This window comes from Streptomyces sp. NPDC101191, from assembly GCF_044767915.1.
GTDB lineage: Bacteria > Actinomycetota > Actinomycetes > Streptomycetales > Streptomycetaceae > Streptomyces.
Genome location: NZ_JBIWOU010000003.1, coordinates 418,149 through 531,176 on the forward strand (window position 1 = coordinate 418,149; position 113,028 = coordinate 531,176).

General features: G+C 70.6%; 103 protein-coding genes, 3 tRNA genes, 1 pseudogene and 1 riboswitch (1 of these 108 cut by a window edge). Of the genes and pseudogenes, 45 read left to right on the forward strand and 62 right to left on the reverse strand.

All coding sequences use genetic code 11. The features are described from left to right. Positions 1-185: 185 nt before the first annotated feature. The gene (locus ACIRQF_RS15090; RefSeq protein ID WP_376627637.1) at positions 186-731 is read left to right on the forward strand and encodes an Lrp/AsnC family transcriptional regulator; all 546 of its coding nucleotides are present in this window, start codon (positions 186-188) and stop codon (positions 729-731) included. 191 nt (positions 732-922) lie between these two features. Here ACIRQF_RS15090 and ACIRQF_RS15095 read toward each other — a convergent pair whose 3' ends face one another. Both ACIRQF_RS15095 and ACIRQF_RS15100 read right to left on the reverse strand, forming a co-directional pair. After that, entirely contained in the window at positions 923-1,516 is a 594-nt protein-coding gene (locus tag ACIRQF_RS15095) for a TetR/AcrR family transcriptional regulator (RefSeq protein ID WP_382477295.1), read from the reverse strand. Beyond that, a complete protein-coding gene (locus ACIRQF_RS15100) occupies positions 1,513-3,084 on the reverse strand; it encodes a 3-hydroxyacyl-CoA dehydrogenase (protein ID WP_376627219.1) in 1,572 nt (523 codons plus the stop codon). Before ACIRQF_RS15100 ends, ACIRQF_RS15095 begins: the two co-directional genes overlap by 4 nt. A 124-nt stretch (positions 3,085-3,208) precedes the next feature. On the opposite strand from ACIRQF_RS15100, the gene paaN reads away from it, so the two are divergent. Beyond that, positions 3,209-4,906, forward strand: a complete 1,698-nt coding sequence (paaN, locus tag ACIRQF_RS15105; RefSeq protein ID WP_376627221.1) for a phenylacetic acid degradation protein PaaN — start codon at positions 3,209-3,211, stop codon at positions 4,904-4,906. A gap of 51 nt (positions 4,907-4,957) precedes the next feature. On the opposite strand, the gene ACIRQF_RS15110 is transcribed toward paaN, so the two are convergent. From ACIRQF_RS15110 to ACIRQF_RS15120, 3 genes are read right to left on the reverse strand one after another with little or no spacing between them, the layout of a single operon-like run. Next, positions 4,958-5,638, reverse strand: coding sequence for a TrmH family RNA methyltransferase (locus ACIRQF_RS15110; RefSeq protein WP_376627223.1), 681 nt, complete (start codon positions 5,636-5,638; stop codon positions 4,958-4,960). Continuing rightward, complete coding sequence (locus ACIRQF_RS15115; RefSeq protein ID WP_382477300.1) at positions 5,635-6,852, reverse strand: HTTM domain-containing protein; 1,218 nt, start codon at positions 6,850-6,852, stop codon at positions 5,635-5,637. The genes ACIRQF_RS15110 and ACIRQF_RS15115 overlap by 4 nt, the downstream gene beginning before the upstream one ends. After that, positions 6,849-7,853 carry a DUF5819 family protein gene (locus tag ACIRQF_RS15120; protein ID WP_404092383.1) on the reverse strand — a complete coding sequence of 335 codons (1,005 nt, stop codon included), beginning with the start codon at positions 7,851-7,853 and terminating at the stop codon, positions 6,849-6,851. Before ACIRQF_RS15120 ends, ACIRQF_RS15115 begins: the two co-directional genes overlap by 4 nt. A 112-nt stretch (positions 7,854-7,965) precedes the next feature. Between ACIRQF_RS15120 and paaA the strand changes: the two genes are divergently transcribed. The 6 genes from paaA (at position 7,966) to ACIRQF_RS15150 (ending at position 12,798) form a co-directional block, all read left to right on the forward strand. After that, complete coding sequence (gene paaA, locus ACIRQF_RS15125) at positions 7,966-8,976, forward strand: 1,2-phenylacetyl-CoA epoxidase subunit PaaA (RefSeq protein WP_376627229.1); 1,011 nt, start codon at positions 7,966-7,968, stop codon at positions 8,974-8,976. Next, positions 8,973-9,260 (forward strand): 1,2-phenylacetyl-CoA epoxidase subunit PaaB, encoded by a 288-nt coding sequence (gene paaB / locus ACIRQF_RS15130; RefSeq protein WP_327375298.1) that lies wholly within the window; start codon positions 8,973-8,975, stop codon positions 9,258-9,260. The genes paaA and paaB overlap by 4 nt, the downstream gene beginning before the upstream one ends. Continuing rightward, entirely contained in the window at positions 9,257-9,985 is a 729-nt protein-coding gene (gene paaC, locus ACIRQF_RS15135) for a 1,2-phenylacetyl-CoA epoxidase subunit PaaC (protein ID WP_404092386.1), read from the forward strand. The genes paaB and paaC overlap by 4 nt, the downstream gene beginning before the upstream one ends. Beyond that, complete coding sequence (gene paaD, locus ACIRQF_RS15140) at positions 9,979-10,482, forward strand: 1,2-phenylacetyl-CoA epoxidase subunit PaaD (protein WP_389750692.1); 504 nt, start codon at positions 9,979-9,981, stop codon at positions 10,480-10,482. Before paaC ends, paaD begins: the two co-directional genes overlap by 7 nt. Continuing rightward, a complete protein-coding gene (locus ACIRQF_RS15145; protein WP_404092389.1) occupies positions 10,483-11,571 on the forward strand; it encodes a 2Fe-2S iron-sulfur cluster-binding protein in 1,089 nt (362 codons plus the stop codon). Between the two features lie 93 nt (positions 11,572-11,664). Then, entirely contained in the window at positions 11,665-12,798 is a 1,134-nt protein-coding gene (locus ACIRQF_RS15150) for an acyl-CoA dehydrogenase family protein (protein ID WP_404092391.1), read from the forward strand. 95 nt (positions 12,799-12,893) lie between these two features. Here ACIRQF_RS15150 and ACIRQF_RS15155 read toward each other — a convergent pair whose 3' ends face one another. The 4 genes from ACIRQF_RS15155 to ACIRQF_RS15170 all read right to left on the reverse strand — a co-directional run bounded on the left by ACIRQF_RS15155 (position 12,894) and on the right by ACIRQF_RS15170 (position 17,448). Beyond that, complete coding sequence (locus ACIRQF_RS15155) at positions 12,894-13,238, reverse strand: rhodanese-like domain-containing protein (RefSeq protein ID WP_376627240.1); 345 nt, start codon at positions 13,236-13,238, stop codon at positions 12,894-12,896. 71 nt (positions 13,239-13,309) lie between these two features. Beyond that, positions 13,310-14,113: a J domain-containing protein gene (locus ACIRQF_RS15160; protein ID WP_376627639.1), complete on the reverse strand. Its 804-nt coding sequence runs from the start codon at positions 14,111-14,113 to the stop codon at positions 13,310-13,312. Between the two features lie 584 nt (positions 14,114-14,697). Further along, positions 14,698-16,161, reverse strand: coding sequence for a DUF2252 domain-containing protein (locus tag ACIRQF_RS15165; RefSeq protein ID WP_404092394.1), 1,464 nt, complete (start codon positions 16,159-16,161; stop codon positions 14,698-14,700). 129 nt (positions 16,162-16,290) lie between these two features. Beyond that, complete coding sequence (locus tag ACIRQF_RS15170; protein WP_404092397.1) at positions 16,291-17,448, reverse strand: hypothetical protein; 1,158 nt, start codon at positions 17,446-17,448, stop codon at positions 16,291-16,293. Positions 17,449-17,553: 105 nt separating this feature from the next. Between ACIRQF_RS15170 and ACIRQF_RS15175 the strand changes: the two genes are divergently transcribed. Continuing rightward, entirely contained in the window at positions 17,554-18,033 is a 480-nt protein-coding gene (locus tag ACIRQF_RS15175) for a MarR family winged helix-turn-helix transcriptional regulator (protein WP_404092864.1), read from the forward strand. Positions 18,034-18,203: 170 nt separating this feature from the next. On the opposite strand, the gene ACIRQF_RS15180 is transcribed toward ACIRQF_RS15175, so the two are convergent. From ACIRQF_RS15180 to ACIRQF_RS15195, 4 genes are all read right to left on the reverse strand, one after another. Continuing rightward, on the reverse strand, positions 18,204-18,839 hold the full coding sequence (locus ACIRQF_RS15180) for a response regulator (protein ID WP_403518644.1): 636 nt from the start codon (positions 18,837-18,839) through the stop codon (positions 18,204-18,206). Positions 18,840-18,944: 105 nt separating this feature from the next. After that, positions 18,945-20,666: a sensor histidine kinase gene (locus tag ACIRQF_RS15185; protein WP_404092867.1), complete on the reverse strand. Its 1,722-nt coding sequence runs from the start codon at positions 20,664-20,666 to the stop codon at positions 18,945-18,947. Positions 20,667-21,088: 422 nt separating this feature from the next. Next, the gene (locus ACIRQF_RS15190) at positions 21,089-21,634 is read right to left on the reverse strand and encodes a GNAT family N-acetyltransferase (protein WP_404092400.1); all 546 of its coding nucleotides are present in this window, start codon (positions 21,632-21,634) and stop codon (positions 21,089-21,091) included. A 509-nt stretch (positions 21,635-22,143) separates the two neighbouring features. Beyond that, positions 22,144-22,227: transfer RNA gene (locus tag ACIRQF_RS15195), tRNA-Leu, on the reverse strand. A gap of 405 nt (positions 22,228-22,632) precedes the next feature. Here ACIRQF_RS15195 and ACIRQF_RS15200 point away from each other — a divergent pair. The 6 genes from ACIRQF_RS15200 to pknB all read left to right on the forward strand — a co-directional run bounded on the left by ACIRQF_RS15200 (position 22,633) and on the right by pknB (position 30,819). Then, a complete protein-coding gene (locus ACIRQF_RS15200) occupies positions 22,633-23,505 on the forward strand; it encodes an FhaA domain-containing protein (RefSeq protein ID WP_376627252.1) in 873 nt (290 codons plus the stop codon). 10 nt (positions 23,506-23,515) lie between these two features. Then, positions 23,516-24,049: an FHA domain-containing protein gene (locus ACIRQF_RS15205; RefSeq protein ID WP_382477318.1), complete on the forward strand. Its 534-nt coding sequence runs from the start codon at positions 23,516-23,518 to the stop codon at positions 24,047-24,049. Positions 24,050-24,234: 185 nt separating this feature from the next. After that, a complete protein-coding gene (locus tag ACIRQF_RS15210; protein ID WP_389750700.1) occupies positions 24,235-25,719 on the forward strand; it encodes a Stp1/IreP family PP2C-type Ser/Thr phosphatase in 1,485 nt (494 codons plus the stop codon). A gap of 28 nt (positions 25,720-25,747) precedes the next feature. After that, positions 25,748-27,178, forward strand: a complete 1,431-nt coding sequence (locus ACIRQF_RS15215; protein ID WP_376627257.1) for an FtsW/RodA/SpoVE family cell cycle protein — start codon at positions 25,748-25,750, stop codon at positions 27,176-27,178. Continuing rightward, positions 27,175-28,641: a peptidoglycan D,D-transpeptidase FtsI family protein gene (locus tag ACIRQF_RS15220; RefSeq protein WP_376627259.1), complete on the forward strand. Its 1,467-nt coding sequence runs from the start codon at positions 27,175-27,177 to the stop codon at positions 28,639-28,641. Before ACIRQF_RS15215 ends, ACIRQF_RS15220 begins: the two co-directional genes overlap by 4 nt. A 225-nt stretch (positions 28,642-28,866) precedes the next feature. Further along, a complete protein-coding gene (pknB, locus tag ACIRQF_RS15225; RefSeq protein WP_376627261.1) occupies positions 28,867-30,819 on the forward strand; it encodes a Stk1 family PASTA domain-containing Ser/Thr kinase in 1,953 nt (650 codons plus the stop codon). A gap of 257 nt (positions 30,820-31,076) precedes the next feature. Here the strand turns inward: pknB and ACIRQF_RS15230 are convergent, their stop codons facing one another. The 6 genes from ACIRQF_RS15230 to ACIRQF_RS15255 form a co-directional block, all read right to left on the reverse strand. Continuing rightward, a complete protein-coding gene (locus ACIRQF_RS15230; protein ID WP_404092406.1) occupies positions 31,077-31,754 on the reverse strand; it encodes a class E sortase in 678 nt (225 codons plus the stop codon). 42 nt (positions 31,755-31,796) lie between these two features. Continuing rightward, positions 31,797-33,113 carry a class E sortase gene (locus ACIRQF_RS15235; RefSeq protein ID WP_404092870.1) on the reverse strand — a complete coding sequence of 439 codons (1,317 nt, stop codon included), beginning with the start codon at positions 33,111-33,113 and terminating at the stop codon, positions 31,797-31,799. Positions 33,114-33,145: 32 nt separating this feature from the next. Next, positions 33,146-33,784: an aminodeoxychorismate/anthranilate synthase component II gene (locus ACIRQF_RS15240; RefSeq protein ID WP_376627267.1), complete on the reverse strand. Its 639-nt coding sequence runs from the start codon at positions 33,782-33,784 to the stop codon at positions 33,146-33,148. Beyond that, positions 33,781-33,942, reverse strand: coding sequence for a hypothetical protein (locus ACIRQF_RS15245; protein WP_169092881.1), 162 nt, complete (start codon positions 33,940-33,942; stop codon positions 33,781-33,783). Before ACIRQF_RS15245 ends, ACIRQF_RS15240 begins: the two co-directional genes overlap by 4 nt. A gap of 64 nt (positions 33,943-34,006) precedes the next feature. Next, a complete protein-coding gene (locus tag ACIRQF_RS15250) occupies positions 34,007-34,690 on the reverse strand; it encodes a class E sortase (protein WP_404092410.1) in 684 nt (227 codons plus the stop codon). 31 nt (positions 34,691-34,721) lie between these two features. Continuing rightward, positions 34,722-35,489, reverse strand: a complete 768-nt coding sequence (locus ACIRQF_RS15255) for a DUF881 domain-containing protein (RefSeq protein ID WP_404092412.1) — start codon at positions 35,487-35,489, stop codon at positions 34,722-34,724. A 154-nt stretch (positions 35,490-35,643) separates the two neighbouring features. On the opposite strand from ACIRQF_RS15255, the gene crgA reads away from it, so the two are divergent. Further along, positions 35,644-35,901 (forward strand): cell division protein CrgA, encoded by a 258-nt coding sequence (gene crgA, locus ACIRQF_RS15260; RefSeq protein WP_365343910.1) that lies wholly within the window; start codon positions 35,644-35,646, stop codon positions 35,899-35,901. Positions 35,902-36,168: 267 nt separating this feature from the next. Here the strand turns inward: crgA and ACIRQF_RS15265 are convergent, their stop codons facing one another. Together ACIRQF_RS15265 and ACIRQF_RS15270 are read right to left on the reverse strand one after the other, a co-directional pair. After that, a complete protein-coding gene (locus ACIRQF_RS15265) occupies positions 36,169-37,035 on the reverse strand; it encodes a rhomboid family intramembrane serine protease (protein WP_376627273.1) in 867 nt (288 codons plus the stop codon). Between the two features lie 135 nt (positions 37,036-37,170). After that, positions 37,171-37,698 carry a peptidylprolyl isomerase gene (locus ACIRQF_RS15270; protein ID WP_404092415.1) on the reverse strand — a complete coding sequence of 176 codons (528 nt, stop codon included), beginning with the start codon at positions 37,696-37,698 and terminating at the stop codon, positions 37,171-37,173. A gap of 176 nt (positions 37,699-37,874) precedes the next feature. Between ACIRQF_RS15270 and ACIRQF_RS15275 the strand changes: the two genes are divergently transcribed. Next, the gene (locus tag ACIRQF_RS15275) at positions 37,875-38,567 is read left to right on the forward strand and encodes a DUF5324 family protein (protein WP_376627277.1); all 693 of its coding nucleotides are present in this window, start codon (positions 37,875-37,877) and stop codon (positions 38,565-38,567) included. A 297-nt stretch (positions 38,568-38,864) separates the two neighbouring features. On the opposite strand, the pseudogene ACIRQF_RS15280 reads toward ACIRQF_RS15275, so the two are convergent. The 3 genes and pseudogenes from ACIRQF_RS15280 to ACIRQF_RS15290 all read right to left on the reverse strand — a co-directional run. Beyond that, positions 38,865-39,191, reverse strand: a pseudogene (locus ACIRQF_RS15280) (DUF6344 domain-containing protein); the annotation flags it as partial. Between the two features lie 157 nt (positions 39,192-39,348). Then, a complete protein-coding gene (locus tag ACIRQF_RS15285; RefSeq protein WP_404092418.1) occupies positions 39,349-40,614 on the reverse strand; it encodes an MFS transporter in 1,266 nt (421 codons plus the stop codon). 132 nt (positions 40,615-40,746) lie between these two features. Further along, positions 40,747-40,819 (reverse strand) — tRNA-Ala (locus ACIRQF_RS15290). 132 nt (positions 40,820-40,951) lie between these two features. Here ACIRQF_RS15290 and ACIRQF_RS15295 point away from each other — a divergent pair. Both ACIRQF_RS15295 and ACIRQF_RS15300 read left to right on the forward strand, forming a co-directional pair. After that, positions 40,952-41,497 carry a helix-turn-helix domain-containing protein gene (locus ACIRQF_RS15295; RefSeq protein WP_376627281.1) on the forward strand — a complete coding sequence of 182 codons (546 nt, stop codon included), beginning with the start codon at positions 40,952-40,954 and terminating at the stop codon, positions 41,495-41,497. A gap of 48 nt (positions 41,498-41,545) precedes the next feature. Beyond that, positions 41,546-42,880 (forward strand): serine/threonine-protein kinase, encoded by a 1,335-nt coding sequence (locus ACIRQF_RS15300; RefSeq protein ID WP_404092421.1) that lies wholly within the window; start codon positions 41,546-41,548, stop codon positions 42,878-42,880. Here the strand turns inward: ACIRQF_RS15300 and ACIRQF_RS15305 are convergent. The 11 genes from ACIRQF_RS15305 to dnaA form a co-directional block, all read right to left on the reverse strand. Continuing rightward, a complete protein-coding gene (locus ACIRQF_RS15305; protein WP_404092423.1) occupies positions 42,867-44,180 on the reverse strand; it encodes a hypothetical protein in 1,314 nt (437 codons plus the stop codon). The two genes, ACIRQF_RS15300 and ACIRQF_RS15305, sit on opposite strands and share 14 nt — an antisense overlap. A gap of 170 nt (positions 44,181-44,350) precedes the next feature. Continuing rightward, positions 44,351-44,485, reverse strand: a complete 135-nt coding sequence (locus ACIRQF_RS15310) for a DLW-39 family protein (RefSeq protein WP_003958712.1) — start codon at positions 44,483-44,485, stop codon at positions 44,351-44,353. A 145-nt stretch (positions 44,486-44,630) separates the two neighbouring features. Beyond that, positions 44,631-44,704: transfer RNA gene (locus ACIRQF_RS15315), tRNA-Ile, on the reverse strand. 121 nt (positions 44,705-44,825) lie between these two features. After that, complete coding sequence (locus tag ACIRQF_RS15320) at positions 44,826-45,428, reverse strand: DUF3566 domain-containing protein (protein WP_376627287.1); 603 nt, start codon at positions 45,426-45,428, stop codon at positions 44,826-44,828. A 96-nt stretch (positions 45,429-45,524) separates the two neighbouring features. Next, a complete protein-coding gene (gene gyrA, locus ACIRQF_RS15325) occupies positions 45,525-48,131 on the reverse strand; it encodes a DNA gyrase subunit A (RefSeq protein WP_376627289.1) in 2,607 nt (868 codons plus the stop codon). 41 nt (positions 48,132-48,172) lie between these two features. Further along, positions 48,173-50,203 (reverse strand): DNA topoisomerase (ATP-hydrolyzing) subunit B, encoded by a 2,031-nt coding sequence (gene gyrB, locus ACIRQF_RS15330; RefSeq protein WP_376627291.1) that lies wholly within the window; start codon positions 50,201-50,203, stop codon positions 48,173-48,175. A gap of 686 nt (positions 50,204-50,889) precedes the next feature. Continuing rightward, on the reverse strand, positions 50,890-51,453 hold the full coding sequence (locus ACIRQF_RS15335; protein ID WP_404092427.1) for a DUF721 domain-containing protein: 564 nt from the start codon (positions 51,451-51,453) through the stop codon (positions 50,890-50,892). A 14-nt stretch (positions 51,454-51,467) separates the two neighbouring features. Next, a complete protein-coding gene (gene recF, locus ACIRQF_RS15340; RefSeq protein WP_382477365.1) occupies positions 51,468-52,589 on the reverse strand; it encodes a DNA replication/repair protein RecF in 1,122 nt (373 codons plus the stop codon). 56 nt (positions 52,590-52,645) lie between these two features. Further along, positions 52,646-53,524, reverse strand: coding sequence for a phosphogluconate dehydrogenase (NAD(+)-dependent, decarboxylating) (gene gnd, locus ACIRQF_RS15345; protein ID WP_376627297.1), 879 nt, complete (start codon positions 53,522-53,524; stop codon positions 52,646-52,648). A 111-nt stretch (positions 53,525-53,635) separates the two neighbouring features. Then, on the reverse strand, positions 53,636-54,766 hold the full coding sequence (dnaN, locus tag ACIRQF_RS15350) for a DNA polymerase III subunit beta (RefSeq protein WP_030205035.1): 1,131 nt from the start codon (positions 54,764-54,766) through the stop codon (positions 53,636-53,638). A gap of 1,011 nt (positions 54,767-55,777) precedes the next feature. After that, the gene (gene dnaA, locus ACIRQF_RS15355; RefSeq protein ID WP_404092430.1) at positions 55,778-57,571 is read right to left on the reverse strand and encodes a chromosomal replication initiator protein DnaA; all 1,794 of its coding nucleotides are present in this window, start codon (positions 57,569-57,571) and stop codon (positions 55,778-55,780) included. A gap of 379 nt (positions 57,572-57,950) precedes the next feature. Between dnaA and rpmH the strand changes: the two genes are divergently transcribed. The 9 genes from rpmH (at position 57,951) to ACIRQF_RS15400 (ending at position 64,762) form a co-directional block, all read left to right on the forward strand. After that, positions 57,951-58,088, forward strand: a complete 138-nt coding sequence (gene rpmH / locus ACIRQF_RS15360; RefSeq protein ID WP_015659252.1) for a 50S ribosomal protein L34 — start codon at positions 57,951-57,953, stop codon at positions 58,086-58,088. A 21-nt stretch (positions 58,089-58,109) separates the two neighbouring features. Beyond that, positions 58,110-58,481 (forward strand): ribonuclease P protein component, encoded by a 372-nt coding sequence (gene rnpA / locus ACIRQF_RS15365; protein WP_376627302.1) that lies wholly within the window; start codon positions 58,110-58,112, stop codon positions 58,479-58,481. Then, a complete protein-coding gene (gene yidD / locus ACIRQF_RS15370; RefSeq protein ID WP_376627304.1) occupies positions 58,478-58,804 on the forward strand; it encodes a membrane protein insertion efficiency factor YidD in 327 nt (108 codons plus the stop codon). Before rnpA ends, yidD begins: the two co-directional genes overlap by 4 nt. Positions 58,805-58,807: 3 nt before the next feature. Continuing rightward, the gene (gene yidC, locus ACIRQF_RS15375) at positions 58,808-60,127 is read left to right on the forward strand and encodes a membrane protein insertase YidC (RefSeq protein WP_404092433.1); all 1,320 of its coding nucleotides are present in this window, start codon (positions 58,808-58,810) and stop codon (positions 60,125-60,127) included. A gap of 29 nt (positions 60,128-60,156) precedes the next feature. Continuing rightward, positions 60,157-60,666, forward strand: coding sequence for a protein jag (locus ACIRQF_RS15380; protein WP_376627307.1), 510 nt, complete (start codon positions 60,157-60,159; stop codon positions 60,664-60,666). Positions 60,667-60,782: 116 nt separating this feature from the next. Continuing rightward, a complete protein-coding gene (gene rsmG, locus ACIRQF_RS15385) occupies positions 60,783-61,499 on the forward strand; it encodes a 16S rRNA (guanine(527)-N(7))-methyltransferase RsmG (protein ID WP_376627309.1) in 717 nt (238 codons plus the stop codon). 269 nt (positions 61,500-61,768) lie between these two features. After that, entirely contained in the window at positions 61,769-62,857 is a 1,089-nt protein-coding gene (locus ACIRQF_RS15390) for a ParA family protein (protein WP_376627643.1), read from the forward strand. Then, complete coding sequence (locus ACIRQF_RS15395; protein ID WP_376627311.1) at positions 62,854-63,987, forward strand: ParB/RepB/Spo0J family partition protein; 1,134 nt, start codon at positions 62,854-62,856, stop codon at positions 63,985-63,987. The genes ACIRQF_RS15390 and ACIRQF_RS15395 overlap by 4 nt, the downstream gene beginning before the upstream one ends. Before the next feature lie 157 nt (positions 63,988-64,144). Beyond that, on the forward strand, positions 64,145-64,762 hold the full coding sequence (locus tag ACIRQF_RS15400; RefSeq protein WP_376627313.1) for a GNAT family N-acetyltransferase: 618 nt from the start codon (positions 64,145-64,147) through the stop codon (positions 64,760-64,762). A gap of 78 nt (positions 64,763-64,840) precedes the next feature. Here ACIRQF_RS15400 and trxA read toward each other — a convergent pair whose 3' ends face one another. The 7 genes from trxA to ACIRQF_RS15435 form a co-directional block, all read right to left on the reverse strand. Next, a complete protein-coding gene (gene trxA / locus ACIRQF_RS15405) occupies positions 64,841-65,176 on the reverse strand; it encodes a thioredoxin (protein WP_376627315.1) in 336 nt (111 codons plus the stop codon). Between the two features lie 45 nt (positions 65,177-65,221). Further along, positions 65,222-66,187, reverse strand: a complete 966-nt coding sequence (trxB, locus tag ACIRQF_RS15410) for a thioredoxin-disulfide reductase (RefSeq protein WP_376627317.1) — start codon at positions 66,185-66,187, stop codon at positions 65,222-65,224. A gap of 127 nt (positions 66,188-66,314) precedes the next feature. Continuing rightward, positions 66,315-67,211, reverse strand: coding sequence for a hypothetical protein (locus ACIRQF_RS15415; protein WP_404092438.1), 897 nt, complete (start codon positions 67,209-67,211; stop codon positions 66,315-66,317). Beyond that, positions 67,208-67,900 (reverse strand): RNA polymerase sigma factor SigM, encoded by a 693-nt coding sequence (sigM, locus tag ACIRQF_RS15420; RefSeq protein ID WP_376627645.1) that lies wholly within the window; start codon positions 67,898-67,900, stop codon positions 67,208-67,210. Before sigM ends, ACIRQF_RS15415 begins: the two co-directional genes overlap by 4 nt. Positions 67,901-67,940: 40 nt before the next feature. Then, positions 67,941-69,653 (reverse strand): serine/threonine protein kinase, encoded by a 1,713-nt coding sequence (locus tag ACIRQF_RS15425; RefSeq protein WP_404092441.1) that lies wholly within the window; start codon positions 69,651-69,653, stop codon positions 67,941-67,943. A 128-nt stretch (positions 69,654-69,781) separates the two neighbouring features. Continuing rightward, on the reverse strand, positions 69,782-71,995 hold the full coding sequence (murJ, locus tag ACIRQF_RS15430; RefSeq protein WP_404092444.1) for a murein biosynthesis integral membrane protein MurJ: 2,214 nt from the start codon (positions 71,993-71,995) through the stop codon (positions 69,782-69,784). 45 nt (positions 71,996-72,040) lie between these two features. After that, complete coding sequence (locus ACIRQF_RS15435) at positions 72,041-74,422, reverse strand: DUF6049 family protein (RefSeq protein ID WP_404092447.1); 2,382 nt, start codon at positions 74,420-74,422, stop codon at positions 72,041-72,043. A gap of 224 nt (positions 74,423-74,646) precedes the next feature. On the opposite strand from ACIRQF_RS15435, the gene ACIRQF_RS15440 reads away from it, so the two are divergent. Then, entirely contained in the window at positions 74,647-76,092 is a 1,446-nt protein-coding gene (locus ACIRQF_RS15440) for a CCA tRNA nucleotidyltransferase (RefSeq protein ID WP_376627327.1), read from the forward strand. Between the two features lie 95 nt (positions 76,093-76,187). Here ACIRQF_RS15440 and ACIRQF_RS15445 read toward each other — a convergent pair whose 3' ends face one another. The 3 genes from ACIRQF_RS15445 to ACIRQF_RS15455 form a co-directional block, all read right to left on the reverse strand. Beyond that, a complete protein-coding gene (locus tag ACIRQF_RS15445; RefSeq protein ID WP_404092450.1) occupies positions 76,188-77,471 on the reverse strand; it encodes an MFS transporter in 1,284 nt (427 codons plus the stop codon). Positions 77,472-77,550: 79 nt separating this feature from the next. Next, complete coding sequence (locus tag ACIRQF_RS15450; protein ID WP_382477382.1) at positions 77,551-78,633, reverse strand: inositol-3-phosphate synthase; 1,083 nt, start codon at positions 78,631-78,633, stop codon at positions 77,551-77,553. A gap of 46 nt (positions 78,634-78,679) precedes the next feature. Next, positions 78,680-79,369 carry a helix-turn-helix transcriptional regulator gene (locus ACIRQF_RS15455; RefSeq protein WP_376627333.1) on the reverse strand — a complete coding sequence of 230 codons (690 nt, stop codon included), beginning with the start codon at positions 79,367-79,369 and terminating at the stop codon, positions 78,680-78,682. A gap of 408 nt (positions 79,370-79,777) precedes the next feature. Here ACIRQF_RS15455 and ACIRQF_RS15460 point away from each other — a divergent pair, with 408 nt between their 5' ends. After that, positions 79,778-82,510 (forward strand): transglycosylase domain-containing protein, encoded by a 2,733-nt coding sequence (locus tag ACIRQF_RS15460; protein WP_404092454.1) that lies wholly within the window; start codon positions 79,778-79,780, stop codon positions 82,508-82,510. A gap of 112 nt (positions 82,511-82,622) precedes the next feature. After that, positions 82,623-84,101, forward strand: coding sequence for a glycosyltransferase family 87 protein (locus ACIRQF_RS15465; protein ID WP_404092456.1), 1,479 nt, complete (start codon positions 82,623-82,625; stop codon positions 84,099-84,101). Positions 84,102-84,174: 73 nt separating this feature from the next. Here the strand turns inward: ACIRQF_RS15465 and ACIRQF_RS15470 are convergent, their stop codons facing one another. From ACIRQF_RS15470 to ACIRQF_RS15480, 3 genes are all read right to left on the reverse strand, one after another. Further along, positions 84,175-85,206, reverse strand: coding sequence for an alanine racemase (locus ACIRQF_RS15470; RefSeq protein WP_389750713.1), 1,032 nt, complete (start codon positions 85,204-85,206; stop codon positions 84,175-84,177). A gap of 76 nt (positions 85,207-85,282) precedes the next feature. Further along, positions 85,283-86,401, reverse strand: coding sequence for a lipid II:glycine glycyltransferase FemX (locus ACIRQF_RS15475; protein WP_376627341.1), 1,119 nt, complete (start codon positions 86,399-86,401; stop codon positions 85,283-85,285). A gap of 127 nt (positions 86,402-86,528) precedes the next feature. Beyond that, positions 86,529-86,828, reverse strand: a complete 300-nt coding sequence (locus ACIRQF_RS15480; protein WP_376627343.1) for a hypothetical protein — start codon at positions 86,826-86,828, stop codon at positions 86,529-86,531. 285 nt (positions 86,829-87,113) lie between these two features. On the opposite strand from ACIRQF_RS15480, the gene rpsF reads away from it, so the two are divergent. From rpsF to rplI, 4 genes are all read left to right on the forward strand, one after another. Next, a complete protein-coding gene (rpsF, locus tag ACIRQF_RS15485) occupies positions 87,114-87,404 on the forward strand; it encodes a 30S ribosomal protein S6 (RefSeq protein ID WP_004950685.1) in 291 nt (96 codons plus the stop codon). A gap of 72 nt (positions 87,405-87,476) precedes the next feature. Then, positions 87,477-88,061: a single-stranded DNA-binding protein gene (locus ACIRQF_RS15490; protein WP_376627345.1), complete on the forward strand. Its 585-nt coding sequence runs from the start codon at positions 87,477-87,479 to the stop codon at positions 88,059-88,061. 58 nt (positions 88,062-88,119) lie between these two features. After that, complete coding sequence (gene rpsR / locus ACIRQF_RS15495; RefSeq protein WP_128983236.1) at positions 88,120-88,356, forward strand: 30S ribosomal protein S18; 237 nt, start codon at positions 88,120-88,122, stop codon at positions 88,354-88,356. 18 nt (positions 88,357-88,374) lie between these two features. After that, complete coding sequence (gene rplI, locus ACIRQF_RS15500; protein WP_376627347.1) at positions 88,375-88,821, forward strand: 50S ribosomal protein L9; 447 nt, start codon at positions 88,375-88,377, stop codon at positions 88,819-88,821. 89 nt (positions 88,822-88,910) lie between these two features. On the opposite strand, the gene ACIRQF_RS15505 is transcribed toward rplI, so the two are convergent. Then, entirely contained in the window at positions 88,911-90,248 is a 1,338-nt protein-coding gene (locus ACIRQF_RS15505) for an MATE family efflux transporter (RefSeq protein WP_404092461.1), read from the reverse strand. Positions 90,249-90,672: 424 nt separating this feature from the next. Between ACIRQF_RS15505 and dnaB the strand changes: the two genes are divergently transcribed. Then, positions 90,673-92,151, forward strand: coding sequence for a replicative DNA helicase (gene dnaB, locus ACIRQF_RS15510; RefSeq protein WP_376627351.1), 1,479 nt, complete (start codon positions 90,673-90,675; stop codon positions 92,149-92,151). Positions 92,152-92,253: 102 nt separating this feature from the next. Further along, a complete protein-coding gene (locus ACIRQF_RS15515; RefSeq protein WP_404092464.1) occupies positions 92,254-93,636 on the forward strand; it encodes a serine hydrolase domain-containing protein in 1,383 nt (460 codons plus the stop codon). A gap of 66 nt (positions 93,637-93,702) precedes the next feature. On the opposite strand, the gene ACIRQF_RS15520 is transcribed toward ACIRQF_RS15515, so the two are convergent. The 4 genes from ACIRQF_RS15520 to ACIRQF_RS15535 form a co-directional block, all read right to left on the reverse strand. Continuing rightward, on the reverse strand, positions 93,703-94,155 hold the full coding sequence (locus ACIRQF_RS15520) for a GNAT family N-acetyltransferase (RefSeq protein WP_404092467.1): 453 nt from the start codon (positions 94,153-94,155) through the stop codon (positions 93,703-93,705). Between the two features lie 31 nt (positions 94,156-94,186). Beyond that, on the reverse strand, positions 94,187-94,645 hold the full coding sequence (locus ACIRQF_RS15525) for a MarR family winged helix-turn-helix transcriptional regulator (RefSeq protein WP_376627357.1): 459 nt from the start codon (positions 94,643-94,645) through the stop codon (positions 94,187-94,189). A 288-nt stretch (positions 94,646-94,933) separates the two neighbouring features. Next, on the reverse strand, positions 94,934-95,797 hold the full coding sequence (locus ACIRQF_RS15530) for a GNAT family N-acetyltransferase (RefSeq protein WP_404092470.1): 864 nt from the start codon (positions 95,795-95,797) through the stop codon (positions 94,934-94,936). Positions 95,798-95,802: 5 nt separating this feature from the next. After that, positions 95,803-96,357: a DUF2269 domain-containing protein gene (locus ACIRQF_RS15535; RefSeq protein ID WP_404092473.1), complete on the reverse strand. Its 555-nt coding sequence runs from the start codon at positions 96,355-96,357 to the stop codon at positions 95,803-95,805. 77 nt (positions 96,358-96,434) lie between these two features. Between ACIRQF_RS15535 and ACIRQF_RS15540 the strand changes: the two genes are divergently transcribed. Together ACIRQF_RS15540 and ACIRQF_RS15545 are read left to right on the forward strand one after the other, a co-directional pair. Further along, the gene (locus ACIRQF_RS15540; protein WP_382477403.1) at positions 96,435-97,088 is read left to right on the forward strand and encodes an HAD family hydrolase; all 654 of its coding nucleotides are present in this window, start codon (positions 96,435-96,437) and stop codon (positions 97,086-97,088) included. Continuing rightward, positions 97,064-98,392, forward strand: coding sequence for a globin domain-containing protein (locus ACIRQF_RS15545; protein WP_404092874.1), 1,329 nt, complete (start codon positions 97,064-97,066; stop codon positions 98,390-98,392). The genes ACIRQF_RS15540 and ACIRQF_RS15545 overlap by 25 nt, the downstream gene beginning before the upstream one ends. A 71-nt stretch (positions 98,393-98,463) precedes the next feature. Here ACIRQF_RS15545 and ACIRQF_RS15550 read toward each other — a convergent pair whose 3' ends face one another. The 5 genes from ACIRQF_RS15550 to ACIRQF_RS15570 all read right to left on the reverse strand — a co-directional run bounded on the left by ACIRQF_RS15550 (position 98,464) and on the right by ACIRQF_RS15570 (position 102,243). Then, positions 98,464-98,943 (reverse strand): NUDIX domain-containing protein, encoded by a 480-nt coding sequence (locus tag ACIRQF_RS15550; protein WP_404092475.1) that lies wholly within the window; start codon positions 98,941-98,943, stop codon positions 98,464-98,466. A 52-nt stretch (positions 98,944-98,995) separates the two neighbouring features. Beyond that, a complete protein-coding gene (locus ACIRQF_RS15555) occupies positions 98,996-99,889 on the reverse strand; it encodes a LysR family transcriptional regulator (protein ID WP_404092477.1) in 894 nt (297 codons plus the stop codon). A 311-nt stretch (positions 99,890-100,200) separates the two neighbouring features. Further along, the gene (locus tag ACIRQF_RS15560) at positions 100,201-101,370 is read right to left on the reverse strand and encodes a cystathionine gamma-lyase (RefSeq protein WP_404092479.1); all 1,170 of its coding nucleotides are present in this window, start codon (positions 101,368-101,370) and stop codon (positions 100,201-100,203) included. After that, entirely contained in the window at positions 101,367-101,858 is a 492-nt protein-coding gene (locus ACIRQF_RS15565) for a low molecular weight protein-tyrosine-phosphatase (RefSeq protein WP_382477409.1), read from the reverse strand. Before ACIRQF_RS15565 ends, ACIRQF_RS15560 begins: the two co-directional genes overlap by 4 nt. A gap of 7 nt (positions 101,859-101,865) precedes the next feature. Next, on the reverse strand, positions 101,866-102,243 hold the full coding sequence (locus tag ACIRQF_RS15570) for a phage holin family protein (RefSeq protein WP_376627371.1): 378 nt from the start codon (positions 102,241-102,243) through the stop codon (positions 101,866-101,868). A 50-nt stretch (positions 102,244-102,293) separates the two neighbouring features. Between ACIRQF_RS15570 and ACIRQF_RS15575 the strand changes: the two genes are divergently transcribed. From ACIRQF_RS15575 to ACIRQF_RS15590, 4 genes are all read left to right on the forward strand, one after another. Next, on the forward strand, positions 102,294-102,611 hold the full coding sequence (locus tag ACIRQF_RS15575; protein WP_376627373.1) for a cupin domain-containing protein: 318 nt from the start codon (positions 102,294-102,296) through the stop codon (positions 102,609-102,611). A 242-nt stretch (positions 102,612-102,853) separates the two neighbouring features. Continuing rightward, a complete protein-coding gene (locus ACIRQF_RS15580) occupies positions 102,854-103,066 on the forward strand; it encodes a DUF5326 family protein (RefSeq protein ID WP_376627651.1) in 213 nt (70 codons plus the stop codon). A 277-nt stretch (positions 103,067-103,343) separates the two neighbouring features. After that, entirely contained in the window at positions 103,344-104,114 is a 771-nt protein-coding gene (locus tag ACIRQF_RS15585) for an IclR family transcriptional regulator (protein WP_389750723.1), read from the forward strand. Positions 104,115-104,252: 138 nt separating this feature from the next. Then, positions 104,253-104,687: an SsgA family sporulation/cell division regulator gene (locus ACIRQF_RS15590; protein WP_404092876.1), complete on the forward strand. Its 435-nt coding sequence runs from the start codon at positions 104,253-104,255 to the stop codon at positions 104,685-104,687. A 207-nt stretch (positions 104,688-104,894) separates the two neighbouring features. Here the strand turns inward: ACIRQF_RS15590 and ACIRQF_RS15595 are convergent, their stop codons facing one another. Further along, complete coding sequence (locus tag ACIRQF_RS15595) at positions 104,895-106,382, reverse strand: YibE/F family protein (protein ID WP_404092485.1); 1,488 nt, start codon at positions 106,380-106,382, stop codon at positions 104,895-104,897. A 72-nt stretch (positions 106,383-106,454) separates the two neighbouring features. Continuing rightward, positions 106,455-106,601: riboswitch (TPP riboswitch) on the forward strand. Here ACIRQF_RS15595 and thiC point away from each other — a divergent pair. Together thiC and ACIRQF_RS15605 are read left to right on the forward strand one after the other, a co-directional pair. Continuing rightward, positions 106,596-108,392, forward strand: coding sequence for a phosphomethylpyrimidine synthase ThiC (thiC, locus tag ACIRQF_RS15600; protein ID WP_404092488.1), 1,797 nt, complete (start codon positions 106,596-106,598; stop codon positions 108,390-108,392). Its footprint overlaps the riboswitch before it by 6 nt. Before the next feature lie 104 nt (positions 108,393-108,496). Next, positions 108,497-109,783: a DUF4241 domain-containing protein gene (locus tag ACIRQF_RS15605; protein ID WP_404092491.1), complete on the forward strand. Its 1,287-nt coding sequence runs from the start codon at positions 108,497-108,499 to the stop codon at positions 109,781-109,783. Between the two features lie 3 nt (positions 109,784-109,786). Here the strand turns inward: ACIRQF_RS15605 and ACIRQF_RS15610 are convergent, their stop codons facing one another. The 3 genes from ACIRQF_RS15610 to ACIRQF_RS15620 all read right to left on the reverse strand — a co-directional run. Continuing rightward, positions 109,787-110,587 carry a hypothetical protein gene (locus ACIRQF_RS15610; protein WP_404092494.1) on the reverse strand — a complete coding sequence of 267 codons (801 nt, stop codon included), beginning with the start codon at positions 110,585-110,587 and terminating at the stop codon, positions 109,787-109,789. 162 nt (positions 110,588-110,749) lie between these two features. Then, positions 110,750-112,018: a metallophosphoesterase gene (locus ACIRQF_RS15615; RefSeq protein ID WP_404092496.1), complete on the reverse strand. Its 1,269-nt coding sequence runs from the start codon at positions 112,016-112,018 to the stop codon at positions 110,750-110,752. A 326-nt stretch (positions 112,019-112,344) separates the two neighbouring features. Further along, on the reverse strand, positions 112,345-113,028 hold the 3' portion of the coding sequence (locus ACIRQF_RS15620; RefSeq protein WP_376627387.1) for a LacI family DNA-binding transcriptional regulator. The gene runs 423 nt beyond the window's last position; the window shows 684 of its 1,107 coding nt (coding positions 424-1,107); the start codon falls outside the window, past its right edge — the gene reads right to left on this strand; its stop codon occupies positions 112,345-112,347.

Consider the following 113,028-nt stretch of genomic DNA (forward strand, 5'->3'; position numbering starts at 1 on the left):
GGGAGCGGGCATAAGACCCGAAGGCGGGTGGCGCGGAATGTGGCGCGCCTCACCTACCGATTGTTCGGTCGTGGAGGCATTTTGGCTACAGGCACCTTCAGCCTGTGGACAAACGGTTCTCCACGGCTTGGGATGGGTGCAGGTCGTCCACGGAAGAGAGGCGGGGGGACATGGCGGATGAACAAATGGCCGACGTCGAGGAGCAGGCGCACGGCGAGCCCTTGAACGCGCCCCCCGGCGCCGCCCCTGCCATGCTCTCCCCGATACCGCCGGCCCGCCCGCTGGACGCGATCGACCGGGACATCCTGCGGCTGCTCCAGGCCGACGGCCGCGCCTCGGTGCGTTCGGTGGCCGAGCGGGTCCACGTGTCCCGCGCCAACGCGTACGCGCGCATCAACCGCCTCATCGACGACGGGGTGATCCGCGGCTTCGGCGCCCGCGTGAACCACGAGCGGGCGGGGCACGGCGCCTCCGCCTACATCACCCTCAAGATCGTCCAGAACTCGTGGCGCACGGTGCGCGAACAGCTCCAGGCGCTGCCCGGCGCCGCGCACATCGCGCTGGTCAGCGGCGACTTCGACGTCCTGCTCCTCGTGCACACCCCCGACAACCGGACGCTGCGCGAGCTGGTCCTCACCCGGCTGCAGTCGATACCCGAGGTGCTCTCGACCCGGACCCTGCTGGTCTTCGAGGAGACGGACCTGGACCCGCATCCGGGCCGCATGACCTGACGGAGCCCGCCGAACCGGCTTCCGCGGGCAGATCGACGGCCCGGCGCCCGCCGAGGCGCTTGCCGAAGGGCCCATCCTCCGAGGGCCGCGAAGCCCGCCGAGGCCCGGGAGCAGAGAAGCCCGCCCGGGGAGGCCCCGGGCGGGCTTTCGGTCGTTCGGCCGGCACGACGGGGCGCCGGGGCCGGGCGGTCTCAGGGAGCGGTCCGCAGCCCGTCGAAGGCCAGGTGGACGACGGTGTCCGCGAGCTGGTCGCGCTCCGCCACCGAGTCGTGCTGCGGCCGGAACCACTCCACCAGCGAGTTGATCATGCCGAAGAGGAGCCGGGTGGCGAGCCGGATGTCCACGTCCGCGCGCAGGTCCCCGTCCGCCACGGCCGCCTTCAGCAGCTCGGCCACCCGGTGGTCGAACTCGCGGCGCCGCTCCATCGCCCACCGCTCGGTGGTCGTGTTGCCCCGGACGCGCAGCAGCAGCGTCACGTACGGCAGCTCCTCGATCAGCACCTCGACGGTGCGCCGGGTGACGTACTCGACCCGCTCGATGGCCCGGCCGCGGCCCGCCGCCGGCTCGTCGAGGATCGCGAAGAGCCCGTCGAGCGCCCGGCTGACGGCCCGCTGCAGCAGTTCCTCCTTGCCGGCCACGTGGTGATAGATCGACGACTTGGAGATCCCGGCCGCCTTGGACAGGTGCTCCATCGAGGTGCCGTCGTAGCCGCGCTCGTTGAAGACCCCGACAGCAACCCGGAGGAGCGTCTCGGGGGTGTAGGTGTCGCGTCGCGCGGTGGTCATCTCTTCTCCTCCGCCTCTGCGGCCGACTCGTCGCATCCCCGGCGGACCAGGGCGAGCGAGGGGGCGTAGCGGCCGGTCGGGTAGCGCTCGTGCAGATTGCCGAGCAGGTCGCACAGGCCCCGGTGGCCCAGGCGCCCGGCCCACTCCAGGGGGCCCGCGGGATAGTTCACGCCGAGCCGCATGGCGGTGTCCACGTCCTCGGCGCTGGCGACCCCGCGATCGACCGCGTCCGCGGCGACGTCCGCGAGCATGGCGACCGTCCGCGCCACGATCATGCCCGGCACGTCGCCGATGACGGACACCTTCTTGCCGAGCGCCTGGAAGAGGCCCACCGCCTCGGCGAGGACCTCGGGGGCCAGGCCCGCGCGCGCCGACAGAACGATCCTGCTCGCCGCCGCGTAGTCGAGCGCCAGGTCGAAGTAGACGATCTCCTCCTGGTGGTACTCGAAGGAGCTCTCGCCGTCCGCGAGGCCGAGCCTGGCTCCCGCGGGCAGCTCGATGCAGCCCTCGCCCTTCTTGCGGCGGACCGTGATCCCGGCCTGCTCGAAGAGCTCCACCAGCGGCTCGGCGGGTCCGAGGTCGCCGCGCACGGTGATCCGGGCCGGCGGCTCGGCGGGCGCGGCGGTGTGCGGCTCGGGGCGCACGGCGCCCTCCGCGTACGAGAACCAGCCGTGCCCCGACTTGCGGCCGAGCCGCCCGGACTCGACCAGCCGCCGCTGCGCGAGCGAGGGCGTGAACTTGGGGTCCTGGTAGAAGGACTCCCACACGGAGCGGGTCACGGCCTCGTTGACGTCCTGGCCGATGAGGTCGGTCAGCTCGAACGGGCCCATCCTGAAGCCGCCGGACTCGCGGAGGGCCGCGTCGATGGTGGCGGGGTCGGCGCCGCCCTCCTCGTAGATCCGCAGCGCCTCCGCGTAGAAGGGGCGGGCGACCCGGTTCACGATGAAGCCGGGGGTGTCGGTGCAGCGCACCGGCGTCTTGCCCCAGCGCTTCGCCGTCTCGTACGCGCGCGTGGCGGCGTCCGGGTCGGTGGCGAAGCCGCTGACGACCTCGACCAGCGGCAGCAGGGGGGCCGGGTTGAAGAAGTGGAGTCCGACGAAGCGGCCGGGCCGCCTCAGCCCGCCCGCGATGGCGGTCACGGACAGCGAGGAGGTGTTGGTGGCGAGCACCGTGTCCGCGCCGACGACCTCCTCGAGGTCGGCGAAGAGACGCTGCTTGACCGGGAGCAGCTCGACGATCGCCTCGACGACGAGGGCGGCGTCCGCCAGCTCGGAGAGCTCGCCCGCCGCGTGCAGCCGGGCGACCGCCGCGTCCCGCTCCTCCTTGCCGAGCCGGCCCTTCTCGACCAGCCGGTCCAGGCGCCCCGCGACGGCGCTCACGGCCTCCTCGGCGCGTCCGGGGGCGCTGTCGTAGAGACGTACGGGATGGCCCGCGACGAGGGCCACCTGGGCGATCCCCTGGCCCATGGTGCCCGTGCCGACGACGGCGACGGTGCCGGTCGGATCGATGGGTCCGGCCCCGGCGGCCGACACCGCGTCGCTCCCCAGGACGGTCGTGTTGGCGCTCATAGGAGTGATCCTCCCCGATGGGTTTTCCACAGGATCGCCGGACCCCCTTGTCCCGACCGATCGTTCGGTTACTCTAACTCCGTACGCGTCTCCCTGCCCAGCTCGACGAGGAGTTGGTCCACCCATGGCCACCGCTCAGCTGACCACCGACCGTCTGGCCGAGAAGCACCGGTCCACGCTCGATCAGGCCCTCGCCACCATCCGCACCCGCGCCTACTGGTCGCCCTACCCGGAGCACCCGAAGGCCTACGGAGAGAACGGCTCGCTGGACGCCGCCGCCGGGCTCTCCGCCTACAAGGAGCTGCTCGGCCGCCGCTTCGAGCTCGACCAGCCCGGCACCGACGGCTGGGTCCCCGGCGAGACCTCGCCCTACGGCCCGGAGCTCGGCATCGAGTATCCGCACGCCGACATCGACGTCCTGCTCCCCGCGATGCGCGCCGGCATGGCGGACTGGCGCGATGCCGGCCCCGAGACCCGCGCCCTGGTGTGCCTGGAGATCCTCGGCCGGATCTCCGCCCGCACCCACGAGTTCGCGCACGCCGTTCAGCACACCAGCGGCCAGGCCTTCATGATGGCCTTCCAGGCCGGCGGCCCGCACGCGCAGGACCGCGGCCTGGAGGCCGTGGCGTACGCGTACGAGGAGCAGACCCGTACCCCCGCCGGCCGCTCCGCCTGGTCGAAGCCGCAGGGCAAGCGCGACCCGCTGGAGCTCAGCAAGGAGTTCACCCCGGTCGGTCGCGGCATCGCCCTCGTCATCGGCTGCAACACCTTCCCGACCTGGAACGGGTACCCGGGCCTCTTCGCCTCCCTGGCCACCGGCAACCCGGTCCTGGTCAAGCCGCACCCGCGCGCGGTGCTCCCGCTGGCCCTGACCGTCCAGGTCGCCCGCGAGGTCCTCGCCGAGTCCGGCTTCGACCCCAACCTGGTCGCGCTGGCCGCCGAGCGTCCGGGCGAGGGCATCGCCAAGACCCTGGCGGTCCGCCCCGAGATCAGGATCATCGACTACACCGGCTCGACCGCCTTCGGCGACTGGCTGGAGACCAACGCGCGCCAGGCGCAGGTCTACACGGAGAAGGCCGGCGTCAACACGGTGGTCGTCGACTCCACCGACGACTACAAGGGCATGCTCTCCAACCTGGCCTTCTCGCTGTCGCTGTACAGCGGCCAGATGTGCACCACCCCGCAGAACCTGCTGATCCCCCGCGACGGCATCACCACCGACCAGGGCCCCAAGTCGTACGACGAGGTGACGGCCGACCTGGCGGCCTCGGTCGGCGGCCTGCTCGGCGACGACGCCCGGGCGAACGCGCTGCTCGGCGCCCTGGTCAACCCGGACGTGAAGGCACGTCTGGAGGCCGCGGCGGGCCTCGGCGAGGTGGCGCTGGCCTCCCGCGAGGTCGTGAACCCGGAGTTCCCGGACGCCGTGGTGCGCACCCCGGTCATCGTGAAGCTGGACGGCACCAAGCCGGACGCGGAGGCGGCGTACTTCTCGGAGTGCTTCGGCCCGGTGTCCTTCGCCGTCGCGGTCGACTCGACCGAGGCCGCCCTGGAGCTGTTGCGGCGCACGGTCCGCGAGAAGGGCGCGATGACGGTCGGCGCGTACACGACCTCGGCGGAGACCGAGCGGGCCGTCGAGGAGGTCTGCCTGGAGGAGTCGGCGCAGCTCTCGCTGAACCTGACGGGCGGCGTCTACGTGAACCAGACGGCCGCGTTCTCCGACTTCCACGGCTCGGGCGGCAACCCGGCGGCGAACGCGGCGCTGTGCGACGGCGCCTTCGTCTCCAACCGCTTCCGGGTGGTGGAGGTCCGCCGCCAGGCCTGACCTCGACCTGCCCCGTCCCCGGTGCCGGACACGCGTCCGGCACCGGGGCGGTCAGTCCTGGGAGATCTCCGCGTAGCGCTGCACCCAGGCGTGCATGGCGATCGCCGCCGCGGCGCCCGCGTTGATCGACCGTGTGGAGCCGAACTGGGCGATCGAGCAGACCATCGCCGCGTGCTTCCGGGCCTCCTCGGTGAGGCCCGGCCCCTCCTGTCCGAAGAGCAGCACACAGCGGCGCGGCAGCACGGTCCGCTCCAGCGGTACCGCGCCCGGCAGGTTGTCGATGCCGATGATCGGCAGGTCCTCGGCCGCCGCCCACGCCGTCAGCGCCTCGGTGTCCGGGTGGTGGCGCACGTGCTGGTAGCGGTCGGTGACCATCGCGCCGCGCCGGTTCCAGCGCCGCCGGCCCACGATGTGGACCTCCTTCGCCAGGAAGGCGTTGGCCGTCCGCACCACCGAGCCGATGTTGAAGTCGTGGCCCCAGTTCTCCACGGCCACATGGAAGTCGTGCCGGCGGGTGTCCAGGTCGGCGACGATCGCCTCGCGCGTCCAGTAGCGGTAGCGGTCGACGACGTTGCGCCGGTCGCCGCCGGCCAGCAGCTCGGGGTCGTGGCGCTCGTCGCCCGGCCAGGGCTCCGGGTGCGGTCCGACTCCGACCTCGGTGCCGAAGCCCTCGTCGTACTGGATCGGCTCGCCGCCCTCGACGGGTCCGGGCTTCTCTTCGGTGGTGCTCACCCGACGAGGGTACGGGGGCTCGGCTCCTCACCCGAACGGGTCAGCGCCGGCCCTTCCGCGGCGGCCCGGTCCCGGCCGAGGATCCGGTCCCGGCCACGCGCGGCCCGCGCCCCCAGCCACACCAGGAACACGGTGGGCAGGAAGACGGCGTCGGCGGCGATCATCGCGAGCGAGAAGAACGGCAGCCCGAGCAGCACGGCGATGCCGGCGTGCTCCAGCATCATCACCGCGAGCAGCACGTTCTTGACCTTGCGGTTGAAGAGCGTGAACGGGAAGGCGACCTGCACGATCACGGTGCCGTAGGTCAGCAGCATCACCATGGTCCCGCTCGACCCCAGCACGTCCGACAGCGCGGGCCAGGGGGAGAAGTAGTCCAGCTTGAGCGGGTAGTAGAGCGCGGTGCCGTCCTGCCAGCGCGAGCCCTGGATCTTGTACCAGCCGGCGGTGGCGTAGATCAGGCAGACCTCGACCATGATCACGACGAGGGTGGCGTTGTGCACGAGGTTCGCGAGCACGTCCAGCAGGACGCGCGGCTCGTCGGGGGCGTAGCGGCACACCAGCCACCACAGCCCCTGCCCCAGCCACAGCACCCACAGCAGCACCAGCAGCCACCACTCCCCGGTGCCGTCGGAGAAGTACGTCGCGGCCATCAGGAAGCCGCCGAGCACCGTCCACAGCAGGGGCCCGACGGGGCCGTCCTCGCCGCGGCCGCGGGCCGCGCGCCGGGCGTCGAGCGCCCAGACCTGCCCGCAGCGGGTGAGGACGAGGTAGAACGCCATCAGATGGACCACGTTGTCGCCGCCGTCGCCCATGAAGATGGAGCGGTTCTGCAGCGAGAGCACCCCGGCCATGAAGACCACCGAGACGGCCCGGGTGTGCCAGCCGAGCAGCAGCAGGACGGCGGAGAGGACGGCGAGGCCGTAGACGAGCTCGAACCAGAACCGCCCGTCGGACCACATCAGCACGCTGAACGCGCGGTTGTCGGCGATCAGCCGACGGCCCATCTCCCAGGACCAGGGGCCGTCGGGGCCGTACAGCTCCAGCCGGTGGGGCCATTCACGCAGCAGGAACAGCAGCCAGGTGAGGGAGAAGCCGATGCGGACGATCGCCGTCTGGTACGGGCCGAGGGCGTTCGCCGTGACCTTCTGGACGGCGGCGGCGAGCCGCCGGTCGAAGGGGACGCGGGGCTGCTCGGAGGCGGGGTCGGGGCTCATCGGGCCGCCTCCACGGTGGCCCTGGCGGGCCGGTCTGCGGCGGTGATCCGCCACCACGGGTAGGAACGGAAGGACGGCTTCGTGTCGGTCTCCTCGGTGCTCCACGCGGGGGCCGGAACGGGCCGGGTGACGGAGCGCAGCTGGATCTTCTGGACCCGGCCGCCGAGCTCCTTCTCGTCCAGGCGCAGCATCACGATCCGGCGCACGTACCGCTCGGAGAGCTCGCCGCGCATCCCGTTCGGGCGGTGGTCGTCGGTGTGCGAGCCGAGGTAGAAGTCCCAGGCCCGGCGCAGCTCGTTCTGCTCGGTGTGGCTGGGCAGCAGGCTGCCGCGGATCCTTTCGGCGTCCTGGGCGGACAGGTCGATCCAGCCGGTGGTCCTGCGGCTGCCGTCGGTTCCGGCGATCTGCGCGCGGACCTCCACCGAGCTGTTCTGCTGGAGCGGATTGGGGGCGAAGAGCTTCCAGTTCTGCTCGAACTCGGGGTACACCCAGTCGTCGACCGCCTCGCCGTGCTGCTTGGTGAGCGTGTTCGAGGGCGCGACGTGCAGGAAGACCATCGCGAGGTGGACGCAGGCGAAGACGCCGACCACGGCGAGGGCGACGGCCGCGACCACCTGGTACGGCATGGAGAGCGCGGCGATGCCGGCCCGGGGGCCGTGCGGGACGTCGTCGCCGGCGAAGGGGGGTCCCGCCTCGGCATCGGCGGCCGGGAGGGCCACGGGGCGGTCCCGGTCGGCGTCGGCTGCCGCGGCCACGCCACGGATCTCGCCGGTGTCGCCCGGCGCGGTGGCGCCGGCGGGCGTCACGGCCCCGGCGGACGCCTCGGGCCGGGGAGCCGCGTCGGGCCGGGGGGCCGCGTCGGCCGCGCGTTCGGAAGCGCCGTCGCTCGTGGGTTCGGGCCGGTGTGCGGACTCGCGTGCGGGCGTGGCGCCCGGATCGGGGCCTGCCGCGTCGCCGTCGTCACCGACGCCCCCGGCCCCCTTGCCGCCGTATGAGTCCATCGCGCCCCGCTCCCGATCGGCCCAAGCAGTTATCCACAGAGGTTGACACCATACGGGCCCCCGAACGACCATTGAAGTCATTCAACCGAACGATCGGTCGGTAGGGGGTCCGATGACCACAGGTACGGCAGAGGCGACAGGGACAGCGGGTTCGACGGCGACAGAGGCCGCCCTCGAAGCGGTGTTCGATGCCGCCGTGGCCGCCGACGAGCGCATCGAGCCCCGCGACTGGATGCCCGAGGCCTATCGGGCCGGCCTGATCCGCCAGATCGCCCAGCACGCGCACTCCGAGATCATCGGCATGCAGCCGGAGGCCAACTGGATCACCCGCGCGCCCAGCCTGCGGCGCAAGGCGATCCTCATGGCCAAGGTCCAGGACGAGGCGGGCCACGGGCTGTATCTGTACAGCGCGGCCGAGACCCTCGGCGCCAGCCGCGACGAGCTGCTCGACAAGCTCCACTCCGGCCGCCAGAAGTACTCCTCGATCTTCAACTACCCGACGCTGACCTGGGCCGACGTCGGCGCCATCGGCTGGCTCGTGGACGGCGCGGCCATCACCAACCAGGTCCCCCTCTGCCGCTGCTCCTACGGGCCGTACGCGCGCGCCATGGTCCGGGTCTGCAAGGAGGAGTCCTTCCACCAGCGCCAGGGTTACGAGGCGCTGCTCGCCCTCTCCCGCGGCACCGAGGCCCAGCACGCGATGGCGCAGGACGCGGTGAACCGCTGGTGGTGGCCCTCGCTGATGATGTTCGGCCCGCCGGACGACGAGTCGACCCACTCCGCCCAGGCGATGGCGTGGAAGATCAAGCGGCACTCCAACGACGAGCTGCGCCAGCGCTTCGTCGACATCGCCGCCCCGCAGGCCGAGAGCCTCGGCCTCACGCTCCCCGACCCCGACCTGAAGTGGAACGAGGAGCGCGGGCACCACGACTTCGGCCCCATCGACTGGGCCGAGTTCTGGGACGTCCTCAAGGGCAACGGCCCGTGCAACGAACAGCGGCTCACCAGGCGCCGCCAGGCGCACGAGGACGGCGCCTGGGTCAGGGACGCCGCCGCGGCCTACGCGGAGAAGCACGCCGGACAGAACGGCGGACAGCACGAGAACGGGGAGGCACGCGCATGACCACCGACGGATGGCCGCTGTGGGAGGTGTTCGTGCGCTCGCGCCGCGGACTGTCCCACACCCACGCCGGCAGCCTGCACGCACCGGACGCCGAGATGGCCCTGCGCAACGCCCGCGACCTCTACACCCGGCGCAACGAGGGCGTGTCGATCTGGGTCGTCCCCTCCACCGCGATCACCGCCTCCTCGCCCGACGAGAAGGACCCCTTCTTCGAGCCCTCGGCGGACAAGCCCTACCGCCACCCGACCTTCTACGAGATCCCGGACGGGGTGAAGCACCTGTGACCGGCCCGACCACCACCGCCGTCCCGGCCGCGACGCTCGCCCTCGGCGACGACGCCCTCGTCCTCGCCCAGCGCCTGGGGGAGTGGGCCGGAAACGCCCCCGTCCTCGAAGAGGAGGTCGCCCTCGCCAACATCGCGCTCGACCTCCTCGGCCAGGCCCGGATCCTGCTCTCCCTCGTCGGCGACGAGGACGAGCTGGCCTACCTCCGCGAGGAACGCGCCTTCCGCAACTGCCAGCTCGTCGAGCAGCCCAACGGCGACTTCGCCCACACCATCGCCCGGCAGCTCTACTTCTCCACCTACCAGCACCTGCTGTACGGGCACCTGGCCGCCACCGACAGCCCGCTCGCCGGACTCGCCGGCAAGGCCGTCAAGGAAGTCGCCTACCACCAGGACCACGCCGAGCACTGGACCCTGCGCCTCGGCGACGGCACCGAGGAGAGCCACCGGCGCATGCAGCAGGCCTGCGACGCGCTGTGGCACTACACCGGCGAGCTGTTCCAGCCGCTCGACGGCCTCGACGTGGACAGCGAGGCCATGGAACGCGCCTGGCTGACCTCCGTGACCGCCGTCCTGGAGAAGGCGACGCTCACCGTCCCCTCCGGACCCCGCACCGGCGCCTGGCGCGCCGGCGCCGGCCGCCAGGGCCTGCACACCGAGTCCTTCGGCCGCCTGCTCGCCGAGATGCAGCACCTGCACCGCAGCCACCCGGGGGCGTCGTGGTGACCGCCACCCCGACCGCCCTCGAAGACGAACTGGCCAGGATCGCCGGTGCCGTCCCCGACCCCGAGCTGCCCGTCCTCACCCTCGCCGAACTCGGCGTCGTACGCGGCGTCCACGTCCAGGGCCCCGGCCGCGTCGAGGTCGAACTCACCCCGACCTACACCGGCTGCCCGGCGATCGAGGCGATGTCCTCCGACATCGAGCACGCCCTCCACGCCCACGGCATACCCGAGGTCTCGGTCGTCACCGTCCTCAGCCCCGCCTGGTCGACCGACGACATCACCTCCGAAGGACGCCGCAAGCTCGCCGAGTTCGGCATCGCGCCACCCCGCCCCCAGGGGCCGGCCGGCGGACCCGTGGCACTCACGCTGGCGATCCGCTGCCCCCACTGCGGCTCCACCGACACCGAGCTGCTCAGCCGCTTCTCCTCCACCGCGTGCAAGGCACTGCGCCGCTGCGCGTCCTGCCGCGAACCGTTCGACCACTTCAAGGAGTTGTAGATGCCGTCCCAGAGCCCCGGCCGGGCCGGATTCCATCCACTCCGCGTGAGCCAGGTCGAGCAGCTCACCGACGACTCCGTGGCCGTCACCTTCACGGTCCCGCCGGAACTCGTCGAGGCCTACCGGCACACCCCCGGCCAGCACCTCGCCCTGCGCCGCACCGCGGCGGACGGCACGGAGATCCGCCGCACGTACTCGATCTGCGCCCCGGCCGCCGCCGACGGCGAGCCCCCGGTGCTGCGTGTCGGGATCCGGCACGTCGACGGCGGAGAGTTCTCCACCTACGCCCTCAAGGAGCTCGCCGTCGGCGACCTCGTCGAGGTCATGGAGCCCATGGGCCGCTTCGTCCTCGACCCGCGCCCCGGACACTTCGCGGCCGTGGTCGGCGGCAGCGGCATCACCCCGGTCCTGTCGATGGCCGCCACCCTGCTCGCCCGGCAGCCGGAGGCACGCTTCTGCCTGGTCCGCAGCGACCGCACCGAAGCCTCGACGATGTTCCTCGACGAGGTCGCCGACCTCAAGGACCGCTACCCGGACCGCTTCCAGCTGATCACCGTCCTCTCCCGCGAGGAGCAGCAGTCCGGACTCCCCTCCGGACGGCTCGACGCGGAACGGCTCACCGGCCTGCTGCCCGCGCTCCTGCCCGTCGGCGAGATCGACGGCTGGTTCCTGTGCGGGCCCTTCGGACTCGTGCAGAGCGCCGAACAGGCCCTGCGCGGACTCGGCGTCGACCGCGCCCGCGTCCACCAGGAGATCTTCCACGTCGACGACGGCTCCGCCCCCGCGCCGGCCGCCGCCGCGGACGCCCCCGCTCAGGCGACCCTCACCGCCACCCTGCACGGCCGCTCCGGCAACTGGCCCGTACAGCGCGGCGAAACGCTCCTCGACACCGTGCTGCGCGCCCGGGCGGACGCCCCGTACGCCTGCAAGGGCGGCGTATGCGGCACCTGCCGCGCCTTCCTCGTCACCGGCGAGGTCCGCATGGACCGCAACTTCGCCCTGGAGCCGGAGGAGACCGACGCCGGCTACGTCCTGGCCTGCCAGTCCCACCCCGCCACTCCGGAGGTCGAGCTCGACTTCGACCGCTGACAGGGGCGCCCCGCCCATTCCCTTCCACTAGAACCTGTTCTATCTTGACGACCCGTCAAAGACCAGCGGGGCACGGCAAGGAGGGACAGGACAGTGGACTTCACCTTCACCGAAGAGCAGCAGGCGGCCGCCGAGACGGCCAAGGCCGTCTTCGCCGACGTCACACCCGACGCCGTACCCAGCCCCGCCCTCACCCCGGGCGCGGTCGCCGACGACTTCGACCGCGCCCTCTGGGCCCGCCTCGCCGACACCGACCTGCTCGGCCTCGTCCTCGACCCCGCCCACGGCGGCGCCGGACTCGACCCCATCGCGCTCTGCCTCGTCCTGCGCGCATCCGCCCGCGCCCTCGCCCGCGTCCCCCTCCTGGAAACCAGCGCCGTCGCGCTCACCCTCCAGCACCACGCCCCCGCCGCCACCGCCGACGCCCTGCTCCCCCGCGTCGCCCGCGGCGAACTCGTCCTCACCGCCGCCGCCCAGGGCCGCACCGGCCACGACCCGGCCCCCCTCGCCGTCACCGCCCGCCGCGACACCACCGGCTGGACCCTCGACGGCCACACCAGCGCCGTCCCCTGGGCCCACCAGGCCGACCGCATCGCCGTCCCCGCACACACCCCCGACGGCCGCACCGTCCTCGCGCTGCTCCCGCGCACCCACGCCGGACTCACCCTCGCCGACCAGTACGCCACCCACGGCGAACTCCTCGCCGAACTCCACCTCGACGACGTCCGGCTCGACCCCGCCGACGTCATCGACACCGAAGGCGCCTGGGAACGGCTCCACGCCCTCCTCACCACCGGAACCTGCGCCCTCGCCCTCGGCCTCGGCGAACAGGTCCTCGACATGACCAGCCAGTACACCGGCAAGCGGGAACAGTTCGGCCACCCCGTGGCCACCTTCCAGGCCGTCGCCGTCCAGGCCGCCGACCGCTACATCGACCTCCGCGCCATGGAAGTCACCCTCTGGCAGGCCGCCTGGCGCATCACCACCGACGCCACCGGAGCACTCCCGGCCGCCGGAGACATCGCCGTCGCCAAGATCTGGGCCGCGGAAGGCGTACGCCGCGTCGTCCAGACCGCCCAGCACCTCCACGGCGGCTTCGGCGCCGACACCGACTACTCCCTGCACCGGTACCACGCCTGGGCCAAGTACCTGGAACTCTCCCTCGGCCCCGCCGCCCTCCACGAGGAGGAACTCGGCGACCTGCTGGCCGCCCACCCGCTCGCCTGACGAACCGGCACCGGCCCGGCCGGAAGACACCGACCAGGCCGGAAACCCCCTACCGGGGCAGGAAGCCCCGAGGGGCCCCGAAAGATACGTCGGAACTAGAGCACGAAGGCGGAGCCGCCATCGTCCGTCACCATCGGACGACCGGCACCCTCCCAGGCCAGCATGCCGCCGTCGACGTTCACCGCGTCGATGCCCTGCTGCACCAGGTACTGCGTCACCTGCGCCGAACGGCCACCCACCCGGCACATCACGAACGCCCGACGGCCCTCGGCCACGGCCTCGGTCACCTCACCGAAACGCGCCACGAAGTCACTCATCGGAACGTGCAGCGCGCCCTCAACATGACCGGCCGCCCACTCGTTGTCCTCACGCACGTCCAGGACCAGAGCATCGGCCGGCACGGAGGCCGCGTCGACGGACGGCAGCGGGGCGAAATTCATGGACCTTGGCCTTCTCTCTCACAGCTCAGCGCCACTCACTGGCGCACCACCATCGAAACTACTGCACCGACCTACCGGACGAGCCCGGCAAGCTCCGTCTCACGCTCGGCGACCTGCGCGAGCAGCTGCTCCGCGATCTCCTCCAGAAGCCGGTCGGGGTCGTCCGGCGCCATCCGCAGCATCGCGCCGATCGCGCTCTCCTCGAGCTCCCGCGCGATCACCGACAGCATCTCCTTGCGCTGCGCCAGCCACTCAAGGCGCGCGTAGAGCTCCTCGCTCTCGCTGAGCCGCACCTCCGGCGCCGGCCCGGCCGCCCACTCCTCGGACAGCTCCTGCAGCCGGCCCTCGTCCCCGCGGGCGTAGGCGGCGTTCACGCGCGTGATGAACTCCTCGCGCCGCTTGCGCTCGTCCTCGTCCCGCGCGAGATCCGGATGCGCCTTGCGCGCCAGGTCCCGGTACAGCTTGCGCACCTCGTCGGACGGCCGCACCCGCTTCGGCGGCTGCACCGCCCGGTCCGTCAGCATCGCCGCCGCCTCGGGGGACAGGCCGTCGGAGTCGATCCAGTCGTGGAACAGCTCCTCGACGCCGGGCATCGGCATGACCGCCGCCCGCGCCTCCTGCGCCCGCCGCAGGTCCTCGGGATCCCCGCTCTGCGCCGCCTTGGCCTCCGCGATCTGCGCGTCCAGCTCGTCGAGCCGCGCGTACATCGGGCCGAGCCTCTGGTGGTGCAGCCGGGAGAAGTTCTCCACCTCGACCCGGAAGGTCTCGACCGCGATCTCGAACTCGATCAGAGCCTGCTCGGCCACCCGAACCGCCTGATCGAGCCTCGCCTCAGGCCGCTCGCTCTGGTCCACGCTCACGTCACGCCCGTCCACGTCCTCGTTCCGGCTCGTCCCCACCCAGCCTACGGCTCTCACGGGGGGCTCCCCCCCTCCCTCCCCCTCCCCCCTCCCCTCCTCCACCCCCCCCTTCTTCGTGAAGCCACGCCCCGGCTCCCCGGTGCAGCCCCGCGCCGGCACCCGGGAACACGTCCTGGACGCCCCCAGGGCGGAGGTTCTCCCCGTCGCCCAAGGACGGCCCTCCCGAACGCCGCCCAGAGATCTCCTGGCAGCTCGCGGGAGCGGACGTCTCACGGCAGCTCACTGGTCCGGGGGTCTCCCGGCAGCTCGCGGGAGCAGACGTCTCACGGCAGCTCGCGGGCCGGAGGTCTCCAGGCAGCTCGCGTGGCCGCCGGAGATCTCCTGGCAGCTGCCGGGGCCGGAGATCTCCTAGCAGCTGCCGGGCCCGGAGATCTCATGGCAGCTGCCGGGGCTCCCCCTGGTCGAGCCGGTCCCAGGACGGGCTTCCGCCGCACCCTCCCGGTCCCCGCCCTCCTCCCCCAGGAGGCCCGCTCGGCCGGCCCAAGGCCCCCAGTACCCTCAGGCACCCGACCCCGCCGCGCCGACGGCGCGTACTCGACTCAGACCCCGTGCTCCGCCGCTATGCGGCCGCTGCGGATGGCCGACAGGAGGTCGGTGTGGTCCGCGGTGGTGCGGTCGGCGTAGGCGACGGCGAAGGTCGCGACGGCCTCGTCGAGCTCCTCGCTCTTCCCGCAGTAGCCGGCGATCAGACGCGGGTCCGCGCTGTGGGCGTGGGCGCGGGCCAGCAGGGCGCCGGTCATGCGGCCGTAGTCGTCGAACTGGTCGGCGGTGAGGGCGGCGGGGTCGACGCTGCCCTTGCGGTTGCGGAACTGCCGGACCTGGAAGGGCCGTCCCTCGACGGTCGTCCAGCCGAGCAGGATGTCGCTGACGACCTGCATCCGCTTCTGTCCGAGCACCACGCGCCGCCCTTCGTGCCCGGCGTCGAGCGCCGTGAAGCCGAGCGCCGGGAGGTAGGGCAGCAGCGCCGAGGGGCGGGCCTCCTTGACCTGGAGGACCAGCGGCTCGCCCCGGTGGTCCAGGAGCAGCACCACGTACGAGCGGGTGCCGACGCTGCCGGTGCCGACGACGCGGAAGGCCACGTCGTGGACGGCGTACCGGGCGAGCAGCGGCAGCCGGTCCTCGGAGACGGTCGCCAGGTAGGGCCCGAGGGAGGCGGCGACGGCGGCGGCCTCCGCGTCGGGGACGCGGCGCAGCACCGGCGGTGCGTCGACGAAGCGGCGGCCGCCGCCCTCGGTCTCGGGCACGGCCTCGGTGGAGCGGGCGGCGAAGCGTGCGCTGGTGTTGTTGCGGGCCTTCGCCGAGACGCGTTCGAGGGTGCCTACGAGGTCGCGGGCGTCGGTGTGGGAGACGAGTTCCTCGTCGGCGATGGCGTTCCAGGCATCGAGGGCGGGGAGCCGGGCGAGCAGGCGCATGGTGCGCCGGTAGGCGCCGACGGTGTCGAAGGCGGCCGCCCGGCAGGTGTCCTCGTCGGCGCCCGCCTCTCGTCCGGCGAGGACGAGGGAGGTGGCGAGCCGCTTGAGGTCCCATTCCCAGGGGCCGACGACGGTCTCGTCGAAGTCGTTGAGGTCGATGACGAGCCGGCCGCGGGCGTCCCCGTAGAGGCCGAAGTTGGCGGCGTGCGCGTCGCCGCACAGCTGGGCGGCTATGCCGGTGACGGGGGAGCCGGCGAGGTCGTGGGCCATGAGGCCGGCGGAGCCGCGGAGGAACGCGAAGGGGCTGGCCGCCATGCGGCCGACCCGGATGGGGGTGAGTTCGGGCACGCGGCCGTGGTTGGACTCCTCGACGGCGCGGGCGGCGTCGGGGCGGTCGGGTGCGGGGGTGAGCGCGGCCTGCGCGGTGCGGGGGAGGGCGTCCCGGAGGCTCTTACCCCGCTGCTTGGCGGAGGCGGCGGCCCCGGCGGCGGCGCGCAGGGTGAAGCCGGGGACGTGCGGCAGGCGGGTCGTGCCGCCGTCCGCCGTCGAGTGATCGCGCTGTCCCGGTACCGCTGCCGTGATGTCGTCCATGGGACGCCCTCCCCCGCCGTTCGCTGTTCCGCCAACATCAACTTCGCTGACGGGTCATGACGGTACAGCCGGGGCCACGAGCCGTCTCCCCCTGTGGACAACGGCCTGTGGACAACTCTCCCCGGACGGTCAGACGCCGACCGCCTCCTCCATCTCTTCCTCCGTCTCCTGCGCCCTTTCCCGCTCCGTGTCCGCGTTCGTCCGGTCCTTGGCCGCGTTGGCCGGGGTGCTCGGAGTCCTCACGACGGCCGGGGTGTTCGTCGCGGACGCCGGCGTCGACGGGGTGCGGCGGCGGGCTTCGGTGAGGCCGGCCGTCACGGTCAGGGCGATGCCCGCGAGGAGCCAGAGGGCCAGGACGAGCAGGTTGTCGCCGAGGGCGTGGCCGCCGAAGTAGACGTGGTCGCGGACGCCTTCGACGAACCCGGCGCCGTTCCAGAAGGCGTGCAGCGAGCCGAAGAAGCCGGGCTGGAGTTCGGGCCGGTAGATGCCGCCGGAGCTGGTGAAGTTGAGCATGACGAACAGGACCATCACGCCGAGGGTGGTCCAGCGCTTGAGGAAGGTGTGCAGGCCGACGCCGATCAGCAGGATGCCGGCGCTGTAGAGCCAGGACATGGCCCACAGACCGCCGAGACCGTGGTCGACGAGGTGGAAGAGGGGACCCGCGAAGGCGGTGCCGACGAGGCTGACGATGAGGGACATACCGGCGGCGAGCAGGGCCCGGATCCGCATGGGCAGGGCGGCGCCGGCGCCGCCGATGACGGCGACGGCGGCGTAGGAGCCGATGCTGAGGGTGACGAGGAGGAAGAAGACGCCCTGTCCGGTGGGGTCGCCGGAGGAGACGGGAGCGACGTCGGTGACCTTGAGCGGCTGCCCCTGGGCGGCGGCGACCTTGGTGAAGACCTTCTCGACGGCCATGGCACTGGTGTCGGAGGAGGCGGAGGCGACGAGCAGTTCGGGGCGGACGACGTTCCCGGCGGCCGGCGCGGACGGGGCCTCGCCGGGGAGGTAGGCGCCGAAGCTGGACCGTTCGCGCAGGGAGGCGGTGGCGGTGGCGCGGTCGGGGACGGTGCGGATGTCGAGGGCGCCGGCGCCCTTGTCCTGGAGGGTCTGGGCGAGGACCTGGGCCTGCGGTCCCGAGCCGACGATGTCCACGCGCAGGTGGTGCGGCTCGGGGGCGTGGAAGGCGCCGAGGTAGGCGAGGCCCATGCCGACGCACATGAGCAGCGGGGTGAGCAGGTGCCCGAGGACGTGGCGCAATGCTCCCTTGGTGGTCGGTCCTGCGGACACCTGAACCTCCATGGTTGGCTTTTACAACTAAAGAACCGTTGTACTATACAACCGAAAGGGAGGGTGCGACACATGCGCCCGTCCCGCGGCAACAAGGAGCCCACCATGAGCGGCGGCGCGCGGGAGAGCTCTCTCGACATCATTCAGCGGGAACTGACGGCCTTCGCCCGCCGAGCAAGGGCGGCCGCGGCCCGGCTCCATCCAGAGCTGCCGCTGGTCTCTTACACGCTTCTCGCCCACATCGACGACCAGCAGGGCTGCCGGGCCACGGATCTCGCGGCGCACTACCTGCTGGACAAGTCCACGGTCAGCCGCCAGATCGCGGCCCTGGAGAAGCTCGGCCTGGTCGAGCGTCGCCCCGACCCTGCCGACCACCGGGTCCAGGTGCTGCACCCGACCGAGGCGGGCACCCAGGTCCTCGCCTCCACGCAGGCCAGCCGGCTCGCCGCGTACGAGGAGCGCCTCAAGGACTGGTCGGCCGAGGACCTCGCCTCCTTCGCGACCTCTCTCCTCCGCTACAACGCCGCAGGCGACTCCGGCCTCCCCACCCCCATCGGGGACTCCTGGCCCAAGCCCAAGCCATAGCCGGAGCAGGCCCACAGGACGGGCCCTGCCTACCGGACGGACCGCCGCACCCGCTACCGACGGACGGTTCGCCCACCCGCTCGGCCCGACGGACGGACCACCGCTCCCGCCCCCGGCCGACCACCGGGTCCAGCTCCGACAGACGTCCCCGGTTGGCGGGCCAGGGCCTCCTACAGCCCCGCGTCCCGGGCCAGCAGCGCCGCCTGCACGCGGTTCTCGCAGCCCAGCTTGGCGAGGATCCGGCTCACGTACGTCTTCACCGTGGCCTCGCTCATGTGCAGCCGCCGACCCGCGTCGGCGTTGGACAGGCCCTCCCCGAGCAGGGCCAGCACCTGGCGCTCGCGCTCGCTGAGCGCGGTCAGCCGGGCCCGCGCCTCCTCCGCGCGGGCGGCCTCCCGCCCGGAGGCGAGCTGCTCGACCACGTGCCGGGTGGCGGCGGGGGAGAGATACGCGTCGCCCGCGGCGGCGGCCCGTACGGCCCGGATGAGCTCGGCCGGCGCGGTGTCCTTGAGCAGGAATCCGGCTCCGCCGTGCTCCAGCGCCCGCAGCACGTTCTCCCGCTCGCCGAAGGTCGTGAGCACGATCACTCGTGTCGACGGCGCGGCCCGGCGGAGCTCCGGGAGGGCGGAGAGCCCGTCGAGCACGGGCATCTGGATGTCGAGCAGCACCACGTCGGCGGCATGGGCGCGTGCCAGGTCGACGGCCTCGCGGCCGTTCACCGCCTCGGCGACCACCTCGATCTCCTGATCGGAGGTGAGGATCATCCGGATCCCGGCCCTGATCAGGGGCTCGTCGTCGGCGATCACCACTCTGATCCGCTGCCTCGCCCCAGCCCCCGTCCCAGCTGTCCCGGTCCCGGCTCCTGCCCCAGTCACGGCCACTCCCCAACGGCTCCCGGTACGACGGGGCGGCTAGCGCACGACGTCGTACGACTTCTTCTCGATCAGCTTGCCGTCCTTGAAGCAGAACCGGAAAACGGGCTCGGACTCCATGTCGTCCCCCTGCTTCGAGCTCATCAGCACCAGGCACTTGGAACCCTCGGGCTCCGCGGGGCCCTTTCCGTGCAGGCCGGTCGTCGCGATCGTGTCGCCCGAAGGGAGTCGGTCGCGAACCTCCTGCTCGCTCTGGCCGACCTTCACGGCGTCGTATTCGGCGGGGTCGATCATCGCGTCCGACACCGAGCTCATCATGAAGAACATGCCGAAGCCTCCGGCGACCAGCAGCAGCACGAGTGCGGCGAACGCGATCCCGCACCCGATCGCTATCCCGCCGCCGGTGCTCCTGCCCCGCCCCGCCTTCATCGCCATCGCCAACTCCCGCTCGGTCACGGTCCAGTCGGACGGTCCGACTGCGACGTGACCACGGTGGCCGAGCACGGCGTTCTTCGACTGCTGCCGGAAGTCGTCGGCAGCATCGACGAAAGGCGCGGCGTACGGGGCGGCGTAGGGGCCCGCTCGGCCCGCCTCGTTCTGGTCGGCGCCCGGTTCGGCGAAGGGATCCACGTACGGCACGGCCTCCACCGCCCCGTACGGCAGGACACCGGCGACCCGGAAGCCACCGCCGTCCGCGCGGCCCGCGTGGACGATGCCGCCCACGAGGCGGGCGCGCTCGTGCAGGCCGGTAAGGCCCTGTCCGCCGCTCACGACTCCCGTCGGCCGGTCCGCGGACTCCTCGTTGAGGACCTCGACGACGAACGCGTCCGGCTCGTAGCGCACTTCGACGGTGATCGGGGCGCCCGGCGCGTGCTTGTAGGCGTTCGTCAGGCCTTCCTGGACGATCCGGTACGCGGCGTGGTCGACGGCCGGCGCGAGCGCCCGCGCGTCGCCGTGCCGGGACAGGCCGATGGCGGTGCCGGCGGACCGGGCGGCCGCGACGAGGCCCTCGATGCCGGCGGTCCCCCGTGCCGCCCGCCCCGTCTCGTCGCCCGGCGGCGCGACCGGCGCGCCCGGTCCCTCGTCCGGGGCGGCGACGCCGTCGCGGAGGATGCCGACGACCTCGCGCAGCTCGTGCATGGCGTCCACGGACGCGTTCCGCAATACCGCGACCGCCTCGCGCTGGCGGTCGGTCAGATTCGGGTCCACTTCGAGGGCGCCGGTGTGCACGGAGATCAGGGCCAGTTGGTGACCGAGGCTGTCGTGCATGTCCTGGGCGATCCGCTGCCGCTCCCGCATCCGCGCCTGCCCCACGACCATCGCCCGCTCCCGCAGCAGTTGGACGTTGCGCTCCTGGAGGGCGTGCAGCAGGGTCCGGCGCTGGGTCCAGTAACGGTTGGCGAGACCGGGCGCGAGCGTCGTTCCCAGGAAGTACAGGGTCGAGATGAACACGATCGTCAGCATCCGCTGCTGGCCCCAGGCCTCGGCGACGGTGCCCGCCATGTTCAGCACGTAGGCGGCGGTGAACGCGACGAGGGCCCGCCCGGCGCCCGCGATGTAGCGGCCGGCCGACCAGCCGATCAGGATCAGCAGCGCCAGGAAGCCCGGGACGAACGGAGTGAGGAAGGACGTGAGGACGAGCACGGTCACGGGGAGCCGGCGCCGCAGCAGCGACAGCACGGCCGAACCGGCGGCGACCACGGCGAGCACCCAGCCGTCCCCACCGAGGATGTCCTGGGTGCCGGCGCCCAGCAGCGCCATGATGACGGCGCCCACGACCTCGCCCGCGGTCCTGCGCCGCGACCACTGCTCGGGCACCGCGAACCAGCGCCACGCGACACCGAGCAGGGTCACCAGCCGGGTCCCGGCGGTCCCGATCTTCGAAGGAGCTTCCACGCTCGCACGATAGGCCGCGCCCTCGCCCACCCGCCGTCCTCTTTCGTCGCACCGCCTGTCGACGAAGGTCGTCGGACCGCGACGCCTGCGAGGGTGCCGTCCGCTTCCGGTGCTGCGAGGGTGCGTCCACTTCCGGTCCTGCGAGAGTGCCGTCCACTCCCGGTCCTGCGAGAGTGCCGTCCACTCCCGCCCCGCGAGAGTGCCGTCCACTCCCGCCCTGCGAGGGGGTCGGCGGACCGCCGGCCCTACGACTCGACCAGAACCCCGCCCCGTCCCCTAACCCCGAGTCACGAGGCGCGCGACAGTCCCCAGGTCTGCAGGACGAAGGGGCGGCCCTTCTCCTCGCCCTCGATCAGCGGCACGTCGAGCAGGCCGAATCCCGCCTTCGTGGCGACGGCGACGCTGGCGGCGTTCTCGGCCTCCAGCTCCAGGATCACCTGCTCCGCGCCCAGTTCCTCGAAGGCGTACGCCGCCATCACCCGCACCGCCCGCGCGGCCAGTCCCTGTCCGCGGTGCGCCGGCCCGACCGCGTAACCGATCTCCGTGCCCTCGGGTGCACGCCGCAGCATCACCTCGCCGAGCGGCGCCGCACCGTCCGTGGTGATGGCGAGCAGGATCGTCGTGCCCTCCGCCCGCAGCTCCCGGTCCCGGACCAGCCGGGCGCGGGCGGCCGCTTCGTCGAAGGGCGAGACGATCGGCGTCCAGTAGGCGACGTCGGGATCGTCGAACAGATCCGGCATCGCTGCCAGGTCCGCCTCCGTCCAGTCCCGTAGGACGAGACCTTCGCCCCGGAGCTCGATCCGTTCGGGGAAGGGCGACGAGGTGCTGCTCATGGTGCGGATCCTCCATGGTCCGTGGGCCGGGGAAAGCCTCCCGGCCGTGCCGGTCGTCGGCTCATCAGATTCTCCGGCGGCCACGACCCCGGCGGCCACGCCCTGGTCGCCACGCCTTGGTCGCCAAGCCCCAACGTCATTTCCGGTGGTCAGTTCCGTTGGTCACTTCCGGTGGCCGACTCCCATGAAGACCGCCGCGGCTCCCCGGCAGCCCCGCCCCGCCTGCCTGGAGCCTCGCCCGGCGGCCCCCTGCTCCCCGGCCCCCTGCTCCCCGGGCCCCTGCTCCCCGGGCCCCCGCTCCCGCGGCCCCGGCTCCCCCGGACCCGCCCCGACTCGGCCCTCCCCACCCCCCCCGTGGCCTACCTCACACCCGACGATCCGCGGATGTGAGAAACGCCGGGGAAGCCAGGTGGGCAAGCCGGACGGGGAGGCGGCCGGGGCCTGCCAGGGCCTGCCGGGGAAATGAGAAACGGCCGGCATCGTGAGTACGATGCCGACCGTTTCGTCGGTGCGCGAGGGGGGAGTTGAACCCCCACGCCCTTTCGGGCACTGGAACCTGAATCCAGCGCGTCTGCCTATTCCGCCACCCGCGCATTAGGTGGCCTCCGGGCTCCCTCACCTTTTCGGTTCGTTCGCCTGGCGACATCTGAAGATTAGCACGTCGCAGGCCTGGGATTCACATCCGTTGTTTCGACCCCTCCTCGGCTGACGAGGAGAGAGGGGACGAGGAGCGAGTGAGGGACGGGGTCGGGGGGAGGAGAAGGGCGGCAGTGACGCACGGGGCCCTCCTGCTTCGCCCTCGGGTGCGGGACACTGTCCACAGGCCGCCTCTACGATCCGTGGGGGCAGCCTGCCGAGGGGACTGCGGATGGGACTGCGGAAGGTCTGTGAGAGGTGACACTCGTCCACAGGGCAGAGAAGGGGAACCAGCCGATTTCCCGACGCGTGGATACGATCAGTAAGCAGTACCAGGACGACAACGACGGAGGAGGTGCCCCATGGGAGTCATGAAGCGGTTCGAGCAGCGACTCGAAGGTCTGGTCAACGGCACCTTCGCCAAGGTCTTCAAGTCCGAGGTCCAGCCCGTCGAGATCGCCGGCGCGCTCCAGCGCGAGTGCGACAACAACGCGACGATCTGGAACCGCGAGCGGACCGTCGTCCCCAACGACTTCATCGTGGAGCTGAGCGCGCCGGACTACGAGCGCCTCAGCCCCTACTCGGGCCAGCTCGGCGACGAGCTCGCCGGCCTGGTCAGGGACTACGCCAAGCAGCAGCGGTACACCTTCATGGGACCGATCAAGGTCCACCTGGAGAAGGCCGACGACCTCGACACCGGTCTGTACCGGGTGCGCAGCCGTACGCTCGCGTCGAGTTCGTCACAGCAGCAGCCGTCCTCCGGCCAGCCCCAGCACCTCGGCCAGGGTCAGCAGCAGCCGCCCCGCGGCGGCTACGGCTATCCGCCGGCCGGCGCCCCGCCGATGCCCGCCGCTCCGCCGCCGGGTGCCCCGGCCATGCCGGGTCACCGTCCGACGGCGCCCGCCGCGGGCCGCCCCGCCGGCCCCGCGCCGGTGCCGGGCGGAGGCGGCGGTCAGGTCCGCCGCTGGATCGAGATCAACGGCACCCGCCATCAGATTTCCCGCCCGACTCTGGTCCTCGGCCGCAGCACCGACGCGGACGTGAGGATCGACGATCCCGGCGTCTCTCGCCGGCACTGTGAGATCCGGACCGGAACGCCCTCGACGATCGCGGATCTCGGGTCCACCAACGGCATCGTGGTGGACGGGCAGCACACCACCCGCGCTACGCTCCGCGACGGCTCGCGGATCGTCGTGGGCAGCACCACCATCGTTTACCGGCAAGCCGAAGGGTGAAGCGGGGGCAATGTCAGAGCTGACCCTGACGGTCATGCGGCTGGGTTTCCTGGCCGTTCTGTGGCTGTTCGTCATCGTGGCCGTCCAGGTCATCCGTAGCGACCTGTTCGGCACGCGGGTCACCCAGCGCGGTTCGCGCCGCCAGGAGGGGCGCGCCGCACAGCAGGGTGCCCGCCAGGCCGCCGCGCCTCCGCAGCAGCGGGGCGGCCAGCCGGCCGCGGCCGGCGGCGGCGGGCGGCAGCGCCGCGGCGCCCCGACCAAGCTCGTCGTGTCCGAGGGCACCCTCACCGGCACGACCGTCGCCCTGCAGGGCCAGACGATCACGCTGGGCCGGGCCCACGACTCGACGATCGTGCTGGACGACGACTACGCCTCCAGCCGGCATGCCAGGATCTACCCGGACCGGGACGGTCAGTGGATCGTCGAGGACCTCGGGTCCACCAACGGCACGTATCTCGACCGGACCCGCCTCACCACCGCGACACCGATTCCGCTGGGCGCGCCGATCCGCATCGGCAAGACCGTCATCGAGCTTCGGAAGTAGTGCTACATCATGAGTAAGCGCGAGCGGAGCGAGCGCGCCGGGACGTTCCCCACGGAGGGCCGCCCCGAGGACCGCGCGGCTGCCCGGGCAGCGGGCCAGGGCGGGTACGGGCTCCCGACCGGAGGGTGGGCAGTGTGGCTCGAGACCGGCGGCACCCCGAGGCGGCGCCGACAGGGCAGGTGGGCATGAGTCTTTCGCTGCGTTTCGCCGCGGGCTCGCACAAGGGCATGATCCGCGAGGGCAACGAGGACTCCGGTTACGCCGGTCCGCGGCTGCTCGCCATCGCCGACGGCATGGGCGGCCAGGCCGCCGGTGAGGTGGCCTCGTCCGAGGTGATCTCGACGCTGGTGACGCTCGACGACGACGTCCCCGGCTCCGACATCCTCACGTCGCTGGGCACGGCCGTGCAGCGCGCCAACGACCAGCTGCGGATGATGGTCGAGGAGGACCCCCAGCTGGAGGGCATGGGCACGACGCTCACCGCCCTGCTGTGGACGGGCCAGCGCCTCGGCCTGGTGCACGTCGGCGACTCGCGCGCGTACCTGCTGCGCGACGGCGTGCTCACACAGATCACGCAGGACCACACCTGGGTGCAGCGGCTCGTCGACGAGGGCCGCATCACCGAGGAGGAGGCGACGACCCATCCGCAGCGTTCGCTGCTGATGCGCGCCCTCGGCAGCGGCGACCACGTCGAGCCCGATCTCTCCATCCGCGAGGTGCGGGCCGGCGACCGCTATCTGGTGTGCTCCGACGGCCTGTCGGGCGTCGTGTCGCACCAGACGCTCGAGGAGACCCTCGCCAGCTACCAGGGCCCGCACGAGACGGTGCAGGAGCTGATCCAGCTCGCGCTGCGCGGCGGCGGCCCGGACAACATCACGGTGATCATCGCCGACGTCCTCGACGTCGACGGCGGCGACACCCTGGCCGGTCATCTCAGCGACACCCCCGTCATCGTGGGCGCGGTCGCCGAGAACCAGGCCCAGCTGCACGACGGCGGCGCCATGCACACGCCCGCGGGCCGCGCCTCCGGGCTCGGCCGGCCGGCCCCGCACCAGCAGCCGCCCGCGGGTGGTTTCGGCCCGCCCGGCAGCGGTGACGACCACGGCTACGGCGGGATGCCGCCGCAGGGCTCCTTCGGCTCGTACGCGGACGACGACTTCGAGAAGCCGCGCACCGGCCGCAAGTGGCTGAAGCGCTCCTTCTTCCTGCTCCTCGCCCTCGGCGTGATCGGCGGCGGCCTGTACGGCGGCTACCGCTGGACGCAGACGCAGTACTACGTGGGGTCGAAGGACGAGCACGTGGCGCTGTACCGGGGCATCAGCCAGGACCTCGCCTGGGTGAAGCTCTCGGAGGTCGAGAAGGACCACCCCGAGATCGAACTCAAGTACCTCCCGGCGTACCAGCGCAAGCAGGTCGAGGACACGATCGCGGGCGGCAGCCTCGACAAGGCCCGCACGAAGATCGCGGAGCTCTCGCTGCAGGCCTCGGCCTGCAAGAAGACCGAGCAGCGCCAGAAGGCCGCCGCGGCCGCCGCCGACAAGGCGAGCACGCCGCCGCCCTCCGAGGGCGCGGCCTCGCCGAACCCCAAGCCCACCACGGCCGCGCCGTCCCCTGGACCCACCCTGTCCTCGGAGGAGCAGAAGCTGGCCTCGAACTGCGGCAAGCAGTAAGCAGACCCGTAGGGGGCCTTTCACCACCATGAGCGTTGTCACCAACACGACCACCATCGGCGCCATCGAGGCGCCGAGCCGCCGCAACACCGAGCTGGCGTTGCTCGCGTTCGCCGTCGCCATCCCGGTGTTCGCGTACCTCAACGTCGGTCTGGCGATCGACGGCAAGGTGCCGCCGGGAATGCTCGGGTACGGGGCGGGCCTCACGCTGCTCGCGGGAGTGGCGCACCTGGTGGTGCGCAAGTGGGCCCCTTACGCGGATCCGCTGCTGCTGCCGCTGGCGACCCTGCTGAACGGCCTGGGCCTGGTGCTGATCTGGCGCCTCGACCAGTCGCCGCGCATCATCGCCCGGTACAAGACCTTCAGCCCCGACGCCCCGAACCAGATGATGTACTCGGCGATCGGCATCGCCATGTTCGTGGGCGTGCTGCTGCTCCTGAAGGACCACCGGGTGCTGCAGCGCTACACCTACATCTCCATGGCGGCGGCCCTCGTCCTGCTGGTCCTGCCGCTCGTCCCGGGCCTCGGCGCGGACGTCTTCGGCGCCAAGATCTGGATCAACGTCGGCGGTTTCTCGATCCAGCCCGGTGAGTTCGCCAAGCTGGTCCTCGCCGTCTTCTTCTCCGGCTATCTGATGGTGAAGAGGGACGCGCTCGCGCTGGCCAGCCGCCGGTTCATGGGGCTCTATCTGCCGCGTGGGCGTGACCTGGGCCCGATCCTGACGATCTGGGCGATCAGCCTGCTCATCCTGGTCTTCGAGAACGACCTCGGAACCTCGCTGCTGTTCTTCGGCATGTTCGTGATCATGCTGTACGTGGCGACGGAGCGGACCAGCTGGGTCGTCATGGGTCTGCTGATGTCGACCGCGGGTGCGGTCGTCGTCGGTTCGACCGCCTCCCACGTGCAGTCGCGTGTGGCGGCCTGGCTCGACCCCTTCGAGTGCCTGAAGACCGCGCCCGAGGGCTCGAACATGGCCATGGCCTGCGACCAGATGACGCAGGTGCTGATGTCCTTCGGCTCCGGCGGCATCCTCGGCACCGGCCTCGGCCAGGGCAACTCCGACCTGGTCGGCTTCGCCGCGAACTCCGACTTCATCTTCGCCACCGTCGGCGAGGAGCTCGGCCTCGCCGGTGTGATGGTCTTCCTGCTCTTCTACGGACTGATCATCGAGCGCGGCGTGCGCACCGCCCTCGCGGCCCGCGACCCCTTCGGCAAGCTGCTCGCGATGGGCCTGTCGGGCGCGTTCGCGCTGCAGGTCTTCGTCGTCGCCGGCGGTGTCATGGGGCTCATCCCGCTGACCGGTATGACGATGCCGTTCCTCGCCTACGGCGGTTCCTCCGTGATCGCCAACTGGGCGCTCATCGGCGTCCTGATCCGCATCAGCGACACCGCGCGCCGCCCCGCGCCCTCCCCCGCCCCGAACCCCGACGCCGAGATGACGCAGGTGGTCCGTCCGTGAACAAGCCACTGCGCCGCGTCGCGATCTTCTGCGGCCTGCTGATCTTCGCCCTGCTGGTGCGGGACAACTGGCTCCAGTACGTGCGCGCCGACGAGCTGAACGCCCACCCGAAGAACCGGCGGGTGACGATCGAGCGCTACTCCAACGCGCGAGGCAACATCATCGTCGACGGCAAGCCGATCACCGGCTCCGTCGACTCGGGCGACGAGTTCTACGCGTACAAGCGCACGTACATCGACGGCAGGATGTGGGCCCCGGTGACGGGCTACGCCTCGCAGGCCTTCGACGCCAGCCAGATCGAGAAGATCGAGGACGGCATCCTCACCGGCAACGACGACCGGCTCTTCTTCGACCGGACGATGGCCATGTTCACCGGTGAGAAGAAGAAGGGCGGCGACGTCGTCACCACCCTGAGCGGGGCCGCGCAGAAGGCCGCGTTCAAGGGGCTCGGCAACAAGACGGGCGCGGTCGTCGCGATCGAGCCGTCGACGGGCAAGATCCTGGCGCTGGCCTCGACGCCGTCGTACGACCCGGCCTCGTTCGCCGGCTACCACGACTCGGACGCCAAGGCCTGGCAGTCCCTGGAGAAGGACAAGAACAAGCCGAAGCTCAACCGCGCCCTCCGCGAGATCTACCCGCCCGGCTCCGTCTTCAAGGTCGTCACGGCCGCGGCGGCGCTGGAGAACGGCAAGGTCAAGGACATCAACGCGGCCACCGAGACCCCCGAGGGCTGGAAGATCCCGCTCTCCACCAAGCCGATGGTCAACCACGCCAGCGGCTGCGCCAACGCCAGCCTGAACAGGGCGCTGGAGATCTCCTGCAACTCGGTGTTCGCCAAGCTCGGTGACGACGTCGGCCGCGACAAGATGGTCGAGATGGCGGAGAAGTTCGGTTTCAACTCCGAGCAGTTCACGCCGGTCCGCGCGGTCGCCTCCGTCTACGACAAGAAGGCCGACCGCGGTGGCAACGCGCTGTCGTCGATCGGCCAGTTCAACACGGCGACGACTCCGCTGCAGATGGCCATGGTGACGGCCGCGATCGCCAACGACGGCAAGCTGATGAAGCCGTACATGGTCGACAAGCTGGTGGCGCCGAACCTCGACGTCATCAAGCAGACCGAGCCGGAGGAGCTCAGCCGCCCCGTCTCGCCGGAGACCGCCCAGAAGCTCCAGCAGATGATGGAGAACGTCGTCCAGAACGGCACCGGCGGCAACGCCGACCTGCACAAGGACGGCGTGAAGGTCGGCGGCAAGACCGGTACGGCCCAGCACGGCGAGAAGAACGCCAAGCGTCCCTACGCCTGGTTCATCTCGTACGCGAAGACCGACCAGGGCTCCCCGGTCGCCGTCGCCGTGATCGTCGAGGACTCCGAGGGCACCGACCGCGAGGACATCAGCGGTGGTGGCCTGGCGGCCCCGATCGCGAAGGCCGTGATGAAGGCGGTACTGAACAGCAGGAGCTGATCTTCCGGCCGGTGGGGTCGTGCGGGACCGGGGCGGTGACGGATGTCACCGCCCGGGACCGTGACCGATACCACGGGCGGGGGCCGGGCCGGATACCGGTCGGGTATCAGGTGGCGGTCGGCGGACGAAGCGCCTTCCGTCGGCCGGTAGCGTATGCGCGAACAGCACACACCGCCGGACCACACACGGGTGCGGTCGGGACAGACGGAGAGGGCTGGAGAAGCTATGGAAGAGCCGCGTCGCCTCGGCGGCCGGTACGAGCTGGGCTCGGTGCTCGGCCGTGGTGGCATGGCCGAGGTCTACCTCGCCCACGACACCCGGCTCGGCCGCACCGTCGCCGTGAAGACGCTGCGGGCCGACCTCGCCCGCGACCCGTCCTTCCAGGCCCGGTTCCGCCGTGAGGCCCAGTCCGCCGCCTCGCTGAACCACCCGGCGATCGTCGCCGTCTACGACACCGGCGAGGACTACGTCGACGGGGTCTCCATCCCGTACATCGTGATGGAGTACGTCGACGGCTCGACCCTGCGTGAGCTGCTTCACTCCGGGCGCAAGCTGCTGCCCGAGCGCACGCTGGAGATGACCGTCGGCATCCTGCAGGCGCTGGAGTACTCGCACCGCGCCGGCATCGTGCACCGTGACATCAAGCCGGCGAACGTCATGCTGACCCGCACCGGCCAGGTCAAGGTCATGGACTTCGGCATCGCGCGCGCCATGGGCGACGCGGGCATGACCATGACGCAGACGGCCGCGGTGATCGGCACGGCCCAGTACCTCTCCCCGGAGCAGGCCAAGGGCGAGCAGGTCGACGCCCGCTCCGACCTGTACTCCACCGGCTGCCTGCTGTACGAGCTCCTGACGGTCCGGCCGCCCTTCATCGGCGACTCGCCGGTCGCCGTCGCGTACCAGCACGTCCGCGAGGAGCCGCAGGCGCCGAGCAACTTCGACCCCGAGATCACGCCCGAGATGGACGCCATCGTCCTGAAGGCACTGGTCAAGGACCCCGACTACCGCTACCAGTCCGCCGACGAGATGCGCGCGGACATCGAGGCCTGCCTCGACGGCCAGCCGGTCGCGGCGACCGCCGCGATGGGCGCGGTCGCCTACGGCGGCTACGGCGGCTACGCGCCGGAGGACCAGCCGACGGCGGCCCTGCGCCAGGCGGACCCGGCGGGTCAGACGACGATGCTGCCGCCCATGAACCCGGACGGCGGCGGCTACGGCTACGACGACCGCCCGGACCGCCGCCGCCAGAAGAAGTCGAACACCTCGACGATCCTTCTGGTCCTGGCCGGTGTCCTGGTGCTCGTCGGCGCGATCCTGATCGGACAGTCGATCTTCGACTCGAAGGAGAGCGCGGACCAGGTCCCGGTGCCGCAGTTCGTCGGGAAGTCGCTCAAGGAGGCCGAGGGCCTCGCGCAGAACTCGTCGGTCAAGGTGCAGCAGTCCGGCACCCAGCGCTGCGACCAGCCCAAGGGCCTGATCTGCAGCCAGACGCCGGTGGCGGACGGCACGGTGAAGATGAACGTCGGCGAGACGGTCTCCGTCGTGGTCTCCGAGGGCGCCCCGCAGGTCGAGGTCCCGGACGTCACCGAGAAGCAGCAGCAGAGCGCCGAGGACACGCTGCGCGGCAAGGGCTTCAAGGTCAACGTCAAGTACGAGGAGTCCGACCAGGAGGCCGGCCGGGTGCTCAGCCAGAGCCCCGACGGCGGCTCGCAGGCGGAGAAGAACTCCGAGGTCACGATCACCGTGGCCAAGAAGCAGAAGTCGCAGCTGCCCGACGTGACCGGCCGCACCTACGAGGTCGCCCTGCAGCAGCTCCAGACGCTCGGCTTCTCCAACGTCGCCCGCCAGGACCAGGACTCCGACCAGCCCGCGGGCACGGTCGTCGGCCAGACCCCGAACGGCAACTCGGACCAGCCGAAGGACGTCCAGATCACGCTGAAGGTCTCCAAGGGCCCGCAGCAGACGACGCAGCCGATCCCTCCGGTCACGGGCATGACCCTCGACCAGGCCCGGGCGACCCTTGCGGCCTTCGGCTACCAGATCGGCAACGTGGACGGCCCGAACGACGGCAACGCCCGCGTGAAGGAGCAGGACCCGCAGCCCGGCACCGCGGGCCAGCCGAACCAGACGGTCAACGTGAAGACCGAGAAGAACGGCGGCGGCTGGTTCGGCTGAACCGCTGCGCCCACCCGTGAGTGACGTAAGCCCCGGCATCCTGGATGCCGGGGCTTACTCGCGTCCTGCGGACGAATTCCTGACCGGGCGCGTCCTCGAAGGGACACGTTCCCGGAGCGGGACGTTCGCTGGAGCGAGACGTTCCCGGAGCGAGACGTTCCCGGAGCGAGACGTTCCCGGAGCGGGACGTTCCCGGAGAGAGGCGGCCCCGAGGGGAGACGGCCCCGGAGAGAGGGCGTCCTCAAAAGAAGGGGCGGCTAGCGCAGCTCCGCCGGCAGGGTGCGCTCGGCGTCGACCTTCTCCGTGCGGGCCAGTTCCCCCCACACGACGTAGCGGAAGTCCGAGGTGTACATCGGGGTGCAGGTCGTCAGGGTGATGTAGCGGCCCGGCTTGGTCCTGCCGGACTCCTTGGGGATCGGCTGGAGGACGTCCACGTTGTACTTCGTGGTCTCCGGAAGGATCTTGTAGACCTTGTAGACGTACCAGGTGTCCTTGGACTCGAAGACGATCGGGTCGCCGTTCTTCAGCTTGTGGATGTTGTGGAACTTCGCACCGTGGCCGTCGCGGTGCGCGGCGAGCGTGAAGTTGCCCTGCTTGTCCTGCGGGAGGGCGGACTTGAGGGGGGCGCTGTAGTAGCCGGCGACACCGTTGTTGAGGATCTCGGTGTCGGTGCCCCTCTTCACGAGCACCTCGCCGTCGCCCATCGCCGGCACGTGGAGGAAGCCGATGCCGTCCTTGGTGTCGAGCGCGCCGGGGCCGCTGGCCGCCCAGTGCTCGCGGACCTGGTCGCCGTCCTTGTCGGCGGCGCGGTCGGCGAGGACGTTGGTCCACCACAGCGAGTAGACGACGAAGAGGCCGAGGACGAGGCCCGCGGTGATGAGGAGTTCGCCGAAGACGCTGATGATCCCGGCGATCCGGTTGCGCGCACGTGCCACTAGGTCGTCCCGTCGAGGTGTGGATGGTCTCGGTAGTGGGGCTCAGCCTACGAGCGCGTCCGGCTTTCCCTTACTGCGCGGGCGTTCGTCGACGAGCTTTCCCCACACGATCATGCGGTACGTGCTCGTGAACTCCGGTGTGCAGGTGGTCAGCGTGATGTAACGGCCGGGCTTGGTGAAGCCCGAGCCCTTGGGCACGGGCTCGATGACCGAGACGTTGGACGGCGAGGTCTGCGGCAGGATGCTCGCCATCTCGTACGTGTAGTACGCGTCGCGGGTCTCGACGACGATGGGGTCGCCCGGCTCCAGGCGGTTGACGTAACGGAACGGCTCGCCATGGGTGTTGCGGTGCCCGGCGACCGCGAAGTTGCCCTGCTTGTCGGCGGGCATCGCGGTCTTGAGCCGGCCCTCGCCGTAGTGGCCGACCATGCCCTTGTCGAGGACCTTGGGCTTGCTGATGCCCTCGGCGATCGGGACGACGACGTCCAGCTTGGGGATGTACATGATGGCGAAGCCCTTGCCGGGCTCGAAGGCGCCGGGGGCGTCGTCCTGCCCCTGGGACCAGGCGTTCTCGATCTCCTTCTTGGCCTGGTCGGTCTCCTGGCCGGCGCGCACGTTCGTCCACCACAGCTGGTAGGTGACGAACAGCAGCATCACGACACCGAAGGTGATGAACAGTTCGCCGACGACGCGGCTGAGGACGACCCCGAGGCTGTCCTTGGCGGCGCGGGCGGCCCGACGGGCCTCGACGCGGGAGAGCGGGGCGGCGGGCTCCGCCGGCGCGGCCGGCTCGGGGGCACCGCGTCCCTTGCGCCTGGCGGCGCGGCGACGCTCGGCCCGCCCGGGACCGGGCAGCGGGGCGGCGGTGGCGGCCCCGGTCTCCTCGACGGTGCGCAGGGCCATCGTCCGGTCGTGGGGTTCGGGCTCCGGGTCCGGGTCCTGCGCGGGTCCAGGCTGCGGCGCCGGCTGCACTGGTTCCTCGTAGGCGCCGCTCGCGTAGGGGTCGGGGGTGGTCCCGTAGCCCTCGGCGCTCCCGTACGGCTCGGGCGTGCCGTACGCCTCGGTGGTGCCGGGGCTCGCGGGCGTCCCGTACGCCTCCGTCGTGCCGTGGTCGGCAGTCGTGCCGTACGCCCCCGCCGTACCCGGGCTCGCGGGCGTCCCGTACGCCTCCGTGCCGTACGTCTCGTACGCGGCTCCGTACGCCTCCTGGGGCGCCGGGGACGACTGGTGGGCCTGGTAGGCGCCCGGGCCCGCTATCGGCTCGTAGACGGCCGTCTCGGCCTCGTACGGGGGCGTAACGGGCCCCGGCGTGGGTATCGGCTGGGACGGGGATCCCGGCTCGGGCTCCTCGTCCGGCAGATTCGTCGCCCGGAACCACGGCGACCCGGCCGTCACGCGACGGCCTTGCCCACCACCGGCGCGAGTCCCGTCGACCGCGCGACCGCTCCCTTGTCGCCGCACTGCTCCAGCCAGTTGGCGAGCATCAGGTGGCCGTGCTCGGTGAGCACCGACTCGGGGTGGAACTGCACTCCCTCGACGGGCAGTTCGCGGTGCCGCAGCCCCATGATGATGCCGTCCTCGGTGCGCGCGGTGACCTCGAGCTCGGCCGGCAGGGCCGCGGGCTCGGCGGCCAGTGAGTGATAGCGGGTCGCGGTGAACGGCGAGGGCAGACCGGCGAAGACGCCCTTGCCCTCGTGGGTGACGGGCGAGGTCTTGCCGTGCAGCAGCTCGGGCGCGCGGTCCACGATCCCGCCGTAGGCGACGGCCATCGACTGCATGCCGAGGCAGACGCCGAAGACGGGCACCCCGGTGGCGGCGCAGTGGCGCACCATGTCGATGCAGACCCCGGCCTGTTCGGGCGCGCCCGGTCCGGGCGAGAGCAGGACGCCGTCGAAGCCGTCCTGGGCGTGGGAGAGCTCCACCTCGTCGTTGCGCCGCACTTCGCACTCGGCGCCGAGCTGGTACAGGTACTGAACGAGGTTGAAGACGAAGCTGTCGTAGTTGTCGACGACGAGAATTCGCGCGCTCACTGGCCGTCCACCGTCACATCGTTGAACGGAAGCAGCGGCTCCGCCCAGGGGAACACGTACTGGAAGAGGGCGTAGACGACCGCGAGGACCAGCACGACCGAGATCAGCGCCTTCACCCAGGCGTTGCCCGGCAGATGCCGCCAGATCCATCCGTACATGACGTCCGAGGCCCCTTCCGTTCGTTACGGGGACCAGAGTACGGGGCGCCGGGGCGGTCGGGGGTCAACCGTCCAAAGCCTGTGGACGACCGGCCGTCACGGGCTGGGTGGCGTCCAGATGGGCCCAGGCGATCAGCCGGTGGCTGCTGCCCCACTCGGGATCGCAGGTGGTGAGGGTGAGGTAGCGGCCGGGCCCGTCGAATCCGGACTTCCGGGGGACGGGGTCGATCACGGCGGTGTCCGTGGGCACGGTGCGGTACGGCGTGCGGTCGACGCGGTAGGTGAACCAGGTCGTCCCGTCGGTGAGGACGACGGCGTCGCCGCGGCGCAGCCGGGGGAAGTCCTTGAAGGGGTCGCCGTAGGTGCGGCGGTGTCCGGCGACGGCGAAGTTGCCGGTCTCGCCGAGGCGGGCGGTGCCCGCGTAGTGGCCGAGGCCCTTCTTGAGGGTGCGGACCCCGGTGCCCTCCAGGACGGGCCATTCCCAGTCCTCGCCGAGACGAGGCACGTACATCACGGCGAAGCCCTTGCCGGCGGTGTACGGGGCGGGGGCGGGCGGCGTACGGGGTGCGTCGGCGGGTTCGACCGGGCGCGCCACCCACTCCTGCTGGAGGCTGTCGAGCTGGCCGGCGGTGGCGCTGTCGGCCTGGACGCCGGTCCAGTACAGGACGTACGCGACGAAGAGGACGATCACGGCGCCGACGGTGATGCACAGCTCGCTGAGGGTCCGTACGACCAGTCGCACCGTCACCGCACCCGGCTCCCCCCGGTCAGCGCATGCGTCAGCTCACAGGCTTCGCGTAGTGGAGGTCCACTGTGCCCGAGTAGCCGGGCAGAGTCACCGCCTTGTGCTCGTCGACTTTCCAGCCGAGGCCGTAGGCCTTCACGTACAGCTGGTAGTTCTGGATCGCGGGGGAGTCGGCGAGGGCCTTGTTCAACCGGTCGCGGTCACCGACAGCGGTGATCTTGTAGGGCGGCGAGTAGACGCGGCCCTGGAGGATCAGGGTGTTGCCGACGCAGCGCACGGCGCTGGTGGAGATCAGCCGCTGGTCCATGACCCTGATGCCCTGGGCGCCGCCCTTCCACAGGGCGTTGACGACGGCCTGGAGGTCCTGCTGGTGGATGACCAGGTCGTTGGCCTGCGGCTCGGGGTATCCGGGGGCGGCCTGGGCGTTCGGCGGGGCGTCGTTGAGGGTGACGGTGAGGCCGGGACCCGAGGTCCTGGTGGTGCCGGCGGCGTTCTCCAGGGCCCGCAGGCGCTCGTCCTGGGCCCGGGTGGAGCCGTCGTCCCGGGCGGCGAGGGCGTCGACCTGGCGGCGCAGGGCGGCGGCGGACTCGTCGAGGCCGGCGTTCTTGTGGCTGCGTTCCTCGATCAGGTCGGAGAGCCTGAGGAGGGAGGCGTCGGTGCGGAGGTTGGTGCCCTTGGCGGTGTTGAAGCTGGTGACGAAGATCAGTCCGGCGAGGGCGAAGACGGCAGCGGTCAGCACCCGGACCGGGCGCCATCTGGTGCTTCGGCCCGGCCCTGCGGGAGTGTCGGCGGAATTGCTCAACGTACCCTGATCCCCTTCGGTGCCGCGGAACCACTACGCTAACGGACGCCCGGAGGACGCAGCGGTCCGCTTCGTCACATCCCGCTCCGTCCCGCCCCGGCGCCAGTCCCAGTTCCCTGCGCGGTCACGCAGCGCATCGACAGGAGAGTCCCTCGTGCCGAAGTCACGGATCCGCAAGAAGGCCGACTACACGCCGCCGCCCGCCACGAAGCAGGCCGCTGCCATCAAGCTGACCAACCGCAGCTGGGTGGCCCCGGTGATGCTGGCGATGTTCGCCATCGGGCTGGTGTGGATCGTGGTCTTCTACGTCACCGACGGCACGCTGCCGGTCAAGTCCCTGAGCAACTGGAACATCGTGGTCGGCTTCGGCTTCATCGCCGCCGGCTTCGGTGTCTCCACGCAGTGGAAGTGACGCGTCAAGCTCTGCCCTGAGTTATCCACAGTGTTGTGCACAGCACTGGATAACTTACGACCATCTGTGGATAACTCCCACGAGGTTGACGCCGGTACGACCGGGAGAACGCCTCTACCGGAACGCTCCGCCCCCCACTACTGACAGAAAATGCCTGTTCAGGGGTGGGGGGCGCAGTCATGTCCCGGCCAGTGCGGCAACTCCGCCACGCACTGTGGATAACTCTGGGGAAAGCTTTCTCGGAAGCTCGTCCACAGCGCTGTGCGCTCAGGTGAGCGCCACGGTCCGGCCGAGCACGACCCCCAGATCGAGCAGCAGCACCAGGCCGCAGACCGCGTACTGCACCAGGTCCCGGCGCGCCCGCGGCGCGTGCAGGAGCCCGTACGTCACCAGCGCGCCCGCGACCAGGCCGCCGATGTGCGCCTCCCACGAGACCCCCGGCCGGGCGAACGTGAAGACCAGGGAGATCGCCACGAAGAGCAGCACCGGACGCATGTCGTAGCGCCGACGCCGGGCCAGCACCACCCAGGAGCCGATCAGTCCGTAGACGATCCCCGAGGCGCCGAGCGAGGCCTGGTTCGGGGCGTCCAGGAGATAGACGAGCGCGGAGCCGGAGAGCCCGGAGAGCAGACACAGGACGGCGTAGCGGATCCGGCCGAGCTCCGGCTCGACGATCCCGCCGATCACCCACAGCCCGATCATGTTGAAGACGAAGTGCGGCGCCTCCTGGTGGAGGAATGCGGAGGTGAGGAGCCGGTACCACTCGCCGTCCGCGACGCCGACGACCTCGCCGAGCACCGGGTTGTACGCGTACCCGATCATCACGAGCTGGTCGACGAAGCGGTCGCCGGCCACCTGGGCGGCGATGAACAGCCCGAGGTTGACCGCGATGAGGATCTTGGTGACGAAGCGCCCGTCCGTCGCCACCCGGCCGCCCGCGAGCGTCCTCGGTCGGTTGGCGTCCGGCGCGTGGCCGGTCCCGGAGCCGTTCCGCACGCAGTCGGGGCACTGGAAGCCGACGGACGCGGAGACCATGCACTCCGGGCAGATCGGCTTCTCGCAGCGGGTGCAGCGGATGCCGGTCTCGACGTCCGGGTGGCGGTAGCAGCGCGGCAGACCGGACTGCGGGTCCATGGGGGTCCTCCCGTGAGGCGGCTCGGCGGACGGGGGCTGGTCAGCACATCGCCCCGCCCTCCTGACGGACGGGCGGGGCGCGAAGGTTCCCGAGGGGCGGGGCGCGAAGGTTCCCGAGGGGCGGGTGAGCTCCGGTCAGCGGCTCTCGATCACGACGGTCTCGACGACGACGTCCTCGACCGGGCGCTCGGTCCGCGGGTTGGTCGCCGTGACGGCGATCGCGTCCACGACCTTCTTGCTCGACGCCCCGACGACCTCGCCGAAGATCGTGTGCTTGCGGTTCAGCCAGGTCGCCGGACCGACGGTGATGAAGAACTGCGAGCCGTTGGTGCCCGGGCCGGCGTTGGCCATCGCGAGCAGGTACGGCTTGTCGAAGAAGAGTTCCGGGTGGAACTCGTCGGCGAACTCGTAGCCCGGGCCGCCCGTACCGTTCCCCAGCGGGTCGCCGCCCTGGATCATGAAGCCCTCGATCACGCGGTGGAAGACCGTGCCGTCGTAGAGCGGGGAGGTGGAGACCACGCCGGTCTCCGGATGCGTCCACTCGCGCTCGCCGCGGGCGAGCTCGACGAAGTTCCGGACCGTCTTGGGGGCGTGGAACGGCAGCAGCCGAATCTCGATGTCGCCCTGGCTGGTCTTCAGAGTCGCGTACAGCTGATCGGCCACGATCCGCCTTCCTCCACACCTCGGCACCCGGGCGTTCGTGCCCACGTGTGCTTCCCGCCCGCATCCTCGCATGCCCCGGATGCCCGCCCCGCATGCCGGAGCTCGGTCCGGCAGGCATGATTCCGAAAAGGATGGAAAGGTGAAAAACCGACACCGCCACCGAGGAGGAGGATCCCGTGACCCGCATGGACAGCGTGCGCGCCGCAACAGATTCGGCGAAGGAGAGTGTCCTGCACGCCGCGGAAGTGGTGGCGCCGTACGCAGAGACGGCCAGGGACCAGGCCGTGCAGTACGCGCACGGGGCGCGCGTCAGGATCGCCCCGAAAGTCTCGAAGGCCGCCTATGCGGCCCGTGTTCAGGCCCGTCACCAGTACGACTGCCATGTCGCACCGCACGTGCCGCCGCGGGTCGACGAGGCCGCGCAACGCGCTGCAGCCGTGACCCGCAAGGCCGCCCGTCAGGCGACCGACTACACCGTTCCGCGTGTCGAGCACGCGGTCGCCGCGACCGGTCCCGTCCTGGAGGAGGCCGGGTCGCGTTCGACTGCCGCCTGGGCCGCGCTGCGCGGTCAGGTGACGCCGAAGGACATCCAAAAGATCATCAGGAAGCAGGAGCGCCGGCACCGGGCCGGACGCGTCGCCAAGGTCCTCGCGGTCCTCGGTCTGGTCACGTGCGGCGCCTTCGCCGCGTGGAAGTGGTGGGACAAGCAGGCCAACCCCGACTGGCTGGTCGAGCCGCCCGCTCCCACCGAGCTGGACGAGGAGACCCGGCTGTCGTCCGTCGACGACGGCGGTTCTTCACTCGATCCCGAGGTGGCGGCCAAGGAGGCCGACGCGGATGCTTCGGACCGCGGCGAGGAACGCCGCTGATCATCCGCCGGTCGCAGTACGGGCACGAAAAGCGATACGGATACGGGTACGGGCAAGGGGCACGGCGGAGATTCCCGCCGTGCCCTACGCCGCGTACGCGGCCTGGGCGGCCTGGGCGGCCTGCGACGCCGGTGCCGTCTGGGCGGTCTGCGCCGCCTGCGCGGCCGACCCCGTCCGCGCCGTCTGCACGGCGGTCCCCGCGGTCACGCCGGCGGTCTTCGTCGTCCCCGCGGTCTCCCCGGCGGTCCTCGTCGCCGCCGTGGCCCCGCTCAGGCCCGCCAGGTCCTCCCAGCCGAAGGGGTCCAGATCGCCGGCGTCGGCGCGCAGGTGCCGGACCGAGGGGGACGAGCCGTGCGCCTCGGCGCGGATCCGCTGCTTGATGGTGGGCGGCAGGGCGCGGCCCTGCGCGGTGTGCCAGTCCCGGGCTGTCCGCTGTGCGGGTACCGGGACGGCGGGACGGACCGCGGCGGCCGCGGCGCCTCCGGCGAGCGCCGGCTCCTCGCCCTGCTGGAGGGCGGGCTGCCGGGCGGCGGTGGAGGGGCTCGCCAGGCCGAGGGAGGCGAGCAGGGCGAAGAGGACGGAGACGAAGGCGGTCCAGAACTGCTTGACCTTGGCGGTGGCCATGACCTCTCACTTTCGTGGTGACGGGCTGGGCGTTCTCGGATGGTTCATTTCGGATTGCGCGCTTTTAGTACGTTCCTCATGATGAGGAAGCGCACGCCGAAACCACGGAGCGACGCCGTCGCCGTGCAGTTCTTCCGATGAACACCACCCGTCCGGCTCAGTACGCCTTGACGGGCTCCCCCGCCACCGGGGCCGCCGCCCGGCTCCGGGCGCGCTCCGCCCAGCGCACGGCCGGCCCCGTGGCCAGGCCCGCGACCAGGAAGATCCCGCCCAGGACCAGCCAGCCCGCCACGCCCCAGCCGATCAGCAGCGTGGTGACGAGCAGCGGCCCGAGCGTCCTGGCGACCGGCACGCCCGTGCCGTAGAACCCCTGGTACTGGCCGATCCGGTCGGCCGGGGCCAGCGCGAGGCCGATCTGCCACGAGCCCGCGGAGTGCCGCATCTCGGCGACCACCTGGAGGACGGCGCCCAGGACGAGGACCGCGACCGTCGGCCAGGGCCCGAGGCAGGCCGCCGTCAGCGCGAAGACCGCGCACGAGGCGAGCATCAGCAGGCCGGAGCGGCCCACCGCCCGGGTGGCCTCGGGCAGCCCGGTCACCGAGCGCGCGGCCCGCACCTGAAAGAGCATCACCGCGCCGGTGTTGAGGACGAACAGCGCCGAGACCGTCCAGCCGGGGGCCGCGGTGCGCCCCACGATCCACAGCGGCAGGGCCAGGCTGAGCAGCGGCAGCCGGAGCAGCAGCAGGGCGTTCAGCAGGGTGAGCACGGCGTACGGGCGGTCCCGCAGCACCACGAGACGCGGCCCGCCGCCGGGCACGGCCGGGGTCCCGGGCACTGCCGGGAGCCCGCGCAGCAGCAGTGCGCAGACCAGGAAGCCCAGCGCGTCGAGGGCGAACACGGCGAAGTAGGCGGTACGGGTGCCGGAGCTCAGGGCGAGGCCGCCCAGAGCGGCGCCGACGGCGAGGCCCGCGTTGAGCGTGGCCTGGAGCCGGGCCAGCATCCCGACCCGGGCGCCCGGATCGACGAGGCCGGCGAGAAGGGCCTGACGGGCCGCGGCCAGGCCGCTCTGGGCGGTCGCGTACACGGCGGCGGCGAGCAGGAAGGGCACGAAGGAGCGGATGAGGAGGAAGGAGGCCACGGCCACGGAGGTCGCCAGGGCGAGCAGCACGGCGCTGCGGCGCGGTCCGCGCCGGTCGGCGAGGTGCCCCAGCGGCACCCCGGCGAGGGAGCCGATCCCCCAGGCGACGGCGAGGCCGGCGCCGATCTGCGCGGCGGAGAGTCCGACGATGCGGGAGAAGTAGAGGGCCGAGGTCACGTAGAAGGCTCCGTCGCCGACGGAGTTGCCGAGCTGGGCCGCGAGCAGCACCCGGTGAGTCCTCGCACTCGTGTGCGCCATGCGCGCCGCCCGCTTCGTCTTCGTCATGGACACGACCGTACGAGTCTTTGGCCCACCGCACCCGGTCCATTCCGTGGTCGAGGCCCTGGGCCACTTCGTTCGAGCACGAAAAAGCTCCCTGCCTGCGTTTCCGCAGATCAGGGAGCTTTTCTTCCGGAGTGGAGCCTAGGGGAGTCGAACCCCTGACATCTGCCATGCAAAGACAGCGCTCTACCAACTGAGCTAAGGCCCCGGAACGACAACAGAGTACCGGGTCACCCCCCGTATCCCGCAAAAGGATTGGGACTCCCCGTGGGCGACCACGCTCCGTAAGATGCTGATCGGGGTTCGCAGTGGCGAACCCAAGGGATGGGGAGAAGTAGTAATGGATACAGCGCAGCAGGAAGCCACGGCCAGAGCCAGGGAGCTTCAGCGCAGTTGGTACGGGGAGCCGTTGGGGGCGCTCTTCCGTCGGCTGATCGACGATCTCGGGCTGAACCAGGCCAGGCTGGCAGCCGTGCTCGGGCTTTCCGCGCCCATGCTCTCCCAGCTGATGAGCGGCCAGCGGGCCAAGATCGGCAATCCCGCCGTCGTCCAGCGTGTCCAGGCCCTTCAGGAGCTCGCCGGCCAGGTCGCCGACGGCAGCGTCAGCGCCGCCGAGGCCACCGACCGGATGGACGAGATCAGGAAGTCCCAGGGCGGCTCCGTCCTGACCGCGACCAGCCAGACCCCGACCAGCGGCGCGCCCACCGTGCGCCGCGTGGTCCGGGAGATCCAGTCCCTGCTGCGCTCCGTGGCGGCGGCCGGCGACATCATCGACGCCGCCGACTCCCTCGCGCCCGCGCACCCGGAACTGGCAGAGTTCCTCCGGGTGTACGGCGCGGGGCGCACCGCGGACGCCGTCGCCCACTACGAGGCGCATCAGAACTGACGCCGGGACGGCGGCATCCGAGACGGCACGGGGAGCGGGCGCAGCACGATGGGTGAGGTCTTCGCTGGTCGGTACGAGCTGATCGATCCGATCGGGCGCGGTGGGGTGGGCGCGGTCTGGCGCGCCTGGGACCACCGGCGCCGCCGCTATGTGGCGGCCAAGGTGCTCCAGCAGAGCGACGCCCACACCCTGCTGCGCTTCGTCCGCGAGCAGGCGCTCAGGATCGACCACCCGCACGTCCTCGCCCCGGCCAGCTGGGCCGCGGACGACGACAAGGTCCTCTTCACCATGGACCTCGTGGCGGGTGGCTCCCTGGCCCACGTCATAGGGGACTACGGCGCGCTGCCGCCCCGCTTCGTGTGCGCCCTGCTCGACCAGCTGCTGTCCGGCCTTGCCGCGGTGCACGCGGAGGGGGTCGTGCACCGCGACATCAAGCCGGCGAACATCCTGATGGAGGTCACCGGCACCGGACGGCCGCACCTGCGGCTCTCCGACTTCGGCATCTCGATGCGCAAGGGCGAGCCCCGGCTCACTGAGACCAACTACGTGGTGGGAACGCCCGGTTATTTCGCTCCCGAGCAACTCATGGGTGCCGAGCCGGACTTCACCGCGGACCTGTTCGCGGTCGGTCTGGTCGCGCTCTATCTGCTCCAGGGCCGCAGGCCGGACTCCCACGCCCTGGTGGAGTACTTCCGGACGCACGGCACCCCGGGCGCCCCGCAGGGCATCGCCGAGCCGCTGTGGCAGGTCCTCGCCGGCCTGCTGCAGCCCGACCCGCAGGCCCGCTTCAAGACCGCCACGGGCGCCCGCAAGGCACTGAACGCGGCGGCCGAACTGCTGCCGGAGACCGGGCCCGGCGAGGAGCCGGTCGAGATCTTCGACCAGATCGGCCCGCTGCCCGCCGGCTTCGGCCCGGACGGCCCCGAGGGACCCGCCGGCGCCGAGGTCGCGCACGCCCCCGCGGCTCCGGCCCCCGTTCCCGTACCGCAGCAGGATCAGCAGGCACCGCCACAGCACGCCCAGCGGCAGCCGGGCGCGTCCGAGACGGGCAGCTTCCACCTGCCGCCCCCGCCCCGGGCCGCCGTGCCGGCGCCCGCGCAGGCCCCGGTGCAGACGCCCACGCAGCCGGTGGCCGTCCCGCCGTCCCCGGCCTACGCCCCGGCTCCTGCTCCCGTACAGGCTCCGCCGCATTCCCCCGCCTCCTTCGCCCGGGCCGCCACGGCCGCGGTGTCGTACGAGCAGGCCTCCACTCGTTCATACACCGCTCAGGCCGGATCGGTTCCCGCGCGCCGGCCGGGGCCGCCCGCGAAGGTGGCGATCCCGGTGCTGGTCACCGCGTTGGTGTGCTTCGCCGTGGGGATCTGGGCGCTCATCCAGGCATAGGCCCCGCGCCCGCCGCCCGGCGGGCCAGCAGCCACCAGGCGCCCAGGCCGAGCACGAGCACGGTCCCGACGCCGATCCCGGCCACGCCGACGACCCTCAGGGTGCCGCTCTCGGCCGCCTGCGGACCGCTCTGACCGCTGGCCGCCGCGTCCCGGTCCTCGTCGGTCACCGTGAAGGGCCCGGCGGCCCCGTCGTACGCCGGACCGGACGTGGGCCGACCGGTGATGTTCACCCGCAGGGTCAGCGGCAGCGGCTTGTCCCCGTAGGTCTTGGCGATCTCGGGGCTGAGCGTGGCGGACAGGTAGTACCAGCCCGCGAACCGCAGCCCGCTGGTGCCCTCGTCCGACGAGAAGCGGTTCTCGTAGGCGACCGGCCGCTGCGGGTCCAGCGCCATCGTCACCTGGTCGCCGTCGTACGTGAGGGAGTCCTGCTCGACGTGCCCGCCGGCCGGGTTCGCCAGGGACAGCACGAGTGCGTGGGGCACATAGGTGTCGGCGGCAGGGCTGCTGCCCAGCTCCGCGCTCGTGAAGAGCTGCTGTCCCCAGTCGACCGGCACCCGGTAGAAGAGCGTCTGCCCCGGCCTGATGTCGGTGCGCCACTCGCCCTGCCGCAGCGAGGTCGCGTCGGCCAGGCCGGCGCCGCCGGTGCGCCGCTGCGGGCCGCCCGCGGGCGGCTGGGGCGTTCCCGAGGCCCAGTTCTCCGGCAGCGCGGTCGGGCCGGTCTTGGTGACTCCCGGCTCGGTCAGGAAGCGGATCTCCAGCTGCCAGTCGGCGGGGTCGGACTCCGCCTGGGAGTCCCGCTCGACGAGCACGTAGTACGCCCCGGCCTGTCGGCAGGACGTCGACTCCGGGGCGATGGTGCGGTGGGCGTAGGCGGTGATCGGCCGGGGGAACTCGGAGGGGCCGAAATTCGTGTCCTGGTAGCCGCACTGGGTGCTGGAGCCGTCCTGCAGGCTCACCTTGATGCGGTCGCCGTAGGCGGCCTTCCCGCCCGCCTTGGGGACGGCCACGACCGAGACGTAGGCGTTCTGCTGCGCGTCGAGGTCGACGCGGTAGTAGAGCTTGCCGTCCTTCTTGATCGTGTCCCGGTAGGTCCGGCCCGCCTCCAACTGCTCGGCGTCCAGATTGGACACCGCGCCCTTCACCTGCCGGGCACCGTCGGCGAAGACGTACCCGGTGCCGTCGCCCGCGGCCCACGCCGCACCGGGCAGCAAAGCGGTCCCGCACACCACCGCGGCCAGCACCGCCGCCGCACGCCCTCCCGCCGTACGGCCGGTAGCCCGTTGCCTCTTCACGCTCATCCCCTCGTCGTGTCCGTGCGGGCCCATCCTGCCCGCCCGTCCGACCAGGACCCCCCGAATTTGCGAGAGCAAGCCATTCATTCGCGAGCGTGAACTATCTGGGGTGGAAACAGAGCGAGGCCCCGACCGCTCACAGCGGTCGGGGCCTCGCTCACAGACGGTTCTTCGTCTCACACACCCGAACCTGCGGGCACGGAGTCGGTCGCCTCCGTCCACAGATCCTGCTCGGCGCGATCCGCCTGGATCTGGCGGTACACGAGGAGCCCGCCGATGGCGGCCAGTGCGACCAGGAGAAGCTTCTTCACCGCGCGACCTCGTCTTTCGTTGACGTAGGAGACTTCTGACGCCCACTCTACACACCGGCCGATACCGATCGGTGACCTAGGCCGCCCCCGTGTCCACCAAAGCAATCGGCCCGGACGGGTGAACCGTCCGGGCCGATCTTCTGTGTGGGGCTAACAGGATTTGAACCTGTGGCCTCATCCTTATCAGGGATGCGCTCTAACCAACTGAGCTATAGCCCCGCCGCGCTTTGCGGTGTGTGTCCCGCGCGCTGACTCCTGAAGATTAGCGCACGTGGGGGCCAGTCCCAAAATCCGTTCCCGGGACCGGCCCCACGGGCGTCATCCGGGGGTCATCCGCAGGTCACTCGTCCTCGGCGAGCGTGAGCTCGACACCGCCCACGAAACCGGCGGACAGGTTGTAGATGAACGCGCCCAGCGTCGCCAGGGCGGTCATCAGGACGACGTCGATCACCGCGATCACCGACGTGAACATCAGGACGCGCGGCAGCGACAGGAACGACTGCAGGTCGAAGCCGTTCGACTCGTTGGAGCCGGTCGCCTCGCTGATCGTGCCGCCGACGGTCGAGAAGACGCCCATGGCGTCCATGACCATCCACAGCACCGCCGCGGCCACCACCGTGCAGACGCCGAGCGCGATGGAGAGCAGGAAGCTCACCTTCATCACCGACCACGGATCGGCCTTGGCGACCCGCAGCCGCGCCTTGCGCGTCCGCGGCGTCGTACGCGCCCCTGTGCGGGCCTTGCGCGTCGCGGCGGCGGTCTGACCGCCGGACGTGTGGCCGCCGCCCGCCGGCACGCCCTGGGCGGGCGTGCCCCCCTGTGCCGGGGCGCCGTAGGCCTGCGGCGGGTGGTACGGGCCTTGCGGCTGCGTCCCCCCGCGCTCGCCGGGCAGCGGCCCGTTGTACGTGTCGTACGAGGGCTGCTGCCCCCGAGTGTCCGTCACCGTAACCCCCTGGGAGTCCGTGGCGGAGCCACGGGCACCGCTCGATCCTGCGGACCGGCCGTCGGCCGAACCGGCGCCCGTGGCTCCACTCACGCTCTACTCCTCGTGCTCCCCGGTCGCGGGCTCCGTGCCCTCGACCGCCTCGGCCGTCTCCACGCCTTCGGCAGCTTCCACTGCCTCGTCACCGTCTTCGTCCTCGCCGCCGGCCTCGGCGTTGCGAGCGATGCCGACGACGGCGTCGCGCTTGCCCAGGTTGATCAGCTGGACGCCCATGGTGTCACGGCCGGTCTCCCTGACTTCGTTGACTCGCGTACGGATCACACCACCGGACAGCGTGATGGCGAGGATCTCGTCGGTCTCCTCGACCACCAGCGCGCCCACGAGCGATCCGCGGTCCTCCACGATCTTGGCGGCCTTGATACCGAGGCCGCCGCGGCCCTGGACGCGGTACTCGTCGACCGCGGTGCGCTTGGCGTAGCCACCGTCGGTCGCGGTGAAGACGAAAGTACCCGGCCGGACGACATTCATCGAGAGCAGCTCGTCGTCCTCGCGGAAACTCATGCCCTTCACGCCGGAGGTGGCGCGGCCCATCGGGCGCAGCGCGTCGTCCGTGGCGGTGAAGCGGATCGACTGCGCCTTCTTGGAGATGAGCAGCAGATCGTCCTCGGAGGACACCAGCTCGGCGCCGATCAGCTCGTCGGCGAGGCCTTCGGCGCCGCCGTCCCGCTCACGCAGGTTGATCGCGATGACACCGCCCGAACGCGGGGAGTCGTAGTCCTTCAGGGCCGTCTTCTTCACCAGACCGCCCTTGGTGGCGAGCACCAGGTACGGGGCGGCCTCGTAGTCGCGGATCGCCAGGATCTGGGCGATCTGCTCGTCCGGCTGGAAGGCCAGCAGGTTGGCCACGTGCTGGCCTCGGGCGTCCCGGCCGGCGTCCGGCAGCTCGTACGCCTTGGCCCGGTAGACCCGGCCCTTGTTGGTGAAGAACAGCAGCCAGTGGTGCGTGGTGGAGACGAAGAAGTGGTCGACGATGTCGTCCTGCTTCAGCTTCGTGCCGCGCACGCCCTTGCCGCCGCGCTTCTGCGAGCGGTAGTCCTCGGTCTTCGTCCGCTTCACGTAGCCGCCACGCGAGATGGTGACGACGATGTCCTCCTCGGCGATCAGGTCCTCGATGGACATGTCGCCGTCGAAGGGGACGAGCTGGCTGCGGCGGTCGTCCCCGTACTTGGCGACCAGCGCCGCGAGCTCCTCGCTGACGATCGCCCGCTGCTTCTCGGGCGAGGCCAGGATCGCGTTGTACTCGTTGATCTTCGCCTGCAGTTCGTCGTGCTCGGCGACGATCTTCTGGCGCTCCAGGGCGGCGAGCCGGCGCAGCTGCATCTCGAGGATGGCGTTGGCCTGGATCTCGTCGATCTGCAGCAGGCCCATCAGGCCCTCGCGCGCGACCTCGACCGTGTCGCTGCGCCGGATGAGGGCGATGACCTCGTCGATCGCGTCGAGGGCCTTGAGCAGACCGCGCAGGATGTGGGCGCGCTCCTCGGCCTTGCGCAGCCGGAACTTCGTCCGGCGCACGATGACCTCGATCTGGTGCGTCACCCAGTGGCGGATGAACGCGTCCAGGGAGAGGGTGCGCGGCACGCCGTCGACGAGCGCCAGCATGTTGGCGCCGAAGTTCGTCTGCAGGTCGGTGTGCTTGTAGAGGTTGTTGAGGACGACCTTGGCGACGGCGTCCCTCTTGAGCACGATGACCAGGCGCTGACCGGTGCGCGAGGAGGTCTCGTCACGGACGTCGGCGATGCCGCCGATCTTGCCGTCCTTCACCAGGTCGGCGATCTTCTGCGCGAGGTTGTCCGGGTTGACCTGGTAGGGCAGCTCGGTGACCACCAGGCACTGGCGGTTCTGGATCTCCTCGACCTCGACGACCGCGCGCATCGTGATGGAGCCGCGACCGGTGCGGTACGCCTCCTCGATGCCCTTGCGGCCGACGACCAGCGCGCCGGTGGGGAAGTCGGGGCCCTTGATGCGCTCGATGAGCGCGTCGAGCAGCTCCTCGTGGCTGGCCTCGGGGTGCTCCAGGTACCACTGGGCGCCGGCGGCGACCTCGCGCAGGTTGTGCGGCGGGATGTTGGTCGCCATGCCGACCGCGATGCCGGCGGAGCCGTTGATCAGCAGGTTCGGGAAGCGGGCCGGCAGGACGGTCGGCTCCTGGGAACGCCCGTCGTAGTTGTCCGTGAAGTCGACGGTCTCCTCGTCGATGTCGCGGACCATCTCCATCGACAGCGGCGCCATCTTGCACTCGGTGTAGCGCATGGCGGCGGCCGGGTCGTTGCCCGGGGAGCCGAAGTTGCCGTTGGAGTCGACGAGCGGCATCCGCATGGCCCAGGGCTGGGCGAGACGGACGAGGGCGTCGTAGATCGAGGAGTCGCCGTGCGGGTGGTAGTTACCCATCACGTCGCCGACGACGCGGGCGCACTTGTAGAAGCCCTTCTCGGGCCGGTAGCCGCCGTCGTACATCGCGTACAGGACACGGCGGTGCACCGGCTTGAGGCCGTCGCGGACGTCGGGCAGCGCGCGGGACACGATGACGGACATCGCGTAGTCGAGGTACGAGCGCTGCATCTCGGTCTCGAGCCCGACGGGCTCGACCCGCAGCTCGGGACCCGCTTCTTCGTCGGTGGTCACAGGAGTGTTTTCGTCGGCCATTGCTGGTCGTCAGTCCTTTCGTACGGTCAGCTGAGACCGACTCAGATGTCGAGGAAACGAACGTCCTTGGCGTTGCGCTGGATGAACGAGCGCCGTGCCTCGACGTCCTCGCCCATCAGCACCGAGAAGAGGTCGTCGGCCTGCGCGGCGTCGTCCAGGGTGACCTGGCCGAGTACGCGGTGCTCGACGTCCATGGTGGTGATGCGCAGCTCCTCGGCGTTCATCTCGCCGAGACCCTTGAAGCGCTGGATCGAGTCTTCCTTGATCCGCTTGCCGTTCTGCTTGCCCAGCTCGACGAGCGCGTCGCGCTCGCGGTCCGAGTACGCGTACTCGAAGTCGTCCCGGCCCCACTTGATCTTGTAGAGCGGCGGGCGCGACAGGTACACGTGACCGGCCTCGACCAGCGGGCGCATGAAGCGGAAGAGGAAGGTCAGCAGCAGGGTGTTGATGTGCTGGCCGTCGACGTCGGCGTCCGCCATCAGGATGATCTTGTGATAGCGGAGCTTCTCGATGTCGAAGTCCTCGTGGACCCCGGTGCCGAAGGCGGAGATCAGCGCCTGGACCTCGGTGTTCTGCAGGATCTTGTCGATCCGGGCCTTCTCGACGTTCAGGATCTTGCCGCGGATGGGCAGGATGGCCTGGTACATCGGGTTGCGGCCGGACTTGGCCGAGCCACCGGCGGAGTCACCCTCGACGATGAAGATCTCGCACTTGGTGGGGTCGTTCGACTGGCAGTCGGAGAGCTTGCCCGGCAGGGACGCCGACTCCAGGAGACCCTTGCGGCGGGTCAGGTCGCGGGCCTTGCGGGCGGCCACGCGCGCGGTGGCGGCGGTGATGCCCTTGCGGATGATGTCCGCGGCCTCGTTCGGGTTGCGGTCGAACCAGTCCGTCAGGTGCTCGTGCACGACCTTCTGGACGAAGGTCTTCGCCTCGGTGTTGCCCAGCTTGGTCTTGGTCTGGCCCTCGAACTGCGGCTCGCCCAGCTTGACCGAGATGATCGCGGTCAGACCCTCGCGGATGTCGTCACCGGTGAGGTTGTCGTCCTTCTCGCGGAGCAGCTTCTTGTCGCGCGCGTACTTGTTGACGAGCGTCGTCAGCGCCGCGCGGAAGCCCTCCTCGTGGGTACCGCCCTCGTGGGTGTGGATCGTGTTCGCGAACGAGTACACGCCCTCGCTGTACGAGGAGTTCCACTGCATCGCGATCTCGACCGAGAGCGCGCGCTCCTTGTCCTCGGCCTCGACGTCGATGACGGTCGGGTGGATCAGCTCGCCCTTGCGCGAGTTGAGGTACTTCACGAAGTCGACGATGCCGCCCTCGTAGTGGTACTTCACCGTGCGGGCGGCGGGCTCCGGGGTCGCCTCGGCGTCCGGGTCGTCGGCGCCGACCGTGGCCTTGGCGGAGTCGCGCTCGTCGGTGAGCGTGATCGTCAGGCCCTTGTTGAGGAAGGCCATCTCCTGGAAGCGGCGCGAGAGGGTCTCGAAGGAGTACTCGACCGTCTCGAAGATGTCGGGGTCGGACCAGAACGTCACCGAGGTGCCGTGCTCCTCGGTCGCCTCGTGCTGCGCGAGGGGCGCGGTCGGGGCGCCCATCTTGTAGTCCTGCGTCCAGCGGTAGCCGTCGGTCTTGACCTCGACGGCGACCTTCGTGGACAGGGCGTTCACGACGGAGACGCCGACGCCGTGCAGACCACCGGAGACCGCGTAGCCGCCGCCGCCGAACTTGCCGCCCGCGTGCAGCACGGTCAGCACGACCTCGAGGGCCGGCTTGCCCTCGGACTCGACGATGCCCACCGGGATGCCACGGCCGTTGTCGACGACGCGCACGCCGCCGTCGGCCAGGATCGTGACGTCGATGGTGTCCGCGTGGCCGGCCAGGGCCTCGTCGACGGAGTTGTCGACGACCTCTTGCACCATGTGGTGCAGACCGCGCTCGCCGGTCGAGCCGATGTACATGCCGGGGCGCTTGCGCACCGCATCCAAACCCTCGAGGACCTGGATGTTGCTGGCGGTGTACTGGTTGTTCTCGTTGGGGTTGCCGGAATCGGCCACGAAGCGCCCTTTCTGGCACAGCACAGGCCGTTCTCCGGGCATACGGGAGCGGCTGCGTCGTTCGACTTGTTCCGCAGGGTGGCGGGATTGTCTTCCAGTCTACCGGTACCACTGACACTCATGGGGGTTTGCCGGTACCTGAATGCTCATGTGCCGCCCTCAACGGCATCGAGACGACTCCCCATATCCGGGATGGGGCCCCAGACGCCCCTGACGGCCACCTAGCGCTTCGGGCGGTGACGGCGAGTGGGCGGGGTGGACGAGGGGGCCCCGGCATGACTTCCGCGCGGCGTCGCGGGCCGTCGTTCCGCCGGGGCCGGGGGGTCGGGACGGGGTCCCGGAGAGGGCGGCGACAAGGTCCCGCGCGCACCGCGCGCTCCCGTTCCGCCCGCCTCTTCACAGGCAGGGGCGCGCCGAGACCGGGGCGGAAGGGGCAGGGTGGCGTCAACGGGGCCGCTGTGACGGGCGGCGCAGCCAAGGGCCGACGCGAGGGCCGCGGCAAGGGAAGAGGCCGCAACAAGCCGGAGCCGCCGAGGACCGGCGTCGGCACAGGCGGGCGGGGGCGGCGCCTGTGCCGGCGGCCCTGGCATGGGCGACACCGGCGAAGGCGGCTGCGGCCGCGGTGCGAGCGGCACCATTACGAGCGACACCGGCGAAAGCGGCTGCGGCCGCGGTGCGAGCGGCACCGTTACGGGCAGGCTCCGCCCTCTCTACCCGTACGTGTCGCCCGGACCCGTGGATCCCGGCGCCCGCAGCGGTCCGTAGCCGCGGCGGGGCCCACCGGGCCCGAGAACCTTGATCATCCGTACGGTCCCGTGGCCCAGGTCCTCGTTCAGCCGCGCGACCAGCCGCGGCGCCAGCAGCCGCAGCTGGGTCGCCCAGGCCGTCGAGTCGCACTGCACCGTGAGCACCCGCTCCTCCGGGTCGTCGTCGTACTTCAGCGGGACGCAGTGCTTCGCCAGGTCCTCGCCCACGATCTGCGGCCACCGCCCCATGACCCCGCCGACCGCCGCGGGCGTCTCCCAGCCCCGCTCGGTGATGAGTCGGTTGATGGCGGCGCCGAGGTCCATCGGGTCGCGCCCGTCGGCGCGTGCGCCGGAGCGCAGGCCACCGCCGCGCCGGGCCTGCTTCTTCTGCGCCGCGGCCGCGCCCCGCGCCCTGGCCTGCTCCTTGGCCGCGCGCAGCGCTACCCGGGCGAGATCCACCCCCGAGGGCTCGGGGTTGGCGGCGCCCGCCGGCTTGTCCACAGGCTGTGGGGAAGTTTCGCCGTTCATCGCCGTGCCGCCTCTCAGACCCGTTCCACCGCGCCGCCGGCCACTGCGTACCGCGTGCCCGCGAGGACACCCGGGACGTCGTCGTCGACCGCCGCCGTCACCAGCACCTGCTCGCCGGGTGCCACCAGCTCCGCGAGCCGTTCGCGCCGGCGCGCGTCGAGCTCGGCGAAGACGTCGTCGAGGACCAGCACCGGCTCGTTGCCCTCGGCCCGCAGCAGGTCGTACGAGGCCAGCCGCAGCGCCAGCGCGTACGACCAGGACTCCCCGTGGCTCGCGTACCCCTTGGCCGGCAGGTCGCCCAGCTTGAGCAGCAGGTCGTCGCGGTGCGGTCCGACGAGCGTGACGCCCCGCTCGATCTCTTGCTTGCGTACGTCGGCGAGCGCGGCGATCAGCTGTCCGTACAGCTCCTCGCGGGTGTGCCCGGAGCCGGGCGCGGACGGCTTGTACTCCAGGTGGACCGGGCCGCCGCCGGGGGCCAGCTGTTCGTACGCCTTGTCGGCCAGCGGGCGGAGCATGTCGATGAGGTCGAGCCGCTGGGCGAGCAGCTCGGCGCCCGCCCGGGCCAGGTGCTGGTCCCAGACGTCCAGGGTGGACATGTCCATGGAGCGGCCGCCGTGCCGCCGGGCCATGGCGGCGGACTTCAGGAGGGTGTTGCGCTGCTTGAGCACCCGTTCGTAGTCGGAGCGCACGCCCGCCATGCGCGGCGCGCGCGCCGTGATCAGCTCGTCGAGGAAGCGCCGGCGCTCGCCGGGGTCGCCCTTGATCAGCGTCAGGTCCTCCGGAGCGAACAGCACCGTCCGGATGATGCCAAGCACGTCACGTGGCCTGACCTGCGAGGACCTGTTGATACGCGCGCGGTTGGCCCGGCCCGGGTTGAGTTCGAGCTCGACCAGCTGGGAGCGCTCGCCCTGGGTGACGGCGGCGCGGATGATCGCCCGCTCCGCACCCATGCGCACCAACGGGGCGTCGGAGGCGACGCGATGGCTGCCGAGGGTGGCGAGATAGCCGATGGCCTCGACCAGATTGGTCTTGCCCTGGCCGTTCGCCCCCACGAAGGCGGTGACGCCCGGGTCGAGCGGGACGTCGACCCGGGCGTACGAGCGGAAGTCGGCCAGCGACAGATGCGTGACGTGCATGGTGTGCGCCGACCTTCCCCCGGCTGCTGTGCACCGCGGGGTGCACAGCCTGTGGATTACTTCTTCGCCTCGACCGCGTGGCCGCCGAACTGGTTGCGCAGCGCGGCGATCATCTTCATCTGCGGCGAGTCGTCCTGACGCGACGCGAACCGCGCGAACAGCGACGCGGTGATCGCCGGCAGCGGTACGGCGTTGTCGATGGCGGCCTCGACGGTCCACCGGCCCTCGCCGGAGTCCGACGCGTAGCCGCGCAGCTTGTCCAGGTGCTCGTCCTCGTCGAGGGCGTTGACCGCGAGGTCGAGCAGCCACGAACGGATGACGGTGCCCTCCTGCCAGGAGCGGAAGACCTCGCGGACGTCGGTGACGGAGTCGACCTTCTCCAGGAGCTCCCAGCCCTCGGCGTAGGCCTGCATCATCGCGTACTCGATGCCGTTGTGGACCATCTTCGCGAAGTGGCCGGCGCCGACCTTGCCCGCGTGGACCGAGCCGAACTCGCCCTCGGGCTTCAGCGCGTCGAAGACCGGCTGGACGCGGGCCACGTGCTCGGCGTCGCCGCCGTACATGAGCGCGTAGCCGTTCTCCAGGCCCCAGACGCCGCCCGAGACGCCGCAGTCGACGAAGCCGATGCCCTTGGCGGCGAGCTCCTCGGCGTGCTTCTCGTCGTCGGTCCAGCGGGAGTTGCCGCCGTCCACGACGATGTCGCCGGGGGAGAGCAGGCCGGCCAGCTCGTCGATGGTCGACTGGGTCGCCGCACCGGCGGGGACCATGACCCACACGACGCGCGGACCCTTGAGCTTGCCCACAAGCTCTTCGAGGCTGTGGACATCGGCGAGGTCAGGGTTGCGGTCGTATCCGACGACGGTGTGGCCGGCGCGGCGAATGCGCTCGCGCATGTTGCCGCCCATCTTGCCGAGACCGACGAGACCGAGCTCCATCAGAGATTCCTTTAGCGTCGTGTGCGGTGTGTACCCGGGTCCGAGCCTACGCCCGGACCCCCGTGCACACCTGTGGGGTCAGCCGCTCAGTCGACGCCCGGTGTCCCGATGTCAGCCGCTCAGACGGACCGGCATGATCAGGTACTTGTAGGCCTCGTCCGCCTCCGCGTCGACCGCCGGCTTGCCGCTCAGGAGCGCGGGCTTCGTCGAGGTCGTGAAGGAGAGCTGGGCGACCGGGGAGTCGATCGCGCTCAGGCCGTCCAGGAGGAAGGTCGGGTTGAAGGCGATCGAGATGTCGTCGCCCTCCAGCTGCGCGTCCACACGCTCCACAGCCTGTGCGTCGTCGCTGGAGCCGGCCTCCAGGATGAGCACGCCCTGCTCGAAGCTGAGCCGGACCGGGGTGTTGCGCTCGGCCACGAGGGCCACGCGCTTGACGGCCTCGACGAAGGGGGCGGTCTCGATCACCGCGACCGAGTTGAACTCGGTGGGGAAGAGGGTCCGGTACTTCGGCAGATCGCCTTCGAGCAGACGGGTGGTGGTCCGGCGGCCCGCACCCTCGAAACCGATCAGGCCCTCGCCCTTGCCGGAGCCCGAGAGCGCCAGGGTGACCGTGTCGCCGCTGGTGAGGGCCTTGGCCGTGTCCAGCAGGGTCTTCGCCGGCACCAGGGCCACGGCGGAGGCGTCCGGGGACTCCGGCTTCCACAGGAACTCGCGGACGGCGAAGCGGTAGCGGTCGGTGGAGGCGAGGGTGACCGTGTCGCCCTCGATCTCGATGCGCACACCGGTGAGCACGGGCAGCGTGTCGTCACGGCCGGCGGCGATGGCCACCTGGGCGGCCGCCGAGGCGAAGACCTCACCGGGGACGGTGCCGGTCGCGGTGGGCATCTCCGGGAGTGCCGGGTACTCCTCCACAGGCAGGGTGTGGAGGGTGAAGCGGGAGGAGCCGCAGACGACGGTCGCCCGTACACCGTCTGTGGAGATCTCCACGGGACGGTTGGGGAGGGCGCGGCAGATGTCGGCGAGCAGACGGCCGGAGACCAGAACGGTGCCGTCCTCCTCGACCTCCGCCTCGACGGAGACGCGGGCCGAGACCTCGTAGTCGAAGCTGGAGAAGCTCAGCGCGCCGTCCTCGGCCTTCAGCAGAAGGCCCGCGAGAACGGGCGCCGGCGGACGGGCCGGAAGGCTGCGGGCCACCCAGGCCACCGCCTCCGCGAGTACATCGCGCTCCACCCGGATCTTCACCGGAACCGCCTCCTGCTTGTTGCTGGCTCTTCGTCGACTGCGGGATCCAGTCTGACGTACGCCACCGACACTCGGTGCGGCTCGGGGTCAAGTCGCGACAAGAGGTCGCCGAGGCTCCGGGCTCGAGTTGTGCACAGGCCCCACTTCGAAGCGGATTCCGGGCTAACTATGAGTGGGAGTAGTAGTAGGGCCTGTGGAAACCGTGGATAACGTCGTTTGCGCAGGTCAGGTCCAGTTTTTTGTCCACTGACCCTGTGGGTGACACCCGTGGACAACCGGGGTGTTCTGTGGACACCCGAAAGTTCTGCACACCCGATGCACAGGCCATGGGGAGTTCTCCCCAGCGCTGTCCCCAGCTTTCCCCAGGTTCCCCACAGCCCAAACGTCTCCCTTGGTGTGACGGCTTTCACTCGGCCCAGTGAGCCCGCGCGTTTCGTTGCCGAACAGTGGACAGCGGTGTGGAGAAGCTGTGGGCAACCGCCCGCTCCCTGTGGGCCGCCCGTGGACAACCGCGCGGGACCCCTGTGGACGAAATTTTCATCCACAGCCTGTGGAGATCGTTTGCCAACAATTCCACACCCCTCTGACCTGGAGTGATGGGTTGTCACCAGGGCTGCCTGTGGATGCAATCCGGATAACTTGGCAGTCCCCACCCTGTGGACGGGAGATCATCCCCCAATCTGTGGAGAACCCGCCACCGGAACGGCGTAATCGAACACCCGGGACCGGGCCGGCGCCCGTCCATCGCCCCCCACAGCTGCCCGGGGACGCCGGAAGGACCCCTCGGGAACGCCCGACGACCCTCTCGGGAACGCCGAAAGAGCCCTCCCGGGAGCGCCGCAGGGCGGCTCCGGGAGCGCTGTCGTCGGGTGAGGGCACGGAGCGGCGCGGCTTCGGACTCGCCGAGGGCGGTGCCCCCGGGAACGCCGAAGGGCGCCCCGGGGAGGTGTCCCGGAGCGCCCTTCGACGTCCTCGGCGCCCTGCGGACGGCCGTCACGGCCTGCCGCGGGGTCAGCCGTTCTTGATGCGGTTGGTCAGCTCGGTGACCTGGTTGTAGATGGAGCGCCGCTCCGCCATCAGCGCGCGGATCTTGCGGTCCGCGTGCATGACCGTCGTGTGGTCGCGGCCGCCGAACTGCGCGCCGATCTTCGGCAGCGACAGGTCCGTGAGCTCACGGCACAGGTACATGGCGATCTGCCGGGCCGTGACCAGGACGCGGCTGCGCGAGGAACCGCAGAGGTCCTCCACCGTCAGGCCGAAGTAGTCGGCCGTCGCCGCCATGATGGCGCCGGCGGTGATCTCCGGCGCCGAGTCCTCGCCGCCAGGGATCAGGTCCTTGAGGACGATCTCGGTGAGCCCGAGGTCCACCGGCTGCCGGTTGAGGCTCGCGAAGGCGGTGACGCGGATGAGCGCGCCCTCGAGCTCACGGATGTTGCGCGAGATCCGCGAGGCGATGAACTCCAGCACCTCCGGCGGGGCGTTCAGCTGCTCCTGCACGGCCTTCTTGCGCAGGATCGCGATACGCGTCTCCAGCTCCGGCGGCTGCACGTCCGTGGTCAGACCCCACTCGAAGCGGTTCCGCAGCCGGTCCTCCAGGGTCACCAGCTGCTTCGGCGGCCGGTCCGAGGAGAGCACGATCTGCTTGTTCGCGTTGTGGAGGGTGTTGAAGGTGTGGAAGAACTCCTCCTGCGTCGACTCCTTGCTCGCGAGGAACTGGATGTCGTCGACGAGCAGGATGTCCACATCCCGGTAGCGCTTGCGGAACGCGTCGCCCTTGCCGTCACGGATCGAGTTGATGAACTCGTTCGTGAACTCCTCCGAGCTCACGTACCGCACCCGCGTGCCCGGGTAGAGGCTGCGCGCGTAGTGCCCGATCGCGTGGAGCAGATGGGTCTTGCCGAGCCCCGACTCCCCGTAGATGAACAGGGGGTTGTACGCCTTCGCCGGCGCCTCGGCCACGGCGACCGCCGCCGCGTGCGCGAAGCGGTTCGAGGAACCGATGACGAAGGTGTCGAAGAGGTACTTGGGGTTGAGGCGCGCGTGCTGCTCGCCGGGCGCGCCGGCTCCGGCGCCCTGGCCGGACGAGGAGCCGCCCATCCCCGGGCCGCCGCCCGCGGGGCCTCCGCCCATCCCGCCGGGACCCGGTCCGCCGGGCCGGGGACCCTGCGGCTCCGGCATCTCGCCGCGCTCGGGTCGCTGCGGCTGCTCGTACGGGGGGCGCTCGTCGTAGCGCGGCTGCGGGGGCTGCGGCCGGGCCGTCGCGTAGGGGTCGCGTTCCTGGAAGCCGCCGAGCCGCTGCTGCTGCCAGGAGAGGTCCTCCTGGGCGCGTGGCCAGGAACCCGGCTCGGGGCGCTGCTGGTACTCGCCTGGGTAGGCGGGGCGGGCGGTCGGCAGACCGTCGTCCGGCATCGGTCGCCCGTAGTCGTCGTACTTCTCGTACTTCTCGTACGAGCCGTAGGACTCCGCCGGCGGGCGCTCGTCGTAGCGCGGCTGCTGCGGCTGGGGCTGCTGCCGGACCGGCGGGGCGGGCTCGCCGACGGAGTCGTCGACGGTGATCGCGATCCGGATCGGCCGGCCGCAGGCGCGGGTGAGGGCCTCGCTGATCAGCGGGGCGAGGCGGCCTTCGAGAACCTGCTTGCCGTATTCGTTGGGAACGGCGAGCAGCGCGGTGTCGGCCACCAGGGCGAGCGGCTGGCAGCGCTCGATCCACTGCTTGTCCTTGGGCTCGATGCCCTGGCCGTCGCCGAGGAGCTGTTCCAGCACGCGCGGCCACACTGCGGCAAGATCGGCAGGTACGTCAGCCACGGGGCACGCTTCCTCGCAGGTCCCACGAATGTGTGGTTCTCGGGACGGTGGGTCGAAGTCCGTAAGGACAGGTAAGGACAGAACGGAAAAGACTGTGGAGTTCAGCCACGGTAGTCGGGGCGGCTGACGTGGTTCAAGTTGTTGTCCACAGCCTGTGCACAGTGGGCCTCGATGACCGGCCGGTTTGACCGGATGGCGTAGCCGCGCGTACCGTAACCAGGTCGAGTTGTCGATGGCTGCTGCCGCCTGCCTCCGATGGGCGAAGATCACCATATGTGATCGCGAAGCGGTGCACTCGGGCGTATGCGAGCTACTCGTGGGCGCACGGTGACAGCCAGGCGATGTCCCGCCACCAACGAATCATTTCTGGAGCCCCCGAGTGAGCAAGCGCACCTTCCAGCCGAACAACCGTCGTCGCGCGAAGACCCACGGCTTCCGCCTGCGCATGCGTACCCGTGCCGGCCGTGCCATCCTGGCGAACCGCCGTGCCAAGGGTCGCGCGAGCCTGTCCGCCTGATCTGACTAAACAGGTCATGACGTGCTGCCTACCGAGAATCGGCTGAGGCGGCGCGAGGACTTCGCGACCGCGGTACGCAGAGGACGTCGGGCCGGACGCCCGCTCCTCGTCGTCCATCTACGCAGCGGTGCAACGGACCCGCACGCGCCTGGGGAGAGCGCTCCCCCGACGCGTGCGGGTTTCGTCGTGAGCAAGGCAGTAGGCGGCGCGGTCGTCCGCAACCAGGTCAAGCGCCGCCTGCGCCATCTCGTGCGTGAGCGGCTCACCGAGCTGCCCCCCGGTAGCCTGGTGGTCGTACGGGCGTTGCCCGGAGCCGGTGACGCCGATCACGCACACCTGGCCCGAGACCTGGATGCCGCTCTCCAGCGGTTGCTGGGAGGGGGCACGCGATGAAGTACCCGCTGCTGGCTCTCATCAAGCTGTACCAGTGGACGATCAGCCCGCTCCTGGGCCCCGTCTGCCGGTATTACCCGTCGTGTTCCCACTACGGATTCACGGCCATCGACCGGCATGGCGCGATCAAGGGCACTGCCCTGACCGCCTGGCGCATCCTGCGGTGCAATCCGTGGTCGCCCGGCGGCGTGGACCATGTTCCCCCGCGTAAGCGGCCGCGCTGGCACGAGATGCTGCGTAACGCCCTGCGTGGAGACAAGGGCGGGTTCTCCGCCGAGACGAGCCCGGCCGCAGAGACCTCGCCCAATGCTCAAGGAGCCTGATTAGTGGACACGATTGCCAGTCTGTTCAGCTTCATCACCTGGCCCGTTTCCTGGGTCATCGTCCAGTTCCACAAGATGTACGGGGCGATCTTCGGCCCCGACACGGGCTGGGCCTGGGGTCTCTCCATCGTGTCCCTGGTGGTGCTGATCCGCATCTGCCTGATCCCGCTCTTCGTGAAGCAGATCAAGTCGACGCGGAACATGCAGGCGCTCCAGCCGAAGATGAAGGCGATCCAGGAGCGCTACAAGAGCGACAAGCAGCGTCAGTCCGAAGAGATGATGAAGCTGTACAAGGAGACGGGCACCAACCCGCTCTCCTCGTGCCTTCCCATCCTGGCGCAGTCGCCGTTCTTCTTCGCCCTGTACCACGTGCTGTCGGCCATCGCCAACGGCGAGACCATCGGCGTCATCAACCAGTCGCTGCTCGAGAGCGCCCGGCAGGCCCACATCTTCGGTGCCCCGCTGGCTGCCAAGTTCACGGACAGCGCTGTGGAGGCCCAGGCCCTCGGCGCCTCGATCACCGATGTGCGCGTCGTCACCGCGATCATGATCGTCATGATGTCGGCCTCGCAGTTCTTCACCCAGCGCCAGCTGATGATGAAGAACGTCGACCTCTCGGTGAAGACCCCGTACATGCAGCAGCAGAAGATGCTGATGTACATCTTCCCGCTGATCTTCGCCGGCATGGGCATCAACTTCCCCGTCGGTGTCCTCGTCTACTGGCTGACCACCAACGTGTGGACCATGGGCCAGCAGATGTACGTGATCAACCAGAACCCCACCCCGGGCAGCAAGGCCCAGGACGCCTACCTGCAGCGTCTGCTCAAGAACGTCAGCCAGCACGGTGAGGTTCGCGGCCGCCGCCGGAAGAACATCGTCAAGGCCATCGTCGCCAAGGGCGCCGACCGCAACGAGAACGAGCGCCGCTTCTTCGCGGGCCTGTCGAAGGCGGGCTTCGCGGCCCAGGCCGACGGCACCGTGATCAAGGGTGCGACCGTGACGGCAGAGGCGGAGGGCGGCGCTGCCGCCCGTCGCCAGCAGCCCAAGCGCCAGACCAAGTCCCAGCGTCAGGCCGCGGGTGGCCAGCATCCCTCGGATGCCAAGCCCGCGGACGACGAGAAGGCCGACGAGGTCGAGGACACGGCGGCTCCCTCGCTGGAGAAGAAGCCGCAGTCGCCGGCCACGGGCACCAAGGGTGGTACCCAGGGCGCGGATGAGAAGCCCGCGCGTCCGAGCCGTGCCAACTCCGGCGGCTCCCGCCAGGGCAAGTCCGGCCAGCGCAAGGGCCAGCAGCGGCCCAAGCACCCCTCCTCCAAGAAGTAAGCCTCCACGAAGCAAGAAGGAGTCCATCCGTGACGGAAGGCACCACCTCCGCCGCCGAGGGTGGCGACACCCTGACCCGCCTGGAGCAGGAGGGTGAGATCGCGGCCGACTACCTCGAGGGCCTGCTCGACATCGCCGACCTCGACGGTGACATCGACATGGACGTCGAGGCCGACCGAGCCTCGGTCTCGATCGTCAGCGAGGCCGGCAGCCGTGACCTGCAGAAGCTCGTCGGCCGCGACGGAGAGGTGCTGGAGGCCCTTCAGGAGCTGACGCGACTCGCCGTGCACCGGGAGACCGGTGACCGCAGCCGTCTGATGCTCGACATCGCGGGCTTCCGCGCCAAGAAGCGCACCGAGCTCGCCGAGCTGGGCGCCAAGGCCGCGGACGAGGTCAAGGCCTCTGGCGAGCCGGTCAAGCTGGACCCCATGACGCCGTTCGAGCGCAAGGTCGTGCACGACGCCGTCGCCGCCGCCGGTCTGCGCAGCGAGTCCGAGGGCGAGGAGCCGCAGCGCTTCGTCGTCGTGCTCCCTGCCTGAGCCCTCTCGTAATGTCGGCCCCGTCTGTTCGCAGGCGGGGCCGAACTTTGTCAGCCTGATAGTCAGCCACCCCGTGCGCTCGCACGGAACGCGTACGGTACGGAAGGACGGTCCCCGTGACGGAGGCAGCGGAGCTTCCCCAGGCGCCGGAGCAGGCGCAGACAGTCTTCGGCGAGTACTTCCCGGAGGCGGTTCGGTACGCGGAGCTCCTGGCGGACGCCGGGGTGAAGCGAGGTCTCATCGGCCCGCGCGAGGTTCCCCGTCTGTGGGAGCGGCACATTCTGAACTGCGCGGTGCTCTCCGAGGCCGTTCCCGAGGGCGTCACGGTCTGCGACGTCGGCTCCGGCGCCGGTCTGCCCGGTATCCCGCTGGCCCTGGTACGCCGTGATCTGAAGATCACGCTCCTGGAGCCGCTGCTCCGCCGGACGAACTTCCTCCAGGAAGCCGTGGAACTGCTCGGGCTCGACCATGTGACCGTGGTCCGCGGCCGTGCCGAGGAGATGCTGGGCAAGCTGCCGCCCGTGCACGTCGTGACCGCCCGGGCCGTGGCACCGCTCGACCGGCTGGCCGGCTGGGGGGTTCCGCTGCTCCGTCCCTACGGCGAGATGCTCGCGCTGAAGGGCGACACCGCCGAGGAGGAGATCGACGGAGCCCGCGCCGCGCTCTCCAAGCTCGGTGTGGTGGAGGCCTCCGTGCTGCACGTGGGCGAGGGGATCGTCGATCCGATGACCACGGTGGTCCGGGTCGAGTGCGGGGAGAGCCCCGGTGGTGTGAGGTTCGCCGCCAAGCGTGCCAAGGCAGCCCGGACCAGTCGGCCCCGCCGGCGCCGCTGAGCCCCTGCGGATCCGTCCCGCTGATCCGTACAAGCTGCGATACGTACAGATTTCGGAGTGTCGAGCAGCCGCGGCCCTGCAGCGCGTGCATCGTGTTTCACGTGAAACGTCGCTCACTGCTGCAGGGGATCATCAGCCGCGGCCGCGCGGCTGCCACGCCCTGGGACCGCAAGACCCCGACGAAACCCCCCGTGAGGGTTAAAGGGTTGTCCACAGAGGTGGATTCATCCACAGAACCACGGGCCTCGCTGGTTCACGACCCCGAAGGCATGGCAGGCTCTATCCATCGCGAGCCTGAAGCCGAGGAGAGTGAATCCTTGCGGTCCGACGCCAACATCGCGGGACCGATGACCGATCCGGTCCCCGGTCCCCGAACCGAATCGGTAGGGGCGGATGTTTCACGTGAAACACCGCCTCCGATGGACGACACCCCCATCGGCCGTGCTGCCCAGCTGGCCGTAGAGGCCCTGGGACGGGCCGGTGAGGGACTTCCTCGGCCTGCCCAGACCCGTGTGATGGTGGTCGCCAACCAGAAGGGCGGCGTGGGCAAGACGACCACGACGGTCAATCTGGCCGCCTCTCTCGCTTTGCATGGCGCCCGCGTCCTGGTCATCGACCTCGATCCGCAGGGCAACGCCTCCACGGCGCTCGGTATCGACCATCACGCCGAGGTCCCCTCGATCTACGACGTGCTGGTCGAGAGCAAGCCGCTTGCCGAGGTCGTCCAGCCCGTCCGGGACGTCGAGGGTCTGTTCTGCGCCCCTGCCACTATCGATCTCGCCGGTGCGGAGATCGAGCTGGTGTCGCTGGTGGCGCGTGAGAGCCGGCTCCAGCGTGCGATTCAGGCCTACGAGCAGCCGCTCGACTACATCCTGATCGACTGCCCGCCTTCGCTGGGCCTGCTGACGGTCAACGCCATGGTGGCGGGTGCCGAGGTGCTGATCCCCATCCAGTGCGAGTACTACGCGCTGGAGGGCCTGGGTCAGCTCCTGCGGAACGTCGACCTGGTGCGCGGACACCTCAACCCCGCGCTGCACGTCTCGACGATCCTGCTCACCATGTACGACGGCCGCACGAGGCTCGCCTCCCAGGTCGCCGACGAGGTGCGCAGCCACTTCGGCGAGGAGGTCCTCAGGACCAGCATCCCGCGCTCCGTGCGTATCTCGGAGGCACCGAGCTACGGCCAGACCGTGCTCACCTACGACCCGGGCTCCAGCGGTGCCCTGTCGTATCTCGAAGCGGCGCGCGAGATCGCCCTGCGCGGTGTCGATCTCAGCTATGACGCCAGTCAGGCCCACGGGGTCCACCCGCACATGGGTCACCAGAACAGCCAGCGAATGTCGGAGGGGATCCAGTGAGCGAGCGACGTAGGGGGCTGGGGCGTGGGCTCGGTGCGCTGATCCCCGCTGCTCCCCAGGAGCGACAGGTGCCTGCCGTCGGTGTCGGGGCCGCCCCTGCCGCGACGTCTGCCGGAACCGTCCCGGGAATGGGATCGGACCGAGGGGTGGCCGCGGCGAAGCTGGCCACCCTGCCGTCCAGCCCGCAGTCCCCCGACTCCGTGGTGCCGGCGCCGGAACCCGAGCCGCTGCCGGAGTCCCCCGCCGGTGCGCATTTCGCCGAGCTGCCGCTGGACTCCATCACGCCGAACCCGCGTCAGCCCCGTGAGGTGTTCGACGAGGACGCCCTGGCAGAGCTGATCACCTCCATCAAGGAGGTCGGTCTGCTCCAGCCGGTCGTCGTACGTCAGCTTGCTCCCGAGCGCTACGAGCTCATCATGGGCGAGCGCCGCTGGCGGGCCTGCCGTGAGGCCGGCCTGGAGCGGATCCCGGCGATCGTGCGGGCCACCGAGGACGAGAAGCTGCTCCTCGACGCCCTCCTGGAGAACCTGCACCGGGCGCAGCTGAACCCGCTGGAAGAGGCCGCCGCCTACGACCAGCTGCTCAAGGACTTCAACTGCACCCACGACCAGCTGGCCGACCGGATCGGGCGTTCGCGTCCGCAGGTCTCCAACACGCTGCGTCTGCTGCGTCTCTCACCGCCCGTGCAGCGCCGGGTCGCCGCCGGTGTCCTGTCGGCCGGTCACGCTCGTGCCCTGCTCTCCGTGGACGACCCGGAGACGCAGGACAAGCTCGCCTACCGGATCGTCGCCGAGGGCCTCTCGGTACGTGCGGTGGAGGAGATCGTCACGCTCATGGGCTCGGAGCCGTCCTCTGCGGTGAAGCCCAAGGGCCCGCGGGCGGGCGCCCGGGTCTCTCCGGCTCTGCGCGACCTCGCGACCCGGCTCTCGGACCGCTTCGAGACGCGGGTGAAGGTCGACCTCGGCCAGAAGAAGGGCAAGATCACCGTCGAGTTCGCCTCGATGGAGGATCTCGAGCGGATCCTCTCGACCCTGGCCCCGGGCGAGGGCCGCGTCATGGACCACGGGGGCGCCGAGCAGGACGGCCAGGAGGCCGCCGGCGACGAGGACGGGCACGGCTCCGAGGGCTGAGCTGCCTCTCATGCGTCCCCAGGGCGGGGCGTGTTCCAGCATTCATCGGAACACGCTCCGCCCTTTGCCTGTCTGCGGTATCGCCGCGATCGCCCCCTCGTTACGATTCTGGGAGGCGAATTCGTACAGCGATGGCCGAGGGAAGCGAGGAGCAGCCGTGGGGCGTCGGCTCGTACCGCTCACGCTGGACAACCTTCCGGATATCCCCAAGCGGTGTCGCTCCTGTGTGTTCTGGGAGCTCGATCCGGTCAGCGGTGAGGCCGCCGTGAAGGCCGGCCGCCCGGAGCTGGAGAAGGAGGCGTGGATCTCCGCCGTGCTCCTCGAATGGGGATCCTGTGGCCGGGTGGTCTACGTCGACGAAGTGCCCGTCGGCTTCGTGCTGTACGCGCCTCCGGCCTATGTGCCCCGCTCCACAGCTTTCCCCACGAGCCCGGTCGCCGCGGACGCGGTGCAGTTGATGACGGCCTGGATCATGCCCGGGTACCAGGGGCAGGGGCTGGGCCGGGTCATGGTGCAGACGGTGGCGAAGGATCTGCTGCGCCGGGGATTCAAGGCGATCGAGGCCTTCGGTGACGCCCGCTGGAAGGAACCGGCGTGTGTGCTGCCCGCCGAGCATCTGCTGGCTGTCGGATTCAAGACCGTGCGGCAGCATCCGACCTTCCCCCGGCTACGGCTGGAGTTGAGGACGACGCTCTCGTGGAAGGAGGATGTCGAGTTGGCTCTCGACCGCCTCCTGGGTGCCGTGCAGAAGGAGCCGGTCCTGCGGCCCCTCTGACACCGTCCGGCAGACGACAGCGGCCCGCCCCCTCGTCAGGGGCGGGCCGCTGTTGTTTCACGTGAAACGGCGGGAGCGTCAGGCCTTGGCCTCGACGAAGCCCTCCAGGTCGCGCAGCAGTGCGGCCTTCGGCTTGGCACCGACGATGGTCTTCACGACCTCGCCGCCCTGGTAGACGTTCAGGGTCGGGATGGACATGACGCCGTACTTGGCGGCCGTGCCCGGGTTCTCGTCGATGTTGAGCTTCACGATGGTGATCTCGGGGTGCTCGGAGGCGATGGCCTCCAGCGACGGGGCGATCTGGCGGCACGGGCCGCACCACTCGGCCCAGAAGTCCACGAGAACGGGCTTCTCGCTCTTGAGGACCTTCTCCTCGAAGTCAGCGTCAGTAGCGGTAACAGTGGCGCCGGCCACGGCGGCCTCCTTGATTCGCGGGGTGGGGTGGGGGATGCGTAGGGGTCAGACCGCGGGGGTCTCGGCGAGCTTCTCGCTGTCGGCGAGGGCGGCCAGGAAGCGCTCGGCGTCGAGCGCGGCGGAGCAGCCGGTGCCGGCGGCGGTGATCGCCTGGCGGTAGGTGTGGTCGACGACGTCGCCGGCGCCGAAGACACCCGTGAGGTTGGTACGCGTCGACGGGGCGTCGACCTTGAGGTAGCCCTCCGCGTCGAGGTCCAGCTGGCCCTTGAAGAGCTCGGTCCGCGGGTCATGGCCCACGGCGATGAAGAGGCCGGTCACCGGGAGCTCGCTGGTCTCGCCGGTCTTGGTGTTGCGCAGGGTCAGACCGGTGAGCTTCTGCTCTCCGTGGACCTCGGCGACCTCGCTGTCCCAGGCGAACTTGATCTTCGGGTCGGCGAAGGCGCGCTCCTGCATCGCCTTGGAGGCACGCAGGGAGTCGCGGCGGTGGACGATGGTGACCGACTTGGCGAAGCGCGAGAGGAAGGTCGCCTCCTCCATCGCGGTGTCGCCGCCGCCGACCACGGCGATGTCCTGGTCCCGGAAGAAGAAGCCGTCGCAGGTGGCGCACCAGGAGACACCGCGGCCCGAGAGGGTGTCCTCGTTCGGCAGGCCGAGCTTCCGGTGCTGGGAGCCGGTCGTGACGATGACGGCCTTGGCGCGGTAGACGTTGCCGGCGGTGTCCGTGACCGTCTTGATCTCGCCCGTGAGGTCCACGGCGACGATGTCGTCCGGCACCAGCTCGGCGCCGAAGCGCTCGGCCTGTGCCCGCATGTTGTCCATGAGGTCCGGGCCCATGATGCCGTCACGGAAGCCGGGGAAGTTCTCCACCTCGGTCGTGTTCATCAGGGCACCGCCGGCGGTGACGGCACCCTCGAACACGAGCGGCTTCAGCGACGCGCGGGCCGTGTAGAGCGCAGCGGTGTAACCCGCGGGCCCGGAGCCGATGATGATCACGTTACGGACGTCGCTCACGGGTTTCTTCCTCGTCTCTGCAGACTGCCTACTGCCTACGTGGGGGCGATCGGTCGGTCACTCTCACCCCACCCAACCGATCCTACGGGGCGAGCATTCCCGAGACCGCCGCCGTCCGCGTGGCGAGTCAGGAGCGAGGGACGGACTCCTGGAGCAGGACCTCGGCCTTGCCGTTCCCGCCGTCCGAGGCACAGGAGGCGTCGAGCACATAGGCCTGGACCCGGGTGCCGTCCTTTGTGTCGGGGAGGACGACCAGATAGGCCGGCGTTCCCTGGTAGTCACCCTGCTGGAAGGCGATCGCGGCGTCGGCGCGTCCGGTGCCGGCCTGGACACATGCGGGCAGGGTGGCACCCGTCATCCGCTCCTGCCCGTCTCCGCCGCTCTCGGCGGTGAGAGGTGCGGGCGTTCCGTTTCGGTCCCGGGGTGCCTGGAAGGTGTGGTTCTGGCTCAGGAGGGCATGCACGGTGGAGTCGACGGGCCGGCCGTCGAACCGGGCGTCGGCCTTGGCGGCGGTCACGTCGGACTTCTTGTCCGCGCCCGCGCCGACATCCAGACCACCCGACTGAACGAGGAAAAGACCGAGCCCCAGGGCCGCGGCTCCGCAGGCGGCGCCGACGGCGGCGAGCCGGCGGCGGGACCTGCGGGGACGTCCGGGGCCTGTGGCCGCGGCAGGGCGCCCGGCCGGCCGATCGGAAGCGGGAGCGGGGGCCGGAGCGGGGCGGCTCGGAGATGTTTCACGTGAAACACGCGCGTCGGCATCCGGCGCGGTGGCGCTCAGCAGGGCTTCGGCCGCGAGCGCGGCGTCGATCCGCCCGGCGATCTCGGCGGGCATCCTGGGCGGCCCCGGAAGGGTGCCCAGCAGCCCCCGGATCTCCTCCAAAGAGGTGCGGACGTCCGTGCACAGGGAACAGGAGTCCACGTGCTGCCGCACGGTCGCGCTACGGGACGGCGAGAGCAGCCCCTCGGTGAGGTCGGAGATCTCCGAGACGTCCGGGTGCTGAGTCGTGTCGGCCGTGGAAGTCACGTGCGCCCACCTCCGCCCTTCACAGCAGCTGGATTACTCGGTCCGGTATCCGTCGGTCCCGGCACCACTGGGACGGATGCCCCCGGCGTCCGGTTCCTTCCCCGGTCCGGGCCCTCGTTACCCACCGTGTCATCGCGCAGATGAGTGAGCATCGGAAGGAGCCGCGCCCGCCCACGCGCGCAACGGCTCTTCACGGTCCCGGTGGGGACATCGAGGATACGAGCGGCCTCGGCGACCGGGTATCCCTGCATGTCGACGAGGACGAGCGCCGCCCGCTGCTCCGCCGGGAGTGTGGCGAGCGCTCCCAGAAGCTGGCGGTGAAGATCCTGGCGCTCGGCAGGAGCCTCGGCCGACTCGGCCGGTTCGAGGAGCTGCTCGAACCGGGCGGTGTCGTCCATCGGCGAGGTCTTGCGCGAGGCGGCCTTGCGTGCGCGGTCGAGGCAGGCGTTCACCGTGATGCGGTGCAGCCAGGTCGTGACGGCCGACTGGCCACGGAAGGTATGCGCTGCCCGGAACGCCGACACGAGGGCGTCCTGGACGGCGTCAGCGGCCTCCTCGCGGTCTCCCAGGGTCCGCAGGGCCACGGCCCAGAGCCGGTCCCGGTGGCGCCGCACGAGCTCACCGAAGGCGTCCGGATCGCCGGCCACGTGGCAGGCCAGCAGTTCCTGGTCGCTGCGCTTGTCGCCCATGGCGTCGTCCAACGGTGAGCCCCTCCCCCCGGGTGTGACGTCAGCTGGTGATCTTGATGTTCGAGATCTCGCCCCGGTAGCCGTCTCCGCCCGAGGGCAGATCCGTCAGCCAGACGAGAACGTAGCGCGTCTTCAACGGCTTGCCGGGAACGAGATCCACTTGGACCCCCTGACTCGCGGTCTGCTGGGTGAAGTCGCCCAGTTGGCTCGGCTGCGACGAGAAGTTCTCCGGAGTCGTCCGCAACTCGACCGACGTGACGCCGTTGAACGAGACCTCGACCTTGCCGACCTGCTGGACCTTGCCGAGATCGAGGATGATCCCGACCCCGTCCTTCAGGTTGCCGAACTTCGAGTACCCCTTGTAGCTGCTCGTCGTCCACGACGTGCTCGGGTCGTTGTCGTAGGCGTTCTTTATGTCCTGGGGGTTCTCGCCGCCATCGCTGCCCTGCGGATCGAAGTCGCGCGCATCCGCGATCGCGACCGGCTTCCCGTCCGCCTTCGGCTCCTTGTTGTCCTCGTCCGGCGGCAACTGCTGGGTCGGCGGGGTCTCGTTCGCCTTGCTCTGGTTCAGGAGCCGGTCCGCGATCTGCCAGCTGCCGAGGCCCAGGGCGGCGATGAGCAGGGCCGAGACGGCCCACTTCAGTGCCTTGCCCGTACGACTCTGCAGCGGAGGCGGAGGAGTCACGATCTGCTGGGTCGCAGCGGGGTGCGGCTGAGGCCGCCCGTAGGTGCCCTGCTGGTACGTGGTGCGCTGGTACTCCGGCGGCGCGGGCAGCGGGAACTCCGGCTCGGGCGGGCGGATGCGCGGCATCGCCGCGACCGCCTTGGCCAGCTCGTCCGGGGTGGTACAGGGCGGCTCCTGGCGCGAGGCCGTGGCCCCGTCGTTCGCCAGGGCCCGCATGGCGATCTCCGAGAGGCCCCGGTGGACGCCCGCGCGTACCTGGTCGGGGGGAAGGAGCCCGACCCCCTTGGGAAGGCCGGAGAGGCCGTAGGCGTCGTTCTCGTACGGCCACCGCTGGGTGAGTGCCGCGTAGAGGAGGGCACCGATCGCCTCGGTGTCCGTCCGCTGCGGACGCTCGGCGCTGATGCCGCGAAGGGCGGCGTTCACGGCGAGTCCTCGGATGCGGTACTGACCGGTGGAGCTGCGCAGCACCGCGCTCGGCGTGAGCCGGAGGTGCGAGAGCCCCTCACGGTGGGCGGCCGCCATGGCCCCGGAGACCTGGGTGACGAGCTGGTAGGCGTCGTGCGGCTCCATGGGGCCGGCCGCGAGCAGCGCGGTCAGCTCCGTGGAGTCGGGCAGCCACTCGTGCACCACGTAGACGAGATCGTTCTCCTCGACGGCGTCGAGGACCTGCACGAACCGCGGGTCGCCGAGGAGCGCCGCGGAACGTGCGGCCGCGAGCACGGAGCGGGCGCGGGCGTGGTCGGCCGGCAGGATGTGCACCCCGACGGCCCGCCGCAGCTTCTCGTCCACGGCACGCCAGCTGCTGAATCCGTCCAGACGGGTGACACACTCCTCCAGCCGGTACCGCCTCGCCAGCTTGTGGCCGCTGTGCAGCTCAGGTGCCGTGATGGAGGGTTGTTCGCCGTTCTGTCGTTCGACCGCCTTGCTCTCCGTGGCCTCGGCGGCCGGTGCCGCCTTCTTCTGCGCTTCCGCCACCCCGTCGGTCGCGGCCTTCTCCGCCTTGGCGGTCAGCGGGTCGTCACCGCTGTTGTCGGCCACGTCGACGGCAGCCGTGCTACGTTCCGCCACCGTCGTTCCTGCCTCCCCATCCGTTGCGCCACATCCAACAGCCATGCCAATTGTGCCCACAGTCCGGCGCTATGCACGACACGCGGGGGGAGCCGATGGTTGTGCGAACCCCGCGAGCCGTGTTCCGACTAGCGTCCCAGGCGTCCGCGGACCATACCCACCATGGAGTTGAGCTCCGCGATCCGCATGCGCTTCGCCGCGACGAAGAAGACTCCGAGCAGCACCGCCCCGCCGACGACGAGGGCGACGAGCGAACCCAGGGCGCCCTCGCCGAGCAGCTTCAGAAGGGCGAAGCCGACGGCTCCGGACACGACCGCGGCCGGCAGCGAGGCCAGGCACAAGCGCGCGTAGGTGCGCAGCACATGGGCGCCGTCGAGGTCGCCGCCCAGGCGGTTGCGCAGTCGGCGCCAGGCGACGCCGACACCGACCGCGTAGGCCAGACCGTAGGACGCGGCCATGCCGACCACGGCCCACTGGGCCGGCAGCAGTACGTAACAGGCCGCGGAGGCGGCCGCGTTGACCGCCGCGACGATGACGGTGTTGTAGAAGGGCGTGCGGGTGTCCTCGTAGGCGTAGAAGCCACGGAGCACGACGTACTGCACGGAGTAGGGGATCAGGCCGAGGCCGAAGGCCATCAGGATGAAGCCCATGCCCTGGGCGGCCTCGACGCCGCTGGAGGCGTAGAGCAGGGTGCACATCGGGACACCGAGCGCCAGGAACGTGAAGGCGACCGGGACGATCGCCACGGCCGAGTTGCGCAGGCCCTGCGAGATGTCGTCGCGGACGGCGCCCGGGTCGTTGTCGGAGGCGGCGCGGGAAATGCGCGGCAACAGAGCGGCCATGACCGAGACGGTGATGATGGCCTGCGGCATGCCCCAGATGAGCTGCGCGTTGGAGTAGGCGAGGAAGCCGGCACCGTTCTTCCCGGACTCCTCACCGGCCGCGGTGGCGAGCTGGGTGACGACCAGGACACCGGCCTGGTTGGCGAGCACGAACAGGACGGTCCACTTGGCCAGCTTGACGGTCTTGCCGAGCCCGTGGCCCTTCCAGTCGAAGCGCGGCCGGAAGCGGAAGCCGGTCTCGCGCAGGTAGGGGATCATCGCCAGGGCCTGGACGGCCAGGCCGAGCAGGGTACCGATGCCGAGCAGCCGGACGCCCTCGTCGGGGATGGTCGTGACGCCCATGTGGGACTCGGCGGACGTGCCGTAGACCCAGATGAAGAGGCCGAAGGTGGAGATCATCACGATGTTGTTGAGGACCGGGGTCCACATCATCGCGCCGAACTTGCCGCGGGCGTTGAGGATCTGACCCATCACCACGTGCACACCCATGAAGAAGATGGTGGGCAGGCAGTAGCGGGCGAAGGTGACGGCGACGCTGTTGGCCGCCGCGTCGTCCGCGATGGTGTTCGACATCAGCCGGATCAGTAGCGGGGCGGCGAACACGGCGATGGCGACGATCGCGCCGAGCGCGACCATGACGAGGGTGAGCAGCCGGTTGGCGTAGGCCTCGCCGCCGTCCTCGTCGTTCTTCATCGAGCGGACCAGCTGCGGCACGAAGACCGAGTTGAGGCCACCGCCGACGGTGAGGATGTAGATCATCGTCGGCAGGGTGTAGGCGACGGTGAAGGTGTCACCGAGCAGTGCGGCGCCGAGGGCACCGGTGATCACCAGGCTGCGGACGAAGCCGGTGAGGCGGGAGACGAGGGTGCCGGCCGCCATCACGGCGCTCGACCTGAGCAGCCCTGAGGCACGGCCGGCCTTCTTCGGGGCGGGCGCGGGCATGGGGTCGGGCTCCGGGGACGGCGGGGGCACCTGGCCGGACGTCTGCTGGTCCCGGTAGAGGTGGGCGAAGGCGTCGGGCTCCGGGTCCTCCTCCCCCGCGTGGGTCACGAGGTCGTCGACACCGGTGAACTGGACCGTGCGGGCGTCGTCGCCGTACGGCAGATGGCGGGAGGGGCCGTCGGGCTCGGGAGCCGGCGTCTGCGCCCAGACGCGGGGGTCCGGGGCGTGCGGGGGGACGGTCGGCTGCTGGTAGAGCGGCTGCGGTTCCGCGTAGGTGCCGGGCGGGGGCGGCGGGTGCGCGGCGCGGTCGTAGAGCGCTTCGTTCACCGGGTCCTGGGCGGACAGGTCCCGCGCCTGGTAGGGGTCGTGGGCGTAGGCGTCCTGGACGTACGGGTCCTGGGCGTACGGGTTCTGCGGATCCGGTGCGTACGGGTCAGGAGCGGCCTGCTGATGCGGCGGCACCGGCGCGGGGCCGGGTGCCGGTGCCGCGGGCGTGCCACCGGACGGCGGGGTGCCGCCCGCGCCCTGGCCGCGGTCACCGTCGTACGGCGCGTTCATGGTTACCCCACCTCATCGTCCCCGGCCGACCGGCCACGACATCGCTCAACGGTCCACTTTCTCACCCGGGCCGGACGGGTCGCCGCTTTCGGACCCGGTGTCCGGTGTCGGGTCACTCGGCTGCACGGAATCCGTCCGGGTCTCGTCCGGCGCGTCCCCGGTCATGGCCTCCGAGCCGCTTCCGGCCTCGGTGTCGCCCTCGGCCCCGGGGTCGGCCTCGCCCTCGTTCGCCTCGCTCTCGGCCTCCGCCTCGGCATTCCGGGCGGCGGCGCGCTTGCGCTGGCTGTACATCCGGATGCCGGCCAGGACGAGCAGGAGCACACCGCCGGCGATCACGAGCATCACCGTGGGGGTGATCTCGGAGACCTTCACGGTGAACCTCATCGGGGCACCGTAGGGCGTGCCGTCCTCGGTGAAGAGCTGGGCCGTCATCGGGACCGGCCCGTTGGCGTTGGCCGAGGCGGGGAACTTCACCGACTGGCTGTGGCCGCCGTCGATCTTCACGGGCAGCTCGGCGAAGGACTCGCCGTCGAACTGCAGACGCGTCCGGTTGCCGGAGGTCAGCCGCAGCACCAGCTGGTCCACGCCCTGGAGCAGCTTGTTCTGCACGGTCACGGGGATGGTGGCGCTGCGACCGGACAGGGTGAGGTCCGACTTCTCGATCAGCTGCACCTCCTCCGTGAGGTCGCGCAGGTAGATCATGACCTCCTGGCGGTACAGCGCCGCTGAGGGGGCCTCGCCGCGCCACGAGGTCGACATCTGCCGACTGATCGCGTTGGTGAAGGGCGGCACCACACGGTCCGGGGCGCTCAGGATCACCTTGAAGTCGTCCAGCTGGTCCCGGGTGTCCTTCATCTGGCGGAAGGCCTCGGTCGACAGCTCCTGGGCGCGCAGCTTCCTCGGGTAGGAGCCGCTGCCCGGAACCCGCTGCGACGCGTCCGGGTCCGGCTGGGCCACTGCCGCGGCCAGCAGGTCCTGCGGCTGCGTCCAGCGGCCCGCGGACAGACCCTTCAGCCCCGCCGCCATGCTGTGTGCCTGCGCGGTGGTGGGCATGCGCTGCGGGGCGACCACGACGCTGCGCTGCTTCTCCGGCATCTCCAGGGTGGTCGCGAGGGACTGGGCCAGGAAGGCCTGGACCGCCAGGGTGGAGTTCTCGGCCCGGATCAGGTCGCCCTGGAAGGCCTTGGAGAGGGTGGCGTCGCTGACGATCGCGGTGGTGCCGCCGGCGATCGGGCGGGCCGAGGTCGGGGTGTACGAGAGGTCGTCGCGGAAGCTGTCGCTGCGGGCGATCACGTTGCGTGCGCCGGCGGAGGTGGCGACGTCCATGACGGACGGGTCCACGGCGCCGTCGACGGGCCAGGAGAAGTCGGTGGACGGCTTCACGTGGAGCACGGTCTCGACGGTGGACGCGGCCAGCGCGGTCGCCTGCTGCAGGTGGCTGAGGGAGCCGGGGACCTCCTTGCCGTGGTGGGCGAGGGAGGCCAGGTCGGGGTCGGCGAAGGGGAGGGCGACCACCTTGTGGCCCTGTACGGCCTTCTCCAGGGCGTCCAGCCAGCGCTCGGCCACGGCCTGGTTCCGGCCCGGCACCTCGGTCGTCCCGCTCTTCACCCGGTACGGCCCGGTCATGGCGTCGACGCTGGCGAGCAGGTCCGGGTCGATCACCCAGGTGACCGGGAGGTCCTTGCCGAGCGCGACCATCTCGTGGAGCCGGCCGCCCGGGGCGAGCTCCGTGGCCAGGTCGTCGTTCTCGAAGACCGGGGTCTGCTGCTGGTTCGCGCCCGTCTCGGCGGAGACATGGGTCGTGGAGATCAGCGGCCAGAGGTACGAGAGCTGGGTCTTCTTCTCGGTGTCCTCGGGCTCGTACGGCAGGAAGGTGCGCTCGATGCCGAGGACTCGGTCGTAGGACTGGCTAGCGGTCTGGCCCGTGAGGGAGACCCCCAGCTGATAGACCCCCTCGTCGTCCAGGCCCAGCTTGGAGACGGGAACGGTGAGCGTGAAGTCCTTGCTCAGTCCTGCGCCCAGCCTGGGGATGGCGACGCTGTAGGGCTTGCCGAGCGGGGCCGGGTCGCGGCCGTCGCGGTAGGCGCCGCTGCGGCCGATGTCCTCGATCTCGCTGCGGCTGGTCATCCGCGGGCCGACCCGGAGGTCGACCGTGGCGTTGGTCACCGCCTGCTTGCCCTCGTTGGTGACCGTTCCCGTGATGGTGAGCGTGTCACTCTCCACCGGGGCGCTCGGCGCCAGTGTGTCGAGAGACACCTCCACCGACCCCGATCCGCTCGCCTTCTGGGCGGCTTCGGCAGTGGGGGCGGTCACACCCTGGAGAAGCCCGGCCAGGAGCGGAACCGCGACGGCGAGGGAGGCCGTGCGCCGCAGCCAGCGGCGGGCAGGTGAGGGCACGGTCCCCTGAATAGCTGCCGCCTCGGCCACGCGTCGCCCGTCCTCGTCGTTGTCTGTGGTGTCAGTGGTGTCGGTGGTTCCCGGTTGCTGTGTCCAGGCATGGTAACGAGGCACGCGGCGGCCAAGTGCCGGGGACTGCTCCAGGCGATGGCGGCCAGGGCGCCGAGATGCACCGGAGGCGACCGGAGCCACGCGCGTGGGCCGTGGGAAAACGGGGACGTCGTGGTGAGCCGGGGCACGTACCCTTTTCTGTTGTGCCGAACGCCAACGAAGACACCCCGACTGCACTGAGCCAGGTGCAACGCCGCGCGGTCAGTGAACTGCTGCGTGTGTCCCCTGTCGCCGACGACCTCGCCCGCCGCTTCAAGGCCGCCGGGTTCAGCCTCGCGCTGGTCGGAGGCTCGGTACGTGACGCCCTCCTCGGCCGTCTCGGCAACGACCTGGACTTCACCACCGACGCCCGCCCCGAGGACGTTCTGAAGATCGTCCGGCCCTGGGCCGAGGCCGTCTGGGAGGTCGGGATCGCCTTCGGTACGGTCGGCTGCCAGAAGGACGGCTACCAGGTGGAGGTCACCACCTACCGCTCGGAGGCGTACGACCGCACCTCCCGCAAGCCTGAGGTCTCCTACGGCGACTCCATCGAGGAGGACCTGGTCCGGCGCGACTTCACCGTCAACGCCATGGCCGTGGCACTCCCGGAGAAGGAGTTCATCGATCCGCACGGCGGTCTCGAGGACCTGGCCGAGCGCGTGCTGCGCACCCCGGGGACCCCGGAGGAGTCCTTCTCCGACGACCCGCTCCGCATGATGCGCGCCGCGCGCTTCGCCGCGCAGCTGGACTTCGAGGTCGCTCCCGAGGTCGTCACGGCGATGACGGAGATGTGCGACCGGCTGGAGATCGTCTCCGCCGAGCGCATCCGTGAGGAGTTCAACAAGCTCCTGCTCTCCGCCCACCCCCGCAAGGGCCTCGGGCTGCTCACCGACACGGGTCTCGCGGCCCATGTGCTGCCGGAGCTGCCGGCGCTGCGTCTGGAGAACGACGAGCACCACCGGCACAAGGACGTCTACGAGCACTCGCTGACCGTCCTCGACCAGGCCATCGACTTGGAGGAGAGCGGCCCGGACCTGGTGCTGCGCCTCGCGGCCCTGCTCCACGACATCGGCAAGCCGCGCACCCGCCGTTTCGAGAAGGACGGCCGGGTCTCCTTCCACCACCATGAGGTGGTCGGCGCGAAGATGACGAAGAAGCGCATGACGGCGCTCAAGTACTCCAACGAGATGATCAAGGACGTCTCGCGTCTGGTGGAGTTGCACCTTCGCTTCCACGGCTATGGCACGGGTGAGTGGACCGACTCGGCCGTCCGGCGTTATGTGCGGGACGCGGGACCGCTGCTCTCCCGACTCCACAAGCTGACCCGCTCCGACTGCACCACGCGCAACAAGCGCAAGGCTGCTGCGCTCTCCCGTGCCTATGACGGCCTGGAGGAGCGCATCGCGCAGCTGCAGGAGCAGGAGGAGCTGGACTCGATCCGCCCCGACCTCGACGGCAACGAGATCCAGGAGATCCTGGGCATCCGTCCCGGGCCTGCGGTCGGCCAGGCGTACAAGTTCCTGCTGGAGCTGCGGCTGGAGAACGGCCCGATGGACCACGACGACGCCGTCGCCGCGCTCAAGGAGTGGTGGGCGGACCAGAGCGCCTGACGCCGGTGTTTCACGGTCGATGTTTCACGTGAAACATCGACCCTGGAACGCATCGGCAGGCACGTTCGGCAAGGGGTGATGTTTCACGTGAAACATCACCCCTTGCCGTTGGCCCGCACCCTGTCGGCTCGGACGAGCCGGAGCAGGAAGACCGCGAGGGTGGCGTAGAGCGCGGACACCAGCACCACGAGGGCTGGCGATCGTCCGTCCGGCGGGAGCATCAGAGCCGCGACTCCGGCGGCTCCCACGAAGGCGACGTTGAACAGCACGTCGTAGAGGGAGAAGACCCGGCCCCGGTAGGCGTCGTCCACCGAGGTCTGGACGACGGTGTCCGTCGCGATCTTCGCGCCCTGCGTGGTCAGGCCGAGAACGAAGGCGGCCACGAGGAAGGGCGTCCGTGCGAAGGTGAGTCCCAGCGCAGGGGTGAGCATCGCGGCGGAACCCGTGCACAGGGTCATCCAGCCGAAAGGCCCGAGCCTTCCGACGGCCCACGGGGAGAGCACCGCCGCGGCGAAGAATCCGGCACCGGAGGCGGCGACCGCGAGTCCCAGCACGGCGAGGCCCTCCGCCTGGGTGGTGCCCCAGGCGTAGCGCGAGAGCATGAGTACGGTCACGAACAGCGCCCCGTAGCAGAAGCGCATCACGGTGACCGCAGCGAGCGCCCGGGCGGCGGGCCGACGCTGGGCGAGATGCCGCAAACCGTCGATCAGCCCCCGAGCGGTGGAAGCCAGCGCGGCGGCGAGTCGCGGCTGGACCTGGTCGGGGTTCGGCCCGAGGAGCTCACGGGACATCCGCAGCGAGGCGAGCGCGGAGCAGAGATAGAGCACGGCGCCGAGCAGGACGACGGCGGCGTCGGAGTCATCGGCGACCAGACGCACACCGAAGGCGAGCCCGCCGCCGAGCGTCGCTGCGAGGGTGCCGGCGGTCGGTGAGAGGGAGTTGGCGATGACCAGTCGTTCGTCGTCGACCACGCGCGGGAGTGCGGCCGAGAGACCGGCCAGCACGAAACGGTTGACGGCAGTGACGGAGAGGGCGGAGCCGTAGAAGAGCCAGTCGGGTACCGAGGCCAGCATGAGTACCGCGGTCCCGGCGGCGAGCAGGGCGCGCAGCAGGTTTCCGTAGAGGAAGACCTGGCGGCGGCGCCAGCGGTCCAGGAGGACACCCGCGAAGGGCCCGACGAGGGAGTAGGGGAGCAGTAGGACGGCCATGGCGGAGGCGATAGCGGCGGGGCTGGTCTCCTTCTCGGGAGAGAAGACGACGTACGTGGCCAGGGCCACCTGGTAGACCCCGTCCGCGCACTGGGAGAGCAGTCGGACGGCGAGCAGGCGGCGGAAGTTGCGCAGGCGCAGGAGGATGCGCAGATCACGCACGACGGACATGGCAGCAAGACTCACATACGAGAAGGGCCCCCGGGCAGTGCCACGGGGACCCTTGTCATCGAGCCGTTGGACCGTCAGGTCAGCGCTCGACCTCGCCCTTGATGAACTTCTCGACGTTGGCGAGAGCCTCGTCGTCGAAGTACTGGACCGGCGGGGACTTCATGAAGTACGAGGAGGCGGAGAGGATCGGGCCGCCGATGCCGCGGTCCTTGGCGATCTTCGCGGCGCGCAGGGCGTCGATGATGACACCCGCGGAGTTCGGGGAGTCCCACACCTCGAGCTTGTACTCCAGGTTCAGCGGAACGTCACCGAAGGCGCGGCCCTCGAGGCGGACGTAGGCCCACTTGCGGTCGTCCAGCCAGGCCACGTAGTCCGACGGGCCGATGTGGACGTTCTTCTCGCCGAGCTCCCGGTCGGGGATCTGGGAGGTGACGGCCTGCGTCTTGGAGATCTTCTTGGACTCGAGGCGGTCGCGCTCGAGCATGTTCTTGAAGTCCATGTTGCCGCCGACGTTGAGCTGCATGGTGCGCTCAAGACGGACACCGCGGTCCTCGAACAGCTTGGCCATCACGCGGTGCGTGATGGTGGCGCCGACCTGGGACTTGATGTCGTCGCCGACGATCGGAACGCCGGCCTCGGTGAACTTGTCCGCCCACTCCTTGGTGCCGGCGATGAAGACCGGGAGGGCGTTGACGAAGGCGACCTTGGCGTCGATGGCGCACTGGGCGTAGAACTTCGCCGCGTCCTCGGAGCCCACGGGCAGGTAGCAGACGAGCACGTCGACCTGCTGGTCCTTGAGGACCTGGACGACGTCGACCGGAGCCTCGGCGGACTCCTCGATGGTCATGCGGTAGTACTTGCCGAGGCCGTCGAGGGTGTGACCACGCTGGACCGTGACGCCCTTGTTGGGGACGTCGCAGATCTTGATGGTGTTGTTCTCGCTGGCGCCGATGGCGTCCGACAGGTCGAGGCCGACCTTCTTCGCGTCGACGTCGAACGCGGCCACGAACTCCACGTCGCCGACGTGGTAGTCGCCGAACTGGACGTGCATCAGGCCGGGCACCTTGGCCGCCGGGTCGGCGTCCTTGTAGTACTCGACGCCCTGCACCAGCGAGGCGGCGCAGTTGCCCACGCCGACGATGGCTACGCGAACCGAACCCATTCCGGTTGCTCCCTGTGTGATCGTGGAAGCCCTGCGAGGCAGGGTTTCACTTGTCGGTGTCGTCGGACGGATCCGGCCGGGTACTGCCCCCGTGCCGGGGCAGGCCGCCCGTTTCTCCAGATTCTCTGTGCTGCTGAGCGGCGCCCTCGGGGGCGTCGGGGCCGGATCGTTGATCCCGCCCCGCCCGCTCGCTCTCGATGAGCTCGTTCAGCCAGCGCACTTCGCGCTCCACGGACTCCATTCCGTGGCGCTGCAGCTCAAGCGTGTAGTCGTCGAGGCGCTCGCGTGTCCGGACCAGAGAGGCGCGCATCTTCTCCAGGCGCTCCTCCAGCCGGCTGCGGCGGCCCTCGAGCACTCGCATCCGCACATCGCGCTCGGTCTGGCCGAAGAAGGCGAAGCGGGCGGCGAAGTGCTCGTCCTCCCAGGCGTCGGGGCCGGTGTGGGTGAGGAGCTCCTCGAAGTGCTCCTTACCTTCGGCCGTCAACCGGTAGACGATCTTGGCGCGGCGTCCTGCGAGTGAAGCCGCCAGGGCCTCTTCGGGGGCGCTGCCCGGTTCCTCGATCAACCAGCCGTTGGCGACCAGCGTCTTGAGGCAGGGATAGAGCGTCCCGTAGCTGAAGGCCCGGAAGATTCCCAGGGAGGTGTTGAGCCGCTTGCGCAGCTCGTACCCGTGCATGGGGGCCTCGCGGAGCAGACCGAGAACGGCGAACTCGAGAATTCCTGAGCGCCTGCTCATATGTCGCCTCCTCCGCCGCTCTCGGGACTCGTCTCTCGGACCAGGTGGACGTCCGTATGCCGAGCCGATGTGCCGCACTGATGTATCGACTCGATACATCCCGACGATAGAACGGCCTGAGTGATGCGACAAGTGAGACTCGGGTGACCGGCGTCACATCGTCAATTCACAGCAATCGACTTGTCGGATTTGGGGTGATGTTCGGCCCTAGGCAGGTTTTGGCCGTGCGTAGTCTGTGCGGCATGCAGACCACCGGGAACCAAGCGATGCCGCAGGGCGTCAGTGAAGCGGGTGACCGGCTGCGGCACGGTGGGGTCTTTTCCGAGGTCCGGCCGTGTGCATTTCGGGGGGACCGGAACTCAACTGCCGCTTCCAGGCCTGTGTGCCTGCCCGAGGAGTAGTCGTTCGATGAGCGAGCATCGTCGCAAAATGCCGCAGCAGCAGCCGCCGAGTGGCGGTCGTGCTGCGGCCCGGCGCGCCGCCCAGCAGCCGATGGGCCGCGGGCCGGCCCAGGGCCGTGATGTCAGTACGGGGTCTCCTTCGGCCTCGTACGGACCTCCTTCCTCTTATGGGGAGGAGGAGCGCCCCTACGGCGGCCGGGCCGAGGCCCGGCGCGCCGCCCAGCGTGGCGGACGCAGGCGCGCACCCGAGGGCGGCGGGGGCCCCGGTGGCCCCGGTGGCCGTCGCGGAGGGGGTGGCGGCGGCCGTGGTGGCGGTCCCGGACGGGGCCGTAACGACGGCGGACGTCCGCCCGGCAAGAAGCGGATGATCGACTACCCGCGGTACGGCAAGTACGGCTGGCGGCGCTGGATGCCCTCGTGGAAGCTCACGACGGGCCTCTTCCTGACGTTCGTCGGCGGCCTCATGGGCGCGGCGACGATCGCGTACGCCATGGTGGGCATCCCCGACGAGGCCATCAGCGCCAAGCAGCAGAACAACGTCTTCTACTGGGCCGACGGCACGCAGATGGCCGCGACCGGCGGTGAGGTCAACCGTCAGATCGTCTCGTTCGACCAGATCCCGAAGGCCATGCAGAACGCCGTGGTCTCGGCCGAGAACAAGACCTTCTGGACGGACTCCGGCATCGACCCCATGGGCATCGGCCGCGCCGTCTGGAACATGGCCAAGGGTGGCGAGACCCAGGGTGGCTCGACCATCACCCAGCAGTACGTGAAGAACAACCGTCTCGACGACCAGTCGCAGACGCTGACCCGCAAGGTGAAGGAACTCTTCATCTCCATGCGCGTCGGCAACGAGAAGGGCAAGCCCGAGATCATGGCGGGCTACCTCAACACCTCGTACTACGGCCGGGGCGCCTACGGCATCCAGGCCGCGGCCCGCACGTACTTCGGCAAGAACGCCAAGGACCTCAACCCCAGCGAGTGCGCCTTCCTCGCCTCGCTGCTCAAGGGCGCGACCTACTACGACCCGGCCGGCAGCGTCGACATCGACACGGCGGCCACCCCGCAGGCCAACCTCGCGCGCGCTCAGAAGCGCTGGGCGTGGATCCTCGACGAGATGGTCAAGGACGGCAGCCTGACGGCCGCCGAGCGGGCGAAGTACCCCACGTTCCCCAAGGTGAAGGCGCGGACCCAGGGCCCGCAGCTCGGCGGCCAGATCGGCTACCTGGTGCGCACGGCACAGAAGAGCGTCCTCAACAACACCGAGCTGGGCATCAGCGAGCAGGACCTCGCCCGCGGCGGCTACGAGATCTACACGACCTTCGACAAGAAGAAGGTCAACGCGCTCGAGAAGGCCGTGAAGTCGGTCTACAGCGAGTACATCGACCCGAAGAAGCGCCCCAAGACCGATACGCACGTCCAGTTCGGCGGTGCCTCGGTGAACCCCGAGACCGGTGCGATCGTGGCGATCTACGGCGGTGCCAACGCCACCACGCACTTCACCAACAACGCCGACGAGACCGGCGCCCAGGTCGGCTCGACGTTCAAGCCCTTCGTCCTCGCCGCGGCGATGCGCGACGGTGTCCGCGACCCCAAGGGGAGCAAGGAGCAGGACGCCTCCACCCGCACGCTCGTCGACCCGGACAAGAGCTACTACAACGGCCAGAACAACCTGAAGATCAAGAACTACGACGGCTCGACCTGGCGTGACGAGAACGGCAACGAGTGGCTCCAGGCCAACGACGAGCACGCCAGCTACAAGAACATCAACCTCCGCACGGCCATGATGAAGTCGGCGAACTCGCCGTACGTGCAGCTCGGCATGGACGTCGGCATCGACAAGGTCCGCCAGGCCGCCATCGACGCCGGTCTGCGTGAGGGCTCGCTGGTCAAGGCCAACGTGCCGTCGTTCTCCCTCGGTATCTCCAACCCGAGCGCGATCCGCATGGCGGGCGCCTACGCGACCTTCGCCAACAACGGCGAGCGCAACGACGTCTACTCGGTCGAGAAGGTCCTGAAGCAGGGCCAGACCAAGTACAAGCACGAGGCCCAGCCCAAGCGGGTGTTCTCCACCGCCGTCGCCAGCAACGTGACCGACGTCCTGAAGAGCGTCGTCAAGGGCGGCACCGGCCGGAAGGCCGCGCTCGACGACCGCGAGGCGGCCGGCAAGACGGGTACGACCGACGGCAACAACTCGGCCTGGTTCGTCGGGTTCACCCCGCAGCTGTCCACCGCGATCGACATGTACCGCTTCGCGGACGACGAGACGCTCAAGGACCGCAAGTTCGAGTCCATGTACGGCACCGGCGACCAGCCGAAGATCCACGGTAATTCGTTCCCGTCGCGGATCTGGCACGACTACATGACCGAGGCGCTCAAGGGCACCGAGGCGAAGAGCTTCCCGGCGCCCGAGCCCTTGGACGACGCCGAGGGCGTCTACGGCGGCGGCATGGTCAGCCCGACCCCGACGCCGACGGAGACCCCGTCCGAGACGCCTTCCATGACCCCGTCGACGGAGGCGCCCACGGGCAAGCCGACCAAGTCGCCGGACCCGGGCAAGACCTGCAGCGTCTGGGACTGGCCGTGCGACCCGAACGGGGGCACCACCAAGGGCCAGGACAACGGCGGCACCAACGGTGGCCCGACCACCACGCCGCCGACGTCCCCGACGGACAGTCCGTCCCCCGGCACCACCTCCGGCGGAAAACCGAACGGCGGGACCTGGGGAACCCTGGGCTGACCCGGGGCCCCGGCACCCTTCGAGGGCCGCCGCGCCCGGTCCGTACCTCGTGTACGGCACCGGGCGCGGCGGCCCTCACGGTTTTCCGGGGCCGTACGGCAGGATGTCCCCCATGCCGAGCCTCCAGAAGACGAGCCCTCCACGGGACCCGGTCGTCTGCCCCACCCGTACCGACGAGGTCGCGGCCGCCGGCAGCGAGCTGATCGGCGGACCGATCGGGCGCCGCGCGCGCCTCGGGGCCGGACAGCTCACCCCGGTGCGGGTGATCGCGCTCGTGGCCATCGGGATGTTCGCGCTCGGCATGGTGCAGAAGCTGCCCTGCTACAACTGGGCCTGGTTCCGGGGCTCCACCTCCCAGTACACCCACGCCTGCTACTCCGACATCCCGCACCTGTTCTCCGGGCGCGGGTTCGCGGAGGGCCTGGTCCCGTACTTCGACCGGATCGGTGGCGACATACCGTTCCTGGAGTACCCGGTCCTGACGGGCCTGTTCATGGAGGTCGCGGCCTGGCTGACGCCCGGCGACGGCGATCTGAACCAGCGCGAGCAGGCGTACTGGATGGCCAATGCCGGTCTGCTGCTGGTCTGTACGGCCGTCCTGGCCGTCTGTGTGGCCCGGACCCACCGCAGGCGTCCCTGGGACGGCCTGCTCGTCGCCCTGGCGCCCGCGTTCGCGCTCACGGCGACGATCAACTGGGACCTGCTGGCGGTCACCCTGACGGCCGCCGCGCTGCTGATGTGGGCGCGGAGCCGACCGCTGGGCTTCGGCGTGCTGCTCGGGCTCGCGACGGCCGCCAAGTTCTATCCGGTACTGCTGCTCGTACCCGTCTTCCTGCTGTGCTGGCGGGCCGGGAAGTGGCGTGCGTTCGCCACGGCGGTACTGGGGGCGGTGGGGGCCTGGCTGGTGGTGAACCTGCCGGTGATGCTCCTGGCGCCCGAGGGCTGGAAGCAGTTCTACGTCTTCAGTACGGAGCGGAACATCGACTTCGGCTCGTTCTGGCTGCTCATCAGCCAGATCACCGGCGAGTCGATCCGCCCGGCGACGGCCAACTACTACGCGCTGTTCCTGATGATGCTGGCGCTGGCGGGGCTCGCCTACCTGGCGTTCAACGCGCCCCGCAGGCCGCGTCTCGTACAGCTGGCCTTCCTGATCCTGGCCGCCTTCGTCCTCACCAACAAGGTCTACTCGCCCCAGTACGTGCTGTGGCTCGTCCCGCTCGCCGCCCTCGCCCGGCCGCGCTGGCGCGACTTCCTGGTCTGGCAGGCCTGCGAGGTCATGTACTTCCTCGGCATCTGGCTGTACCTCGCGTACACGAGCAGCGGCAACAAGCAGGGGCTGCCGACCGACGGCTATCAGTTCGTGATCGTCCTGCACCTGCTCGGCACGCTCTACCTGTGCGTCCTGGTCGTGCGCGACATCCTGGCGCCCGATCGGGACGGGGTGCGGCGGGACGGCTCGGACGACCCCTCGGGAGGCGTCCTGGACGGCGCCGAGGACGTCTTCGTCCTCGGCCGGGCGGCGCATCCGGCGCGCCACGCCGCGCCGGCCGTGGAAGGGCCGCGGGTGGACTGGGGCATGCCGCGGGAGTGACCCGTCGCCGTCCGTGGCGAGAACGCCGAGCTGCCCCCGGGGAGTCCCCCGGGGGCCGCTTCGTGTCCGTGGCTCAGCGCTCGACGATCCGGTCGTACTGGGTGGTGGTGTGGCGCAGGTGGGCGACCAGCTCGTCGCCGACCTGCGGCTCCTGGGCGTCGGCCGGCACGAACAGGATCGACACCTGCATGTGCGGCGGCTCGGCGAACCAGCGCTGCTTGCCGGCCCAGACGAACGGAGAAAGGTTCCGGTTGACCGTCGCGAGGCCGGCCCGCGCCACGCCCTTGGCCCGCGGCATCACGCCGTGCATCGCCTTGGGGGCCTCCAGGCCGACGCCGTGCGAGGTACCGCCGGCGACCACCACGAGCCAGCCGTCGGATGCGGCCTTCTGCTGGCGGTAGCCGAACCGGTCCCCCTTGGCGACCTTGGTGACGTCGAGGACAGCGCCGCGGTACTCGGTGGCCTCGTGGTCGCCCAGCCAGAGCCGGGTGCCGATGCGGGCGCGGAAACGGGTCTGCGGGAACTGCTGCTGCAGCCGGGCCTGCTCGTCGGCGCGCAGGTGGCTGACGAACATCGTGTGCAGGGGCAGCCGCGCGGCCCGCAGCCGGTCCATCCAGGCGATGACCTCCTCGACGGCGTCGGTGCCGTCGGTGCGGTCGAGCGGGAGGTGGAGGGCGAAGCCCTCCAGGCGAACGTCCTCGATGGCGGCGTGCAGCCGGCCGAGGTCCTCCTCGTGGACGCCATGGCGCTTCATCGAGCTCATGCACTCGATGACGACGCGGGCGCCCACCAGGGCGTGCACGCCGTCCACGGAGGACACGGAGCGGATCACGCGGTCCGGCAGCGGCACCGGCTCCTCGCCGCGCCGGAACGGGGTGAGGACCAGCAGGTCACCGCTGAACCAGTCCTTGATCCGGGCGGCCTCGTAGGTGGTGCCCACCGCGAGCATGTCGGCTCCGAACCGGGCGGCTTCGTCCGCCAGGCGCTCGTGGCCGAAGCCGTAGCCGTTGCCCTTGCAGACCGGGATCAGACCGGGGAACTGGTCGATCACGGTCTTCTGGTGCGCCCGCCAGCGCGCGGTGTCGACGTAGAGGGAGAGCGCCATGGCCGGCCCGGAACCTTTCTGGTGGCTGCGGTGTATCAAAGGTGTGTACGAGACTACGCAAGCCTCGGTCGCGTCGTCAGCGACGCGACATGTAGATGTCCAGGGCCTTGTGGAGGAGCTTGTTGAGCGGGAAGTCCCACTCGCCCACGTACTCCACGGCCTCGCCGCCCGTGCCGACCTTGAACTGGATGAGACCGAAGAGGTGGTCGGTCTCGTCGAGGGAGTCCGAGATGCCCCGCAGGTCGTAGACGGTGGCACCCATCGCGTACGCGTCGCGCAGCATCCGCCACTGCATCGCGTTCGAGGGCCGGACCTCGCGGCCGATGTTGTCGGAGGCGCCGTAGGAGTACCAGACGTGGCCGCCGACGACCAGCATGGTGGCGGCGGAGAGGTTCACGCCGTTGTGGCGGGCGAAGTAGAGCCGCATGCGGTTGGGGTCCTCGTTGTTGAGGACGGTCCACATGCGCTGGAAGTACGAGAGCGGGCGCGGCCGGAAGTGGTCACGGACGGCCGTGATCTCGTAGAGGCGCTGCCACTCGGCGAGGTCCTCGTAGCCGCCCTGGACGACCTCGACGCCGGCCTTCTCGGCCTTCTTGATGTTGCGGCGCCACAGCTGGTTGAAGCCCTTGAGGACGTCGTCGAGCGAGCGGCCCGCGAGCGGGACCTGGAAGACGTAGCGGGGCTGGACGTCGCCGAATCCGGCGCCGCCGTCCTCGCCCTGCTGCCAGCCCATCTTCCGCAGGCGGTCGGCCACTTCGAAGGCGCGCGGCTCGATGTGGCTGGCCTCGACGTCCTTCAGACGCTTGACGTCGGGGTCCTGGATGCCGGACTTGATGGCGGCGGAGTCCCAGCGGCGGATGACGACCGGCGGGCCCATCTTCACGGAGAAGGCGCCCTGCTGCTTGAGGTGCGCCAGCATCGGCTGCAGCCAGTCGTCGAGGTTCGGGGCGTACCAGTTGATGACCGGGCCCTCGGGCAGGTACGCCAAGTAGCGCTTGATCTTGGGCAGCTGGCGGTAGAGCACCAGACCGACGCCGACGAGCTCGCCCGCCTTGTCGAACCAGCCGAGGTTCTCCGAGCGCCACTCGGTCTTCACATCAGCCCACGCCGGGACCTGGCAGTGGCTCGCCGCGGGCTGGCTCTGGATGAATGCCAGATGCTGCTCACGGCTGATGGTCCTCAGGGTCAGGCTCATGCGGGGCGCTCCTCGGCAGGTGTGTCCCCATCGGTTCAGGGGCTCCGGCTCTCGCGCCGAAGCCTACTGCGACCGGGGAGCGCCCCGATGGGACGTGTGTCCCGTGGCCGGTGGCCGGCCCGGCACCTCAGACGAGGCCGCCGTAGAACATGCCGAGATAGAAGCCCACCGCCGAGGCGCCGAGCCCGACGATCAGGACGAACCGCTCCCGTGTCGTCACCGAGATGAACTGGCCGTAGGCACCCGTCAGGATGCCGATCAGTCCCGCCCAGGACGCCAGGGCGTGCAGGTGGTGAAACTGCGCGGTGATGGCGGCGAGGACTCCGAGGAAGAGTGTGATGCCCATCAGGGCGTCCTGGAGCGGGTGGGGCTTGCCGTCCGTGGCGAAGAGGGAGTGTCCGGGGTCGGGTCGCATTGCCTGTGCCATGGGGCACCTCCTGGCGTGCCGTCCGGAAGGCGACGCCTTGTGACGCCGCCCACATCCGTTGGGTACAGATTGCGTCCCCTCACCGCCGGATTTCAACCGCAGCGCGATGTGCGGGTACTCTGTACGGTCTGCACCGGTGTCTGCCCAGGTCCGTCCAAGGGCCTCGACGGCACCCCTCGCTCGCGAGGGGGACTGTCAGTGGCGGCGGATACCGTTGCTCACGCATCACGACCCTCCTGCCACGGAACGACCGTGGCCGCTGAGTCCAAAGGAGGTGGGTTCCACATGCGTCACTACGAGGTGATGGTCATCCTCGACCCCGATCTCGAGGAGCGCGCTGTCTCCCCGCTGATCGAGAACTTCCTCTCCGTCGTCCGTGAGGGCAACGGAAAGGTCGAGAAGGTCGACACCTGGGGCCGTCGTCGTCTCGCCTACGAGATCAAGAAGAAGCCCGAGGGCATCTACTCGGTCATCGACCTGCAGGCCGAGCCTGCGGTCGTCAAGGAGCTCGACCGCCAGATGAACCTGAACGAGTCGGTCCTCCGGACCAAGGTCCTCCGCCCCGAGACCCACTGAGCTTTCGCTCACAGGTACTCGGGTCCGAGTAGCAGTTAGCAGCCAGAAGCAATCCCGCCGAGAGGTTCACCCATGGCAGGCGAGACCGTCATCACGGTCGTCGGCAATCTTGTCGAAGACCCCGAGCTGCGCTTCACCCCGTCCGGTGCGGCCGTCGCGAAGTTCCGTATCGCGTCCACTCCCCGCACCTTCGACCGTCAGACCAACGAGTGGAAGGACGGCGAGAGCCTGTTCCTGACCTGCTCGGTCTGGCGTCAGGCGGCGGAGAACGTCGCCGAGTCGCTTCAGAAGGGCATGCGCGTCGTCGTGCAGGGCCGGCTGAAGCAGCGGTCGTACGAGGACCGCGAGGGCGTCAAGCGCACGGTCTACGAGCTGGACGTCGAGGAAGTCGGCCCCAGCCTGCGCAATGCCACGGCCAAGGTCACCCGCACCACCGGTCGCGGTGGTCAGGGCGGCTACGGCGGCGGTGGCGGCGGCCAGCAGGGTGGCGGCGGTGGCAGCTGGGGTGGCAACTCCGGCGGCGGCCAGCAGGGCGGCGGAGCTCCCTCCGACGACCCCTGGGCCTCCAGCGCCCCCTCCGGCGGTCAGCAGGGCGGCGGCGGTGGCGGCTGGGGTGGCAACTCCGGCGGCGGCTACTCGGACGAGCCTCCCTTCTAGGGCGCAAGCCCTGGGAGCAGCTCGTACCCAAACTTCTTGATCACACAGGAGAAACACCATGGCGAAGCCGCCTGTGCGCAAGCCTAAGAAGAAGGTCTGCGCGTTCTGCAAGGACAAGGTCGCGTACGTCGACTACAAGGACACGAACATGCTGCGGAAGTTCATTTCCGACCGCGGCAAGATCCGTGCCCGTCGCGTGACCGGCAACTGCACGCAGCACCAGCGTGACGTCGCCACGGCCGTCAAGAACAGCCGTGAGATGGCGCTGCTGCCCTACACGTCCACCGCGCGATAAGGGAAGGGTGACCGGAAAATGAAGATCATCCTCACCCACGAGGTCTCCGGCCTCGGTGCCGCTGGCGACGTCGTCGACGTCAAGGACGGCTACGCTCGCAACTACCTGGTCCCGCGTGGTTTCGCGATCCGCTGGACCAAGGGTGGCGAGAAGGACGTGGCGCAGATCCGCCGCGCCCGCAAGATCCACGAGATCGCGACCATCGAGCAGGCCAACGAGATCAAGGCCCAGCTCGAGGGCACGAAGGTGCGCCTGGCCGTTCGCTCCGGCGACGCCGGCCGTCTCTTCGGCTCCGTGACCCCGGCCGACATCGCTGCCGCGATCAAGACCGCGGGTGGCCCGGACGTCGACAAGCGTCGCGTCGAGCTCGGTTCGCCGATCAAGACCCTGGGCTCGCACCAGGTGTCCGTGCGTCTGCACCCCGACGTTGCCGCGAAGCTCGGCGTCGAGGTCGTCGCCGCGTAACGCTGCCATCGGGCAAACTGCGCTCAGTAGTACGGAAGGGCCGCACCCCTCGGGGTGCGGCCCTTCCGCCGTTTCACGTGAAACAACGCTCAGCGCGTGGCGCCCGTGACCAGCCAGCGGCCGGAGCGCTCACGGAACCACAGCGTCGCCATCCGGACGGTCATCATCAGCGTCATCGCTGCCCACAGTGCGGTGAGGCCGCCTCCGAGCGTGGGGATCAGCAGGGCGACCGGCGCGAAGACAGCCAGGGTCAGCAGCATGGCCCAGGCGAGGTAGGGGCCGTCACCGGCGCCCATGAGTACCCCGTCGAGGACGAAGACCACCCCGGCGATGGGCTGGGAGAGCGCCACGACGAGGAGTGCGGGGAGGAGCGCGTCCTGGACCGCGGGGTCGCTGGTGAAGAGGGGGATGAAGAGCGGCCGGGCGACGATCAGCAGCACTCCGAGGGCGACTCCGGACAGCACACCCCACTGGATCATGCGCCGGCAGACCTGGCGGGCGCCGTCCGCGTCGTCGGCACCGAGATAGCGGCCGATGATGGCCTGCCCGGCGATGGCGATCGCGTCGAGCGCGAAGGCCATCAGGCTCCACAGGGACAGGATGACCTGATGGGCGGCGACATCGGCGTCACCGAGACGGGCGGCCACGGCGGTCGCGATCATCAGGACGGCCCGGAGCGAGAGCGTACGGACCAGGAGCGGCGCACCGGCCTGGGCGCAGGCCCGGATGCCGGCGGCGTCGGGGCGGAGCGAGGCGCCGTGCCGGCGGGCGCCGCGGATCACCACGGCGAGATAGGCGCCCGCCATGCCGAGCTGGGCGATGACCGTGCCCCAGGCGGAGCCCGCGATGCCGAGCCCGGCGCCGTAGACCAGTCCGAGGTTGAGGGCGGCGTTGGCGGTGAAGCCGCCGATGGCGACGTAGAGCGGGGTGCGGGTGTCCTGGAGGCCGCGGAGGACGCCGGTGGCGGCCAGGACCACCAGCATGGCGGGGATGCCGAGGCTGGAGATCCGCAGATAGGTCACGGCGTACGAAGCTGCGGTGTCGGAGGCGCCGAAGATGTCCACCAGCCAGGGAGCGGTGGGCAGCATCAAGGCGACGACGGCGGCGCCGAGGAGGAGGGCGAGCCAGATGCCGTCGATGCCCTGGCGGACGGCCGCCTGGAGGTCGCCGGCGCCGACGCGGCGGGCGACGGCCGCAGTGGTCGCGTATGCGAGGAAGACGAAGACGCTCACGGCGGTGGCCAGAAGCGCCGAGGCGATGGCGAGTCCGGCGAGCTGGGGAGTGCCCAGGTGGCCGACAATGGCGCTGTCGACCATGAGGAAGAGAGGCTCGGCGACGAGTGCGCCGAAGGCCGGGACGGCGAGCGAGACGATCTCGCGGTCGTGTTGGCGCCGAACGGCCTTGGGGGTCGTGTGAGCCTGATGCATGGGCTCAATCTAATCTTCCACAGGTAAGAGATGCAATGAACTATTGATCCTTACTTCAGGCGCGAGAGACCCTTCGGGTGTGCGCCGTTTGTTCTGATCTTGATCCGGGTGAAGAAGTTTTTCTCCCCCACAGCCCGTGGATGGAAAAGGTGCAGGTCAGAGCCGCTTGTCCCGGGCGCCTATGAGTTTGTCCACACGGCTGTCCCCCGGTCCGTGCACAGGTTCCGGGGGGTTCTCCACAGCATCTGGGCCTTCACCCACAGGCCCTGTGGATAACCAGATTGGCTGACGGTGCCCGCGGGCCTACCGTGGTCCGGCGCCCGACGCGCCAGAAGCGGAGTCAAAGCCTCTTGTTTGTCCGAGCCGTGGCGTAAGAAAGAGTGGCACGGAGAGGTCCGCGGAGCGGACGGGAGGAGGTGGCTTGGTGAGCATGACCGAGCCCTTGGACGATCCCTGGGCCGACAGCGGACCCAGCGACCGGCTGCCCACCCGGACCCGCGAGCCCCGGGGCCGCGGACGGGGGCGGGAGGACCAGCACGAGCGCGGCAGCGAGGGCGGCTGGGACTCCGGGCTGTCCGGCTTCGAGCGCGTCCCCCCGCAGGACCTGGACGCCGAGCAGTCCGTCCTCGGCGGCATGCTGCTGTCCAAGGACGCCATCGCCGACGTCGTCGAGATCATCAAGGGCCACGACTTCTACAAGCCGGCCCACGAGACCGTCTACGCGGCGATCCTCGACCTCTACGCGAAGGGCGAGCCCGCCGACCCCATCACGGTCGGCGCCGAGCTCACGAAGCGCGGCGAGATCACCCGCGTCGGTGGTGCCTCGTATCTGCACACCCTCGTCCAGTCGGTCCCGACGGCCGCCAACGCCTCGTACTACGCGGAGATCGTCCACGAGCGAGCCGTGCTGCGTCGTCTCGTGGAGGCCGGCACCAAGATCACGCAGATGGGTTACGCGGCCGACGGCGACGTCGACGAGATCGTCAACCGGGCCCAGGCCGAGATCTACCAGGTCACCGAGCAGCGCACCACCGAGGACTACCTCCCACTCGGCGACATCATGGAGGGCGCGCTCGACGAGATCGAGGCGATCGGCTCTCGCAGCGGCGAGATGACCGGTGTGCCCACCGGCTTCACCGACCTCGACGCGCTCACCAACGGTCTGCACCCCGGTCAGATGATCATCATCGCGGCGCGACCCGCCATGGGTAAGTCCACGCTCGCGCTGGACTTCGCCCGGGCCGCGTCCATCAAGAACAACCTGCCCAGCGTCATCTTCTCCCTCGAGATGGGCCGCAACGAGATCGCGATGCGTCTGCTCTCGGCCGAGGCCCGGGTGGCGCTGCACCACATGCGCTCCGGCACCATGACCGACGAGGACTGGACCCGGCTCGCCCGCCGGATGCCGGACGTCTCGCAGGCCCCGCTCTACATCGACGACTCGCCGAACCTGTCGATGATGGAGATCCGCGCCAAGTGCCGGCGCCTCAAGCAGCGCAACGGGCTCAAGCTCGTGGTCATCGACTACCTCCAGCTGATGCAGTCCGGCGGCTCCAAGCGCTCCGAGAGCCGTCAGCAGGAGGTTTCCGACATGTCGCGAAACCTGAAGCTCCTCGCCAAGGAGCTGGAGCTCCCGGTCATCGCGCTCTCCCAGCTGAACCGTGGTCCGGAACAGCGCACGGACAAGAAGCCGATGGTCTCCGACCTCCGAGAGTCCGGCTCGATCGAGCAGGACGCGGACATGGTCATCCTGCTGCACCGCGAGGACGCCTACGAGAAGGAGTCCCCGCGCGCGGGCGAGGCCGACATCATCGTCGGCAAGCACCGTAACGGTCCGACCGCGACCATTACCGTGGCCTTCCAGGGTCACTACTCGCGCTTCGTGGACATGGCGCAGACCTGAGCCGTCGTCTGGTGGCGCCGGGCGAGGGAGAGGGCGCCCGCGTGCGGGCACCGTGCGGAAAACGACGGCGCGGACGAGGACGTGCGGGGCGAAGATGACCGCATGACCTCTTCCTTCGAAGACCTGTTGCCCAGTACCGAGCGTGCCCTGCTGCACCGGATCGCCGTCGCCCAGACCCAGGGGCGCTCGCCCTCGTTCGTCGCGGGTGTGGTGCGGGAGGGGCGGACCGTCTGGTTCGGGTCGCGCTCCTGCGTCGACGGGCACGCTCCGGACGCGGAGACACAGTTCCGGATCGGCTCCATCACCAAGGTGTTCACCGCGGTTCTGGTGATGCGGCTGAGGGACGAGGGGCTCATCGGGCTGGACGACCCCCTGGAGAAGCATCTGAAGGGGACCGGCGTCGGCGAGGTGACGATCGCTCAACTCCTGGGGCACAGCGCCGGCCTGGCGGCCGAGGCGCCCGCGCCGTGGTGGGAGCGGACGCCGGGGGCGACACGACCGGAGTTGGCCGACGTCCTGGGGGAGCGTCCCCTGGTGCATCCGTCCGGGCGCCTCTTCCATTACTCCAACCCCGGCTACACGCTGCTGGGTTCGCTGGTCGAGGCCGTACGCGGGATGTCCTGGGAGGAGGCGCTGCGTACCGAGATCCTGGAGCCGCTGGGGCTGGGCCGCACATCGGTACAGCCGGTCGCCCCGCACGCGGGCGGCTGGGCGGTGCATCCGTGGGCCGATGTGATGCTGCCCGAGCCGTTGGAGGATCTGGGGATCATGGCGCCGGCCGGGGTGCTCTGGTCGACCGTCGGCGACCTCTGCCGGTTCGCCGCGTTCCTGGCCGAGGGCGACGAGCGGGTGCTGCGCCGGGCGTCTCTCGAGGAGATGCGGGTGCCGGCGGTGCCGCCGGCACCGGGCGACGCGGAGTGGGGGTACGGCCTCGGGCTCCAACTGCTGCGCCATGACGGCCGGACGCTCGTCGGCCACACGGGCTCGTTGCCCGGCTTCGTCGCCGGTCTCTGGGTGAGCGTCGAGGACGGCCTGGGTGCCGTGGCGCTCGCGAACGCCACGTCGGGCCCTCTGCCGTCCTCTGTGGCGGCTGATCTCGTCCGGATCGTGGCGGAGGCCGAGCCGCGCTTCCCGGAGCCCTGGAGGCCGCTCGCGGAGGCCGAGGTCGACGAGGAACTGCTCGCCCTCACCGGCCCCTGGTACTGGGGCACGTACGCCTACGGGCTGCGGGTCGGCCCCGGGGGCGGGGTGGTCCTGGAGCCGCTGCGGGGTGCTGGGCGGCGGGCGACCTTCCGAGCGCTGCCCGACGGTGGCTGGATCGGCCTCGACGGCTACTACCAGGGGGAGACGCTGCGGGCCGTGCGCCGCCCGGACGGCACCGTGAGCCATCTCGACCTGGGCTCGTTCGTCTTCACCCGGGAGCCCTACGAGCAGGGGGACGCCGTGCCCGGTGGTGTCGACGAGGCGGGCTGGCGCGGGCTCTGACCTAGGCCGCGGGGGATGGGGATGCGCTGTTTCACGTGAAACAGCGCATCCCCCAGCTCGCCGGCCTCACAGGCCCAGCTTGAATCCCACATGGGAGGCCTCGAAGCCGAGCCGCTCGTAGAAGCGGTGGGCGTCGGTACGGGTGACGTCGGAGGTCAGCTGTACCAGTCGGCAGCCCTGTGCCCGGGACTCCTCGACGGCCCACTCGATGAGCCGGCTGCCGAGCCCGCTGCCGCGCTCCTCCGCGTGGATACGGACGCCCTCGATGATCGATCGGGTGGTGCCGCGGCGGGAGAGCCCGGGAATGACAGTGAGCTGCAGCGTGCCGACGACCGTGCCCGCGCGCACGGCGACGACCACGTGCTGGTTCGGGTCTCCCGCGAGCCGCTGGAAGGCGGCGAGGTACGGGGCGAGGTCGTCCGGAGACTCGCGTTGGGCGCCCAACGGGTCGTCGGCCAGCATCGCCACGATGGCAGGCAGGTCACCCTGCTCGGCGGGCCTTATCTCAAGATCGCTCATGCTGGGCAGGCTACGCCGTGCCGCCGGGGACTCAGGCCGGGACGCCGAGGCCTTCGACGACCCGCACCAGCGGGGTCAGCTCCGGGTTCACGGCCGCCTCGTCGAGGGCCTCGCGCAGGGCGCGGTCGTTGGTGGGGCGAGCCTCGTCGAGCAGCTTCTGGCCGGCCTCGGTGACGTCGGTGTAGATACCGCGCCGGTCGGTGGCGCAGAGGTACCGGGTGAGCAGACCGCGGTCCTCGAGCCGGGTGACGAGCCGGGTGGTCGCGCTCTGGCTGAGCACCACCGCGTCGGCCACCTGCTTCATCTGGAGGTGCCCGCCGGGACCGTCGTGCTGCCGGCTGAGCACGTCGAGGAGGGAGTACTCGCGGACACTCAGACCGTGCTGGGACTCCAGGGCACGCTCGATGTGCGACTCGATCCTGCCGTGCAGCAGGGAAAGGGCGCACCAGCCCTGGGAGAGGGCCGTCAGTGCCGGGTCCGTCGCGGTCATGATCTCTCCTCGGTCTCCTCGGTCGTCGCGGTTCCCCACCAAGAGTAGACGATGAAGCGCAAAAGTCCGCGTGTGCAAATAAATCGGTGGGCCGCTGAACCGGGGGCGGGTGCCTAGGCCCTGTCGTCAAACTCCCGCCTGCCCCGCGACGCCATGTACGCGCTCTCGCTGCACCGGGCACAAGCCCGAGTACGTCCGGTACGAGGCCTCGCGCCCGGCACACCGAGAGCACGCACCTGACGCCGCGGGGCCGCCCTCCGGGCAACGACGGGAGTTTGACGACAGGACCTAGCCCGCCGCGACGGTCAGGGGAGCGAAGCGTCGGGTCCAGTCGCCAGGGAGGTCGGGCAGGGAGTGGACCATGACCGCGTTGGTGGCGATGTGCTCCAGGCCGTTCGCCTTGAGCCAGGTCAGCAGCGCGGTGTGGCGGGTGTCGACGTCCGTACGCAGCGGGCGGTCGCTCGCGCCGGCGAGCGAGGCGACGAGCGCCTGGGCCGTGGCAGGGTCGCGGGCGATCAGCGGGCCGAGGACATGGGTGTCCATGTTGGGCCAGAGAGCGCCGAAGCCGGTGATCTCGCCGTCCTGCTCGGCGACCCGCAGATGATCGGCGAAGGCCGGCAGACGGGTAATGAGGTGGGTGCGGTCGACTCCGAAGATCTCGTGATCGAGGCGCAGGACGTGCTGGAGGTCCTCTGCCGTCGCCGGGCGGACCCCGCCCGCGGTCGCGGGTTCGGTGCCGGTGAAGCGGCCCCTGAGCATCTCGGAGTGGCCCGTCTGCGTGAAGCCCAGCTGTTCGTAGAGCGGCTGCCCGTTGCTCGTGGCGTACAGGCTGAGCGGAGTCCCCTCGGCTTCGTCGAGGACGTGCTGCATCAAGCGGCGTCCGACGCCCCGGCGGGCGTACCGCTCGGCGACCAGGACCATGCCGATCGCGCCCAGACCGGGCCCGTAGGACGTGACCACGCAGGCCGTGACCAGTCCCCTGCCCGAGGGGTCGTCGATGCCGAGCCCCATCCCCGCGGTGAGCAGCAGCCCCCACTTGTGCTCCTCGCGGGGCCAGCCCCGGTCCTCGGACAGATCGGCGCAGGCCTGCAGGTCGTCGCCGGTGAGGCGCCGGATGGGGAGCTGGTCGAGCGAGGGATGCGAGAGGGGCATGGTGGTCAGGCTGTCCGACGGGGTCGGCTCGCGTCCACCGCTTTACGCGGCGCCGCGGGGGCCCCCGCCCGCCGGAGGGTGGCGGAGTCCCGCAGGTGACGTCCACGTCTCGTCAGACCCCAGGGCTTGAGGACCGAGATCGCGGTCATGAAGAGATAGGCGGTCGTCGAGACCACGGGTGCCGCGACCAGACTGCTGTCCGGCACCCCGGCCGCCGCGGCGTGTGCGATCTCCGGCCGGAGGGCGAAGATCGTCGCGATGGCGGTGGCCAGGGTGATCCAGAACTTGATCCAGACCCAGCGATGCCGGGCGAGCCCCCAAGGAGTTCCCAGGGAGAGCACCAGACCGCTGCCGAAGGTCACCAGGGCGACCGGAACGAGGAGCCAGTCCGCGAACACCTTCATGGCCCGGTAGGCCGCCTGGGTGAGGGAGGGGTCATGGGTCGTGTACGCGGTGAGGCCGAGGGCCAGCAGCCCCAGGCTGAGGCCGAGCCAGGCCACGGAGACCGCGACATGGACGACGAGGAGTGCCCGCCGCACGGGCCGCCGGAGATGTTTCACGTGAAACACCGTGCCCAAGACCCACCGTCCCTCGCGTCTTCCCGGGGGAGTAAGCCGGCGTACTAGCCTCGGCGTACATGACGACCCTGAACGGCAGGCGCCGACTTCACCTCTTCGATCTCGACGGCACGCTGATCCGTGGCTCGGCCGCGGCGGTGGAGATCTCCCGGCAGCTGGGGGTGAGCGAGGAGATCGACCGGCTGGAGCGGGAGTTCCTGCTGCGGGGGCTCACTCCTGACGAGTTCGCGGTACGGGCCCATGCGCTCTGGTCCGAGCTCACCCCGGAGCAGGTGACGGCGGCCTTCGACGGTGCGCCCTGGCTGGCCGGCATCCGGGAGGTGTGGGCGGAGATCCGGGCCGAAGGCAGTCACTGCGCGGTCATCTCGCTGTCGCCCGACTTCTTCGTCGAGCGGCTGCTGGAGTGGGGTCTGGACGCCGCCCACGGCTCCCGTTGGCCCGCCGTCCCCTTCGCGGAGCCGATTCACCGGCCCGGCATCCTCGACGCCTCGGCGAAGGTACGGATCGCCGGCGAACTCTGCGCGCGCTTCGGTGTCGGGAGGGCCGACTGCGTCGCGTACGGAGACTCGATGTCCGACGCCGAACTCTTCGCGATCGTGCCCGAGTCCGTCGCCGTGAACGCGGACCATCACCTCACGGACCTGGCCCGGCACCGCTACACGGGCGGCGATCTGCGCGAGGCGTATGAATTGGTCCGAAACAACGCAGCCTAGTCCCTGGGGCGGGGCGAATCACCGGGAATCCCACTTTCTGTCCAAGACCCTCCACGGACTGTCATCCTGCGAACACGGAGGCCGACTGCAGGGAGGCACATGACATGACTGATGCTCCGGCTGCGGCCACGGATGCGCCGCCCCTCATACCGATGGACGAAACGATTCCTGAGCGGGCGGCCACCACGAGGACGCCCTCGCCCGACGCCGTCCTGATCCGCCGCACCCTGGTGGAGATCGCACCGGTCGCCGACCGGGTGACCTCGTACTTCTACGCCCTGCTGTTCACCCGCCATCCCGGGCTGCGCGCGATGTTCCCGGCGGCCATGGACACCCAGCGCGACCGGCTGCTGAAGGCGCTGCTCACGGCGGCCGAGCACCTGGACAACACGCGCGTGCTCACCGAGTACCTGCAGAACCTCGGGCGGGGGCACCGCAAGTACGGCACGAGACCCGAGCAGTACCCGGCCGTGGGTGAGGCGCTCATCGGCGCGCTCGTCCGGTACGCCGGGACGACCTGGGACGCGGAGACGGAGGCGGCCTGGGTGCGCACGTACACGACGATCTCGCAGATCATGATCGACGCGGCCGCCGAGAACGAGCAGCTCGCGCCCCCCTGGTGGCAGGCCGAGGTGGTCAGCCATGACCTGAGGACCCCGGACGTCGCCGTCGTCACGCTCCGCCCCGACCAGCCGTACCCGTTCCTCGCCGGGCAGTACACGACGCTCGAGACGCCGTGGTGGCCGCGGATATGGCGTCACTACTCCTTCGCCTCCGCACCCCGGCCGGACGGGCTGCTCAGCCTGCACGTGAAGGCGGTGCCGGCGGGCTGGGTGTCCAACGCCCTGGTCCACCGCGCCCGCCCGGGGGACGTGCTGCGGCTCGGGCCGCCCGCGGGGTCGATGACCGTCGACCACTCCACCGACAACGGGCTGCTCTGCCTGGGCGGCGGGACCGGCATCGCGCCGATCAAGGCGCTGGTGGAGGACGTCGCCGAGCACGGGGACCGACGGCCGGTGGAGGTGTTCTACGGTGCCCGCAGCGGCCACGACCTGTACGACATCGACACGATGATGCGGCTCCAGCAGACCTTCCCGTGGCTGGCCGTGCGCCCGGTCACCGAGGACGAGGGCCGGCTCCCGGACGCGGTGGCCCGTTACGGGCCCTGGGCCGAGTACGACGCGTATCTCTCGGGGCCGCTCGGCATGATCCGCAGTGGGGTCGACGCCCTGAAGGGCGCCGGCATCCCCACCGACCGGATCCGGCACGACTATCTCGGGGAGCTCGTCCCCCAGGCCTCCTAGGCCCGCCGGCCCAGGGCCCGCCCCGCCGGCCGGGTGCCGAGGGGCTGTTCTCCGGTTCTCCGGCTCAGGGCTCAGCCGAGGTCCGGGGCGTGCATCGCCCGGACGCCCTCGATGTTGCCGTCCAGGTAGTGGCGGAGCGAGAGCGGGACCAGGTGGACGGCGGCGATGCCGACCCGGCTGAACGGCACGCGCACGATCTCGTACTCGCCGAGCGGCTCGTCGACCTCCGGGCCGTGGCGCAGGGAGAGGTCCATCGATTCCAGGCGGCAGACGAAGAAGTGCTGGACCTTCACCCCGGAGACCCCGCCGTCGACGATGTGCTCGACGGTGTCGACGAAGCAGGGGACCACATCGGTGATCTTGGCCCCGAGCTCCTCGTCCACCTCGCGGTGCAGGGCCTCGACGACGGTCGAGTCGGTGGCCTCGACCCCGCCGCCGGGGGTCACCCAGTAGGGATCCATTCCGGGCTTGGTGCGCTTGATGAGGATCAGGTCGTCCCCGTCGAGCAGGATGGCGCGTGCGGTGCGCTTGACCACAGGTCGTTCGGTCATGGGAAGAAAATGGCCCGCCCCCGCTGTCCTGAAACGCCCGCTGTACGGAAACTCACCAGTCCCCCGCGGCCCGCAGGAGCCACTCGTGGGCCCGCGCCAGGTGCGGCAGGGCGAGCGTGCCCGTGCGGATGACGAGGAAGTAGGTGCGCAGCGGCGGCACCGGAGGGTCGAGCAGCGCCACGAGCCGTCCCCGCTCCAGGTCCTCCTCGCACAGATAGCGCGGCAGCACGGCGAGCCCCGCGCCCGAGACGGCGGAGTCGCGGACGGCCCGCAGATCCGGGGCGATCACCGTCGCGGCGGCGGCCGGCTTGGACTCGAAGACGGCCGTCCAGTAGCGGGAGACGAACGGCAGCGACTCGTGCACCTCGACCACCGGCAGCCGCTCCAGGGCGCCCGCGCCCTCGCGCAGCGCCTCGGGGGAGAGCCGGGCGGCCCAGCGCGGGGCCGCGACGAGGACGTGTTCCTCGTCGCAGAGCGGCGTGGCGGCGAACAGCTCACCGCGGGGCCGTGTGGTGGCGACGGCCAGGTCGTGGTGGCCGGCGGCGAGCCCGTCGAGGGACTCCTGCGCGTCGACGAGGAGGGAGGCGCGGACCGCGAGACCCTGGGTGACCAGCGGGGTCAGGGCGGGCAGCACCCGGGCTGAGGTGAACTCGGGCGGCCCCGCGACGTGCAGGGTGCGCAGCCCGGTCTGCTCGTCCAGGCCCGTCCCGGCGATCTCGACGAGCGCGTCCAGGTGCGGGGCGGCACGGTGGGCGAGCTCGTCGCCGATGGTGGTGGGAGTGACCCCACGGGCCCGTCTGAGGAAGAGGGGCCTGCCCAGTTGTCGTTCCAGGGTGCGGATCTGGCTGGTGACGGCCGGCTGGGAGAGGCCGAGGAGCGCGGCGGCACGGGTGAAGGACCCGGCCCGGTGCACCGTGACGAACGTGCGCAGCAGCGTCAGATCCATGTCCGCCCCTCCCGGCCCTCGGGGGCCGTTCGACTCAGGCGGTCCGCGGACAGCGCCTCAGGACCGTCCAACTATAAATAAGTCGATAGGTCGCTGTCGCTACCGTGATTGGACACTGACGCACAGTCAACTAGCCTTGTTCGGGCGGTCGTCCGCCGAGGAACCCGCAGGGTGTGGGGCGTTCCGAGCCACGAGGGGGGAGGTTCGGAACGCCCCTTTCCCGGGGGCCCGCCGGGCCGTACCGCGCCAGGGCCCGCCGCGCTGTACCGCGCCAGGGCCCGCCGGGCCGTACCGTCCCGTGGCCCGGCCGGCTATCCGGCGGCCTTGGCCGCCTCGTCGAGGGCCCGCAGGACGTCCGCGATCAGGTCCTCGGGATCCTCCGCGCCCACCGAGAAGCGCACGAAGCCCTCGGGCACCGCGTCGCCGCCCCAGCGTCCGCGCCGCTCGGCTGTGGACCGCACCCCGCCGAAGCTGGTCGCGTCGTCGACCAGGCGGAGCGCGTCCAGGAAGCGGTCGGCCCGCTTCCGGTCCGGCAGGACGAAGGAGACGACGGAGCCGAAGCGCCGCATCTGACGGGCGGCCACCTCGTGCGAGGGGTCGCCGGGAAGGCCCGGGTAGCGCAGCCCGGTCACGTCCCCGCGCGTCGCGAGTGCCTCGGCGAGGGCGAGCGCGGTGCCGCACTGCCGGTCGATCCGCAACGAGAGGGTGGCCAGGGAACGGTGGGCGAGCCAGGCCTCCATCGGACCCGGGATCGCGCCGACGATCTTGCGCCAGCGCCGTACCTCGGCGGCACGCTCCCGATCGCGGCAGCTGACGTGCCCGAGCAGGATGTCGCCGTGCCCGGTCATGCCCTTGGTGTCACTGGCGACGGAGAAGTCGGCGCCCAGCTGGAGCGGGCGCTGGCCGAGCGGGGTGGCCAGGGTGTTGTCCACCGCGACGAGTGCCCCGGCCTCGTGGGCGGCCGTCACCATGCGCCGCACGTCGCACACGTCGAGCCCCGGGTTGGACGGGGTCTCCAGCCACAGCAGCTTCGCCCCGGCGAGCACGGACAGCTGCGCGTCGCCGCCGGTCGGGGCGGTGCGGACCTCGATGCCGTACGCGCGCATCTGCTCGTGGAGCAGCGGCAGCGCCTGGTAGCCGTCATCGGGGAGGACGACGGCGTCGCCGGCCTTGAGCTGAGAGAGCAGCACGGCGGAGATGGCGGCCATGCCGGAGGCGAAGACCAGCGTCTCGACGCCGTCCTCCCCCGGTGCCTCCAGCTCGCCGACGGCCCGTTCCAGATGGGTCCACGTGGGGTTCTCGTCGCGGCCGTAGGTGTACGGGCCGGTCGGGTCGCCGGGCAGGTGGAAGTGCGCCGCGAACACCGGTCCGGGCAGCGTGGGCTCGTACTTCACGGGCTCGGGAAGGCCGGCCCGTACCGCACGTGTGCCGTCGCCGATCCCCCCGGAACCCTGGGGGGCGAGTCCTTCGATGCCGCTCATGCCGTTCGTTCCTCGATCTCGTCGCTCACCGCGGCGAGCAGTCCCCCGCTCGCCGCCTCCACCATCTCCAGGCACTGCTCGAAGCCCTCGGGGCCGCCGTAATAGGGGTCCGGCACGTCGAGGTCGGCGCCCGCCGCCGGGTCGTACGAGCGCAGCAGGCGTATCTTCGCGGCGTCCTCGGGTGTGGGCGCCAGCGCCCGCAACTCCCGGGCGTGCCCCTCGTCGAGGGCTATCACCAGGTCGAGCGCGGGGAACCAGGAGGCGAGGAACCGGCGGGCGGTGTGCTGCGAACCGTATCCGTGGGCGTCCAGGACGGAGACCGTACGCGGATCGGCGCCGTGACCTTCGTGCCAGCCTCCGGTGCCGGCGCTGTCCACCTCCACCGCGCCGGTCAGGCCGGCCTCGGACACGCGGGCACGGAAGACGTGCTCGGCCATCGGCGAGCGGCAGATGTTGCCCGTGCAGACGAAACAGACGCGGTAGGTCATGGCTGCCTCAGTCGTTGTCGGGAAGGACGATGTTCAGCGCCCACGAGACGACGGAGATGATCAGGCCGCCGAGCACGGCGGTCCAGAATCCCTCCACGTGGAAGCTGAGGTCGAGCACGTCGGCCAGCCAGGACGTCAGCAGCAGCATGAGTGCGTTGACGACCAGGGTGATCAGCCCGAGCGTGAGCAGGAAGAGCGGGAACGTGAGCAGCTTCACGACCGGCTTCACCAGGAAATTCACCAGGCCGAAAACCAGAGCGACCAGGATGAGGGTCCAGGCCTTCTTCGCGGTGCTGTCCCCGGTCAGTGTGATGTCCTGCAGCAGCCAGATGGCCACTCCCAGAGCGCCCGCGTTCGCGAGCGTCTTGACGATGAAATTCTTCATGTGTCAGATCGTGGCAGACATGATCCGGCCAAGGCAGGGGCGTAGCAACGATGAAGGCATTCCGACTGGACGAGCTGGAGGCGGAGCGGGCGGCCAACGACGGCGCCTATCTGCAGTTCCTGCGTGAGCGGAACATGTCGGTGGGCCTGTACGCGCTCGACGCGGGGCAGCTGGACCCGCAACGGCCGCACGGCCAGGACGAGGTGTACTTCGTGGTGAGCGGCCGGGCCTCGATCACGGTGGGGGACGAGACGACCCAGGTGGCACGCGGCAGTGTGGTGTACGTGCCGGCCGGGGTGCCGCACAAGTTCCACCACATCACCGAGGACCTGCGGGTCATGGTGGTGTTCTCGCCACCGGAGGGCTGAGGGACGCGCCCCGCGCCGAGGGGCGCCGCGCCCGCGCCGCTCGCCGGCGAGGGGCCGCGCGCCCACGCCCCGCGATCTCGGGGGCGGTGAGCCGGGTCCCTTAGGGGTCGGATCAGGGAAGAGGGAGGGCCGTGAGGCCCCCGTTCGCTTGGTGTCCGCCCCTAGCATCGAAGGTGTCCGGCGCAGGGAGCGCCGACGGACCTTCGGGCTCGGTCTTCGGAGATGAGGTAAGCGCAATGGCGGTGAAGGAGATTCTCGCGGGGATGCCGTGGTGGGTGAAGTGGATCGCCATACCCGTCATCGCTCTGGTCGTCTTCGGCGGTCTGATCACCAGCGTCCTGACGATCGTGGTCGGTCTGCTGTTCAAGCTGCTGGTGTTCGTGGCGCTGGTCGGGGGTCTGATCTACGTGGTCCGCAAGTTCACTTCCTCGTCCTCGTCGCGCGAGGACTGGTAGGGCCGTGCGGACCGGAGGCGCCAGGACCCCGGCGGAGCCTGGCCGGTAGACAAGTTACCCGCCCGTATCAACCTGCCGACGGGGATTAGCCCGGCCGAGGGAACGCGCAGGTAGAAGCCCGTGGCCCCGCGGAGGCTGCCCTTAGAGTGGAAATCCTCTGCCGCTCCGGGAGCCTCAGGCACAGACCTCCCCGCCGGGTCCCAGGCCGCGGCGGGCGCGCGGGGGCGGCCCCCGCGGGCGGGTGCGACGCACTCGTCGACTCGCCTGGGGGTGACCTTTGGCCACTGCTTCGCAGCCCGCTGCTCCTACTCTGATCGGCTCGGTGCAACGGGCGCTCAGACTGCTGGAGGCCGTGGGCTCCCACGAGGACGGGGCCCCTGCCAAACAGCTCGCGCGCGAGGCGGGCCTGCCGCTCCCCACCGCGTACCACCTCCTCCGCACCCTGACGCACGAGGGCTATCTACGCCGCGAGAAGGGTGTGTTCGTCTTCGGGGACGCCGCCGGTCGGCTGGTCGGCGGGGGAGTTCTGCAGAATCGTCGCACCAAGATCGAGGACTCTCTCGCCCACTGGCGGGACTCCATCGGCGTCCCCGTCTACTTCGCCGTCTACCGCGAGGGCGAGATCGAGCTCGTGGCCGTCGCGGACACCCCCGCGGCGCCCGCCGTCGACGAGTGGGCCGACTTCCGGGAGACCGGCCACGCGCACGCCATCGGGCAGTGCCTGCTGAGTCAACTGGATCTGAAAAGTCGTCAAGACCACCTCGACCGGCATCCGGTGGAAGCGATCACGCCGTATACGGTGCGTAATCGTCGTGCCCTTTTGGACCGTTTGGGCGGTATGGGGCGAATGGAGCCCCTGGTGGAACGTCAGGAATATGCACTCGGCACAGTTTGTGCCGCGATCCCCATCACGGCGGGATCCACGGCGGCCGCCATGGCCATTTCCCTCCCCCTTCACCAGGCAGAACGGTTGCTGCCCGCGATCGACCGGCTACAGAACGAGATCGGAAAGCTGTTCAGCTCGCTCGCGTTCTCTATCAGTATCTGAAAAATCACTCCTTGTGATCTGCTAGTGCTTACAGCACGATTGCGTCAAGAGGGCCATGAGGGATCATTCCTGGCCGTTTCAACCGAGCATTTCTAGCAGCGTGCTAACACAACTGCTCCATCTACTGCGGGGTACATGATGCGAGAGACGGTTCAGGCCGAAGTCCTGATGAGCTTCCTCGTCTCCGAGGAGCTCTCCTTCAGGATTCCGGTGGAACTGCGGTACGAGACCCGCGATCCCTACGCGGTGCGGATGACGTTCCACCTCCCCGGAGACGCTCCCGTCACCTGGGCGTTCGGAAGGGAGCTGCTGCTCGACGGGATCAACCGGCCCAGCGGCGACGGCGACGTCCACATCGCGCCGACCGATCCCGATCAACTGTCCGACGTGATGATCCGGCTTCAGGTCGGGGCGGACCGGGCCCTGTTCCGGGCGAGCGCCCCGCCGCTCGTCGCCTTCCTCGACCGTACGGACAAGCTCGTCCCGCTCGGTCAGGAACAGACACTGGGGGACTTCGAGGACAGCCTGGAGGCCGCTCTCGGGCGCATCCTGGCGGAGGAGAACGCCGGCTGAGCCGGTGTCACCCACACCGGCCCGGCCGCCGTCCCCGCCTTCTGCCGAGCTCGTGTCACCGTCCTCGACCGAATTCCGCGCACCGTCCTCGGCCGAGCTGCCTGCCGTCCGCCGAGCCCGTCACCGTCCCCGGCCGGGCCCGCGCACCGTCCCCGGCCGAGCCTGCCGTCCGCCGAGCCCGTCACCGTTCCCGGCCGGGGGCCCGCTTCACTTGGCACGTCGGCGGCGCCCGCCCCTGCTGGGGCGCTGCTGTCCCGCCTCCGGCCGGTCGGCCGACACCACCAGCGCCGCGAGACCGGTGGTGACCGGCACCGAGGCGACCAGACCGATCGAGCCGATCAGCGTCCGGACGATCTCCTCCGCGACGAGTTCGCTGTTGGCCACCATCCCCACGCTGCTCTGCGCGATCGAGAAGAGCAGCATGAGCGGCAGTGCCGCACCGGCGTAGGCGAGGACCAGGGTGTTCACCACCGAGGCGATGTGGTCCCGCCCGATCCGGATACCGGCCCGGTAGAGCGCCCGCGGCCCCATCCGCGGATCGGCCTGGTGCAGCTCCCACACCGCCGAGGTCTGGGTGACGGTCACGTCGTCGAGCACGCCGAGCGAGCCGATGATGACGCCGGCGAGCAGCAGACCGGACATGTCGATCTCCGGGTAGAGCCCGTGGATGAGACCGGTGTTGTCGTCCGTGTTGCCGGTGAGCGAGGCCCAGCCGATGAAGAACGAGCCGAGCAGGCCGATCAGCAGCAGCGAGACCAGCGTGCCGAGCACCGCCACCGAGGTGCGGGCCGACAGGCCGTGACACATGTAGAGCGCGATCAGCATGATCGCGCTCGCGCCGACGATGGCTACCACCAGCGGATTCGACCCCTGGATGATCGCCGGCAGGATGAAGAAGGACAGCACCATGAAGCTGATCGCGAGCGCGATGAGCGCCATCACGCCGCGCATCCGGCCGACGACCACGACGGCGAGCGCGAAGATGCCCGCGAGGACGTAGAGCGGCACCTTCCGGTCCACGTCGGTGACCGAGTACTGCAGGTCGCGCGGGGCGTCGGGGGCGTACGCGACCACCACGCCCTGTCCCTCGTCGAGTTGTCGCGGCGCGTCCGGCTGCACGATCTCGGTGAAGGTACGGCCCTTCTCCGGGCCGGTGGTGACCGTGACGGTCGCCTTCTCGCACTGCCCCTGCTGCCCGTTGACCGCCTCCCGTCCCTCCGGGGTGGAGGTGTCGCCGGTCGGCGGCACCTGGGCGGCGTTCACGTCCTTGCAGTCGATGTGCTGGACGGCGGTGACCTTGCCCTGCTCGGTCTGCCGGTCGAAGCCGACCCCCGTGCGCTGGTGCGCCGGGGTGCTCCCCGGCCACAGCACCACGAGCCCGACGACCACGGCGGTCGCGAAGGGGATGAGGACCGCGGCGATGACCTTCCGCAGATGCCGGGAGACGGGCGCGGCGGGCCCGTGGCTGTGCGCGTGACTGTGTCCGTGGCCACCGTTCTCGCCGCCCCCGCCTCCGCGGCCCGGACCCCCGTTCCCGCCGCCCCCGCCTCCGCGGCCCGGGCCGTCGGACCGGTCCCCGTGGCCGGGGCCGGGCCCGTGCCGGTCCCCGTCCACGAGGCCCTGACCAGGCCCGTGATCGTGCCCATGGGTGTGCCCGTGGCCGTGCGGTTCGTGGGGCTGATGTGTCGAAGTCACCGACCGATCATCGCAAGAACCGTCGGGGCCCCACTGTTCAGCACGCCAGAGATGGCGCTAGCGTGGTGGCACCTTTGCACACGCGGGAGCTCGGAGCACCGGGCTGAGAGGGCGCTGATCACCGTACGCGCGTACTGATGTACGTACGGGAGGAGGCTGCGCCGACCGCCGAACCTGTTACCGGGTAATGCCGGCGTAGGGAGATTCGGTCTCATGACCATTCAGGATGCACGCACGCCTGCCTCCGACCAGACGGACGCCCCGAACGGCCAGGGCGAGCGCACGCCGGGCTGGCACAAGGGATACGTCGAGGGCTCCCGCCCCGACATCCAGGTGCCCGTCCGCCAGGTGCACCTCACCAACGGCAAGGACGTGACGCTCTACGACACGTCCGGTCCGTACACCGACCCCACCATCGACACCGACGTCCGGCGCGGCCTGCCGCCCCTGCGCGAGAACTGGATCATCGCGCGCGGCGACACGGAGGAGTACCCGGGCCGTCCCGTCCGGCCCGAGGACGACGGCATCAAGCACACCTCGCCGCGCGGCGGCGGACTGAAGAACCTCGACGCGGTCTTCCCGGGGCGCCCGCGGCTGCCCCGCAAGGGCCGCGAGGGCCAGGCCGTCACGCAGCTCGCGTACGCCCGCCGTGGCGAGATCACGCCGGAGATGGAGTACGTCGCGATCCGCGAGAACGTCTCCCCCGAGGTCGTGCGGGAGGAGATCGCGTCCGGCCGCGCCGTGCTCCCGGCCAACGTGAACCACCCGGAGATCGAGCCGATGATCATCGGCAAGCGGTTCCTGGTGAAGGTCAACGCCAACATCGGCAACTCCGCGGTCACCTCCTCCATCGAGGAGGAGGTGGAGAAGATGACCTGGGCGACGAAGTGGGGCGCCGACACGGTCATGGACCTCTCCACCGGCCGCAACATCCACACCACCCGTGAGTGGGTGCTGCGCAACTCCCCCGTGCCGATCGGCACCGTGCCGCTCTACCAGGCCCTGGAGAAGGTCGACGGCAAGGCCGAGGAGCTCACCTGGGAGATCTACAAGGACACGGTGATCGAGCAGGCCGAGCAGGGCGTCGACTACATGACGGTGCACGCCGGCGTGCTGCTGCCCTACGTGCCGCTGACCGCCCGCCGCAAGACCGGCATCGTCTCGCGCGGTGGCTCGATCATGGCCGCCTGGTGCCTCGCGCACCACCAGGAGAACTTCCTCTACACGAACTTCGAGGAGCTCTGCGAGATCCTCGCGGCGTACGACGTCACGTACTCGCTCGGCGACGGCCTGCGGCCCGGTTCGATCGCGGACGCCAACGACGCGGCCCAGTTCGCCGAGTTGAAGACCCTCGGCGAGCTCAACACGATCGCCAAGCGCCATCACGTGCAGACCATGATCGAGGGCCCGGGCCACGTCCCGATGCACAAGATCAAGGAGAACATCGACCTCCAGCAGGAGATCTGCGAGGAGGCGCCGTTCTACACGCTCGGCCCGCTGACCACGGACGTCGCCCCGGCGTACGACCACATCACCTCGGGCATCGGCGCGGCGATGATCGCCTGGTGGGGCACCGCGATGCTCTGCTACGTCACGCCCAAGGAGCACCTGGGCCTGCCGAACAAGGACGACGTGAAGACCGGCGTCATCACGTACAAGATCGCGGCGCACGCGGCGGACCTGGCCAAGGGACACCCGGGCGCGCAGGAGTGGGACGACGCGCTGTCGGACGCGCGCTTCGAGTTCCGCTGGGAGGACCAGTTCAACCTGGCCATGGACCCGGACACGGCACGCGAGTTCCACGACGAGACGCTGCCGGCGGAGCCCGCGAAGACGGCGCACTTCTGCTCGATGTGCGGGCCGAAGTTCTGCTCGATGAAGATCTCGCAGGACATCCGCCGCGAGCACGGCGGTGATCTGAAGGCGGACGAGATCGAGGCCGGTATGGCTGCGAAGTCGGCCGAGTTCGCCGCGTCCGGCAACCGGGTCTACCTCCCGATGGCCGACTGATCCCGGCCCCCTGACCGGTATCGGCCCGCGACCCTCGGGGGAGTCGCGGGCCGATACCTTCTGCCTGTACACCCGTACATCTGTACGAGCGGAGGGCGGAGCCGGTGGAGGACGTCGTGGAGATCGCCTACGGCGAGGGCTGGGACCTCGCGGGCCGCACGTTGTGGCGGCCGCTGACCGCCGAGTCGGCGGCGGCACGGGACGGGGCCGGACTGCCCTATGTCGCGGTCTGCCGACGGCCGGGCCGGAACGCGCCCCTGGAGGTCCGCCTGACCTCCTGGCGCGACCACTTCGTGGGCGTGTGGGTCTACGACGAAGAGGGCCGGCGCACCCGTCGGCTCGACCTGCGACTGCTGGACGGCGACCGGCTGTTGCGGTACCAGACGGAGGACTGGACGTACGCGGACGCCACGACGCCCGAGTTCGATCGGGGCTGCGAGCGGTGGAAGCTGACGCTCCATCCGGACGGGCGCGGACGCGACGAGCGGGAGCGGCCGGGGCGCGGGATCTTCGTGACCTCGGCGGACGTCCCCGTGGAGCAGCGGTGGCTGGACCGGCCGGTGTTCGGGTCCTGGCCGCTGTTCTCGGGGCAGCTGCACGGGATCGCGGGCGAGCTGCGGATGTCCACGGCGGACCCGGAACCGGAGCCCGACGGCGGGGCGGCGCCGAAGGAACCGTGGCTGCCGCCGCGGCCGGCGCGGGCGGGTCGTCTCGACGAGCTGTTCCGGCCGGGGACCCGGCTCGCCACCGCCCACCGCCCGGAGGTGACCGTGCTGGCGCCGGTCGAACGCGGCACGCTGCGCGTCCCCAGCGGCCTGCTGGCGATCGACGGGCCCGACAACTTCGACCAGGGGCCCGAACTCGTGGTCCCCGTCCCTCCAGGGGAGTACGTGCTCCAGGAGGCGCAGGCGAGCTACGGCTACGACTGCGAGTGGAGGGGCACCTGGGTGACCACCACCGCGTCCCCGGCGGTGCGCGTGAAAGTGGGCGAAGCGCCTGTCGCCACCTGGGAGATGGTGCTCGGGCCGGAGAACGACGTCCGGCTGCTCGACGACGGCCATGCGTACGGATTCGGCACGGACGGGGCGAGCGGCTGTTTCGCCGACGCCGGCTCCTGGACGGGGCTGAAGGGGCTCTTCGCGCGGGCGCTGGTCCAGGGTGACGAGAAGGCCGGGGAGACCATCGAGGACTCCGCGTTCTTCCTGCGGACCTCGGAGCCGGACGCGGCCGACGGCGCGGGCGCCGACCTGGTGGCGTTCTACACGACCGGGGACGGTGTGTGGCCGGTGTGGGCCGGGCGGTCCGCGGCAGGCGAAGTGGTCGCGGTGGTCGTGGTCGGCAACGACGACTTCGCCCATGGCGTGAGGGTCCTGGAGGAGCCGTCCTCGTGACCGTCACTCGGCCCGGTGCTCCGACGGCCCGAAGTCCGGACTCGTGAAGTCGGGGCTCGTGTAGCTCGCCCGCGACGACGGCTCGCCCTCGCTGGGGCTGCTGAAGTCCGGCCCGCTGTATCCGACCTTGGGTATGCGGCGGGCCGGGGGCGGCGCCGGCTGCTCCCTTGGCGGGGGCGCGGCCAGGGCGTCGCGGAGAAAGGGCAGGACCCCGCGTTCCAGGAGTGCCTGGCACCAGGCCGCCCGGGCGCGTGACAACTCGTCGTCGGGGTGCGGGGCGTGGACCTCGGTCGCGCTGTTGCGCAGGGCGGTGACCAGCAGCCCGGCGGCGGCGCAGAGCAGCCCGGCCGCGCCGACGGCGCCGAAGAAGAGACCCGCGGTGAGCAGGGTGTCGGCGAAGGAGGGAGCCGGGTCCAGCATCTTCAGGACCGCTCCGACCAGCAGGAAGATCACTGCCGCCGTGCCCGCGAGGACCGGGGCGAGGACGGTGACGACGGCGACGACGCCCGCGCCGGCCGCCGCACCGGCCTCGACCGGCACCTCGCCCGCACCGCTCGCCATGGCGCTGCTCGCCGAGCGAACCTGCTCGCGGACCTTCACGAAGTGGTCGTACTCGACCGCGGCCGCGGTCGTGATCAGGGCTGTCGCGTTCAGGGCCATCGCGCGCAGCTGGACAGTGGTGAGCCGGGTGCCGACCTCGGCGAGATCCGGCCGGTCGTGCGCGGTGCGCAGTGCGTCGTCGAGGACCCGCTCGAACTCGGCGCGGTCCTCGGTCAGCAGGTGCGGAGCCACGTTCATGTGCATCCCCCGATGCTCCGTAAGGGCCGGAACCGGCCGCGGAGAACGGCAGGTCGGGCGGAAACGGAGGAGAGCCTGCTACGGATGAGCCGATGGTATTGCGCTTACGGCACGCGGTGACAGGGTGTTTCGGGAAATCGCCTTCCCCGTATGCGTACGGTTAATACCTCAGGCGGGCAGGGGGAGTTGGACGACCAGCAGCTTTCCGGCCATGGTCACTCCGCCGTCCATCGCGATGGCGAGCCCGTCCGCGTAGACGTGCGGACCGTCCACGACCGGGCGCTCACCCTCCTCGCCGTCCTCGGTGCCGACCTGGCCGAGAAGGTACGGGATGGGGCTGTGGCCGTGCACGATCCGGTGCCCGCCGTACGTGCCGAGGAGCTCCTGCACCGCTTCCGGTCCGGCGGCCTCGTCACGGAAGGCGAAGCGCTTGGTGAACTTCCGGAAGACGTCCCAGACCTCGTCCGCGTCGTTCCGGGTGAGGATCTCGTGGACCTTGTCGTTGACGTCCTCGATGGTCTGGCCGTACTCCAGGTACGCGGTGGTGTCGGAGTGCAGCAGCAGGTGCCCGTCCTCCTCCACCACGGCGTCGAGCCGGGACATCCACTGGAGGTGCACGTCCTGGAGGCGGTCCATGTCGTGCTTCTGGCCGCCGTTGAGCAGCCAGGCGGCCTGGAAGGTGGCGGTGCCGGCCCCGGAGCTGACCGGCGTGTCCCCGAACCTCTTGGCGCCGATGAGCAGCAGCTCGTGGTTGCCCATCAGGGCCTTGCAGTAGCCGCCGGCCGCGGCGGCCTCGGCCGACAGGCGCATCACGAGGTCGATGACGCCGATGCCGTCGGGGCCGCGGTCGGTGAAGTCGCCGAGGAACCACAGGCGGGCGTTGCCGGCGGACCAGTTGCCGTTCTCGTCGATGAGGCCCTGGGCGTGCAGGGCCGCGAGGAGTTCGTCCAGGTAGCCGTGGACGTCGCCGACGACGAAGAGCGGGCCGGGGCCGTCGGGATTCACGGGCACCGGCTGGGGCGCGGGGGTGACGTGCACCTGGACCGTGTCGCCCCGGTTGATGACCGGCAGGTCGCGCTCGGTCGGGGTGTAGCCCTCGGGCGGCTCGTCGGCGGGGTACGCGTTGCCCGGGTGTCCGACCGAGCCCAGGTGCAGCGTGGCGTCGGCGGATGCGGGCGGAGCGGCCGGTGCCTGAGGTGCGGGCGGAGCGGCCGGTGCCTGAGGTGCGGGCGGAGCGGCCGGTGCCTGAGGTGCGGCAGGGCCACCCGGGGCCGCCGGTGCCTGAGGTGCGGCAGGGCCCCCCGGGGCCGCCGGGGCGGCGCTGGGGAACGGGTCGACCGACTGCCCCTGGACGGGCACCCGGGCGTACGGAGGTACGCGGAAGTCACGCAACGTCGCCGTGCGCACCACGGGTTCCTGTCCGGCCCCCTGTGTCATCGACCCCTCCACCACCGTCGCGATGCCCTGCACATCGCGGACCGGCCTGGTCGTGGTGGTCCGCGGTGTCGTCCGCCCATCATAGGAATGAGCGTCCTCCTGTGTGACGCACCAGGGGTGGTGAATCCGGGTCCACTCCGGGTTCACCGGTTGTTTCGCCCGAATTGGGAAGGTCCAGGCCAGGGGAGGGGCCGGGCCGCCCGCAGGTTTACCCCCGGTGCGTCCCCCGATCCGGCGCCGGGATCCCGCTGACCCGGCGCCGGGACCCCCCGAACCGGCGCGCGGCTTCCCCGAACCGGCGCGCGCCCCCTCCCCGTCCTCCGGGATCAGTCCTTCGAGGGAGACCTCGGCGGACTGACCGTCGTCCGCGGCGACCGTCGCTGCGAGGACGTGCGGACGATCAGCTCCGTCGGTATCACCTGCTCGACCGGGCCGTCGGTCTCGATCCCCTCGATCGCGTCGATGAGGAGCTGGACGACGGCGGTGCCGATCCGGCGGGGCTTGAGCGAGAGTGTCGTGATGGGCGGCTCGGTGTTGGCGTACACGGTCGACTCGCTGCAGCAGACCAGCAGCAGGTCGTCCGGCACGCGCAGCCCGTAGCGGCGGGCCGCCGCGAGCAGATCGGTGCCGTTGGGGTCGAAGAGCCCGTACACGGCGTCGGGGCGGTCCGGGCGGGCGAGCAGCCGGTCGGCCGCGACGGCGCCCGCGCACGGGTCGTGCGCCGGATAGGCCTCGTAGACGGGGTCCTGGCCCACCCGCTCGCACCAGTTGAGGTACGCGGTGGTGGAGAGCCGGGTGTACGTGTCGGTGGTGGTGCCGGTGAGCAGGCCGATCCGGCGGGCGCCGGCGGCCGCGAGGTGGTCGAGCAGGTCGAGGACGGCCGCCTCGTGGTCGTTGTCGACCCAGGCGGTGACCGGCAGGGTGCCGGCCGGCCGCCCGTCGGAGACGACGGGCAGGCCCTGGCGGACGAGTTCGGTGACGACAGGGTCGTGGTCGGAGGGGTCGATGAC

Excerpts from the sequence above, each read along its gene's own strand:
- ACIRQF_RS15525 (WP_376627357.1), bottom strand. The coding sequence starts at position 94,645 with ATGACCGCGACGGACCCGGCACTGACGGCCCTCTCCCAGGGCTGGTGC.
- ACIRQF_RS15100 (WP_376627219.1), bottom strand. The coding sequence starts at position 3,084 with ATGAGCGCCAACACGACCGTCCTGGGGAGCGACGCGGTGTCGGCCGCC.
- pknB (WP_376627261.1), top strand. The coding sequence starts at position 28,867 with ATGGAAGAGCCGCGTCGCCTCGGCGGCCGGTACGAGCTGGGCTCGGTG.
- ACIRQF_RS15335 (WP_404092427.1), bottom strand. The coding sequence starts at position 51,453 with ATGAACGGCGAAACTTCCCCACAGCCTGTGGACAAGCCGGCGGGCGCC.
- ACIRQF_RS15515 (WP_404092464.1), top strand. The coding sequence starts at position 92,254 with ATGACCTCTTCCTTCGAAGACCTGTTGCCCAGTACCGAGCGTGCCCTG.
- ACIRQF_RS15200 (WP_376627252.1), top strand. The coding sequence starts at position 22,633 with ATGGGAGTCATGAAGCGGTTCGAGCAGCGACTCGAAGGTCTGGTCAAC.
- ACIRQF_RS15565 (WP_382477409.1), bottom strand. The coding sequence starts at position 101,858 with ATGACCTACCGCGTCTGTTTCGTCTGCACGGGCAACATCTGCCGCTCG.
- ACIRQF_RS15295 (WP_376627281.1), top strand. The coding sequence starts at position 40,952 with ATGGATACAGCGCAGCAGGAAGCCACGGCCAGAGCCAGGGAGCTTCAG.
- ACIRQF_RS15120 (WP_404092383.1), bottom strand. The coding sequence starts at position 7,853 with ATGGACTCATACGGCGGCAAGGGGGCCGGGGGCGTCGGTGACGACGGC.
- ACIRQF_RS15540 (WP_382477403.1), top strand. The coding sequence starts at position 96,435 with ATGACGACCCTGAACGGCAGGCGCCGACTTCACCTCTTCGATCTCGAC.
- sigM (WP_376627645.1), bottom strand. The coding sequence starts at position 67,900 with ATGGGCGACAAGCGCAGCGACCAGGAACTGCTGGCCTGCCACGTGGCC.
- gnd (WP_376627297.1), bottom strand. The coding sequence starts at position 53,524 with ATGGAGCTCGGTCTCGTCGGTCTCGGCAAGATGGGCGGCAACATGCGC.
- yidD (WP_376627304.1), top strand. The coding sequence starts at position 58,478 with ATGAAGTACCCGCTGCTGGCTCTCATCAAGCTGTACCAGTGGACGATC.
- ACIRQF_RS15155 (WP_376627240.1), bottom strand. The coding sequence starts at position 13,238 with ATGAATTTCGCCCCGCTGCCGTCCGTCGACGCGGCCTCCGTGCCGGCC.
- ACIRQF_RS15305 (WP_404092423.1), bottom strand. The coding sequence starts at position 44,180 with ATGAGCGTGAAGAGGCAACGGGCTACCGGCCGTACGGCGGGAGGGCGT.
- ACIRQF_RS15610 (WP_404092494.1), bottom strand. The coding sequence starts at position 110,587 with ATGCACATGAACGTGGCTCCGCACCTGCTGACCGAGGACCGCGCCGAG.
- ACIRQF_RS15455 (WP_376627333.1), bottom strand. The coding sequence starts at position 79,369 with ATGAGCAGGCGCTCAGGAATTCTCGAGTTCGCCGTTCTCGGTCTGCTC.
- ACIRQF_RS15300 (WP_404092421.1), top strand. The coding sequence starts at position 41,546 with ATGGGTGAGGTCTTCGCTGGTCGGTACGAGCTGATCGATCCGATCGGG.
- ACIRQF_RS15480 (WP_376627343.1), bottom strand. The coding sequence starts at position 86,828 with ATGGCACAGGCAATGCGACCCGACCCCGGACACTCCCTCTTCGCCACG.
- murJ (WP_404092444.1), bottom strand. The coding sequence starts at position 71,995 with ATGAACGCGCCGTACGACGGTGACCGCGGCCAGGGCGCGGGCGGCACC.
- ACIRQF_RS15590 (WP_404092876.1), top strand. The coding sequence starts at position 104,253 with ATGCGAGAGACGGTTCAGGCCGAAGTCCTGATGAGCTTCCTCGTCTCC.
- ACIRQF_RS15285 (WP_404092418.1), bottom strand. The coding sequence starts at position 40,614 with ATGACGAAGACGAAGCGGGCGGCGCGCATGGCGCACACGAGTGCGAGG.
- ACIRQF_RS15175 (WP_404092864.1), top strand. The coding sequence starts at position 17,554 with ATGAGCGGCGGCGCGCGGGAGAGCTCTCTCGACATCATTCAGCGGGAA.
- ACIRQF_RS15390 (WP_376627643.1), top strand. The coding sequence starts at position 61,769 with ATGGCAGGCTCTATCCATCGCGAGCCTGAAGCCGAGGAGAGTGAATCC.
- ACIRQF_RS15560 (WP_404092479.1), bottom strand. The coding sequence starts at position 101,370 with ATGAGCGGCATCGAAGGACTCGCCCCCCAGGGTTCCGGGGGGATCGGC.
- ACIRQF_RS15460 (WP_404092454.1), top strand. The coding sequence starts at position 79,778 with ATGAGCGAGCATCGTCGCAAAATGCCGCAGCAGCAGCCGCCGAGTGGC.
- rplI (WP_376627347.1), top strand. The coding sequence starts at position 88,375 with ATGAAGATCATCCTCACCCACGAGGTCTCCGGCCTCGGTGCCGCTGGC.
- paaA (WP_376627229.1), top strand. The coding sequence starts at position 7,966 with ATGACCACAGGTACGGCAGAGGCGACAGGGACAGCGGGTTCGACGGCG.
- ACIRQF_RS15445 (WP_404092450.1), bottom strand. The coding sequence starts at position 77,471 with ATGTCCGTCGTGCGTGATCTGCGCATCCTCCTGCGCCTGCGCAACTTC.
- ACIRQF_RS15185 (WP_404092867.1), bottom strand. The coding sequence starts at position 20,666 with ATGGCGCTGCTGGGCGCCGGCACCCAGGACATCCTCGGTGGGGACGGC.
- ACIRQF_RS15145 (WP_404092389.1), top strand. The coding sequence starts at position 10,483 with ATGCCGTCCCAGAGCCCCGGCCGGGCCGGATTCCATCCACTCCGCGTG.
- ACIRQF_RS15090 (WP_376627637.1), top strand. The coding sequence starts at position 186 with ATGGCCGACGTCGAGGAGCAGGCGCACGGCGAGCCCTTGAACGCGCCC.
- ACIRQF_RS15245 (WP_169092881.1), bottom strand. The coding sequence starts at position 33,942 with ATGTACGGATGGATCTGGCGGCATCTGCCGGGCAACGCCTGGGTGAAG.
- ACIRQF_RS15575 (WP_376627373.1), top strand. The coding sequence starts at position 102,294 with ATGAAGGCATTCCGACTGGACGAGCTGGAGGCGGAGCGGGCGGCCAAC.
- recF (WP_382477365.1), bottom strand. The coding sequence starts at position 52,589 with ATGCACGTCACGCATCTGTCGCTGGCCGACTTCCGCTCGTACGCCCGG.
- ACIRQF_RS15490 (WP_376627345.1), top strand. The coding sequence starts at position 87,477 with ATGGCAGGCGAGACCGTCATCACGGTCGTCGGCAATCTTGTCGAAGAC.
- rpsF (WP_004950685.1), top strand. The coding sequence starts at position 87,114 with ATGCGTCACTACGAGGTGATGGTCATCCTCGACCCCGATCTCGAGGAG.
- gyrA (WP_376627289.1), bottom strand. The coding sequence starts at position 48,131 with ATGGCCGACGAAAACACTCCTGTGACCACCGACGAAGAAGCGGGTCCC.
- paaB (WP_327375298.1), top strand. The coding sequence starts at position 8,973 with ATGACCACCGACGGATGGCCGCTGTGGGAGGTGTTCGTGCGCTCGCGC.
- ACIRQF_RS15470 (WP_389750713.1), bottom strand. The coding sequence starts at position 85,206 with ATGGCGCTCTCCCTCTACGTCGACACCGCGCGCTGGCGGGCGCACCAG.
- paaN (WP_376627221.1), top strand. The coding sequence starts at position 3,209 with ATGGCCACCGCTCAGCTGACCACCGACCGTCTGGCCGAGAAGCACCGG.
- ACIRQF_RS15505 (WP_404092461.1), bottom strand. The coding sequence starts at position 90,248 with ATGCATCAGGCTCACACGACCCCCAAGGCCGTTCGGCGCCAACACGAC.
- ACIRQF_RS15115 (WP_382477300.1), bottom strand. The coding sequence starts at position 6,852 with ATGAGCCCCGACCCCGCCTCCGAGCAGCCCCGCGTCCCCTTCGACCGG.
- ACIRQF_RS15555 (WP_404092477.1), bottom strand. The coding sequence starts at position 99,889 with ATGGATCTGACGCTGCTGCGCACGTTCGTCACGGTGCACCGGGCCGGG.
- ACIRQF_RS15570 (WP_376627371.1), bottom strand. The coding sequence starts at position 102,243 with ATGAAGAATTTCATCGTCAAGACGCTCGCGAACGCGGGCGCTCTGGGA.
- ACIRQF_RS15165 (WP_404092394.1), bottom strand. The coding sequence starts at position 16,161 with ATGGACGACATCACGGCAGCGGTACCGGGACAGCGCGATCACTCGACG.
- thiC (WP_404092488.1), top strand. The coding sequence starts at position 106,596 with ATGACCATTCAGGATGCACGCACGCCTGCCTCCGACCAGACGGACGCC.
- ACIRQF_RS15095 (WP_382477295.1), bottom strand. The coding sequence starts at position 1,516 with ATGACCACCGCGCGACGCGACACCTACACCCCCGAGACGCTCCTCCGG.
- rpsR (WP_128983236.1), top strand. The coding sequence starts at position 88,120 with ATGGCGAAGCCGCCTGTGCGCAAGCCTAAGAAGAAGGTCTGCGCGTTC.
- ACIRQF_RS15465 (WP_404092456.1), top strand. The coding sequence starts at position 82,623 with ATGCCGAGCCTCCAGAAGACGAGCCCTCCACGGGACCCGGTCGTCTGC.
- ACIRQF_RS15475 (WP_376627341.1), bottom strand. The coding sequence starts at position 86,401 with ATGAGCCTGACCCTGAGGACCATCAGCCGTGAGCAGCATCTGGCATTC.
- ACIRQF_RS15615 (WP_404092496.1), bottom strand. The coding sequence starts at position 112,018 with ATGACACAGGGGGCCGGACAGGAACCCGTGGTGCGCACGGCGACGTTG.
- ACIRQF_RS15190 (WP_404092400.1), bottom strand. The coding sequence starts at position 21,634 with ATGAGCAGCACCTCGTCGCCCTTCCCCGAACGGATCGAGCTCCGGGGC.
- ACIRQF_RS15450 (WP_382477382.1), bottom strand. The coding sequence starts at position 78,633 with ATGGGTTCGGTTCGCGTAGCCATCGTCGGCGTGGGCAACTGCGCCGCC.
- ACIRQF_RS15210 (WP_389750700.1), top strand. The coding sequence starts at position 24,235 with ATGAGTCTTTCGCTGCGTTTCGCCGCGGGCTCGCACAAGGGCATGATC.
- ACIRQF_RS15265 (WP_376627273.1), bottom strand. The coding sequence starts at position 37,035 with ATGGACCCGCAGTCCGGTCTGCCGCGCTGCTACCGCCACCCGGACGTC.
- ACIRQF_RS15205 (WP_382477318.1), top strand. The coding sequence starts at position 23,516 with ATGTCAGAGCTGACCCTGACGGTCATGCGGCTGGGTTTCCTGGCCGTT.
- ACIRQF_RS15520 (WP_404092467.1), bottom strand. The coding sequence starts at position 94,155 with ATGAGCGATCTTGAGATAAGGCCCGCCGAGCAGGGTGACCTGCCTGCC.
- ACIRQF_RS15550 (WP_404092475.1), bottom strand. The coding sequence starts at position 98,943 with ATGACCGAACGACCTGTGGTCAAGCGCACCGCACGCGCCATCCTGCTC.
- ACIRQF_RS15530 (WP_404092470.1), bottom strand. The coding sequence starts at position 95,797 with ATGCCCCTCTCGCATCCCTCGCTCGACCAGCTCCCCATCCGGCGCCTC.
- ACIRQF_RS15215 (WP_376627257.1), top strand. The coding sequence starts at position 25,748 with ATGAGCGTTGTCACCAACACGACCACCATCGGCGCCATCGAGGCGCCG.